Annotated in this window: 102 protein-coding genes, 2 tRNA genes, 2 pseudogenes, 1 riboswitch and 2 other annotated features (1 of these 109 running past the window's edge); of the genes and pseudogenes, 30 read left to right on the forward strand and 76 right to left on the reverse strand. The window is 37.8% G+C overall.

The window, feature by feature from the left end; all coding sequences use genetic code 11:
• The 9 genes from deoC to G8Y84_RS00355 form a co-directional block, all read right to left on the reverse strand.
• The coding region (gene deoC / locus G8Y84_RS00315) for a deoxyribose-phosphate aldolase (protein WP_165806038.1) at window positions 1-386 on the reverse strand (386 nt) is incomplete at its 3' end.
• A 12-nt stretch (window positions 387-398) separates the two neighbouring features.
• Complete coding sequence (locus G8Y84_RS00320) at window positions 399-1,757, reverse strand: MFS transporter (RefSeq protein ID WP_103159635.1); 1,359 nt, start codon at window positions 1,755-1,757, stop codon at window positions 399-401.
• A 12-nt stretch (window positions 1,758-1,769) separates the two neighbouring features.
• On the reverse strand, window positions 1,770-2,477 hold the full coding sequence (deoD, locus tag G8Y84_RS00325; protein ID WP_103159636.1) for a purine-nucleoside phosphorylase: 708 nt from the start codon (window positions 2,475-2,477) through the stop codon (window positions 1,770-1,772).
• Between the two features lie 245 nt (window positions 2,478-2,722).
• Window positions 2,723-3,460, reverse strand: a complete 738-nt coding sequence (locus tag G8Y84_RS00330; protein ID WP_233655908.1) for a GntR family transcriptional regulator — start codon at window positions 3,458-3,460, stop codon at window positions 2,723-2,725.
• 240 nt (window positions 3,461-3,700) lie between these two features.
• Window positions 3,701-4,441 carry a CPBP family intramembrane glutamic endopeptidase gene (locus G8Y84_RS00335; protein ID WP_157946244.1) on the reverse strand — a complete coding sequence of 247 codons (741 nt, stop codon included), beginning with the start codon at window positions 4,439-4,441 and terminating at the stop codon, window positions 3,701-3,703.
• Between the two features lie 25 nt (window positions 4,442-4,466).
• Window positions 4,467-5,570 (reverse strand): DUF418 domain-containing protein, encoded by a 1,104-nt coding sequence (locus G8Y84_RS00340; RefSeq protein WP_037577364.1) that lies wholly within the window; start codon window positions 5,568-5,570, stop codon window positions 4,467-4,469.
• Window positions 5,571-5,919: 349 nt separating this feature from the next.
• Window positions 5,920-6,123, reverse strand: coding sequence for a helix-turn-helix domain-containing protein (locus tag G8Y84_RS00345; protein ID WP_182465431.1), 204 nt, complete (start codon window positions 6,121-6,123; stop codon window positions 5,920-5,922).
• A 10-nt stretch (window positions 6,124-6,133) separates the two neighbouring features.
• Window positions 6,134-6,601: a hypothetical protein gene (locus tag G8Y84_RS11300; RefSeq protein WP_232160195.1), complete on the reverse strand. Its 468-nt coding sequence runs from the start codon at window positions 6,599-6,601 to the stop codon at window positions 6,134-6,136.
• Between the two features lie 150 nt (window positions 6,602-6,751).
• Window positions 6,752-7,456 (reverse strand): GntR family transcriptional regulator, encoded by a 705-nt coding sequence (locus G8Y84_RS00355; RefSeq protein ID WP_037577369.1) that lies wholly within the window; start codon window positions 7,454-7,456, stop codon window positions 6,752-6,754.
• Window positions 7,457-7,611: 155 nt separating this feature from the next.
• Between G8Y84_RS00355 and G8Y84_RS00360 the strand changes: the two genes are divergently transcribed.
• Window positions 7,612-9,051 (forward strand): 6-phospho-beta-glucosidase, encoded by a 1,440-nt coding sequence (locus tag G8Y84_RS00360; protein ID WP_165806039.1) that lies wholly within the window; start codon window positions 7,612-7,614, stop codon window positions 9,049-9,051.
• A 101-nt stretch (window positions 9,052-9,152) separates the two neighbouring features.
• On the opposite strand, the gene isaB is transcribed toward G8Y84_RS00360, so the two are convergent.
• The 3 genes from isaB to G8Y84_RS00375 all read right to left on the reverse strand — a co-directional run bounded on the left by isaB (window position 9,153) and on the right by G8Y84_RS00375 (window position 11,641).
• Window positions 9,153-9,650, reverse strand: coding sequence for an immunodominant staphylococcal antigen IsaB family protein (isaB, locus tag G8Y84_RS00365; RefSeq protein ID WP_103159643.1), 498 nt, complete (start codon window positions 9,648-9,650; stop codon window positions 9,153-9,155).
• A gap of 223 nt (window positions 9,651-9,873) precedes the next feature.
• Window positions 9,874-10,740: an alpha/beta hydrolase gene (locus tag G8Y84_RS00370; protein ID WP_199791646.1), complete on the reverse strand. Its 867-nt coding sequence runs from the start codon at window positions 10,738-10,740 to the stop codon at window positions 9,874-9,876.
• Between the two features lie 70 nt (window positions 10,741-10,810).
• Window positions 10,811-11,641, reverse strand: coding sequence for a CPBP family intramembrane glutamic endopeptidase (locus G8Y84_RS00375; protein WP_105996892.1), 831 nt, complete (start codon window positions 11,639-11,641; stop codon window positions 10,811-10,813).
• Between the two features lie 755 nt (window positions 11,642-12,396).
• Between G8Y84_RS00375 and G8Y84_RS00380 the strand changes: the two genes are divergently transcribed.
• A complete protein-coding gene (locus tag G8Y84_RS00380; RefSeq protein ID WP_105996891.1) occupies window positions 12,397-14,028 on the forward strand; it encodes a B domain-containing protein in 1,632 nt (543 codons plus the stop codon).
• A 105-nt stretch (window positions 14,029-14,133) separates the two neighbouring features.
• On the opposite strand, the gene G8Y84_RS00385 is transcribed toward G8Y84_RS00380, so the two are convergent.
• Window positions 14,134-15,909 (reverse strand): oleate hydratase, encoded by a 1,776-nt coding sequence (locus tag G8Y84_RS00385; protein ID WP_105966031.1) that lies wholly within the window; start codon window positions 15,907-15,909, stop codon window positions 14,134-14,136.
• A gap of 164 nt (window positions 15,910-16,073) precedes the next feature.
• Between G8Y84_RS00385 and G8Y84_RS00390 the strand changes: the two genes are divergently transcribed.
• Window positions 16,074-16,658, forward strand: a complete 585-nt coding sequence (locus tag G8Y84_RS00390) for a TetR/AcrR family transcriptional regulator (RefSeq protein WP_037576365.1) — start codon at window positions 16,074-16,076, stop codon at window positions 16,656-16,658.
• 66 nt (window positions 16,659-16,724) lie between these two features.
• On the opposite strand, the gene G8Y84_RS00395 is transcribed toward G8Y84_RS00390, so the two are convergent.
• Entirely contained in the window at window positions 16,725-19,553 is a 2,829-nt protein-coding gene (locus G8Y84_RS00395) for a YhgE/Pip domain-containing protein (RefSeq protein WP_037576366.1), read from the reverse strand.
• A 210-nt stretch (window positions 19,554-19,763) separates the two neighbouring features.
• On the opposite strand from G8Y84_RS00395, the gene G8Y84_RS00400 reads away from it, so the two are divergent.
• Window positions 19,764-21,845: an amidase domain-containing protein gene (locus G8Y84_RS00400; protein ID WP_037576368.1), complete on the forward strand. Its 2,082-nt coding sequence runs from the start codon at window positions 19,764-19,766 to the stop codon at window positions 21,843-21,845.
• A gap of 52 nt (window positions 21,846-21,897) precedes the next feature.
• Here the strand turns inward: G8Y84_RS00400 and G8Y84_RS00405 are convergent, their stop codons facing one another.
• On the reverse strand, window positions 21,898-23,646 hold the full coding sequence (locus tag G8Y84_RS00405) for a hypothetical protein (RefSeq protein WP_133171047.1): 1,749 nt from the start codon (window positions 23,644-23,646) through the stop codon (window positions 21,898-21,900).
• A 635-nt stretch (window positions 23,647-24,281) separates the two neighbouring features.
• Here G8Y84_RS00405 and G8Y84_RS00410 point away from each other — a divergent pair.
• Both G8Y84_RS00410 and G8Y84_RS00415 read left to right on the forward strand, forming a co-directional pair.
• On the forward strand, window positions 24,282-25,001 hold the full coding sequence (locus tag G8Y84_RS00410) for an exotoxin beta-grasp domain-containing protein (RefSeq protein ID WP_037576372.1): 720 nt from the start codon (window positions 24,282-24,284) through the stop codon (window positions 24,999-25,001).
• A gap of 19 nt (window positions 25,002-25,020) precedes the next feature.
• Window positions 25,021-26,559: a YSIRK-type signal peptide-containing protein gene (locus tag G8Y84_RS00415; protein WP_037576374.1), complete on the forward strand. Its 1,539-nt coding sequence runs from the start codon at window positions 25,021-25,023 to the stop codon at window positions 26,557-26,559.
• Window positions 26,560-26,691: 132 nt separating this feature from the next.
• Here the strand turns inward: G8Y84_RS00415 and G8Y84_RS00420 are convergent, their stop codons facing one another.
• The 19 genes from G8Y84_RS00420 to G8Y84_RS00510 all read right to left on the reverse strand — a co-directional run bounded on the left by G8Y84_RS00420 (window position 26,692) and on the right by G8Y84_RS00510 (window position 46,588).
• Window positions 26,692-27,651 carry an amidohydrolase family protein gene (locus tag G8Y84_RS00420; protein ID WP_165806040.1) on the reverse strand — a complete coding sequence of 320 codons (960 nt, stop codon included), beginning with the start codon at window positions 27,649-27,651 and terminating at the stop codon, window positions 26,692-26,694.
• Between the two features lie 79 nt (window positions 27,652-27,730).
• Window positions 27,731-29,113, reverse strand: a complete 1,383-nt coding sequence (locus G8Y84_RS00425) for an MDR family MFS transporter (protein ID WP_037576488.1) — start codon at window positions 29,111-29,113, stop codon at window positions 27,731-27,733.
• 202 nt (window positions 29,114-29,315) lie between these two features.
• Entirely contained in the window at window positions 29,316-29,849 is a 534-nt protein-coding gene (gene nrdG / locus G8Y84_RS00430) for an anaerobic ribonucleoside-triphosphate reductase activating protein (RefSeq protein WP_105963043.1), read from the reverse strand.
• The gene (gene nrdD, locus G8Y84_RS00435) at window positions 29,836-31,698 is read right to left on the reverse strand and encodes an anaerobic ribonucleoside-triphosphate reductase (RefSeq protein ID WP_037576381.1); all 1,863 of its coding nucleotides are present in this window, start codon (window positions 31,696-31,698) and stop codon (window positions 29,836-29,838) included. Before nrdD ends, nrdG begins: the two co-directional genes overlap by 14 nt.
• Window positions 31,699-31,953: 255 nt before the next feature.
• On the reverse strand, window positions 31,954-32,877 hold the full coding sequence (locus tag G8Y84_RS00440) for a lactate/malate family dehydrogenase (protein WP_037576384.1): 924 nt from the start codon (window positions 32,875-32,877) through the stop codon (window positions 31,954-31,956).
• A 162-nt stretch (window positions 32,878-33,039) separates the two neighbouring features.
• A complete protein-coding gene (locus G8Y84_RS00445) occupies window positions 33,040-33,933 on the reverse strand; it encodes a 5'-nucleotidase, lipoprotein e(P4) family (protein WP_037576386.1) in 894 nt (297 codons plus the stop codon).
• 296 nt (window positions 33,934-34,229) lie between these two features.
• Window positions 34,230-35,381, reverse strand: coding sequence for an N-acetylglucosamine-6-phosphate deacetylase (gene nagA, locus G8Y84_RS00450; RefSeq protein ID WP_037576388.1), 1,152 nt, complete (start codon window positions 35,379-35,381; stop codon window positions 34,230-34,232).
• Window positions 35,382-35,410: 29 nt separating this feature from the next.
• Window positions 35,411-35,806 (reverse strand): PTS sugar transporter subunit IIA, encoded by a 396-nt coding sequence (locus tag G8Y84_RS00455; protein WP_037576389.1) that lies wholly within the window; start codon window positions 35,804-35,806, stop codon window positions 35,411-35,413.
• A 16-nt stretch (window positions 35,807-35,822) separates the two neighbouring features.
• Window positions 35,823-36,722, reverse strand: a complete 900-nt coding sequence (locus tag G8Y84_RS00460; RefSeq protein WP_165806041.1) for a PTS system mannose/fructose/sorbose family transporter subunit IID — start codon at window positions 36,720-36,722, stop codon at window positions 35,823-35,825.
• A complete protein-coding gene (locus G8Y84_RS00465; RefSeq protein WP_103159413.1) occupies window positions 36,709-37,617 on the reverse strand; it encodes a PTS mannose/fructose/sorbose/N-acetylgalactosamine transporter subunit IIC in 909 nt (302 codons plus the stop codon). The genes G8Y84_RS00460 and G8Y84_RS00465 overlap by 14 nt, the downstream gene beginning before the upstream one ends.
• A gap of 16 nt (window positions 37,618-37,633) precedes the next feature.
• Window positions 37,634-38,113, reverse strand: coding sequence for a PTS sugar transporter subunit IIB (locus tag G8Y84_RS00470; RefSeq protein ID WP_107366569.1), 480 nt, complete (start codon window positions 38,111-38,113; stop codon window positions 37,634-37,636).
• A gap of 17 nt (window positions 38,114-38,130) precedes the next feature.
• The gene (locus G8Y84_RS00475; protein WP_107366568.1) at window positions 38,131-39,897 is read right to left on the reverse strand and encodes a glycoside hydrolase family 35 protein; all 1,767 of its coding nucleotides are present in this window, start codon (window positions 39,895-39,897) and stop codon (window positions 38,131-38,133) included.
• A gap of 16 nt (window positions 39,898-39,913) precedes the next feature.
• Complete coding sequence (locus tag G8Y84_RS00480) at window positions 39,914-40,858, reverse strand: tagatose 1,6-diphosphate aldolase (protein ID WP_103159410.1); 945 nt, start codon at window positions 40,856-40,858, stop codon at window positions 39,914-39,916.
• A 94-nt stretch (window positions 40,859-40,952) separates the two neighbouring features.
• Window positions 40,953-42,071, reverse strand: a complete 1,119-nt coding sequence (locus G8Y84_RS00485; RefSeq protein ID WP_107366567.1) for an SIS domain-containing protein — start codon at window positions 42,069-42,071, stop codon at window positions 40,953-40,955.
• 27 nt (window positions 42,072-42,098) lie between these two features.
• Window positions 42,099-42,812, reverse strand: a complete 714-nt coding sequence (locus G8Y84_RS00490) for a GntR family transcriptional regulator (RefSeq protein ID WP_103159408.1) — start codon at window positions 42,810-42,812, stop codon at window positions 42,099-42,101.
• A 768-nt stretch (window positions 42,813-43,580) separates the two neighbouring features.
• On the reverse strand, window positions 43,581-43,739 hold the full coding sequence (locus G8Y84_RS11545; protein WP_107366565.1) for a type A2 lanthipeptide: 159 nt from the start codon (window positions 43,737-43,739) through the stop codon (window positions 43,581-43,583).
• A 577-nt stretch (window positions 43,740-44,316) separates the two neighbouring features.
• Window positions 44,317-44,958 carry a pyroglutamyl-peptidase I gene (pcp, locus tag G8Y84_RS00500; RefSeq protein WP_165806042.1) on the reverse strand — a complete coding sequence of 214 codons (642 nt, stop codon included), beginning with the start codon at window positions 44,956-44,958 and terminating at the stop codon, window positions 44,317-44,319.
• A gap of 15 nt (window positions 44,959-44,973) precedes the next feature.
• Window positions 44,974-45,900, reverse strand: a complete 927-nt coding sequence (locus G8Y84_RS00505; RefSeq protein ID WP_105963050.1) for a DUF979 domain-containing protein — start codon at window positions 45,898-45,900, stop codon at window positions 44,974-44,976.
• Window positions 45,893-46,588: a DUF969 domain-containing protein gene (locus G8Y84_RS00510; RefSeq protein WP_107378396.1), complete on the reverse strand. Its 696-nt coding sequence runs from the start codon at window positions 46,586-46,588 to the stop codon at window positions 45,893-45,895. The genes G8Y84_RS00505 and G8Y84_RS00510 overlap by 8 nt, the downstream gene beginning before the upstream one ends.
• Before the next feature lie 217 nt (window positions 46,589-46,805).
• On the opposite strand from G8Y84_RS00510, the gene G8Y84_RS00515 reads away from it, so the two are divergent.
• Complete coding sequence (locus tag G8Y84_RS00515; RefSeq protein WP_210433432.1) at window positions 46,806-47,783, forward strand: tRNA dihydrouridine synthase; 978 nt, start codon at window positions 46,806-46,808, stop codon at window positions 47,781-47,783.
• Between the two features lie 148 nt (window positions 47,784-47,931).
• Here G8Y84_RS00515 and G8Y84_RS00520 read toward each other — a convergent pair whose 3' ends face one another.
• A complete protein-coding gene (locus G8Y84_RS00520) occupies window positions 47,932-49,011 on the reverse strand; it encodes an aldo/keto reductase (RefSeq protein WP_107366686.1) in 1,080 nt (359 codons plus the stop codon).
• A gap of 194 nt (window positions 49,012-49,205) precedes the next feature.
• Here G8Y84_RS00520 and G8Y84_RS00525 point away from each other — a divergent pair, with 194 nt between their 5' ends.
• A complete protein-coding gene (locus G8Y84_RS00525) occupies window positions 49,206-49,346 on the forward strand; it encodes a hypothetical protein (RefSeq protein WP_165806043.1) in 141 nt (46 codons plus the stop codon).
• 302 nt (window positions 49,347-49,648) lie between these two features.
• Window positions 49,649-49,864: a hypothetical protein gene (locus tag G8Y84_RS00530; protein WP_107366685.1), complete on the forward strand. Its 216-nt coding sequence runs from the start codon at window positions 49,649-49,651 to the stop codon at window positions 49,862-49,864.
• A 357-nt stretch (window positions 49,865-50,221) separates the two neighbouring features.
• Here the strand turns inward: G8Y84_RS00530 and G8Y84_RS00535 are convergent, their stop codons facing one another.
• The 10 genes and pseudogenes from G8Y84_RS00535 to G8Y84_RS00595 all read right to left on the reverse strand — a co-directional run bounded on the left by G8Y84_RS00535 (window position 50,222) and on the right by G8Y84_RS00595 (window position 59,123).
• Entirely contained in the window at window positions 50,222-50,413 is a 192-nt protein-coding gene (locus G8Y84_RS00535; protein ID WP_107366684.1) for a hypothetical protein, read from the reverse strand.
• A 185-nt stretch (window positions 50,414-50,598) separates the two neighbouring features.
• Window positions 50,599-51,078 carry a 23S rRNA (pseudouridine(1915)-N(3))-methyltransferase RlmH gene (gene rlmH, locus G8Y84_RS00540; RefSeq protein WP_037575283.1) on the reverse strand — a complete coding sequence of 160 codons (480 nt, stop codon included), beginning with the start codon at window positions 51,076-51,078 and terminating at the stop codon, window positions 50,599-50,601.
• 783 nt (window positions 51,079-51,861) lie between these two features.
• A pseudogene (locus G8Y84_RS11275) lies at window positions 51,862-53,132 on the reverse strand (arsenic transporter).
• Window positions 53,133-53,264: 132 nt separating this feature from the next.
• Window positions 53,265-54,047, reverse strand: a complete 783-nt coding sequence (locus tag G8Y84_RS00565; RefSeq protein WP_037575285.1) for an MBL fold metallo-hydrolase — start codon at window positions 54,045-54,047, stop codon at window positions 53,265-53,267.
• 25 nt (window positions 54,048-54,072) lie between these two features.
• On the reverse strand, window positions 54,073-54,849 hold the full coding sequence (locus G8Y84_RS00570; RefSeq protein WP_037575288.1) for a two-component system regulatory protein YycI: 777 nt from the start codon (window positions 54,847-54,849) through the stop codon (window positions 54,073-54,075).
• On the reverse strand, window positions 54,846-56,183 hold the full coding sequence (locus tag G8Y84_RS00575; RefSeq protein WP_165806047.1) for a YycH family regulatory protein: 1,338 nt from the start codon (window positions 56,181-56,183) through the stop codon (window positions 54,846-54,848). The genes G8Y84_RS00570 and G8Y84_RS00575 overlap by 4 nt, the downstream gene beginning before the upstream one ends.
• A complete protein-coding gene (walK, locus tag G8Y84_RS00580; protein ID WP_105965568.1) occupies window positions 56,173-58,005 on the reverse strand; it encodes a cell wall metabolism sensor histidine kinase WalK in 1,833 nt (610 codons plus the stop codon). Before walK ends, G8Y84_RS00575 begins: the two co-directional genes overlap by 11 nt.
• A gap of 15 nt (window positions 58,006-58,020) precedes the next feature.
• Window positions 58,021-58,722, reverse strand: a complete 702-nt coding sequence (gene yycF, locus G8Y84_RS00585; protein ID WP_037575295.1) for a response regulator YycF — start codon at window positions 58,720-58,722, stop codon at window positions 58,021-58,023.
• Between the two features lie 246 nt (window positions 58,723-58,968).
• Window positions 58,969-59,042: transfer RNA gene (locus tag G8Y84_RS00590), tRNA-Asp, on the reverse strand.
• Window positions 59,043-59,048: 6 nt separating this feature from the next.
• Window positions 59,049-59,123, reverse strand: a tRNA-Glu gene (locus G8Y84_RS00595).
• A 287-nt stretch (window positions 59,124-59,410) separates the two neighbouring features.
• Between G8Y84_RS00595 and G8Y84_RS00600 the strand changes: the two genes are divergently transcribed.
• On the forward strand, window positions 59,411-59,695 hold the full coding sequence (locus G8Y84_RS00600) for a YrhK family protein (protein WP_051604985.1): 285 nt from the start codon (window positions 59,411-59,413) through the stop codon (window positions 59,693-59,695).
• 77 nt (window positions 59,696-59,772) lie between these two features.
• Here G8Y84_RS00600 and G8Y84_RS00605 read toward each other — a convergent pair whose 3' ends face one another.
• From G8Y84_RS00605 to hutH, 10 genes are all read right to left on the reverse strand, one after another.
• Window positions 59,773-61,059, reverse strand: coding sequence for an adenylosuccinate synthase (locus G8Y84_RS00605; protein WP_037575297.1), 1,287 nt, complete (start codon window positions 61,057-61,059; stop codon window positions 59,773-59,775).
• Between the two features lie 290 nt (window positions 61,060-61,349).
• The gene (dnaB, locus tag G8Y84_RS00610; RefSeq protein WP_103159118.1) at window positions 61,350-62,750 is read right to left on the reverse strand and encodes a replicative DNA helicase; all 1,401 of its coding nucleotides are present in this window, start codon (window positions 62,748-62,750) and stop codon (window positions 61,350-61,352) included.
• Between the two features lie 145 nt (window positions 62,751-62,895).
• Complete coding sequence (gene rplI, locus G8Y84_RS00615) at window positions 62,896-63,342, reverse strand: 50S ribosomal protein L9 (protein WP_103159119.1); 447 nt, start codon at window positions 63,340-63,342, stop codon at window positions 62,896-62,898.
• Complete coding sequence (locus G8Y84_RS00620) at window positions 63,339-65,306, reverse strand: DHH family phosphoesterase (RefSeq protein ID WP_103159120.1); 1,968 nt, start codon at window positions 65,304-65,306, stop codon at window positions 63,339-63,341. Before G8Y84_RS00620 ends, rplI begins: the two co-directional genes overlap by 4 nt.
• An 11-nt stretch (window positions 65,307-65,317) precedes the next feature.
• Window positions 65,318-66,223 carry a DUF2232 domain-containing protein gene (locus G8Y84_RS00625; protein WP_037575303.1) on the reverse strand — a complete coding sequence of 302 codons (906 nt, stop codon included), beginning with the start codon at window positions 66,221-66,223 and terminating at the stop codon, window positions 65,318-65,320.
• Between the two features lie 334 nt (window positions 66,224-66,557).
• Window positions 66,558-67,523, reverse strand: coding sequence for a homoserine O-acetyltransferase MetX (metX, locus tag G8Y84_RS00630; protein ID WP_103159121.1), 966 nt, complete (start codon window positions 67,521-67,523; stop codon window positions 66,558-66,560).
• 76 nt (window positions 67,524-67,599) lie between these two features.
• A riboswitch (SAM riboswitch) is annotated at window positions 67,600-67,701 on the reverse strand.
• Between the two features lie 55 nt (window positions 67,702-67,756).
• Complete coding sequence (locus G8Y84_RS00635; protein ID WP_103159122.1) at window positions 67,757-68,083, reverse strand: AzlD domain-containing protein; 327 nt, start codon at window positions 68,081-68,083, stop codon at window positions 67,757-67,759.
• Window positions 68,080-68,772: an AzlC family ABC transporter permease gene (locus G8Y84_RS00640; protein ID WP_037575308.1), complete on the reverse strand. Its 693-nt coding sequence runs from the start codon at window positions 68,770-68,772 to the stop codon at window positions 68,080-68,082. Before G8Y84_RS00640 ends, G8Y84_RS00635 begins: the two co-directional genes overlap by 4 nt.
• 274 nt (window positions 68,773-69,046) lie before the next feature.
• The gene (serS, locus tag G8Y84_RS00645) at window positions 69,047-70,327 is read right to left on the reverse strand and encodes a serine--tRNA ligase (RefSeq protein ID WP_037575310.1); all 1,281 of its coding nucleotides are present in this window, start codon (window positions 70,325-70,327) and stop codon (window positions 69,047-69,049) included.
• Between the two features lie 55 nt (window positions 70,328-70,382).
• Window positions 70,383-70,567: a binding site (T-box leader), on the reverse strand.
• A gap of 65 nt (window positions 70,568-70,632) precedes the next feature.
• A complete protein-coding gene (gene hutH, locus G8Y84_RS00650) occupies window positions 70,633-72,135 on the reverse strand; it encodes a histidine ammonia-lyase (RefSeq protein WP_037575311.1) in 1,503 nt (500 codons plus the stop codon).
• A gap of 276 nt (window positions 72,136-72,411) precedes the next feature.
• On the opposite strand from hutH, the gene G8Y84_RS00655 reads away from it, so the two are divergent.
• Entirely contained in the window at window positions 72,412-73,224 is an 813-nt protein-coding gene (locus G8Y84_RS00655) for an NAD(P)H-hydrate dehydratase (RefSeq protein WP_107367128.1), read from the forward strand.
• A 51-nt stretch (window positions 73,225-73,275) separates the two neighbouring features.
• On the opposite strand, the gene gyrA is transcribed toward G8Y84_RS00655, so the two are convergent.
• The 7 genes from gyrA to dnaA form a co-directional block, all read right to left on the reverse strand.
• The gene (gyrA, locus tag G8Y84_RS00660) at window positions 73,276-75,930 is read right to left on the reverse strand and encodes a DNA gyrase subunit A (RefSeq protein WP_037575314.1); all 2,655 of its coding nucleotides are present in this window, start codon (window positions 75,928-75,930) and stop codon (window positions 73,276-73,278) included.
• Window positions 75,931-75,962: 32 nt separating this feature from the next.
• Window positions 75,963-77,894, reverse strand: a complete 1,932-nt coding sequence (gene gyrB, locus G8Y84_RS00665; protein ID WP_371874982.1) for a DNA topoisomerase (ATP-hydrolyzing) subunit B — start codon at window positions 77,892-77,894, stop codon at window positions 75,963-75,965.
• Between the two features lie 12 nt (window positions 77,895-77,906).
• Window positions 77,907-79,022: a DNA replication/repair protein RecF gene (gene recF / locus G8Y84_RS00670; RefSeq protein ID WP_037575320.1), complete on the reverse strand. Its 1,116-nt coding sequence runs from the start codon at window positions 79,020-79,022 to the stop codon at window positions 77,907-77,909.
• Complete coding sequence (locus G8Y84_RS00675; RefSeq protein ID WP_037565318.1) at window positions 79,019-79,240, reverse strand: RNA-binding S4 domain-containing protein; 222 nt, start codon at window positions 79,238-79,240, stop codon at window positions 79,019-79,021. The genes recF and G8Y84_RS00675 overlap by 4 nt, the downstream gene beginning before the upstream one ends.
• A gap of 144 nt (window positions 79,241-79,384) precedes the next feature.
• Window positions 79,385-80,083, reverse strand: a complete 699-nt coding sequence (locus tag G8Y84_RS00680; RefSeq protein ID WP_051604977.1) for a DsbA family protein — start codon at window positions 80,081-80,083, stop codon at window positions 79,385-79,387.
• A 136-nt stretch (window positions 80,084-80,219) separates the two neighbouring features.
• Window positions 80,220-81,353: a DNA polymerase III subunit beta gene (gene dnaN / locus G8Y84_RS00685; protein WP_084276046.1), complete on the reverse strand. Its 1,134-nt coding sequence runs from the start codon at window positions 81,351-81,353 to the stop codon at window positions 80,220-80,222.
• Window positions 81,354-81,534: 181 nt separating this feature from the next.
• Window positions 81,535-82,875, reverse strand: a complete 1,341-nt coding sequence (gene dnaA / locus G8Y84_RS00690; RefSeq protein WP_037575324.1) for a chromosomal replication initiator protein DnaA — start codon at window positions 82,873-82,875, stop codon at window positions 81,535-81,537.
• Between the two features lie 536 nt (window positions 82,876-83,411).
• On the opposite strand from dnaA, the gene rpmH reads away from it, so the two are divergent.
• The 6 genes from rpmH (at window position 83,412) to G8Y84_RS00720 (ending at window position 89,200) form a co-directional block, all read left to right on the forward strand.
• Window positions 83,412-83,549: a 50S ribosomal protein L34 gene (gene rpmH, locus G8Y84_RS00695; protein ID WP_000240855.1), complete on the forward strand. Its 138-nt coding sequence runs from the start codon at window positions 83,412-83,414 to the stop codon at window positions 83,547-83,549.
• Between the two features lie 222 nt (window positions 83,550-83,771).
• Window positions 83,772-84,119: a ribonuclease P protein component gene (rnpA, locus tag G8Y84_RS00700; RefSeq protein WP_037575327.1), complete on the forward strand. Its 348-nt coding sequence runs from the start codon at window positions 83,772-83,774 to the stop codon at window positions 84,117-84,119.
• Between the two features lie 185 nt (window positions 84,120-84,304).
• Window positions 84,305-85,687, forward strand: coding sequence for a tRNA uridine-5-carboxymethylaminomethyl(34) synthesis GTPase MnmE (gene mnmE / locus G8Y84_RS00705; protein WP_107367125.1), 1,383 nt, complete (start codon window positions 84,305-84,307; stop codon window positions 85,685-85,687).
• Between the two features lie 16 nt (window positions 85,688-85,703).
• Window positions 85,704-87,578: a tRNA uridine-5-carboxymethylaminomethyl(34) synthesis enzyme MnmG gene (gene mnmG / locus G8Y84_RS00710; RefSeq protein ID WP_037575332.1), complete on the forward strand. Its 1,875-nt coding sequence runs from the start codon at window positions 85,704-85,706 to the stop codon at window positions 87,576-87,578.
• A complete protein-coding gene (gene rsmG / locus G8Y84_RS00715) occupies window positions 87,579-88,298 on the forward strand; it encodes a 16S rRNA (guanine(527)-N(7))-methyltransferase RsmG (protein ID WP_103159127.1) in 720 nt (239 codons plus the stop codon). It begins immediately after the preceding gene.
• Between the two features lie 41 nt (window positions 88,299-88,339).
• On the forward strand, window positions 88,340-89,200 hold the full coding sequence (locus G8Y84_RS00720) for a ParB/RepB/Spo0J family partition protein (protein ID WP_037575337.1): 861 nt from the start codon (window positions 88,340-88,342) through the stop codon (window positions 89,198-89,200).
• A gap of 113 nt (window positions 89,201-89,313) precedes the next feature.
• On the opposite strand, the gene mhqD is transcribed toward G8Y84_RS00720, so the two are convergent.
• The 4 genes from mhqD to G8Y84_RS00740 form a co-directional block, all read right to left on the reverse strand.
• Window positions 89,314-89,901 (reverse strand): methylhydroquinone degradation carboxylesterase MhqD, encoded by a 588-nt coding sequence (gene mhqD, locus G8Y84_RS00725; RefSeq protein ID WP_037575340.1) that lies wholly within the window; start codon window positions 89,899-89,901, stop codon window positions 89,314-89,316.
• A gap of 16 nt (window positions 89,902-89,917) precedes the next feature.
• Entirely contained in the window at window positions 89,918-90,535 is a 618-nt protein-coding gene (locus G8Y84_RS00730; protein WP_037575343.1) for a flavin reductase family protein, read from the reverse strand.
• Window positions 90,536-90,554: 19 nt separating this feature from the next.
• Window positions 90,555-91,514 (reverse strand): ring-cleaving dioxygenase MhqE, encoded by a 960-nt coding sequence (gene mhqE, locus G8Y84_RS00735; RefSeq protein WP_037575346.1) that lies wholly within the window; start codon window positions 91,512-91,514, stop codon window positions 90,555-90,557.
• A gap of 77 nt (window positions 91,515-91,591) precedes the next feature.
• A complete protein-coding gene (locus tag G8Y84_RS00740; protein WP_037575350.1) occupies window positions 91,592-92,020 on the reverse strand; it encodes a MarR family winged helix-turn-helix transcriptional regulator in 429 nt (142 codons plus the stop codon).
• Between the two features lie 270 nt (window positions 92,021-92,290).
• Between G8Y84_RS00740 and G8Y84_RS00745 the strand changes: the two genes are divergently transcribed.
• A complete protein-coding gene (locus G8Y84_RS00745; RefSeq protein WP_103159131.1) occupies window positions 92,291-93,304 on the forward strand; it encodes a M23 family metallopeptidase in 1,014 nt (337 codons plus the stop codon).
• A 43-nt stretch (window positions 93,305-93,347) separates the two neighbouring features.
• Here G8Y84_RS00745 and G8Y84_RS00750 read toward each other — a convergent pair whose 3' ends face one another.
• A complete protein-coding gene (locus G8Y84_RS00750) occupies window positions 93,348-93,881 on the reverse strand; it encodes a DoxX family membrane protein (protein WP_103159132.1) in 534 nt (177 codons plus the stop codon).
• A 238-nt stretch (window positions 93,882-94,119) separates the two neighbouring features.
• Here G8Y84_RS00750 and G8Y84_RS00755 point away from each other — a divergent pair, with 238 nt between their 5' ends.
• Together G8Y84_RS00755 and G8Y84_RS00760 are read left to right on the forward strand one after the other, a co-directional pair.
• A complete protein-coding gene (locus G8Y84_RS00755) occupies window positions 94,120-94,398 on the forward strand; it encodes a GNAT family N-acetyltransferase (protein WP_103158628.1) in 279 nt (92 codons plus the stop codon).
• Between the two features lie 23 nt (window positions 94,399-94,421).
• Window positions 94,422-95,630: a hypothetical protein gene (locus G8Y84_RS00760; RefSeq protein ID WP_105963074.1), complete on the forward strand. Its 1,209-nt coding sequence runs from the start codon at window positions 94,422-94,424 to the stop codon at window positions 95,628-95,630.
• 311 nt (window positions 95,631-95,941) lie between these two features.
• Here the strand turns inward: G8Y84_RS00760 and G8Y84_RS00765 are convergent, their stop codons facing one another.
• Both G8Y84_RS00765 and G8Y84_RS00770 read right to left on the reverse strand, forming a co-directional pair.
• A complete protein-coding gene (locus G8Y84_RS00765) occupies window positions 95,942-96,856 on the reverse strand; it encodes a DUF5996 family protein (protein ID WP_105963075.1) in 915 nt (304 codons plus the stop codon).
• A 137-nt stretch (window positions 96,857-96,993) separates the two neighbouring features.
• Window positions 96,994-97,509, reverse strand: a complete 516-nt coding sequence (locus tag G8Y84_RS00770) for a YceI family protein (protein WP_037575365.1) — start codon at window positions 97,507-97,509, stop codon at window positions 96,994-96,996.
• Between the two features lie 376 nt (window positions 97,510-97,885).
• Between G8Y84_RS00770 and G8Y84_RS00775 the strand changes: the two genes are divergently transcribed.
• From G8Y84_RS00775 to tnpA, 6 genes and pseudogenes are all read left to right on the forward strand, one after another.
• A complete protein-coding gene (locus G8Y84_RS00775) occupies window positions 97,886-99,346 on the forward strand; it encodes a carbon starvation CstA family protein (protein WP_165806048.1) in 1,461 nt (486 codons plus the stop codon).
• A 180-nt stretch (window positions 99,347-99,526) separates the two neighbouring features.
• On the forward strand, window positions 99,527-99,979 hold the full coding sequence (gene ureE, locus G8Y84_RS00780) for an urease accessory protein UreE (protein WP_105963077.1): 453 nt from the start codon (window positions 99,527-99,529) through the stop codon (window positions 99,977-99,979).
• Window positions 99,972-100,661, forward strand: a complete 690-nt coding sequence (locus tag G8Y84_RS00785; protein WP_105965581.1) for an urease accessory protein UreF — start codon at window positions 99,972-99,974, stop codon at window positions 100,659-100,661. The genes ureE and G8Y84_RS00785 overlap by 8 nt, the downstream gene beginning before the upstream one ends.
• Before the next feature lie 11 nt (window positions 100,662-100,672).
• The gene (gene ureG / locus G8Y84_RS00790) at window positions 100,673-101,284 is read left to right on the forward strand and encodes an urease accessory protein UreG (protein WP_037575375.1); all 612 of its coding nucleotides are present in this window, start codon (window positions 100,673-100,675) and stop codon (window positions 101,282-101,284) included.
• 1 nt (window position 101,285) lies between these two features.
• Entirely contained in the window at window positions 101,286-102,119 is an 834-nt protein-coding gene (locus G8Y84_RS00795; RefSeq protein ID WP_105963078.1) for an urease accessory protein UreD, read from the forward strand.
• A 200-nt stretch (window positions 102,120-102,319) separates the two neighbouring features.
• A pseudogene (gene tnpA, locus G8Y84_RS00800) lies at window positions 102,320-102,780 on the forward strand (IS200/IS605 family transposase).
• Window positions 102,781-103,748: 968 nt separating this feature from the next.
• Here tnpA and G8Y84_RS00805 read toward each other — a convergent pair.
• From G8Y84_RS00805 to G8Y84_RS00835, 7 genes are all read right to left on the reverse strand, one after another.
• Window positions 103,749-104,963, reverse strand: coding sequence for a hypothetical protein (locus tag G8Y84_RS00805; protein ID WP_105963080.1), 1,215 nt, complete (start codon window positions 104,961-104,963; stop codon window positions 103,749-103,751).
• Between the two features lie 346 nt (window positions 104,964-105,309).
• On the reverse strand, window positions 105,310-105,927 hold the full coding sequence (locus G8Y84_RS00810; protein ID WP_192574291.1) for a LysE/ArgO family amino acid transporter: 618 nt from the start codon (window positions 105,925-105,927) through the stop codon (window positions 105,310-105,312).
• Window positions 105,928-105,971: 44 nt separating this feature from the next.
• On the reverse strand, window positions 105,972-106,205 hold the full coding sequence (locus G8Y84_RS00815; protein ID WP_105963081.1) for a DUF3923 family protein: 234 nt from the start codon (window positions 106,203-106,205) through the stop codon (window positions 105,972-105,974).
• A gap of 148 nt (window positions 106,206-106,353) precedes the next feature.
• A complete protein-coding gene (metE, locus tag G8Y84_RS00820; RefSeq protein ID WP_165806070.1) occupies window positions 106,354-108,600 on the reverse strand; it encodes a 5-methyltetrahydropteroyltriglutamate--homocysteine S-methyltransferase in 2,247 nt (748 codons plus the stop codon).
• Complete coding sequence (locus G8Y84_RS00825; RefSeq protein WP_165806049.1) at window positions 108,594-110,435, reverse strand: bifunctional homocysteine S-methyltransferase/methylenetetrahydrofolate reductase; 1,842 nt, start codon at window positions 110,433-110,435, stop codon at window positions 108,594-108,596. Before G8Y84_RS00825 ends, metE begins: the two co-directional genes overlap by 7 nt.
• A complete protein-coding gene (gene metC, locus G8Y84_RS00830; protein WP_105965997.1) occupies window positions 110,389-111,564 on the reverse strand; it encodes a cystathionine beta-lyase MetC in 1,176 nt (391 codons plus the stop codon). Before metC ends, G8Y84_RS00825 begins: the two co-directional genes overlap by 47 nt.
• Window positions 111,561-112,664: a PLP-dependent transferase gene (locus tag G8Y84_RS00835; protein WP_037575389.1), complete on the reverse strand. Its 1,104-nt coding sequence runs from the start codon at window positions 112,662-112,664 to the stop codon at window positions 111,561-111,563. The genes metC and G8Y84_RS00835 overlap by 4 nt, the downstream gene beginning before the upstream one ends.
• A gap of 114 nt (window positions 112,665-112,778) precedes the next feature.
• Window positions 112,779-113,076, reverse strand: a binding site (T-box leader).
• Between the two features lie 186 nt (window positions 113,077-113,262).
• Between G8Y84_RS00835 and G8Y84_RS00840 the strand changes: the two genes are divergently transcribed.
• The 4 genes in view from G8Y84_RS00840 to ychF are tightly spaced (at most 35 nt apart) and all read left to right on the forward strand, a layout consistent with a single transcriptional unit that may run on beyond the window.
• Entirely contained in the window at window positions 113,263-114,090 is an 828-nt protein-coding gene (locus G8Y84_RS00840) for a ParB/RepB/Spo0J family partition protein (RefSeq protein ID WP_037575392.1), read from the forward strand.
• A 23-nt stretch (window positions 114,091-114,113) separates the two neighbouring features.
• Window positions 114,114-115,004, forward strand: a complete 891-nt coding sequence (locus tag G8Y84_RS00845; protein WP_037575395.1) for a mechanosensitive ion channel family protein — start codon at window positions 114,114-114,116, stop codon at window positions 115,002-115,004.
• A 35-nt stretch (window positions 115,005-115,039) separates the two neighbouring features.
• Entirely contained in the window at window positions 115,040-115,246 is a 207-nt protein-coding gene (locus G8Y84_RS00850) for a DUF951 domain-containing protein (protein WP_037575399.1), read from the forward strand.
• Between the two features lie 6 nt (window positions 115,247-115,252).
• Window positions 115,253-115,343: the beginning of a redox-regulated ATPase YchF gene (ychF, locus tag G8Y84_RS00855; protein ID WP_037575402.1), read on the forward strand. It continues 1,007 nt past the right edge of the window; the window shows 91 of its 1,098 coding nt (coding positions 1-91); its start codon is at window positions 115,253-115,255; the stop codon falls past the right edge of the window.

Raw genomic sequence — 115,343 nt, forward strand, 5'->3', positions numbered from 1 at the left:
AAGACTGTTTCGATAATCACTTTGACTGTTTTCCCTTGGGCCGCTTCCACTACCGCAGCAATGTCGGCTTGAACGTCGTCGTAACGCCCGTCTTTCAAGGCGCCAATGTTAATGACCATATCGATTTCATCAGCCCCATTCTCAATGGCGTTTTTCGTTTCGAACGCTTTGACTTCTTTCGTCGATGCGCCAAGGGGGAACCCAATCACGGTACAAACGAGGACGTCTGAGTCCGCTAATTTGTCGTGGGCATAAGCCACGTGTGTTGGGTTAATACAAATGGATTTAAAATGATACGTTTTCGCTTCTTCGATAATGCGATCGATTTGGTCGCGTGTCGATTCAGGTTTTAATAATGTGTGATCAATATATTTTTCAAAATTCATTTTGAATGCTCCTTAAATTTCTTTATTTACTTCTGATTTTGTCCAACGATTTAAGACGATAAATAAGACGAGTCCGACAATACTCATCAGACCGAGGATGAGTAAAATAATACCGAAATGAGACTCAAGTGCTGTATTTCCTGGGAAATTCAATGCTTGGTAGTCAATCAATGCGGCTGCAATCGCAATTCCCACGGACACTGCAACGTTGATAATAAGATTGTAAAAACCAATCGCAACGCCGGTCATATTGACATCAATCGTACGAATCGTTTCGTTTAACAATGGCGCATACATTAATGCAAAGCTACCCGCAAAGAAAATCATTGAAATGACGAAGATAGATACATGTTGACCGACTGTAAATGCCGGCAAGATTAAACTTAACGCAATTAAGGTAATCGCCGTAATCGTGGCTTGTTTTGATGATAAGTAATTACCAATTTTACCACTCAATGCCCCTGTCACGACCGCCACAAGATAGCCTGGTATAAGCAATAATGATGTTGTATCAAGTTCAAAGTGATAAATCTGTTGCATAATAAATGGGAATGTGAAAATATAGCCCAGTTGAATCGCATACATCACAAATACGATAAATAAAAATGAAGCATACCGTTTGTTTTGGAAAAATGATTTATCCACGAGCGGGTGTTTCGCATTTTTAATGTAAAACGCAAATACCGCAATCGCAATTAACGCGCCAACCATATATAACCAATTAAAATTCGTAATAAATAGCATCACTGTTGTCGCAATTGTTGCGATGAGTACCAATCCAATAAAGTCTAAATGCGCTTTGTTCACCGAATTTTCTTTAGGTAATAGTTTGAATAAGAATGGCAATGTGAATACGACAATTAATGCGATTAAAAACATATTTGTCCAGTGTAAATAGGTAGAGATAAAGCCTCCTGATAAAGTTCCGATAACTAAAGATAAGGAATAACTACTCGTACTTAAACCGAGATATGTTTTTTGGTCATCTTTCGATAAATATTTTGCGACGTAAATGACATATAACGTTTCCGCTGCGGCAAGTCCCGCTGTTTGAATAATACGGCCTGCAAGCACAAACGCAAACTGATGTTGGAAGACGTAACCGATAATCGAACCGATGATAATTAAACAAACCCCATAAATAAATAATGTACGAATGCTGATGGCATCGGATAAAGAGGCATAAACTACAGCCCCAATCCCAATCACTAAGCCTGCAAGAGTTGCTTGCCAACTCACTGTTGTGACAGAAATATTTAAATCATCAGCAATCGCGACCGAAATCAACTTAAATGAGTTATCAATGACTAAACTGAAAACGAATAAAAATAATAGAATCGGTACGGCTCTTTTGACTTTGACATAATCCATCTTTGTTCCCCCTTAAGCTAAAGAAAGTGCGATTTCAATCATGTCTGTAAAAGCACGTTCTCTTTCTTCTGGTGTAGTGAATTCTTCACGAATCAAATGGTCACTCACTGTAAAAATACCTAAAGCTTCAACCCCAGCATATGTCGCATTCATGTACAATGCGGCAGATTCCATTTCTACTCCTAAAATGCCCATGCGCATCCAACGTTGAGACGCTGTTTCATCTGCATTGTAGAAAATATCACTCGATAAAATGTTACCGACATGATACGTTGTCCCTTTTTCACGTGCTGTATTGACCGCTTTTTCTAATAAGTTATAAGAAGCAATCGGTGAAAAATGGCCTGGCAATTGATATTGATTTACGTAGTTGGAATCTGTAGAAGCTCCTTGTGCAATGATGACATCGTACAAATTAATGTCCTCTTGCATCGCGCCACAAGAACCGACACGAATTAATTTTTTACATCCAAACGTGTGAATCAGTTCGTATGAGTAAATCCCAATACTAGGAATTCCCATACCTGAACCCATCACGGACACTTTTTTCCCTTGATAAGTCCCTGTATAGCCAAACATATTACGGACAGTATTAAACTGTTTAACATCTTCTAAATACGTTTCTGCGATAAACTTCGCACGTAATGGGTCTCCTGGTAATAAGACTGTCTCGGCAATCTCTACATCGTTCATCGGCTTAATATGTGGTGTTGCTTTCATCTTAAAAACCCCCAGTTAATTTGTCTATTAATTTGTCTAATTGTCTAACCACATATATCTTACAATATAAAGATAGCGCTTTCAATATTTAAAATATGACAACTTTAAGAACATCACTGTTACACCATTTCTTCCATATATGGCTTAATCATCCAGTCATTGCAAACAAAAAAGAAGTCTTGCTTAAGGTTCAGCAACACTTCTTTTACCATAATATTTGTCTAATTTATTTAAAGTTGTCTAATTTAGTACTCATCACGGACACGTGACACGATAATTTCAAAATGATCTTGCGGTAAATACCATTTGTTCACTAAAATGGGACTGGCATGATTGCCATAAATAGACTCCACAACGAGCCAACAAGCAGGGCCCCCTTCGAAAACATGTTGATGATTTTTAAACATCGGTGCTTTCGTGATGGAATATTTTAAATCCGATTGGTACGCACTTGCATACACCGTTTCTTCAACAAAAGTTTTCATTTGGCGCTCACTTTGTGTCTTTACTTGAAATGTATCAATCACATTGAGCGGAATGAACGTAAAACAAAGGGCATCAGCTTTAGTTGTCGTATTCCCTTCTTGAAAATAATACCGTTCCATCGCAATCACTGCAGAAGGATGATCTGGAAATAGATGATTAGTGTACTCACTTTCTAGATCCACACGATAATTTAAAGACTCTAGCGTCATCGCATGACGTGACATTTGATGCAATGGATGTTGGAGTAATGTCACACTGGACGCATGATGGCCTTTTAATTTCGGAATGACAATGTGTCCTTTTCCGCGAATACTTTCGATCACACCATCTTCCACTAAAATTTTTATCGCCTGACGTAGCGTCATACGGCTCACACCAAATCGTTCACAGAGTGCTTTTTCTGTCGGCAAAGCTTGTCCCCCTGGAAATTTCCCCATTTGTATCTCTTCGTACAATGTATTATAAATGTTTAGAAACTTTGGTTGTGATTGTGTCACGACATGACCTCCATTACATATACTCTTCCTTCCTTTATCATACAATAAGATGTTCCAAATGGCATACATGTTTTCATAACATCCACGATTTATAAAATAGCACTTATTAAAAACGTTATTCTTTCACATACGTATCATTAGATATGGCTATGTGATGATTTGAGATAATTTAAAAAAGGCTTCAAAATTCGAAAGAATCTTGAAGCCTTCATTGTTAGTGTAATGAACAATTTTTTGTATTTATTGTTTGATAGCTGTGACGTCACTTTTCGGCTCAAGTGTTTGAACATGTCTCATTTTCCATAGAATCCAAACAATAACAAGAACTTCTAACACTACTGTGCCAATAAATAACATTGGCGCAAAGGACACAGCACCTAATCCATTATTTAAGAAAACATAATCCCAAGCAAAATGGAAAAAGATTGGATAAAAGATATTTCGTGTATAGATGTACACAGCACCTAAAAAGATACCCATCAAGAATGTTGATAGCATTTGGTTCAAGACATCGCTCAACGTCACACCACCAAGAACATTTAATAGGTGTAATGCTGCAAATAAAATAGCGGATAACAATACAGCATAGAGGGGTTTTATGCGTTGTGCCAATCCACCCAAAATAATGCCTCTAAATGCAACTTCTTCTGCAATACCAATCAAGATCGCATCAATCATTGCCAAAACAAACATCAGACCCGCATTGGCATTATCCACCATTGTCAAAATCCAAAGTAGCGTAATTGTAATAAATGGTAAAATGAACAACCATCCATGCTTTTTGGTAGGCGCTAATGCTAATGTTGATTTATTACGTAATCCATAAATGACAGACATAACGGCGAGTATTGTCATGAACGGCAAAAAGGTTTGTCCAAAGTGTTCTGATTCATATGACGTATTGAATACGTGTTTCGTTACAATCAAACCTAAACCCATGACAAACATATAAAGCGCTAAAAATAAATAATGCTTTTTCATGTGCATCCCACTTTCTTTTTTGTATTTATTTTAAATATGTGATTTTACGCCATAACCATTCCAGTGGTCCCATCTTATAAAATTTCATATATATATTACAAGCGACAATTTGAAGTATAATCACACCGATAATAAGAAGATAAACCTGACTTATCGTCATCGTACCGTACAATCTTAAAATGTAAAATGCAAAGAACAAAATGACACTTTGCGTAATATACACTGTGAATCCTAATTTACCAACAGCCACCATAGGATTTAACGCTTTTGCTGATTTTGGAAACTGACATAATAACGTCACGAGGCAGAAGTAACCAATAGCCATAAACGTACCACCGACAAATACAATTTGTGGTGCAATTGCAGAGCCAATCACATCAAATGATTGCATTTTAATGAAAATACCAATGACTATGGCCATCACACTGATCACCGAAATAACCTTCAAGTGACGACGCATTTTATCAAATAACCCGAAACGATAGGCCCACGTACCTAGCATAATAAAAGGAAAAACAGTTAAAATACCTGCAAAGAAATTACCGAGACTCAGCACTGTGTTAACATGGTTAAATTCATTCATATTCCACTTAATAATCTCCAAAATGTGCCCACTTTGCAAAATTTCTGTGGTGTGTGGATTACGATTGAATGGAATTAACTTCGTCGCCTGCTCATTGAATAGTGATGACACGTACAGTAAGAAATTCAAGAGTAATAAGCCTATAGAGACCATCAACGCATAGCGATGATGTACAAATAAAAATAGTATAACAACTAATCCAAGGGTAGCATACGTGTGTAAAATATCACCATTATATAAGAAATAACCGTGAATAAGCCCAAACCCTAGCATCGCAAGGACACGACGATACAAGACTATGCCAGGTTTCATCCCTTTTTTCGTCATATTAGTAAACATAATCGCCAAACCCACGCCAAATAAAAAAGCAAAAATTGGATAGAACGAATTTTGGATAAATACTAAATTCAGCTTATATAAAAACTGACTCCACGAATCTTTGTAAACCTGGAACGGTGCATCAAATACAGTGAAATAATGCACTCCTAACGCATTCATAAATAAGATTCCCATTAAACTGATGCCTCGCATCACGTCTAAGCTCATAATTCTTTCTTTAATATTAATCAGCCCTCTTTTTATAAAATTAAAAACCTTAATTATAAATCGTAATAATTACGGATTATACACGAAACGTCTTTTCATCACAATAGAAAATTAAATCTTTTTGATTCAATATATTTCGTAACGAATTAACACTTTCATATACAAAAACGTAAATGCAACGCTTGAATTAAGTATAAAGGGACATGACTAAAAAAGCGCGTGAATTAAGAAAGATTTAAAATTAAATGTAGCTCAAAATAAATATCCCTTGAAATAATCATTTACAATTTCAAGGGACAAGTATAATCACTCATTTTATAAAATAGAGACGGCTAGTATAAAATTTCCTTCAATTCTTTTCATTAACAATAATATCCCCCGGTTGGCACTCCAAATAATTACAAATGGCTTCAAGCGTACTAAAACGAATCGCTTTTGCTTTACCGGTTTTTAAAATTGATAAATTAGCAATCGTGATCTCTACCGCTTCTGACAGCTCGGTTAATGATACATTTTTGTCTTTAAGCACTTCGTCTAGTTTAATTTTTATCATCACGTTTACCTCAAATCGTTAGCTCATTTTCTTTTTTGATTTTCTGAGACTTTTCATAAATGACAGATAAAACAAACATAGCGATGCCCATCACTAGCACAAGTGTATTCGTCATTTGATGACTGTTTAAAACTTCCACGTATTTTCCACTGATTGTAGTAAAGGAAATAAAATTTGGTAAAACACCATAAATAAACAGTGCTAGAGCAACCCCCACAATAGAATAGTAATGCTTATCAATAAATTCAAAGTTTTTATACACTTTTAAAAACAGTCTTAATGTCAATATACCTATAAGAATGAATAAGCATAATTGAAGAACAAACAATAAAGCATAAACTTGATAATTCCATTGAACTTCAAAGAATGGCTTCCCTATCAGTTTATAGTATTCCCATATAGAAAGAATAGATGTTAAAACCGTTAAAAACATGACCACTACATACAATAATATCAAGACCAACGCTTTTTTGTTCATTTCAATCACTCACTTTTATCGTTTTTCAATAAAATTATAGCAATCTATTTATCGAATATCAATAATTTTTATCGAAAAACAGTAAATAATCAAAATGTAGCTGTCTACTATCTCCCCCCATATAACCAGATTATTGTTTTAATATAATCGTTATTTAATCGACGGTATGTAAAACTTTGCGCTTGATTGTTCAAACACAATTTGACTATAGTCAAACGGCACGCCCGTTTGTGTATAAAAGACTTGTTCATAACGTAATGTTGGTGCGCCATCCGTTTGATTAAGTAAGAGGGCTTCCTCCTGATTGAGTGTACTAATCTGAAAATAAATATCTGAATAACCAATATTTATCTTCAAATTGTCTTCTATATATTGAAATATAGAGCCTTTGGCAATATCTTCACTCATATAAGGGATGAGCTTACGGCGAAAATAAGACTTTTCAATACATAAAACTTTCTCATCTATATAACGTACACGCTGAACATAATAGACTGTTTCTTGTTTTGTTAAATGAAGTCGTTGTTGTAATTCAGTATTTGGTGTCTTGATTTCACACACTTCAATGACACGGCTTGTAATTCGATGATCTTTTAAATCATCTGTAAAGCCATTACTCGTAAATAAATTAATATATCCTGATCTTTTCGGACTTCTGACAAAGATGCCACTTCCACGAGATTGATAAATATATCCTTCTTTTTCTAATATTTCGAGCGCTTTTATTACGGTACTTTTGCTGACATGATAGTCTGCTTTCAATTGTTCTAGACTTGGTAAGCGCTCACCTGTTTTGTATATTCCATTTTCTAATAATGTTCTTATTTTAAGCGCAACTTCTTCATACTTTAACATTTTAAGTGCCTCACTTTTATTGAGTTATCTCCTATTATATCACTGACTTTCCTCTTAAAAATAACACTACCCGAATTTACAAATTGTACCGGTACAATTATAATGTATATGATTAATTAAAGATTACGAATTTAACTTATGAAAGGGTGACTTTTATGTCCAAATTACCCAAAGACTTTTTATGGGGCGGTGCGCTCGCTGCCAATCAATTTGAAGGGGGCTATCGTGAAGGTGGAAAAGGATTAAGTGTAATCGATGTTATGACGTCAGGAACTCATGAGACTTCGCGTCAAATCACAAAAGAGATTCACCCCCATCTTTATTATCCTAATCACGAGGCCATTGATTTTTATCATCACTATAAAGAAGACATCTCACTTTTTGCGAACATGCATCTCAAATGTCTTCGTACTTCTATCGCATGGACACGTATTTTCCCGAATGGCGATGAAGAGGAACCTAATGAAGAAGGGCTTCAATTTTATGATGCGGTGATTGATGAACTTCTGAAACATCACATCGAGCCAGTGATCACGCTCTCACATTTTGAAATGCCTCTCCATTTGGCTCAGGAATATGGAGGTTTTAGAAGTCGTGAAGTGGTTCATCACTTTGTTAAATTTGCGAAAGTCGTTTTTGAAAGATATCAACATAAAGTGACGTATTGGATGACTTTTAATGAAATTAATAATCAAATGGAGACACGCCATCCTATTTATCTTTGGACCAATGCTGGTGTATTACTTCAGGAGGACGAAAACCCAGAGGAAGTGATGTATCAAGTCGCACATCACCAATTGATTGCGAGCGCACTTGCGGTAAAAGTGGGAAAATCGATTAATCCAAATTTTAAAATTGGCAATATGATTTCTCATGTGCCTATCTATCCTTATTCTTGTCATCCTAAAGATATGATGGAAGCTGAAATCAATAACCGATTGCGCTTCTTCTTCCCTGATGTTCAAGTGAGAGGTTATTATCCAAATTACGCTCAAAAAATGTTTGAACATAAGCAATATAATATCGGCATCCTTGAAGGTGATGAAGAAATATTGGCAGAAGGGACTGTAGACTTTATCGGCTTTAGTTATTATATGTCTACAACCGTTCAACATCACAAAACCCTAACTTCTAATGAACATGAAGTTTTCGGTGACTTGCTAAATTCTGTACCTAATCCTTATCTTGAAAAAAGCAGTTGGGGCTGGGCGATTGACCCTATAGGCTTACGTTACACTCTAAATACCTTATTTAATCGCTACCAAATCCCTTTATTTGTCGTTGAAAATGGCTTAGGTGCTGTGGATGAGATGGATGATAACGGACAGATTAATGACGATTATCGCATTAATTATTTGCGTCAACACATCCAAGCCATAATTGAAGCTATCGATATGGATGGCGTTGATGTGTTAGGTTACACCCCGTGGGGCATCATCGATTGTGTCTCTTTTACAACCGGTGAAATGAAAAAACGTTACGGCCTCATTCACGTCGACCGAGATAATGACGGTAAGGGGACCCTTAAGCGCACTAGAAAAAAATCATTCTATTGGTATCGCGATGTCATTGATTCAAATGGGCAAAACTTATAACCACGCCTTAGAATAAAACATCTGTTTTAATTTACTTTCAGTTGGATATTTATCAAAAAATTAAAGCCACCGACGCTCTTGTCGATGGCTTCTTCTTTTGACTATGAATGATAACGACCGATAATCACACTTGTGACATCATTACCGTTATAAACAAAACTGATTTGTTGACCATTCACATTGTAAATGATTGCACGATGAACCTTATCTGAAGACATTTGATATTTCGCATAAGCTTTTTTCACATCAGATAATTTTAAGGATTTGTTCGTTACTGAAAATGTAATAGCAGTTGGTTTGTGATTAATGTATTCAATGACTTGATCATATTTTTTCTTGAAGAAATAATCGTTACTTGCTTCGAATTTTCTAATTTTAGCGTCGACTTTCACGTTGTTCATTGTAATGTTGTTGTATCTCAATGCATTAATAAAAGTTTTGTCAGTGACAAATTTCGCATTGTATCCTGCGTAACCATTGTAAGTATAGTACGGTGTAACAGCGGCTTGAGCGACATTAGATTCCGTTGGCAATGCAGTAAAAGATACTCCTGTGATTAAAATACTTGTAGCTAAAAATACTTTTGCAACCTTATACATTTTATCACCTCCCATAAATAGTTAAATTACACCTTTACATTACATTAAGGTTACAAATAATACAATACTATTACGAAAATTTTTTTATATTATTTTAGTCCCAAATTTTGAAACCCTATTTATTATGCGTCCTCTAAGTATTATTTTATTAAATAAAAATACTCTGATAAGTCATCACAACGATAATTTACCAGAGTTCAATTCTTTGAATAAAAGGTGATTATTATTTCTCCCACAAAAAGCGAATCATTTGTTGGGCCACTTCTTCATTCTCATGAAGTGCACTATGTTGGGCTTCTTTGCCTTCGTATTTCACTTCTTGATAACTTTTGGGGCTATCGCCAAGCAAATATTTTAAAGATTTTGAAGAACTGTTAGACACACGTCCATCTGAATGTGTCCCATCTAACAAATCACCATACATATTCAAAACATCAATATTTTTATCTTTATAAATAGATTTCAACTGCATAAATTCTTGGTAGGGTGGATTCATATCACTTGGTTTTCCGTTACGATCAACTTGAATCTCGTTGACCTCCTCATTCATTCCAAGGACGCCGTTAAATGTCCCAGCAAGATTTACCTCTTTTTTCAATTGGGGTAAAGAGGTGTCCCTACCATACTCGACCATATATTGCGCAAAAGAGACATTCCCCATCGAATGGGCTACGAAATTGAACTGCTTTACATGATAATCGTGTTGCAGTTTTTCTAAAACTTGTCGAATCCACAACGCATTTTCGTTTAAATCTCCCTGCGTATTATCATCTAACACAATTTGAACGATTGGATTTGTCGCCCCTTTTGAGATTTTTCCATCAAACGTAACATCCCCATCTCTTGAAACATGAGCCACCACAATGTCTTTTGTGACGCCTCGCGCTTCAGCTTGGTTGATTAAATATTTCATCGAATTTTTGGTTCCCCCATAGCCATGTAAAAAGAGTGTCGGTGTGGGCGCTTGAACATATTGCTTTTTGTTTTGTTCCTCCCAATGGGTACGCTTTTGAAATAGACTCACCGCAATAACGGCAATAATTAAGACGGCGACTAGTAAGATTGATAGTCCGATTATTCGTTTTTTCACATATCCACCTCTATTCTTCATTTACGTCATTATTATATCGGAACAAAGTATAAAATACCTTTACGACTACTTAGTGGATGCGTTGCTCACGTTGTTTGAAATAATAAAACATGAGTATCATAATCACCATAAGATACCCCAAAATAGAGATGACAGACGTTTCAATGCCATAATCGCCTCCAGTAATCCACCGCGCCTGTAATTTCATAAGATAGATTAAGGGTGCCGCTTCATGTGGATTAGTCGAGAATTGTATCACTTGGAATAAATTCCAAAAGAAATGAACGATTACACTCGCCCATATTGTTTTAAAAACGTAAACTAACAATCCAAACATGAAACCTACTAGACTCCCACTCATTAATAAAAGTAACACATCGTAAAAATCCGAGACGCCATTCAACAAATGAATCGAGGCAAAAAATACCGAAGTCATCATAATAGCAATTTGTATATTCCATTGCTTTTCAATATATCCCATCAGTAGGCCTCTGCATATACATTCTTCAACCACTGCCGCGCCCATTGCATTGACAAAAATGCTCCAGCTTAATTGGTTCAATAGCTCACTATTCGAACCATTCAAATGTGTAATCCATTCCCCTGGCACAAATAAAATATACACCGCATAAATGCCTATGGGTAATGCGAGCGCAATCAAAAATGCAGTTTTATTCCATTTAAAAGGGGTGATACGATAATCTACCAAATCTTCTTTAAATACTTTCTTAATAATAAGTCTTATCATCCATAATGAGACGAGTATGTATGTTATTCCGAAGAGCAACGCACCAATCCCGTAATAGGGTATAAAGACATCCCAAATAGACGCTACAGCTTGACCGAGCGCCATAATTAAAAAGCCAATAATCACTAAACAAAGCACTTTAATCCACTTCATACGATTCCTCCATTAAATATTTTCATTTCAAATCGGTATTAAGCCCTATGTTTAAAACCAAATGGACTATATTATAATCATATAGTATAGTTTGGAAAACAATAAGTTTAAAATACATCATTCAAATAAAATTAATTGTTGAGTTAACCTACATCTCCTATTTTCATTATTTATTTTTTCTAAATTTATATTTTAAAGGAGGTCTTTGAACGGCTTATAAAATTTTTATGATTGAAGATGATGCACAGTTAGCACATTTAATTCAATCTTATCTCACGAAATATACTTATGAAGTCGTCCTTTGTGATAATTATAAAGATTCTTACCTTTTTTAATTGCGCTCATCATCACCTGGAGTACAGTCATTTATCTCAATCAATTTACGTTTATCTCTTATTATAAAATTGCCATGTATTGTAGCTTCATTTACTTTTCAACGGCACTTTATTTTATCATTAAACGTAAATATCAAAATAAGATTTTCAAAGCACTCTATCACAAAAACTAATCTCTCTATTTGAGAGACTTTCCCTCTCGAAAGATAAAATTTTGTCACACTTCTCCGATGATGGAGGAGTGTTTTTCATTGTACTGGCGCATCCTTGTGCGTAAATCATAGATATAAACTTTCCTTAATGTTAATTAATGTTTTCCCCTACCTTATTTAAGCGAGGGTTAATTCTTTTTCTTATATTCGCGTGCTAAAATTCTAATTGCTTGAACAATTATTAATTATAGATTGAGAGGACATCATTATGAAAAAACAGAACATTTCTAGATTATTAATGGGAGCAGCAACAATTACACTTGCAACAATGGTTGCGAATGGAGAAGCAAAAGCATCTGAAGAAACACCAACACAATCACCTGTGCAACAAACACAACAAACACCTGTTCAACAAACGCAAAGAGCGCAAGCGACATTTGACAGTCAACACGTCTCTGATGCGCAACGTGCGTTTTACCACACGTTACATATCAATGGCATTACGGATTCACAACGTCAGGGTTATATTAAACAATTACGTCAAAATCCGAATCATGAAACGACAGCACAAAATGTATTTTCAGAATCCACAAAAGACAGCAACAATCCAGACCGTCGTTTAGCACAACGTAATGCTTATTTTGAAATCATTCACAATCCAAAACTATCATCTCAAGAGCGTGAACGTTACATTGGGCAATTGATTGAAAACCCAGATCACAGTCAACAAATTTGGATAGAATCCAACCGTGTCCCAAGTGGTAATAGTGGAAATACAGCTTCTGAAGCGGATTTCCTAAATTTCACGCAATCAAAACCACTTCAACTTAACCAACATACACAACAATATCAACAAAAACATCACTTACCAAGCCAAAATCAATATAACACTGCAACTGAAGCAGAGTTTGAAAAGTTTGTTTATCCAAACCATAACATTAAATTAGAGCATCAACAAAAGCATCATGAGTACTTAACAAATTTAAATAGAGACAATACTTTAGTCGATGAGGATCTTCATAAAATCATAGATACATTTAAACCTATTCCGGTGTCCCAAACTGCGAAAGCGGAGACACCCTCAGTCAAGTTGGCACCGTTATTCCCTTATAAAGACCTTTCAAATGAAGAAATCTTTAGTCATTTAAGACATTTACGTGACACTAAACAAATCTCTAACGCCGACCTAGAAAGTTTACTTAAATGGTTCCCACCGATTGGCGTGAACCAAAACAAAACTGTACAATTGAGTACCCTTTTCCCTGACAATAACTTGTCTGGTGAAAGATTACTAAATGATTTAAGAGAGCTCTACAAAGTCAACAGAATCAGTAAAGCAGATCTTGAAAAATTATTATCTTATTTCCCACCGATTCCAGTGAAAAACGAAGCGTCTGCCACTAACGGTCAAACACAAAGCGCGACATCAGCCGTGAAAACATCGACAGCTCATGTTGCACAAGCGCCAAAAGTGACGCCTTCAGTCCAATCTGAAAAAGCATCAACAAGCTATTACCAATCGGTGAAAAATTTCTTTAGCGAAAGCTATAACAAAATTGCTAATACGTTCAATGGCTATAAAACAAAATATGAAAACACAAAATATTACGTGAGCACATATTTCAAATATAAAAATACGATTGATAAATTTGTATTAACAACATTAGGTGACGACGCTAGCTCTCACATTAGACCGTTAAAAGTGCGTCCAAATGACAATGTCGCTTACAATGCCTTATTACACGCGCGTAATTTCTTCACAGAAGGCATTAACACAGGGAAAGTCTTACATGCCTTTTACAAACATCCGACTACAGTTAAAAATGTCATTGCGACTGCCGACACAGCTTCTGCACTGAAAAATATTGCGTCTGCCTTTGTTTCAAATTGGTGGAAATAAGTCAGACTTGATGACCGTCGTATCACCTTATTCTTATCACATACTAAAGACACGTGACGTCGCCAAGCGCGATGTCACGTGTCTTTTCGTGTTTTCTATTGTGTTTTAAAGCAAGTGATAGTCTTTAAGCAATGTTTCGACATAAGTGCCTTTAATTTTGCGTTTTACCCCTTTGAGTAGCGTCCGTTGCACTTTGCTGTCTTGCATCACTTCATCGAGTGATTGACGGTCATTCAAATGATACATCGCATTCATGAGTTCTCGTACGTCAAATTCTGTACCAATCGTTTCTGGAACGCCTCGATCGATATTTAATAATTGATAAACGGCCTCCATCGCTGTTCGCACAGAATATTCTGTCGTAAATACCGTATCACGTTCAGTTTCAGCAAAGTTACCGATAAACGCTAAGTTGCGTGATTGATGCGGCACCACAAGTGGTCGGTCGCCTTGTGCGCGTGGCATGAAATAAGCTGTAATGTATGGCATATAAACAGGAATCGTATTCACTTCTTCTTTGGCGAGTTGTTCAATTTGATCCACAGGCACGCCCATATGGTACAGCCATTCTTGGCAGATTTCATGGCCACTACATTCCGTGATTGGTTTTTTAATATAGTCCCCATTCACATCGGAATATAACGCATAAATCCAAGTACTCACTTGGTCTTTCGGTTGTGATTTAAATTGTTGTTGGCGATTGACGGTAAAACTCATTTGCCAATTTGAGTCATCCACCGTAATAATACCGCCTGTCACCGTTTTACCTGCTAATGGGTCCCGTTTACAGAGCTTTTCAATCGCTTGGATGACGGTTTTATTACTTGTCGTCGCTGTTGCTGAGACAAACCAACTTTTCTTAGGAATATTACGATAAAATTTTTCAGGATTACCAAATTCTGGACTCTGTTTTGCTAAATTTTGCCATAATTGCCAACTGCCACCAATTTCTTCTGTTGGCGGTGCAGGCGTATCATTATCCCCATAGGTTGAACTTTCCGTAATACTGCCATTAGTGACAAAAACGAGATCGTCAGGGGTTAAAGAAATAGACTCTCGCTTGCCGTCCCGCTTCATCACAATTTCACGTGCGACTTTTTGAGAAGTGGTGATATCGACTTTAATATCTTCAACTTCAACATCGTATTCAAATTGCACGTTGTGGTCTCTTAAATAATGCACCATTGGCATGACAAGCGATTCAAATTGATTGTATTTCGTAAATTTTAATGCGCTAAAATCTGATAATCCTCCAATATGATGCACGAAACGCATTAAATAACGACGCATTTCCATCGCAGAATGCCAAGGTTCAAAGGCGAACATCGTTTTCCAATACGTCCAGAAATTGGAATCGAAAAAGTCTTGTGTAAACACATCTGTAATTTTAACATCATTTAAATCTTCTTCATTTGTTAAACATAATTTCAATATTTCTTTTTGCGCTTTTGAAGTTAATTTAAAATCCCCATCTGTGGGCAATTCGTGACCTTGTTTTTCAATCAAACGACATCGTGAATAGTTCGGGTCTTCTTTATTTAACCAGTAAAATTCATCCAGTACTGAGGCATCTTTAACTTCTAAAGAAGGGATAGAACGGAATAAATCCCATAAACATTCGAAGTAGTTTTCCATTTCACGACCCCCACGGACAACGTAACCTTTCATTGGGAGTTGGTCGCCGTCTAAACTGCCTCCAGGCTTAGGTAATTCTTCTAAGATATGAATTTGTGACCCTTGCATCTGACCATCTCTAATAAGGAAACATGCCGCGGCAAGAGCAGCGAGACCAGATCCGACAAGATAGGCCGATTTTTTCTCTACATTTTCAGGTTTTTTAGGTCGTGCAAATGCTTCATAATTACCTTTACTATAGTACATCGTTAACACTTCCCTTTTCTATTCAAAAATACGATAATAGATAACATAAAGTACTTTCTACTCTTATTGTAACCTCTCATCAAAATGAGTTGGGCTTCACATTGACTCATGTGTTTCATAAGCTACATATTCTGATAAATGTTCGATAATTGGAGTGTCCTACTATGAACAAACAAGATTTGCGCGTACTCAAAACACAAAAAGCATTGATGCAGGCTTTCACGGATTTGTTAAAAACGAAGGAATTCGACCGTATTACTGTCCAAGATTTGTGTGATGTTGCGGTCATTCAACGTTCAACATTTTATCGACACTATAACGACAAATACCATTTATTAGCGTCTGCGACAAAAACTGCATTAGAACATATTAAACAAGCACAAATCTCTGAACAACATGCGCAAAACCATCGCTTGCGTCTTGAGCAATACATCGATAATTTATTGACGTTTGTCTGTGAAAATAAGGCGATTATTCAACATGTGATTTCACATAATTTGCATGACGAAGTGACGACCATCATTTACAAACAAGTGTATCAAACTGTGTATCAACAAACGCTCGCGGATATGCGCGCTGGAAAACAATTAGATATTAATTTAAATATTTACTCCCACTTTTTAGCCGGTGGGCTGATCAGTATTATTATTAATTGGACTTACACGTCCCACAATCTACAAAGTGTGAAAAGCGTAAAATCGAATATTGTCGCACTGATGGATAGTGCGAGAAAAGCACACTTAAAATAAGAAGAACGATACATAGAAAAACCCCGAAATAGAGACTTTTACGTCCCTATTTCGGGGTTTACTGTATTATTCCATAACTTCACTTTTTTCAGCTCTTTCAGCAACTTTTCTCATAATTGGATCTGTAATCGGTTTTAATATGATACCAATAATCAAAAAGGCTAAGCCGAACGCTATCAATATGACGAGTTTTTGTGTCAAGATCGCAGGAACATAGCCACCCACAGCTTCTCTTAATGCATCAATCGCATAGGAGAACGGGATTAATGGATGTAGTTTTTGGAAGAACTCTGGCGTCACTTCGATAGGGAAAGTACCGCCACCTCCTGCAATTTGTAAGACAAGTAAGATAATCGCCAAGGCTTTCCCTGGGTTTCCTAACAGTGATACAAGTGTGTACACAATTGTCACGAAAACAAATGATGATAAAACCGTGATGCCGATAAACCATGGCACACTTTCAACTTGCGCATTCAAAATGACAATGTCACCGATGGAGACAATTAGGGCTTGAATCGTACCTATTAAATAGAATAAGCCGAGCTTACCGAGATAAATTTGACGTTTCGTTAAAATTGAATCTAACTCTTTATGTTTATTATCTGTCGTTAACAAGCTCACCATTAAGAGTGCCCCCACCCATACTGCAAGCGCTGTATAGAACGGCGTACTCGCTGAACCGTAATCTTTCACTGGGAAAATATCTTCTTGGTTGATTTTAATAGGATTGGCGATGACATCCGCTTGTTTTTTCAAATCATTTTTCAATAAATCAACCAGTCGATCTACTGTGTCATTTTTGTCAATTTCTTTGAAAAGTTTATCCGCTTTCGCTAAGTCACGTTCAACACCTGGTAAATCATTACGGATAAATTGTGCCAGTAGATGTAACTGTTGTTTCGCTTGAGGTTGATTTTCATCTAACAGTTGTACTAATTGGTCATAGCGACTAAATAAGGCTGGCACATTTTGATTCACAGTTGCTGTCGTATCAGCTAAGCGTTGCTCTAATCTTGGCAAATCATTGCGTACAAATGACGCTGCACGCGATACATTATTTTCAAGGGTAGGATAGTAGCGCTGAGCCACTGCCATCGCATCCATGTAACGTTGCTCAATTAATGGTAATTCACTTTGAATGACGTTGAGTCGATCTTTGACTGTGGTAAGTAGAGACTGTCCGTCTTGAATCACTTGATGAATCGTATCTAATTTAGATTGAACCGTCGATAACTTCTGATTGCCATCAGCTAAGGCCGCTGTAATTGTTTTTGAAACATCCACTAAGATTTGATTTAAATCAGATTGAATGTATTGACGTAATTGTCCTAGCGTGTCATTTAAGTCTGGCAATGCTTTCAAAATATCCACGGCTTCTGCTTTACCTGTACTACCATTCGACAATGAAGTGCTAAGCTGATTCAGCTTTTTGATGACATTGTTCACTTGATTGTTCGTAGACTCTAGCTCTTTAATCGGCGCCGAAAGGTCAATCCCTTCTTTATTTTCAAGCTCTTTCATCGTATCGATGAGTTGTTGATTCGTTTGGCTAGTTAATTCTAAACGCGATTTTAAATGATCAAGCGTTGGAACAAAATCTTTCGGTTGATCAGATGAGAGCACCCCGTAAAGTACATTTTTTAACGCTGAAATATCTTTTTGACTGCTCTCAGCTTGTGTGTCTGCTTGCTGAGACATCGTTAACAGCGCTTTAGATAACGCTGATTCCATCGCATTGATATCATTCGCATCATACGGTGACCCGCTTGGCGCGTCACTACTACTTGTACTCATTTGTGCCGTTTGGATGTGTTGATGTGCTGAAGCACTCTGTGGTGCGGTTTGAACATTATTTTCCAAACGATTTGTCACGTTTTGATTTGTATTTTGAGCATTTTGAACATTCCCTTGTATGCGTTGTAAACGTTGGTCAATGGCATTCAAATAACTTTCAGCATCATTCAACCCTTGTAATCCTGCATCGACGCCTTGACTCGCCACATCCACCCCGCGATTGATTCTAGGGAATGCGTTCGGGACATCATTCGATGCTACATTTAACGCACGTTTAATATTTGGCATATACGCATCTAACGCTAAAATCAACTTCGCACGCTCATTTAAGGCAGGCACCGCCGCGTTTACTTGATTCAGCTTATCTACAGCATTTAAGACGTCTCCTTTATGACGACCCAAATTTCTAAACTCATTTGCGTATTGATCAATCTCATCTTGATGACTGTCTAAATATAAAACCTTTTTCGCAATTTCGTTGATTTTCGGTACGGCATGATTGGCTGTAGAAACTGCATCTTTAATTTTATTAATTGTTGGAATTTCATTTTCAAGTTTAACGCCGAGACGATTGGCCTCTTTTAACAATGCTTTGGTCACCGTTTCGTTGAACTTATCATTCGCTTTTTGCACAATCGCACTCGTACCCGCATCTGTCATTTTCGGCGCAATCGCATTCAGTTTTTGATTGACCTTATACTCGATATTCGCGCGTTGTGGCTTTTTACGAAGCGTGCCTGTAATCTCATGGGTAAACGGTTTGGGTATGTACATCGCCGCATAATATTTCCCCATTTTTAAATCATGATCTGCTTTCTCTCGACTAACAAATTCCCAGTCAAAGTGGTCATCCTTTTTCAATTGATCCACCACTGTATTACCGACATTAATATGCTTGCCTCTCACCTTGTCCCCTTCGTCTTCATTGACGACGGCAATTTTTATATTTTTCGTATTCCCATAAGGGTCCCAAGTGGCATCTAAGTTAAACCACGCATAAAAAGAAGGAAGCAAAGAGAGGCCTGCAAGGATGACAAATACAGCGGGTGCTTTCATAATCTTTTTCAAATCCATTAAAAATAATTTAATTGCGTTTTTCATTTTGCACCTCAAGCATATTTTATATTTCTCATACATTTAATTCAAATGGCAGTTTGTTTCTTTCAAATAAATTGTTATAATGAGTTCAATAAGTACATAACAACAATAACGTTGATGACCGTCAACTTTTGTTATAATCATTATCATTTTAACAAGCTGTATTGTCATTTGTATAGAGTAAGACTAAAATTTTTAGAAAGAGGTAAGTTCATGAAAAAACAGAAATTGCTGATTTGCATGCTGTCGAGTACTTTAGTATTGCCATCACTCCCCGTTTCTCACATCCATGCAGAAACCGCTAAACATATATCTGAAACACCCCAATCAGAAGAAACCTCTTCTGATGAATCATCATCCCTCGATGACAAATCAAAATCAGAAGAAACACCCTCTGATGAAACTGCATCATCTAATGAAGAAACACAAACCGAAAAATCTTCCTCTTCAAATAAGAAAGAAGAAAATACAAAATCATCTCAAACAAAAGATACGCCACGTGCAACACAAGAAGAACAACGTGATGAGGATTCCAATCGCCCTTCATCTTATTTGAACGACCATTTTTCAAATGACTACGATTTTATTAATCCTTCGCCTTTCAAATCATTGAGCCTTTCAAATATGTGGCACACGTGGTTCTCTTCAGATCATCAAGCGACAGAGTCGGAGCAACCGTCTCCTGAAACACCATCATCGGAAGCACCAACAACAGACAACACAACTTCAACTGATGAAGCGCAGTCGGCACCAACAACACAGGACGAACCCTCACCAGAAAAACCGGCGACTGAATCCACACCATCACGTGATAACAGTTACCTTTCTGAAAGCGACAAAGCTATTGCCGATGAACTAGATCGTATCAGTGACTCTACGGTACCATCTCAAACGTCAGACGAACAGAACCATACTTCTCAAGAACCGTCTTCTACTGAGGAAACGACGGAACCGTCCACAACACAGGACGCTACAGAGGAAACATCAGAAACACCTGAGACAAATGCTGACACAGATGTGTCTTCAAACGAAACACCTTCAACTGAAACAGAGACATCACAACCCTCTTCAGATGAAGATGCGTCCGCCTCAAGTTCAGACGACCATGTGATTGATGCGGTATTAGATGAATACAGTGAAAAATCAAAAGATACAGCGTCTCACTATGAAAACCAAAAAAATCAAACCACTGAGATGTCAAAAAATCAGAACAACACACAAACAAAAAATCCACAGCTTCCTTCAAAAGAAGCGTATCAAAAACGTGAAGCGCCTAAACAATCTTTTGAAGATGATTTTAAAGATGCGAACTTGAGATCGACAGCTACATTCGAGACATTACCAGGATTCTCTGGCTCTGACGATTCTCAAGACTTTGTGATTGCGGAAAATAAAAGTACACGTGATTTCATAAAAAAAATCGCAAAAGATGCGCATGATATCGGACAAAAAGAGGACATTTATGCTTCTGTCATGATGGCACAAGCAATTTTAGAATCGGATTCCGGAAATAGTGCATTAGCTCGAGCGCCTCATTATAATTTATTTGGTATTAAAGGCGCCTATAAAGGGCAATCCGCAACGTTCAATACACTAGAAGACAATGGCGGTCAGATGTATCAAATTTCAGCATCATTTCGCAGTTATCCAAACCAAAAAGCGTCTTTAGAAGACTATGCCGACTTAATGAAAAACGGCATTGATGGCAACCCTAACATCTACAAGCCTACGTGGAAAAGTGAAGCCCCAAGTTATCGTTCAGCAACAGAACATCTCTCAACAACTTATGCGACGGACTCACATTATGCTGATAAGCTCAACAGCATTATTAAACATTATGATTTAACACGATTTGATAAAAAACAGATGCCTGACCTCACACATGACACTACAACTCCTGAAGAGGCAGGCTCAGACTATAAACCATTTGTTGAAACGGACGGTACGTCTCCATATCCACATGGTCAATGTACATGGTACGTCTACAACCGTATGGCACAATACGGCCTTCATATTGGAGGAGATTTAGGAGATGCACGCAACTGGGATAACCGTGCGGAAGATGATGGCTACGACATCAGTATGACTCCTAAAGTACATAGCGCCGTTGTATTTGAAGCCGGTCAACAAGGGGCAGACAGTGTTTATGGTCATGTCGCATTCGTTGAAAAAGTAAACCGTGACGGCTCTATCGTTATTTCAGAATCCAATGTCAAAGGCCTTGGCGTTATCTCCTACCGCACGATTGACGCACAAGAAGCAAAAGACCTAACTTATATCCAAGGAAAACATTAATAGAAAAGCTCCATGCCCATCACTCTAAGGTGATGACATGGAGCATTTTTGTTTATGAAGACTTATGGGAATGACGCCGTTTGAGGCCCCAGAAGAGGAAGCCACCGATAACAATCATCAATATACCTAAAGGAAGAAGGCGTTGTTTCGCGATTTGGCCTGCTGCCGGTAAGTCAAAATTGCCATTATGATCAAACAGACCACTCAAGAAACTATCTGTCGGTTTAAGTAAAGATAACGCGCGACCTTGTGTCGGATTAGGCAGGTCCGGAATATTATCTAGTAGACTTTTACCATTTAACAATTGGTCTAATAACCCTAATGGATTAAAGAGGTTAGACTGCCCTCTGAGTAACCCTCCCTCTAAAAGACGACTATGCGAAGGATTAAATAAATCTTGCATACGGTCTAAAGGATTAAACATCCCATGTATTTTAGACTTTAACCGTTGGATATCATTATTCGCTTTGATAAGCTGATTTAAATGCTTATCCGCATCTGATTTTAACAATTTGAGAAGTTCTCCACGTGCGTTTGCTTTATTTTCAAGTCGCTCAGCAAGGGCATGGGCTACGTCAGGACTGAATTTAGACTTTAAGATAGTTTCTAAAGCTTGGCGTTGATTATGCGCTTGGTCAAACACATTTTCTAAAATATCATCCGCTGTCATATCAGGGCCGTAACGCTGTTTCAGACGTTCCAAGATTTGCGCATTCGTCGGATTACCTTTTAAAATGTCATCTGCTATTTTCGATGCTTCTGTGCTATCAAAACGCGTAGACAATAAGGTTTCAATTAAATCTTTACGTTGCGTCGTATTTTCTAACATTGAACGTAGTAAATCATCACTCGTTAACGTTGTGAAACGGTCTAATTGACTCACAATTTGATTCGCAATTTGCGCATTCGATTTGCCATCTGTTTGTATCCGTTTTAATACATTAGCCGCTTCTTTGTCGTTTAGCGTCTCTCCAATCAACGCACGTACCGCTTCTGGTTTATTATCCACCGTATTTAAGCGTTGGCGCACAACATCATTTTGTTCATTTAACTCACGTTGGATAGACTGAATCTCTTTATTTAAGAGTGCCTTACGTTCCTCTGATAGATTCGGTTCAGTCGCAAGTTTAGATTCAAAAGCCTTTAAGCCCTCCTCTTTCGTTGCGACGTAATGGTCTAAAGCACCTTGATTTTCATCAGAAACAGATAACAACTGGTGAAGATTCTTTTTCAAATTACTGGTATCGGGCTCTTTTTGATTCAATGTCTCTGCTAAATGACGGGCAGATAATGTCGCGTCATCATTTAAATTTACGTCAGATAGTTTACCCCCATCAACTTTATGAGTAGAAGAATCAACTTCAGTAAAAAAACGGTCTATATTTTGATTGATTTGTTCGTGATTGCTACGCAGTTCTTCTAATTTTTGATTCATTTCTGAAGGAGATTGACGTAAATAAGATGCTTGATTTCCCTCTTCTGTTGATAAAAGATCAACATGAGCCTCTTTTAATAAACGGTCAATTTCATCAATACTTTGTGCTTGATGAATGTCTGTATTCAACTGTGCTTTTTGTTGAGCCGAGAGTGTTTTTAACTTTTGAATATCCGCTTGGCTTTTTTGTATATATGCTTCTAGAGATGTCGGACGCTCCCCTTGTGTCACTTGTTCAGCATGCGCGATTGGCGTAAATTGATTTCCCAATATACCCGTGATGATAATCAAAGTAGCACTAGACATCTTCAATGAACGGCTTAAATGATTGGACTTATTCCAATATGTGTCTCTCACCTTTTTCATACCTTTCTATTTTAGCTCAATAACATTATAGACGTAATTTAACACATTTTCTCGCAAAATCACATGGGAATGTACCTTGAAATTATACTATATTTTGAGATGAAGATAATAGCTCTTTTAGTTATTTTTATTCATCTTTACTAGTGAAGTTATCATAAATTTCTTTTTAATCTCCTTAAAAAATGATAATTTTTTATAGTGAAAATAAAACATTCTATTATTATATTTTAAAACAAACTACCTTATTGGAAATTAGGAGTATGTTCATGATTGGTTAATTAAAAATTTTCAATAATATTTTCAAAAAAATAAAAATACAGAATCGTACCGATGACCTAATGAGGCCTCGGTACTTTTTTAGTGCTATTACAATGTGATTCCCCATAATTCTTAACAGAATTACTATTTCTATATTCCCCTCATTCATATTTAATCCTTGGAAAAGATATCCCTTTAATAGCATTTACTCTCTAAACTTTAACTATTTATAACTTAATTAAAAATCATTAATGTTTAGTTAAGCAGAATTTAATTATAAATAGAACTCCTCACGCTTATAATAAGGGTGATTGTTAGTATTACGTAATCACGAATAATCAATTACTTTGGGAAATAGAAAAAGAGGAGCAATGAAAATGAAATTATCTACAATCGCTAAAACAAGCTTAGCATTAGGAATTTTAACAACAGGCGTCATGACAACACACGCTCAATCTGTAGATGCTACTGGTTTTAATTCTGATGGTGTTTACTTAACACCAAAGTCTACTCAAGAATTAATTAATTACTATAAAAAATCAAGCTTCGACCATCACAATCTTTCTGGACATAGAATTGATAATAAAGTTGAATTCTTAGATGAAACTATACATCAACCGATTGATGTAAGGTTAACTGGTTCAGATAAAGATAGATTTAAAAACGATAGCGATCTAACTAATGTAGATGTATTTGTCGTTAGAGAAGACTCTTCCAGACAAGTCAATAATCAGTCAATTGGTGGTATTACAAAACCAAATAGCCAAGAATACACTGACTACGTTAAAAAAGTACCTTTTTCAATAGAAAGAAATAAAAACGGCCTTAAAACAACTCAAGACCTTCAGCAATATCAAATAAAAAAGGAAGAAGTATCTCTTAAAGAACTGGACTTCAAGTTAAGAAAAGAATTAATAGATAAACATGGCTTATATAGCTATGGTAATAATGCCGGAAAAATTGTTATAAAAATGAAAGACAGAGACCTTGCAAATGATTACTATACTTTTGACTTAAGTAAAAAATTAGAAGAAGAACGCATGGGTGATGTAGTTGATACTAAATATATTGATCGTATCGATGTGGAATATAAATAATAATATCTAGGAGTTTATGATGAGAGAGAATTTTAAGTTACGTAAAATGAAAGTCGGCTTAGTTTCGGTTGCCATCGCGGCAATGTATATAACAATACAAGGCCAAGCGGAAGCTTCTGAAAATGTGGCTGAGGTTAATCAGCCAACAGCAAAACAAACTGTTTTAGAAAAGCAGGTTGAAACGAAACCTCAGCTTAATACTGAAACACAAGTGAATCCAACTGTTCACTCCCTTGAACAAGTTGATCCAAAACAAAAAGAGACAAAAGAAGACGCACAGGAGAACTTTGTTAAATTAAATCAAGTTCAGCCTGGAGACACAAAAATCACAGGTAAAACGGTGCCTAATCAAATTGTTTCACTCACTTTGGACGGGAAAAGCCTAGGCTCTGTTGAAGGTGAGAATGATGGATTTGTAACGGCAAGTGAATCTGGAGATTTTGAATTTGATTTAAAAGACCGAAAAATTGTTTATAACCAAAAAGTGGATGTTTCATCATCAAACTTAAATTTTGAACTTGAGGATGAGGGTTCAGAAGATGAAATGATTGAAGAAGAGATTGCAGAGGCTACTGATACTACAACTACGGGCCGTTACGACAAGGCATACGAAATCCCTACGCAACAATTAGAGAAAAAGAATGGTCATCACCAAGTGTTAGTAGAACCTATTATTCAAGATTCTGGCATTATTAAAGGCCATACATCCGTGAAAGGCCGCGTAGCACTTGCCATCAACAATAAGTTTGTTGATCTAGGTTTTGACGATTTTGACAAAAATACACCATTAGAAAAAGCGAAATCACGTAATGAAGGTATTTGGAAATTTATTGATGACAAAGGCTACTTTGAGTTTGACCTTAAACGTAAACCTTTTGAAAATTATCATCTTAAAAAAGAGGATTTAGTCTCACTTACATTTAAACCTGATGATGAGGAAGAAGCGTTAAATCCATTAATTTTCAATGTTAAAGTAAGCGACTTTGACACTGTCGCATCTGCAACAACAACGTATCGTCCTGATGATGTGAAAAAAGTAGTTACTTTGAACACTGGTGCAGATGATTTAGAAGTTGAAAATATACATGGGTTTGTTTATGAAAGTGATCGCGGAATCGACAAACCTGTAGAAGGCGGTCAAGGCACTAGAATTATCAAAGGTAAAACTAAGTTTGCGTATGCAGTCGTGAACGTCACTTCAAGTCTCGGTGAAGGTAATGAATTCCCAGACTTACAAGTGAATGATAGAGGAGAATTTTCATTCAATGCATCTGAAGCAGGTTATCGCTTAAATAATGGAGAAAAACTTCATTTTACGGTTGTAAACCCATTGAATGGGAACATTTTAAGTAAATTAGTCACTAAAGAAGTTCAAGTCGCTGAGTCTGAAGAACAAAAGAAAGAGAGAGTGTTCGATGAGTTACTTGAAGTGACACCCGCTTATTATCAGCTAGTAGGCGATGAAATCAGAGGCTATGACACCTTGGGCAATGTCCTCACGTATTTCAATGCTTATGATAAAAAAGAACTAGCGCACAATATTTACAAAGGTCACTAAAGGCAACAACAGATGCAAGAATGATGGACCAATGAAAAAATGTATTTCACTACACTCCTTTATTTATAAATAAAAAACAGCGCGAGGGTTATTCAGTTTCTCCCTTCTGAAATAACCCTCCGCTGTCTATATTTAATGGTTAAAGTTATAAAATTGCATAGCGTTACCTCTCAGTACACCTTCAACCGCTTCCATATCTAATCCGCTCTCTTTAATGTACTGTACCCCACGTGTATATTTTTCATCTTGGAAATATGGGAAGTCAGAGCCCATCATAAATTTGTCTTCTCCGAACGTTTCAATCGCATTCACTAACGAAGATCCTTGGAAGTTCGCGGTATCGAACCAAAATTGACGATTTAAAAGTTCATATGGATCGGCATTAAACGCATGCCAATCTTCATAATTGTCTTTAATACGGGTCATGAAAAATGGGAGTGCGCCTCCTAGATGAGAAATGTGAAATTGAATGTTTGGATATTTTTGAGGAATTTCATTTTTTATTAAATGTAATGTGATAAATGTGGATTCTAACGGTGCACCAATGACCCACTCTAGACCGTAGTCATTGATTAATGGACTTTGCGCACCACAACCGGTCGGATGAATGTACAATGTTGCGTGTAGCGCATTCATGGCTTTGAAAAAGTCTTCAAATTGATGGTCAGCAATGGACACTTTATCTTTCACAAGCGTTGGAATCGCAATCCCTACAAAAGCGTCTTTTTTCAATAAGGCTTTTGCTTCTTCAATCGCTTGATCCACGTAAGGAAGTGAGACTGCCCCGTAGGCTAAAAAACGGTCAGGATGTTTTTCCACTAATGCTTCGTATAATGTATTAATCTCATTGGCGCTTTGATGCGCTTCTTCTTTTGTGCCCCATTGTGGCGATTGCGGGGTTGCTGAAAGAATTTGTAAATCGACCCCGGCATCATCCATCATTTTGAATCGTTTGTTTAAGTCATCGTCACTTTCAGATTGATGAATCCCTTTGGCCACCTCTGTCCCTTGACTTCCTAACGCTCCTAGCTTTTCTAAATAAGCTTCACTCCATAAGTGCGCATGTGTATCAATCGCTTTAACATCACTCATTGCAACAACCTCCCACTATTTATTACATCTCATATATTAGTAGTATCACTCGTCGTTATTTTCAAACGTTGTTTCACAGTTATTTCGTTGTTGGAACCTCGTTTTTTACAAAAAAGGCAAGTCCAACACCGATGAGCGCCACGAGCGCCACGATGTAATAGGTCATATTCAATCCAAACACCACACTTGCTGTTCCGCTTCGAGACGTTCCTTGCGCGAGGCTGGTCATCGCTGTCACAAGCAATCCTGTACCTATGGCCGCAGAAATTTGGCGCATCGTATTATTCATCGCTGTACCATGTGCAATATATTTCATCGGTAACGCATTGAGAGCTGCCGTCGTCATCGGTGTCATAATCATGGCGTTTCCTAGCATCATGACAGAAAAACTAAAGATGATGTAGAGTATCGGCTTTGACACATGAATTTGAGCCAACAATAAAGCGCCAATCAAAATAATACTCATCCCTAAAATACTCAAACTGCGACCGCCCATTTTATCAAAAACTTTTCCCATTACAGGAGAAAGCAAGCCCATGACAAGTCCCCCTGGTAAAAGAATTAAACCTGATAATAATGGCGACCAGTGAAGCGTATTTTGCATAAATATCGGTAAAATCGTCATACTGCCGATAAATAACATAAACATTAAAATAATCAACATCATAGAAATGGTGAAATTACGATATTTGAACACTCTAAATTCTAATAAAGGTGTTTCAAGACGCAGTTGTCGTAGCACAAATAATATTAAAATCACGATAGAAAGGATGAGCGTCACATAGACGACGGGGTGTGTCCATCCAAGTTGACCTGCCACACTAAATCCATATAACAATCCCCCAAATCCAAGCGTCGTTTCGATCACTGAGAGGACATCGAAGTTCGGATGCGTTAGTTGTGTCATATTTTGAAGTGTGACATATCCGAAAATAAAATCAGCGACTGCGATAAGCAACACAATTAAGAATAAGTAACGCCAGTCGAAAAAGTTAACAAACCACCCTGACGCTGTCGGTCCTATCGCTGGGGCAAAACCAATGACCAACCCAAACATGCCCATCGCTAACCCACGTTTTTCTGGGGGGAAAATAATGAAAAGAAGCGTTTGTGTGAGTGGCATCAACATGCCTGCGCCTAACGCTTGAACCGCTCTACCGACTAATAATATTGAAAAGTTTGGTCCAATAAAACATAAAAAAGAACCGACTACTACAAACCCGGTTGCTGTAAAAAATAATTGTCGTAACGTAAAACGTTCTATTAAAAAGGCCGTGACAGGAATCATAATCCCATTCACTAACATAAAAATAGTCGTAAGCCATTGGACGGTATTACTTGAAATTTGAAAATCGTGCATTATTTCAGGCAAAATGGTCGCAAGCAACGTTTGATTGAGCACCCCAATAAACGCGCCAATCATCATGACGGCAACGACACGTTGACTGCCCTTTTTATCCATCACTGTCTGTTGTATACCTGAATCCACTTTGAATAACCTCTTTTCTATAAACGGAATCAACTCTCTTTTATTTTATTCGGAATCAATTCCGCTTGTCAAACAACTGAATTCTATAAAAAATACCCACTGTCCTCCGGGGTTTTCACCGAGTGACAGCGGGTGGTCTTTAACGTATTGATGGTGCACTTATTTCTTGTGATTCTTATTCAATGTAGCTCAACGGCAAACCACTTTCCAATGATTGGCGCACATCAATGACCCGTTGATTCAAAGAACCTTTGTAGGCTAAATTCGGTTGATACAAAGGCTGAATAAAAGGACCATCTACCAGTACATCAATCAGAGATAACAATTGATAGCGGAGACCTGTATCACGCGCCAAATATTCAAACAAAAATCCTGTCCAGACCCACAACGTTTTGCGAGGACCAAATCGTTTACGAAAGGCTTCTGCCAATTTTAATGTGATATCAACATTACAAAAAGGTTCCCCACCTAAAATGCTTAACCCCGCAATATAGTCAGGTTCACATGCCTTTAAGATTTCAGAAAGGACCTCATCCGTGAACGGCTCCCCGTAAGTAAATTTTTGCGCGGCCACGTTATAACACCCCTCACATTGAAAGGGACACCCTGAAACGTATACACTGACGCGCACCCCTTCGCCATCGACAAAACTCTGTTGTTCAATTTTAGCGATATAGCCGCGACCTTCTACAATATCAAGAGTGCTCATGAGGATCCGTTTCCTTTAAATGTTTCACACGCGCACAAATTTCTTTTTGACGTCCTTCAATGACCGGTCTTTGAACTGGATTTCCTAAATAGCCACACGTCCGCTTCACCACATCAATCGTTTTCGGATCATGATTCCCGCAATGTGGACACATATAGCCTTGCGCCGTCGTCTCAAAATCCCCTTCAAATCCACATTCATAACAGCGGTCTATCGGGATATTTGTCCCTAAGTAGCCGACTTTGTCATAAGCATAATCCCATACCGCTTCAAGCGCCTTTAAATTATGATTTAATTTAGGATACTCACAATAATGAATAAATCCACCACTCGCGTAATGCGCATAGTCTTTTTCAAAATCAATCTTTTCAAAAGGCGTCACATCTTTACGGACGTCATAATGAAACGAATTAGTATAATACCCTTTATCTGTAATGTTTGGAATCGCTCCAAATTTTTCATAATCTAAACGGCAAAAACGATCCGTCAATGATTCACTCGGTGTACTATAAATGCTAAACCAAATCTCCGTTTCTTCTGTCCATTGCTCTTGATAATCTTTCATTTCTTTTAATATCTCTAATGTGAACGCTTTGGCTTCAGCATTCGTTTCCCAGGTAGGTCCATAAAATACAGTGGCAACTTCATATAAACCAATGTATCCCATAGACACTGTCGCCCGTTGGTGTTTAAACAGTTTAGCAACGGCTTCTTCCGCTTGGAGTTTATATTTAAATGCGCCGCTTTTATATAAAATCGGGGCGTTTTGAGGCGTCGCTTGAAGCACACGTTCTATCCGATACAGGAGCGCTTCATGGAGAATGTCCATACGTTCATGGAACAATTGCCAAAACGCGTGTTTGTCCCCTTGAGATTCAATCGCGATTCGAGGCAGATTGAGCGTGACCACACCTAAATTACAACGTCCATTGTTTTCAAAATGCCCCTCTACATCACGCCAAGCCGGCAAGAAAGAACGACATCCCATCGGCGCTTTAAAATCCCCTAAAATGTCTACGAGTGCATCATAATTTAGAATATCTGGATACATGCGTTTCGTCGAACATTCGAGCGCCAATTGTTTAATATCATAATTCGGATCATCTTTACTAAAATTAACGCCTTTTTTAATCGAAAAGACCAATTTTGGAAAAATGGCAGTCATCCGATTTTTACCGAGCCCTTTAATCCGTGTTTTTAAAATCGCCGTTTGAATTTTTCGGCTCAATTCATCTGTTCCGAGTCCGAAACCAAGTGTGACAAATGGCGTTTGTCCATTTGAAGTGTATAATGTGTTAATTTCATATTCTAAACTTTCAATCGCATCGTGGATATCTTGTGTCACTTGTTGATCGATATAGTCTTCTTGCGCCTTAGCTTTCACAAATTGTTCAGCAACTGCACGGTGATGTGCCTCATTATGACGGGCATATGTACTCAACAATTCGTCAACACGGTCTACTGTACATCCCCCGTATTGACTGCTAGACACGTTCGCAATAATTTGAACAAGTTGCGCCGTCGCCGTTTGAATCGATTTAGGGGAGGTCACATTCGCATTTCCAATTTCAAACCCATGGGCAAGCATGGACTCTGCATCAATGAGACAACAATTCGTCAACGGTTGAAACGGATGATAATCTAAATCATGAAAGTGAATGTCACCATTTATATGTGCTTCTGCCACGCGTTGAGGTAATAAATGTTCTAACGCATAGGACTTTGAAACCACTCCTGCAGTTAAATCTCGCATCGTTGAAAACGTGTTGCTATCTTTATTTGCATTCTCATTCACTACCGTTGGATCTTTTGTGATGAGACCTTGTAAGGCAACCTCAAGTTGTTTCATTTCACCACTCCATTCTATATATAGTACCTATTGTTAATTTAAAACACTATATATAGTAGTTCAAACAAAAATAGAAGTGTTAACATAACTGTCATAGCATTGTTGAGAAATTTTGAACTTTGAAGCGTAAACAATTCTAAAATGAATGAGATTATAAAAAGTTCAAAAATCAACTCCACCGTTGAAGATATGAAAAAACAACGAACAAAGTCTCACACAATGTTCGTTGTTCAATAGGAGAAAACCCCTTGTCAATTATTGATTTTTCACGTCAATCGTTGCTTTAATATACTTTTCTGCTTGTTCAAAATGCGCACGTTCATCGGCATCTAGTTCAATGTCAAATACATGTGCCACCCCTGAGCGATTGGTTAACGTCGGTAAACCGATAGCTAGTGCTTTCTCTTCGTTGAGAGAAGTGAGTGGTAAGATAGATTTTTCATTTAACATTAAGCGTTTGATTAAGTCGACCGTCGTTTTAGAAATCGCCGCATTCGTCCATCCTTTATTTTTAAGAACATCAAAAGCGACTTTATCGACTTTTTGTGTAATGGCTTCTTTATTAATGGCCGGTTTTTGAGACAATGTTTCAAATTCTGTTAATGACATCCCTGAGATAGTCACTTTACTCCAAACAGGCACCGCATTTTTACCATGTTCACCGATAACAAATGCCTCAACACTTTTAGGGTCGATGTCGTAATGATCCGCAATCAACGTTCTAAAGCGTGCACTTTCAAGTAACGTCCCTGTCCCCATAATTTTTTCATTTGGATAATCATTCGCTTGTGTCGCAATATAAGTCATCGCATCTACAGGATTTGAAATGAAAATGACGAGGGGTTGTTGCGTCACCGCATTAATTTGATTCATAATATCTTCAATTAAAGAAATATTCCCTTTCGTTAAAGCCGTACGATCCGAAATTTCAGGGTCCATAGGGACACTTGCGGTAACGACCACCACATCCGCATCTTTTAAATCGTCGTAAGTTCCTTGGATAATCTCAATATGGTTCGTCGTTTTTAATCCTTGAGTATGGTGGTGATCGAGTACTTCACCATACGCTAACGTTTCATTGGAATCAATGACAACAATACTTGAAAACAAGTTGGTAGACTGCACATCTGTTAAAATTTGACTTCCTACTTTTCCAACACCAATAATACCTAATTTCATCTTATCCTCTCCTTTATTTAACGATTTTAAGTGTTAAAGCATATTTTAATATAATACGATACAGATTTAAAATAAAAACGTAAAATGTCGTGTATTTTCAAACAAAAAAGCCGTCAACTTTAGTAGTTTTACGGCTTTAAAACGGGGCCTCCACTTTTGGAATTATTCCCCTTGGTATGTTTTAACTTTATTCGTTTTCATATCAAAATATTTCAGAGATTGTTTACGTTTTTCTAATTTTTGTTTGGCATCAATACTGTAATCATTGTTGTATAATGTCGCTTCCCAACTCCCATACATTGGGTTCGGGAAAATAATATATTTACTACCAAATTCATCTTCATGTTGTCTTACTAATTCATCACGAGATTTCGGTGTTGCTGATTTAGGCTCATCAAAATCAAGTAAATTGTCACCAAATAGCATCACTAAGTTGTAATCTGTACGTACTTTATCGCGACGTTCTTCCTTACTCTTATCGCCTTCTTTTTTAAGTAACACATGTTTTTTATCAGCTTGAGGTAGCTTTTCTTTTTTCAAATTTTTAATTGTCGCATCTAAATCTTTTTCATGCGAACGGTCTGACACATAAAAAATTTCAACATCATGTTTATCTGCATATGTTAAAAAGTCTTTCGCACCATAAACGGGTTTAGCTTGCGCACTCTTCACCCATTCATGCCAACCTGTTGGGAAAGATTGCCCCTTTAAAGTACTTGCGGCTTGGTAGGGAGAGTTATCAAGTACAGTTTCATCGATATCTAGCACAATCGCTAATTTTTTACCGCCTTTATGGTGTTTAATTTTTTTGCTTAACGCTTCTTTTGCGCTGTTATACCCTTGCGCATATAACGCTTTCGCTTCTGCAGAATTTTGGTACCACGCCACACTCATGACATTTTGTTCGCCTAATTGCTTCGTGTAGTCATGTTCATGTTGCGCTTGAGTTTGTTGTGTCGGTGCTTGTTGTGTTCCCGCAAACGTATCGGCAGGAACTGTTGAAGTGATCATACCTAGGGCTAAAAGTGTCGTTGCTGTCTTTGTCCATTTGTTCATAATATCCATTCACCTTTTTATGTATATTGTATAAAATTAGAACAATTAATTATTGTCTTATACGTTTATATCATAAGTGTTTTTATGAAAAAGCTCAACAATTATGAGAGCGTTTTAATGGGTTTATTTTCTGGTGCAAATGCTATTGAAATGGCGTGTTCACATTCGCCTCTTCTGGTATTTTTAAAATCTTTTAATTTAATCAGGCTTTGGTTCTCCTCTCTTGATGTTAGTAAAAATGAAAAAATCCCTTTAAGTGCCATTAATATCAACACTTAAAGGGATTTATATAGTTTTTAAAATTGATGAACGCAACCACTTTTTATGGTTTGTTTCACATCCATGTGCTCATCAAGTATCACAAGGTCGGCAAGTTTACCTTCTTTAATACTGCCTTTTTGGTCATCAATACCTAATACTTGTGCTTGATTGAAGCTTGTACATCTCCAAAGCGTTTCTAAGGAGTCTTCAGTAAATGCCATTAAATTTCTTAAGCCTTCGTTCATTTTTAAAATACTTCCTGCTAATGAACCGGTTTTTAAATGCGCTTCATTGTCTTTCACAATCACATCTTGTCCGCCAAGGTCGTAACAACCGTCTGGCATACCTTTCGCACGCATTGCATCAGTAATTAAGTAGAGATGGTCTGCCCCTTTTTGTTTATAGGCAATTTTTACTGACGCTGGATGGGAATGTACGCCATCGCCGATGATTTCGCAATTGATATTTGGGTTTAACCATGCTGCGCCGAACATTCCAGGATCACGATGGACAAAAGGTGTTCCGGCATTATAAAGATGTGTGACATGTTTAACCCCTATTTCAGAAGCATGGTTGGCTTGATCGAATGTGACCTCTGAATGCCCCATTGAAAAAATAACGTCATTTTTCATGGCTTTAATTGTTTCTTCAGCCCCTTCAACTTCAGGTGCAATGGTCACAATTTTAATTTGACCCTGGGCTACATTTTGTAAATGTTGTAATTGATCTGGCGTGGGTCTCTGAATAAATTTAGGGTTTTGTGCGCCTATTTTATGTTCAGAAATGAAGGGGCCTTCTAAATGGACACCAATAATGTCAGCCGCTTCTATCCCTTTTTGGTCCTGTTGCACTTTAACAATATTTTTTAGCGCGCGCTCAATCGCTTGAGTCGATTGCGTCATTGTTGTGGCAAGAAAGGAGGTCGTTCCCTCTGATAACAACTGAGAGGCTAAGTGTTGCAGTCCTGTATAGGAAGCATCCATCGCATCTTCACCATATCCTCCATGAATGTGTATGTCTATAAATCCAGGAAGTATATGTTGCCCCTCTGCATCAATTGTTTCTAAGTCACCTGTATAAGGCCCTTCTTTAATTTCTTTAATCGTGTCATTTTCAATAATGAGATATCCTTTAGGAATTCGACCTGTTTCCGTGTAGATTGAGCCATTCACGATTGCATAAGACATAGTATACCTTCTTTTCTTAAATATTTTCTTTATTCATCCTCATCGTCAGAAGTTAATAAATCATTAATATGAATTATCCCATCTTTTGCTTTTTGTGCATAGTCTTCTTCTTGGCCAATCATTTGCGCATTAATATAGCTAATAATCATAGGTAAGTTCATACCCGTGTAAAGTTGATAATGTTCTCCTTGCATAATCATCTTTGAGACTGTATTCGCTGGTGTGCCTCCTTGTAAATCTGCAAAGACGACGATGTCATCTCCCTCATGAACAAGAGCTTTAAAATGGCTTTCAAAATCTTCTTGTCCTTGTTCAGGTGTTAAGGCTACCGTATATATATTTTCTTGAGGACCGAGTATCATTTCAACGCTGTCTTTGATGCCTTCACAAAATGAGCCGTGACTGACTAAAATCAATTTTTCCATAATCTACCCATCCTTTTTAAATATTTGTAATAACGCCTAATGCAGATAAAATAATAGAAACAATAATCACGATAAATATGGCTTTAGTAGAGTTCATATTTTTTCGACCTAGCAACCAATAAATTGCAAAAACAATAATCAGGGGTAATAAACGTGGTAATATCATATCTGCATTATTTTGAATATTAATCGTTAAATCACCAATTTTAGGTGCCCATGCAAATTTAGCACGTATCATTGTAGCTACTAATGCGCCTACCATAAATACACCTAATAAAGTGGCTGCATTGGTTAAGGCTTCAAGTCGATGTTGCATGGTTGTCACTAACGAAATCCCTTCCTTATAGGCAAACTTCAATTGTTTCCATCTGAAAACGATAATCGCCAAAGTAGCCACAAACCATAACAACGCACCAAACGGATTGCCATCTTGAGCCATATTTGCAGCGATTGCCCCAAAAATTGTAGGAATTAAAGAGGCGAAAATGGCATCACCGACTGCCGCAAACGGTCCCATCAGACCTACTTTGATCCCTTTGATTGATTCTTTTGCCGCAAATTGCTCTTTTTCTTCCATTGCAATATCAATACCTGTAATAATCGTATTGAAGAAGTTACTTGTGTTGAAAAATTGCGTATGTGTTTGCATCATTTCTTTAAGTTCAGGAGTATCATCGCCATAAATTTTACGTAGTTGCGGTAAAATTGTGTACAAATAACCCGAACCTTGCATACGTTCATAGTTCCAACCCAACTGATAGAAGAATAAACTTCTAATATTGATTTGTCTAAAGTCTTTGTCAGTGAGTTGATAAGGTGTTTTTGGAGGTGTCCCCGTTAGCTTATCTGTATTTTTCATGTTCTTAGTGTCAGCAGTATCAGATATATTGATTTTATTTTGATCATAGTTCGTCATCATCAATCTCTCCTTCACCCTCAACATTTTCACTATTTTGATTATTCTGGCTATTAGAAGTTGCTGATACCGCTCTTGGTGTAGATGAGCGTTTATATTCTAAAGCCGCAAAAGCAAAGCCAATTGCAGCAATTGCAAGCATAGGTAATGATGAGAACGTCATATCAAACTTTTTATCTAATCCTGCCACCGCAGTACCGAGTCCTGACATGCCATCAAATAGCGTCACCATAATTGCTGTAATAATAAATCCAAAAATAAAATATGGATAATGTTTTTTTAATGGTAAGTAACGAAGTAAAATTGCAAAACCTACTGCCGGTAATAGTGCGCCAGCGACTGTTAAGCCATCTCCAAGCCATTTTAAATCTCCATTTAAATAATTCACAATGCTTTTCACCACGCCGCCACCGAATACAAGCGCTAAACATACAGGGATCGCACGAGATAAAGCCCATGGAATTGCACCATATAAGAAGTTACGTTCAATCCCTTTGTAATCCATTTGCTCAATTTTTGCATCAATACGATGCGCAAAAAATGTATTTGTGAATCGCGCAAGAATATCTGTTTGAATCATTAAACTGGCCACAGGCACCGCTAATGTTGCAAGTGCTTGTTGTGGATTCATCCCTAACGCTACAGAAAACGCTACAGCTAACACTGTTCCAGAGTTTGCATCAATACGAGACGCACCGCCAAAGGTACCTACACCTAAGATAGTTAACTGCATCCCACCACCAATGATAAGTCCAGTCGTAATGTCCCCCATGATTAAACCTGAGACAATCCCTGCAAACACAGGATGTCCAAAAATGTTGAATTGTAAATCATCAAGAATTTGATAACCTGCATAAATTGTTAATAATAGTATCTGCCACCACATAATTTCCATAGCAAACACCCCCTATTTACTCTTTAATTAATGTCATAAAATCTACAACTTTGTCGTTTGGTACCATTTGAGAAATAATTTTTACACCTTCATCTTTTAATTTTTGAAAGTTTTCAATATCTTCGTCCATTACGTTGATTGAATTTGTGATTGAGCGTGTTTCATTCGTTTGGGACATGTTGCCGACATTGAGTTCCTCTATTTTCACACCGTGACGTACAAGTTCGACAAATCGATCTGGGCGTTTCGCAATAATCATCACACGTTGTGAATCGTATTTACCATTTATAATATTTTGAGCCGCTTTTTCTATAGGTAATACACTTAATTTAATCCCAGCGGGAGTCGCTAATTTAAGCGCTTGTTTATCAATATCACTTTGTGCGACTTCATTATCAATGACCATAAAACGACTAATATTTAATTTGGTTGCCCATAAGTTTGCGACTTGTCCATGAATCAGTCTTCCGTCAATTCTATTTGCAATAATTGCCATATTACATCTCTCCTTTTTTAATTTGAAAACTGTGCTTTTTTCAATAAATTTATAGATTCACTAAATTTTCCTTCTGTATCAAAAATAATGATCTCGTTTTTTCCTTCTTTTAATAAAGCTTTTGAAATATATAAAGACTGCGTCGGCCCTATATTCCAATAACGGCCAATGTTAAATCCATTTACTAATACGATTCCTTTTCCAAATTGACGCATATCGATATGTGTATTTTCAGGATGCTCAACATCAAACACATACTTATAAAAAGCAGGATGATTGGCATGCCATGCATTTTCAAAATGTTCTTCCTTAAGTAACTCAAAATGAATATCATAGTGTTCCCAGTTCTGAACAAAATGCAAATCTTGCATTAAACCTTGGCCTAGTCCTTTGCGTTGCGTCGCTGCTAGCAATTTGTAGCCATAATTCACGCGTCCCATATTTTCAACTAAAATATCTATCGTAGCATCATCTTCCAATGCGACTTCAAACTGATCTCCTATCTCTTCTTGGTAGGCCTGATATTCCAGTTGCTGATTCACGTAAAAATGAACACGGTCTCTAGCATCAACGATACGGAATTTTTCTTTATCTGTTTCTTTTTTAATAGTGGTTCTATACAACATATATCCATATCCTGTGCCCGCTTCTTCCATCGTTTGCGGATAAAAATGAAGCGTTTTATGGGAAATGTCCTCTAAAATTTCAAATAAACTTACCTTACCAGCTAATTGAATATTTTTAACTTCCATGAACGTTTTGATTTTCGGCTCAAATTGTTCAATGGACGGTAGCGATTTTTTCAGCATTTTTTGTAAGGCAAAATATTTATCATTCGGGTTACCTGCTTCATCTAAAGGCGCATCATAATCGTATGAGGTCACTTGAGGTAAATCTTTCGTTCCACGTGCTGAACATCCGTTCCAAAAACCAAAATTGGTACCTCCGTGAAACATATACAAATTTACTGAACCCATTTCAATGGCCGTTTGCACTTCATTTGCCAAATCTTGACCATCTCGTTTAATAATGTCTTCTCCCCAGCGATTGAACCAACCATCCCAAAATTCCATACACATTAACGGCCATGTTTTGCCATATTCTTGATGAAAGGCTTTCAAATTTTCAAAATTTTGTTGGGTGCGAGAGCCAAAATTACCAGTGGGTAAAACATTATCTTTAATCATGCTTCCGGCACGTAAACATTGCGCCCATGCACCATCTGACGTCACAAAAGGCACCACAACGCCTTCATTTATCATCATGTCTTGAATGGCACGTAAATATTCTGCATCTTCACCAAATGAACCATATTCATTTTCAATTTGCATCATAATGATGGGACCACCGTTATCGATTTGTAAGGGCGTTAAAATTTTAAACAGCTCATGAAAGTATTTTTCTACTTTTTCTAAAAATTTAGGGTCACGTGAGCGAATTCTCATATTTCTATCATTCAATAGCCATGCGGGTAAACCTCCAAATTCCCATTCTGCACAGATGAAAGGGGACGGCCTTACAATGGCATATAAACCTAAATCATGTGCTGTTTTTAAGAAAAGTCCTACATCTTTATGACCCGTAAAATCATATTCTCCTTCAATCATCTCGTGAAAATTCCAAGGGACATACGTTTCAACTGTATTAAATCCGAGTGCCTTTAAATTATAAAGAGAATGAGCCCAATCCTCTTTAGGCATTCTAAAATAATGAATTGTTCCAGATAATATTTTGAAAGGCTTATCGTCTAAAAAAAAGTCCTTTTCAATTTTAAATCGACTCATGGAATAACCTCCTATACTATTCAGGAATAGGCGTTGCCGTGCGCTGATTCACTTGATTAAGGGCGATAAGATTTTGTAAGCCCTCATTCTTTAACCATTCCTGTGCTGCTTGTTCTCCATCGTTCATTAATACCTCTGTGGCACCTTTCCAAGTTGCACGCCCACATAGAACGCCATTAAAACGAGCACCATGTTCAGATGCAAATACAAGCGAATCATTGAATAGCTGTGCAGTCACCCCAGCGCTTAAATAAATATAAGGCAGGTCGGTCGCCTCACTTTGCGCTTTAAAGGCTTGGGCGGCTTCCTCTTGCGTCATTATGACTTTTGAACCAAACCCTTCAACAAAGTTCATATTTACAGGTATTTCGACTTTTAATGTATCCACCCCAAAGCGTGGCTCACTAAACAATTTCATCGCTTGGTTGACTTTGTGCGGTTTTACTTTAGCAAAAGCTTCACCTTTTTCGTCACCTATAGTGTCGTCATAAGTTAAAATCTCTAACAAAAATGGTACGTTTTCTGCTTTACACTCTGAACCCACACGCTCTATCATCGCTTGTTTCTTTTGGTTAATTTCTTCTGATTCATCCACATCGTAATAAAGTAAAAACTTGATAGCATCGGCACCCATTTGTACTAAACGTCTTACACTTTGATTTTCAATGAGTCGTGGTAAGCGCCCAGGTTGTTCTTTGAGATATCCCGTTTGTTCATAAGCTAAAATCAAACCAGAATGCGCATCATTTTCCTTTATCGCCTCTGTCCCAAACTCTGGATCCACTAGAAAGCTTGACCCTTCTGGAGTCAATGTTTCAGCGACAAGTTTTTTAAACACCGTCAAATTCTCAGTGGTTCCCTTATCACCTAAAAGGTTCATTAATGCTCCGCGTTGGTCTACTGCGACTGCGGCATAAATTCCGTTTTTATCTACTAATTTACTTAAATCTTTTGTTTTCAATTACAACCGCTCCCCTTCTACCTCAGTTTTATTTTTCAACTTTTAACGATTCAATATTATTAGTAAGGTCTACTGATGGGTTAAAAGTGTAGGTTTAGTCCGCTGTTTCCAAAGGATAGATGGTAACCCCTTTTACTACGCGATTAATAAATCCATCAGGACTTGGATTGTCGGGATTTAAGCCTAAAGCTACCGATTTCTTCGCAGCCAGTAATTGGCCAAACATGAGGTAGAGTAACGCTAACTCTAAATCATTGAGGTTGGATGACTCCGGTAACGTGAGTGTGTGAGGACGCTGTTCTTCTTGAGCATCTAGCACGACGATTTGATATTTATCTTTTACTTGGTCCACCTCTTCAATAATGTCTACTTCATATTGACGAATATAAGTATGATTACTGCGTAGCATAATAAAGATGGCATCCTCGCTCAAACCTGCTTTAGGACCATGTCTAAACCCAAGTGTTGTTTCTCGAGCGATCTCAATCTGACCTGATGTCAGCTCGTTTAATTTCAAACTCACTTCTTTAGTTAATTCTCCAATTAATCCTGTTCCTACGTAAAAGACCTTTGAATAGTCTAATTGACTGACTGCTTCTGCTTGTTTTTCAATCCAATCAAAATTATCATGCGCAATGTCGAAAAATGACTCGTGGTAAGTTCCGCCAAATAGGACATAAACCGCAAATAACATTGATGAGAAACTAGACGTCATCGCTAACGATTTGTCATTCGTTTCATCAGGAAGGACGATTTTAAAAACATGATCATTTTCTTCAGATGCCCCTAAAAAGCCTTCTTTATTGTTTGTGATATACAAGTGATACGCATGCTTAGTCAGTTGATTCGCAATTTCAACGGTTCCTTTTGTCTCTGGACTATTACCTGAACGTGCAAATGAGACGATTAAATAAGCCGTGTCCTCCTGAATGTACACTTCGGGGTTTGTCACGAAATGAGTCGTCGGCACAGACTCAAATTCAAAGGCTTTTAAAAGGTCGGAGTGACATGCCATGCGTGCCACATCGCCGACATAAGCACTAGAACCTGCACCAGTGAATAAAACTTTTAACTTTTTCCCTTGATTTGCATCTTCGATATGTTTGATAAATGCTTTAAAGCTGTCTGCTTTTTGAGCAACGATATCGGCTGTACGACGCCACATCTCGGGTTGTTGCTTAATTTCTTTATAAGTATCTGTTTGATTTAACACAATAATAACCTCCTTGTTGGTATACCTTTACATCAATTTGACGGTATATTTATATTTATTGCTGCCGGTAATACTTTGGGTATATTCAATCACCGCATTACCGACATAACTCAAACGTTCAATATACATCGAACTGTCATTTTCTTTACCATTGAGTAGCGCAGCATGTTTTTTACTAAGTTTGCTTGCTACTAAATTTTCATATGCATTCGTAATTTGAATGTTGTAATGTTGATTCAACGTTTCATAAAGTGAAACTTGATTAAAATCATATTGATCTAATCCCTCGCAAAGCGCCACAGGCAGGTAACTCACCTCATAAATGAGTGGCTTATCATTGGATAAACGCAATCTTTCTAATTCATATACACGGTCACCTTTCTTAAGCCCCATTTTTTCTTGTAAAAACGGTGACGCTTCAATACTTTGAATATTGAGCATTTTCGTACTCGCTTTGTCACCATTTTTTTCTATTTCGTCTTTGAAGCTATATAAATTGTTTAAAAACTGTGTATATTGATTGCCCAATACAAACGAGCCTTTACCATGTTCTCTTTTAATAAAATGATCCTTTTCTAAAAGATCTAACGCTTCTCTCACTGTAATACGACTAACCTCGAAATCTTTGCAAAGTTTTCTTTCTGAAGGTAATTTACCCCCTTCTGCGTAAGTTCCAGATTCTATCCCTTTACGAATAGATTCATAAACTCGAAAGTACAAAGCTGTATTCTTTTTATCCACTTCCGCACCTCCAACCAACTGGTTATAACCACTTATAGTATAACTTCTGTTTTTTAAGATGTAAAGGCTTACATAGAATGTAATTTTAAATTCTTTTTCAAACTTAGTATATTTTTAAAAATACCAATACAATTATGATGCGCTTTAAAAATATAGATGTTTATGTTAATCCTCGTTTAGTGACACAAGGATTACTACATGCTTTTAACAGAACAAGATAGGAATAACATTAAATACAATAAGTTGAAATGATAATATAAAAAGCGAAGCCCAAAAAGGACTCCGCTTTCTAATAGAACGCTTATCTATTCACTACTGACCACCAAGAAAATATTAGCCAAAGCATTCAACCTTCTTTTAAAAAGAACTGTTTGAGTGCTTTTATCTACTAGTGAGATTCATAGCGACACATGTTCTTGTTTCATCATTTGATAGCCTACAGAGAGATGCGTCCGAATATATTGTGGATTTTTTGGCCTAAATATAATTTGAATGCATAACTTCTTCCTACAATCCTTCAAATACTTCTTTCCTTTATCTAAAATAATAATTTCGTACAAATTTTTTAAAATCAACATACTTATACCATTGTGACTATTATGCATTCTATCCCTTAATTTATCTATCTCCTTTCATAACCACAATAAGAAAATCATGTCCAGTGACGTAATGCCACGTTCTGATTAAGATATAGATATATGCATTTTTGTCCTATATTGGGTCATCCTCGTTAAAAAAATAAAGGAGCGCAATTGCTCCTTTTTACAGTTAGTAAGATAACTCACAACTTTTGGTCCAACCACTCATAGATACACCACTAATAGTTTCAGGACAATCTTTAGTGACTGTTGGAATAATACCACCTGCGCCCACTAATGTTTTTAATTCCTTATGAGACACAGATTCAGTTGTATCTTGGACAAACAGTTCTGCATTTGTTTTTCATTTAAAAAAATCCTAATTTAAATCTCATTATGCTTCTAATTTGTAAGTAATAGCTTATAATTTTACTAACTACGTGTAATGTAGCAAATTTAATGTGCAAAAGTCAATAGTTCACTACTTATTAAAATATTAATTTTTTTAATTGCTTTAACTTCTTGCTAAGATTGTAAAAACCTTCATATTCATCATTAACACTTATATACCATACTATAAAATTTTATTTTATATTTTATACCTATTATTTCAAAGTGTTTATAGAGTATATCACTACTTTATTTACTATTTCGTCATTAGTAGTGTTGCTATTTTTCCAATCATAATAAGATGAATTTCTAAAGAAAAATGAAGCAAATCAGTTTAAATACAGTTTAATTAACCAAAAATTTGTTAGTCTACTTCTTTATACCTCCATAAATAGAGCGATGAAGAATTTTATGATGTTAAAATTCTTCATCGCTCTATATAACTCGAATATATAAGAAAGCGCTTCAAGAAAATCTCCCTTATATCATGATATAACAACGTCATCAGACCATTTATCCTATTCTAACATTACAGTTTAGTGTGTTGTACCTAATATAGCTTTAATATCTGTATCATTTTCAATACACGTTTGAATCGCAATTTTCAACCCTTTTGTCATCGTTTCAATCGACATAGAGGGCTGGTTTGGCTTTTCAATCACTTGTTCTGGAGCAAAAGGCACATGGATAAATCCGGTTTTCAAGCCAGGATAGCTTGTTGCCGCTAAATACAAGAGTTGATACATAATATGATTACATACGAATGTGCCTGCACTATTTGAAAGGCTTGCAGGGACACCTTCTTTCTTCATTGCTTCCACCATTCTTTTAACAGGTAACGTCGTAAAATATGCCTCTGACCCTTCTTTTTGAATCGGTTGATCAATAGGTTGTTGATTGTCATTATCTGGAATACGCGCATCATCAATATTAATCGCGACACGCTCAGGTGTCATTTCATATCGTCCTCCCGCTTGACCCACTGCTATCACCATATCGTATGTTTTCGTTTTGAATTGTTCTTTAATGACCTCAATACTCTTACCAAAGACAGTTGGGATTTCTAATATATCAATGGGATGGCCCTTAATTTCAGAAGGCAAACCTTTTACCGCTTCAAATGCAGGGTTTACTTTTTCACCACCAAAAGGATCAAAACCCGTAACTAAAATATTCATATGAACTCCCCCTTTTTAAAATGCTAAAATATACATTAATCCAATATGTATAAAAATTAATAGCACTGCCATTGGAATTTGTGCTTTAATTACACCCAGTTCATCTTTCATTTCTAATAATGCGACAGGCAAAGTGTTGAAATTCGCAGCCATAGGTGTCAGTAACGTTCCACAAAAGCCACCCGTCATTGCAAGTGCCCCTGCAATCACTGGGTCCCCACCGATAGCAATAACAAACGGAACACCTATACTTACGGTGATTACCGTAAATGCTGCAAAGGCATTCCCCATTAACATAGTAAATAGAACCATGCCGATTATATATGCAGCTGAGCCAATTAATGCATTCCCCTCAGGTAAAACGCCAGATATTCCACGAGAAATGGTTTCGCCCACGCCACTCACAGTAAATAAAATCCCTAATGCTGCTAAGAATTGAGGTAAAATGCCAACCGTTCCGATTTGTTGAACTAATCGATCACTATCGTATAAACCTATTTTAGGTTTTGGTCTTAAAACGATATATCCAATAATCAATGCAATTACAGATGAGGCCCCAATACCCACTGCGCCCCCAAGTGGTGTCCAAGTAGAAATAATAATCGCAATTACGGCTAACGCAATCGCCGGAATAAATAACTTCACACCGTATTGAGCAGCACCACGTTTTTCAATTTCAGGGTCAACCTCAACAATTTTTCCTATTTTTACATTTTTAGTAATGGTTAAAGCCCCCATCGTTAGTACAAACACACCGTTGAGCCAATTAGGAATATACGGTCCTATGATAAAAGCCAAACCTAATATTATCCAAAATAATGTTGTACCGATACGCTTTTCGTTTGATGGGTTACGAAATACACGCCAAGCGGTATAAAAAAATTGTAATCCAATCAATATGTAAAACAACTCTAGAATACGATTAATGACTATTTCATTCATGTGGATACCCTTCTTTCACATCATATCTACGTGCTAATTTACGATCAAAGTGAATATTTTGTATGACCCCAATCAATAACGTCGCAATCGCAATTGGAATTGAATATAATACAATCTCTACCGCTGAGACATTAATATCAATAGACTGAAATGTCGATACAATAAGTAACACACCTGAAGAGCCTACAAATAAATTTTGACCAAAAAAGTTTCCGTAATTCTCCATTGCAGAGATATGTGCTTTAAGTTTTTCTTCATCTTTACTATTTAAATTCTGTTTATATTTCGTTTTGGCCGCAGCTTGTACCATTGGATTCATTAAAGGTCTTACAAACTGTGGATGCCCTCCAATACGTATTGAGGCAAGTCCTGCCAATTCCCGAATAAAAAGGTATAAAGACATAATACTGCCTGACGTGATGCCTTGAACCTTATTAATCAATAGCGTTGCTTGTGTTTTAAGACCAAATCTTTCAATCGTGCCGACCATTGGTAACGTTAAAATAAATAGAGAAACCATCCGGCTATCTACAAACGCTTTGCCAATCGTATCTAAGATTTCGATAAAATTCATTTGAGAAACGAGTCCAGTGACAACCGCCGCGATCAACACCGTACCAATCGTATCCCATTTGAAATAAAAGCCTAATACAATGATGATAATACCTAACAATTTTAACCATTCCATTTAGTCATACCTCCCCTTTTTTCAGTATAATATAAGACTTTCAATAATATTTCAATTTTCCAAATATTCAAATTATTTATACTTAAATAAATTGATACCCTATTTTTTCTCTAGTGCTAATACATAATCGATAATCCTTTTTTGTTTAAGTCGTTAAAGTGTGGTAACATCATCATGAATTAAAAGTCGAGATATAATATAAAGGATTTAAGATATGATGAAAACAAATTTTTGGCGTGAATTGCCACGCCCATTTTTTATTTTGGCGCCTATGGAAGACGTCACAGACATCGTTTTTCGGCATGTTGTGAGTGAAGCCGCACGACCAGATGTGTTTTTCACTGAATTTACCAATACTGATAGTTATTGCCATCCTAATGGGAGACAAAGTGTTCGAGGCCGCTTAACATTTAGTGAGGATGAGCAACCCATCGTTGCGCATATTTGGGGTGACAAACCTCAACATTTTCGTGAGATGAGTATCGGTATGGCCAAGATGGGCTTTAGTGGGATTGATTTAAATATGGGTTGTCCTGTAGACAATGTGGTTAAAAACGGCAAAGGATCCGGATTGATTCTACGTCCTGAAACTGCAGCAGAAATTATACAAGCCGCTAAAGCAGGGGGGCTACCCGTAAGTGTTAAAACACGCCTCGGTTATTATGAAATTGAGGAGTGGAAAGTATGGTTAAAACACGTTCTTGAACAAGACATTGCGAACTTGTCCATTCACCTCCGAACACGTAAGGAAATGAGTAATGTTGACGCGCACTGGGAATTAATTGAAGCTATTAAAACAATGCGCGACGCGGTTGCACCGCAAACCTTGTTAACTATAAATGGCGATATTCCTGATAGACAAAAAGGTCTCGAATTGGCTGCCAAATATGGTGTAGACGGTATCATGATTGGTAGAGGTATTTTCAATAATCCTTTTGCTTTTGAAAAAGAACCGCGTGAACATACAAGTAAAGAATTATTAGACTTATTAAGATTACATTTAACGTTATTTGATACGTATTCAAAAGATGAAACGAAACGATTCAAAAGTTTACACAGATTCTTTAAAATCTATGTACGTGGCATAAAAGGGGCAAGTGAACTAAGAAACAAACTTATGCAAACCCAATCAACAGACGAAGTACGTGCATTGCTGGATACATTCGAAGCTCAACTGGAAGAAAACGAGCAATAATAAGTTATTAAAACATAAGGAAGTCTCTTAATAGTGATTATCTCATCAAAACACGCCTAAAAGTTGAATTACAACTTTATAGGCGTGCTTCTTTATGAGGTCGAAAATGATACTCTATTTAAAATATAAATTGCTTTCTTTAACTATATTAAAGCAACGTATCACTCTGATTCATTAAGCGATTATATTCTTCTAAATATACTTTTTCAGCATCCGAGCCACGTTCTGCAGAATTCATTGCGCGGTGCCATAAAGGATAAATCGGTTGGGGTTGCGTTAAATCTGTAATGGTTTGATATTCTTCTTTCGTTAATTTGAGTTGATATGAAGCAATATTCTCTTTTAGTTGTGCTTGATTACGAGCTGCTAGTACAATAGAATCAACATTCGGACGCTCTCTTAACCACGCCAAAATGATTTGAGGGACGGTTGCATTATGCGCTTGAGCAATATCTTGAACGCACTCAATGAGACGATAAAACAACTCATGATTTTTCACATAGGGTTCTGCCCAACCATCACCTTGACGTGTATTCGGTTCTCCTTTTTTCTCACGCGTAATTTTACCAGTTAGCAATCCTTCTCCTAAAGGTGACCAAATACTGTTCCCCACCCCTAAATCTACTCCTGCAGGTAAGAGTTCATACTCCGCTTCTCTAGACTCAGGTGTGTAGTATATTTGTTGAGCAATGGGGGGTGCCATATTATTTTCCACTGCAGTTGTATACGTTTTCGCTAGTGTCCAACCACTGTAATTAGACACACCCCAGTAGCGAATTTTACCTTTACGAATCAAATCATTCATTGCCTGGATAGTTTCTTCAACGGGTACTTGACCATCCCACGTATGAACATAATATAAATCCACGTAATCTGTACCTAATCGCTTCAACGAATGATCAATTGAACGCTCTATATTTAAGCGTGATGCACCAACATTATTTGTAATGTCATTGTATGGAAAGCCTGTCTTTGTACTGATCACCATTTCATCTCGGTGATGTCTAATGCCCTTACCTAATGCAAGTTCTGCATCGCCTTTCGCATATAAATTTGCAGTATCAAATTGATTAATGCCCTGATCTAAAGCGTAATCTATAAAATAGGCGATGTCTTTATCTGACACACCACCCGCATTTTCAAAACCGTTCGTTGCAGAAAAAGGAACAGACCCTAAAGCATATTTCGAAACCCTTAATCCTGAATTCCCCATTTTTGAATAGTCCATAAACACTTTCCTCCTTGAATGTCATCTTTAATGAGATTATTCCCTTTTTAAAGTCACTTAAATGTTGACTTCTATAAATTGAAAAAATAAATTCAACGCTTACTAAACATCTTAGGAGAAGTGAATAAATATGTTTCACTCTTTATTCATAGGGTAAAATGTTAATGTACTTAATTTTAAGGAGGAATAGTGCCATGAACTTTGATGATATTAAGAAGAAAGGGCAAGATCACTTAAACGAACATAAAGATGAGTACATTGAAAAAGGTAAAGAATACGCTAAAGATAAATTCGGTGGCGACAAAAAAGACGAAAACAAAGACGAAAACAAATAATGTAGTAAGTTAACATGCTCATATGAACGATAATAGACTGCTTTCAACCGAAAGTAGTCTTTTTCATTTGAATTCTGAGTGAAATATGGTGTGACATGATGAATCATTGCCCTTTCAAAGTCACAACATTGAAATAAGACAGTTGGTAAGTCTAACTTTCATGATGTATTAACAGGGTTTCACTTACTCCATTTTGCTCGTGATGAAGAAATGATTTAGAAATAAATAAAGAAGAAAACCATTTGAAAAGTTTGTGAGACTATCAAAAGGGAATGTAACCACTAACAAAGGAGGATGTTATAATGCCTTTTGTAAAAAGTAGAATGAAAAATGATTTAGCCGAAGACCCACGTGTTAGTGAAGAAAGCTTCACAACAGACCACGAACTTCAAAACAGCGCATTTGAACGTTTAGGTAAAGACATCGTCATTATTGAAGTTTTATCCATTATGAATATTGTCTTTGCGGTTCTCTCGCTTTCACTTTTAGGTTTATTATTAAGAGAGCGAAACAAATAGAATTTATATTTTAAAAACCCTGTGCCCTTATAAGCTAGCGCAGGGTTTGTTCGTGTATCGTTTGTCATTATTTTATCAAATCATTTAAGTCTGTGATATCGAAGTTTAAGATTACTTAAGCTCATGGTTAGAGAATTATGAGTTTAATCGAGATTTTAGACTCCTGTCAGACTTCCATGTTTTATTATTTGACCATAGGATGAATTAACTCAAACTTCATGTCTATAGTCACTTTCTTGTAGTGGTAGATGAAATACGCGATTCACAATTGTGTGACTTAAATTTCTATGAATACTATTTTGCATCGTTTACATTTAATTGGATAGCATCATTTTATTTAACTTTATAAAAGCTTAATCAATCATGTCCTAAAATACCAAAGGTCATATCACGAATAAAAGCAGACCTGTAGTTTTGGGATTCATTTTCAAGATTTTTCTTAAATTTTAAAATATCAAAGGGTTGATCAACAAGTTGATACTTTTTAATCCTTGGCAATATAATATCTATTAGCCAACCAAAATCATTGCTATTTGAAGTCTGAATCACTGCTTCAGCCTTATAATCTATGACATCTATATTTAATTTATGAAATAGCGAATAAATCTTTTGTCCTATGTGTATATCCCCACCTTCCTTCTCTATTGTTTTCCAAACTGTTTCAATCGCATATTGATGTGTAGGAAGTTGTCCGCCCCCACACCTCCATTAATGGCATCACTTTAAAAAACTCATCATTTATGATACGCTTCCCCTCTGTTTATCTTAAACGCGCGATACACTTGCTCTAACAATACGACGCGCATCATTTGATGTGGGAAGGTCATTTTACTGAATGATAACGCAAAATTGCTTCGTTTCATGACGTCTTGGTGTAAGCCGTTCGATCCTCCGATGATAAAGGTAAAGTCGCTTGCACCTTGCGTCATGCGTTGATCCAATTCTTTGGCGAGGCCTTCAGAGCTCAACATTTTCCCTTGGATTTCTAGTGTGATGACTGTGGATTGGGGTTTGACTTTGGCTAGAATGCGTTGGCCTTCTTTTTCTTTCACTTGCTCGATTTCTTTGTCACTCATAGTTTCGGGTGCTTTTTCATCTGGCACTTCGATAATGTCAATTTTTGTATAGGCACTTAAACGTTTTTCATATTCTGCAATGGCCTGTTTCCAATATTTCTCTTTTAATTTTCCAACCGCGATGATGGTGATTTTCATAATTTCCTCCAGTTTGTTTATAACTCTTGAGTTATCCACAAATTATTCAGTTATTCACAGGTTTATCCTCATTATACCGAATTTGCATAAATTATTTAACACTAAACTTCGATTTTATCCACTATAATTGTGAATAAGTCTGTGTATATGTGTATAACTTTGTGAGTAAAAGGGTTATTAACATGTGGATTATTTATAGATCTCCACTTTTGTGCACATATTTGGGGATAACTTTTAGCGTTTTTTGCACATTTATTCATGTCATTTTATCAAATTCACACTTCATGCGGTATCACAATTTTCAGTTATGTATATGTCATGAATGTCTCTTTTGTTCAAAGCACTCTCTTTGTATATTTTCCTCTAAGCATAGAAAAACCGCTTTCTATTAAATCGGAATGGACTGATTACATTAAATTAAGAAGTTAGGAAATAACGGATTGCTTTATCCCTTTTTCATTTTATAATCATAAAGTTTTGAATATTAATGGCTATTTTAATACAACTTAAATCAGTAAAATTGAGTTGCTAAACTAGATTTTAAGCATAGGGTTGCGAATAAATATAGCAAATTTGATTGATTCCAAAGCCGAGACTTCTGAGGCATCTAGCCGAATCCGAAAATCCATTTTAAGATTGAGATTGTCTCAATCTTAAAATTAGTTGAGGTGAGGCGCCTAGAAAAGCGAGGCTTTACGGAACAATCAAATATATGTAATTATTTATATATCAGTAGGATTTACTATAGAACTAGAAAAACAGGAGCCTATTTTTGGGCTCCTGTTATATGAAACACATGGTGATGTATAAACCGAGTAACGTGATAAAAAGAACGGAGATGGTGATAACAATGCCTATTTTAAAGTACAGGCCCCAACTGATTTTTACGCCTTTTTGATTAAGCACATGGAGCCACAATAACGTCGCGAGTGAACCAATAGGTGTGATTTTAGGTCCTAAATCAGCACCGATCACATTTGCGTAAATCATGCTTTCTTGAATCTGTGCTGACACTTGTGCTTGACTGATCGCAATCGCATCAATCAAGACGGTCGGCAGGTTATTCATGCTAGATGAGAGGAGTGCCGAAATGAAGCCCATACCCATAATACTTCCAAATAATCCATAGTTTGAAATGGATGTGAGCACATTGCCTAAGAGTTGCGTAATACCCACGTTTTTGAGGCCATACACGACGATATACATGCCTACTGAAAAGAACACGATATTCCACGGTGCACCTTTCATGACAGCTAGCGTATTCACGGCATGTGAAAGATTATAGCCACCGTACATGCGATGAAGGAGACAGGCATTTTGAGCCATTCACTCAAAACATAGCCAATCATTAACAAGATCAAGATACCCAAGCGAGTCGGAAGAGGGTGACATCTTTAATCGCTGTATGCGACGCTTTTATATGTGTTGCATCAAAAGATTTTGGCACTGCTTTTTTAAAATATAGCCATGAGACGACGATGTTCGCGCTTAGCGAAAAAAGGTTCGGTATTATCATGTGTTTGAGATAGTCCGTAAATCCTATTTGAAAGTAGTCTGCCGAAATGATGTTCACCAAATTACTAATCGCAAATGGTAGTGACGTCGCATCTGCGATAAATCCACAAGCAATCACAAAAGGGAAGACTGCCCGCGCTTTAAATCCAAGGTGTCGCACCATAGCTAGAACGATGGGCGTTAAGATTAACGTTGCGCCATCATTCGCAAATAACGCCGCTATAATAGCGCCTAACAACATCATATAGAGAAACATTTAAACCCACTGCCTCGAGAAGCATGAGCTATATGAAGCGCTGCCCATTCAAAAAGCCGATTTCATCTAATATAAGAGAAATAATAATTAATGCGATAAATGTGAGCGTCGCATTCCATACGATATGTGTCACGGTCACCACATCGTTTAGCGTGACCACACCGACGAGAAATGCGATGAGTGCCCCTGTGACAGCAGTAATGCCGATGTCTACTCCTTTTGGTTGCGATATGAAAAATAATAAGGTGAGACCAAAAATAATTACAGCGAGTAGCGTCAGCATCATACATCAGCTTGAATTTTAGAAACGTTGTCCTGCTTTGATTTTTTAGACATCCCGCTTCCCCCTTAGTGCTATCCCAAATTTGAAAAAAGGGTTAAAAACGCCTTCTCTCGTTTTTAACCCTTCGTGTCGTTACAATGTATAAATCGGTGTCGCTTGTGCTTTATCTGTATCGCATAATTTCACTTCATTGATGGTATCAATATCATGTTCGCGTAAAATTTGGCCGACACTCATACGCGCCAAATCTTTCATATTGTTGTCTTGTGAAAGATGCGACAAGTAAATACGTTTCGTTTGACCCGTAATGACATCTGTCATCGCATGTGCAGCGTCTTCATTCGAAACGTGACCCATATCACTTAAAATACGTTGTTTCGTCTTCCAAGGATAGCGACACATGCGCAACATATCGACGTCGTGATTGCTTTCAAAAATAAAAGCATCACTTCCTCGAATCATTCCTTTCATACGGTCAGACACATAGCCTGTATCCGTAATCATCGTTAGCTTCTTATAGTCATTATGGAAAATATAAAACTGCGGATCAATCGCATCATGTGAAACATTAAAGGACTCAACATCAAATCCCGCAATAGATTTTGTTTCATATGGATTGAAAATAAATTTTTGTGCAGACGGAATACGTGAATCTTTCTTTTCGATACACGTCCACGTTTTTTCATTCGCATAGACGGGCAAGTTGTATTTTCTTGCGAGCACGCCTAAGCCTTTAATATGGTCGGAATGTTCATGTGTGACAAGAATCCCGTTTAAATCTGAAATTTTTCGGTCGATTTGATCGAAAAGTGCTTCCATCTTCTTGCCTGTTAAGCCGACATCGACTAACAAACTCCCTTTATCACTTTCTACATAAGTGGCGTTACCTGTACTCCCACTTGCGAGGACACTCATTCGTATCAAGTGACCACCCTTTCTATTATTCTGTAATTTGCGGATTTGACGATACCGCTTCAACGTAATACGTATGAGGTTTTCCATTTTTATTGACGGTAATTTCCCAGTTCGCTTGTAAGACTTGTACGTTCGTTTCTTTTACGACAGTGTAGTAGCCTAAACGAATACTGTCTACAGATTGACCTGATTTTAAATATTGGTTGTAATATAGCGTTTCAATCGCTTCTCGTGCGCTAAGGACATCACGTGGTTGGTTATTCTCACCTTTAGACGGACGGATGTCTTCCATCGTTGACTGTGTATAGGATGTCGCTTTCTTCCCGTCAACATCAAACGAGAGACGCGCACGATTATTATTCATAATTGGATAACCATCATACGTTTGTTCATAGATAATTTTACCATTTCTTGTTTCATGATATTGATAGCCCGTTCCACCGTATACATTCGCATCGATATATGGTTTCAGGATAGAAATCGGGTCTTCATTCACATTCACCGCTTTATCCATTTTTTGCGTCAATGTAAAGCCGTCATTACTTGTGTCAGCTTTGTCATCATCTTTGGCTTCACTTTCGAAATTGTGGGAATCTGCGGTTATTAAACGCATTTTTACACCCTCGACGTTTGGCATATCTTTCGGCAGTTTAATATTTTCTTGTTCAAAATTCACCGCATTTTCGTTATCAGAATCATCTACATGTGATTTGTTCACTTTATCTACGTAAATATAAATTAAGCAGAGATTCGCGAGGAAGAAGACAATAATGAAAAGGGTTTTTGCTCGTTGCCAGTTCACGGTTTAATCAACTCCCCATCTCTGAATTCATACCACGCATTATTATACTTAATATACCACGTGGGCACAAATTGACTATTGCGCTGAATTTCAAGGCCATCACTGGATGCATTGTTCGTCACCATACGGTAACCAACTGTCATCAGTTGCACTTTGCCAAAATCCACGCGCCCATTACTTGCTAACTCAGAGCGAACTTCTTCAGCTTCTGGTAAGACTTTCGGTTTTTCACCGTTATCGACCGTCACATTTGTCTTCAACAATCCTCGACTGTATTCAAAGATGCCTCGTTCGCCCCAAATGACTTTAATTTGGTTACGAATGGTTGAGTCAAAAATCGGTCGACCGTTGACAAACATTTGGTAGACCATTTCACCTTTGTCACTATTGGCTTTAAACAAACGAAAATCGTCTGTAAACCCACCATGTTTATTTATAAAATCAAAGGTTCTTGGTATCCCGACATTCATATCTCTTGTACTATGTTCGTCTTCGGATAAATTCGTATAACTGTAGGTTTCTTTGTTCGCATCATAATTGACCATGCCTGTATTGTTATTGTAAGTCGTGTTGCCACTTTTCGTTGTTCGCACAATAGGCGTATCGTCAAATAAGATTGAATTTAAATCTTCGACATTGATATTACTAAAAATCGTACGGTACGTGCGTAAATCTTTCGGTTCTTTCGGCGCATATAAATACGTCGCATTATTGACTGTTGTTTGATCCGTCAATATATCTGTATACGATTCTAAGCTCGAGGACATATTACTTAAATATTGATTAATCGTCTTAACAGAAACGTTGGTACGCATTCGAATCGCACGATGTCGCTCAGCATCAATCGCATAAGCGTCTACTTTTTGACGCTGCCCAATATCTAAAATAATACGGTTAAACTTAAAATTCGCCGGAACTTTTGCCGGGACGTTCATCACTTCATTCAAATACATCGCAAGCGGGGTGTCTGTCGGGTAGTCAAAAATGATTAATCGATCACTTAACGTATTTAATGCAAGGCCGTTATCATTTTGAAATTCTTCAACTTTCGATATGTGATGTTTATCGAATAACTTGGCGAAATCATTTACATAAGGGGTCGCTGGAGCACCTTCCATCTTCTCCCCATCCACATGTATCATTTGTAAGGGAGTCATCACTTGGCCCGCATCTTTACCGTAACGCATACCAATCGCCTTCGTATTTTCTTTATTCGTATCACTGTAAGTGTCGTTCACATCGGGTGAAAAGTTCCATATCATGAACGTTAAGACGAGACTCGAAATGACGAGGAGGGTTAAGATGATAGATTTGATTAACTCTCTAATCCGCATCCCAATCACCATCTTCTATCATTTCACATGGTAACGTAATGAATATGGACGTACCTTGACCTTCCACACTGTTAGCCCAAATACGTCCGTTGTGGGCTTCGACAATTTCTTTTGAAATGGCGAGGCCTAAACCTGTCCCGCCCATTTTACGCGTTCTCGCTTTATCCACTCGGAAAAAGCGGTCGAATATTTTATCGACTTTGTTAATCGGTATCCCGATGCCGTTATCTTTAATGCGTACCGTTAATCGATTATGAACCGCATTTTGTTTCACGTGAAACTCCACGCGTTTTTCACCTCGAGAATATTTAATCGCATTCGTAATGACGTTATCAAATACTTGCGTCATTTTGTCTGGATCAATTTCTGTAAAGATGGATTGTTGTGGAATGTCGCGGACAAAGGTTGTATCTTTGGCGGACATTTCATGACGGTTAATAATTTTATTGATAAATAGATTAAAGTCGACAATTTCTTTTGTGATTTGTTCGGTTTCATTATCCATTTTTGATAAATGAAGGAGATCGTTCACGAGTCGAATCATACGCTCGGTTTCTTCACGTGTGACAGATAAAAATTGTGGCGCAATGGATTCATCTTTCCAAGCCCCTTCTTCTAACGCTTCGATGTAACTGTTCATTGAAGTTAATGGGGTGCGGAGCTCGTGCGACACGTTGGCCACGAATTCCCGACGTTCTTTTTCTACTTGTTGTTGCTCTGTAACATCGTGAAGTACGGCAATATAACCCGTGACAAAGCCGGTATGTTGCACAATATTACTAAAGTTTACCCGGGCAATAATGCCTTCTTCTTCATTAATGTCGAGGAGAAAGCTATCATGTTCCTCACTCAACTCTTCTAAAGTATAAGTATCCCGTAAGTCTAAAATATCGAAAATATGTTGTCCTGTAACATCTTCTTTCATTTTACCGAGCATTTTAAGTGCCATATCGTTAATAATACGGACACGGCCCCGTCGGTCTGTCGCAACAATACCGTCACTCATGTGGGTAATGACAGAGTCTAGACGACGCTTTTCACTCTCGGTATTGGCTTGTGCTTCTTGTACACGTTTTGACAAGTTATTGAAGGCAAGCGCCAACTCACCAATCTCGTCATTGCCGTAGATTTTCACACGCTGTGTATAATTCCCTTTTGACATCTCTACCGTTTGGTTACGCATATCTGTAATCGGTTTTGTAATCGTCCGTGCGATAAAGAACCCAAGAATCACTGTAATGATAAGAGAAATCAAAGTTCCGACGATAAAGATTTGGTTAATGTTGCTTAACTGGTCATAGACTTGGTTGATATTGGATTCGATATAAATATCGCCAATAATTCCTTCACTTGTGGTCACAGGCATATTTTTCACCCAGACACGTTGTTTTCCTTCACCATAATCTTTAAGTACTGTGTCTGAATTTTCTTGCCCAAGTGACAGTGCTTTTTGAATGGAACTTTCATTCGCTTTTTGATTGATCATATGACGATTCGATTGTTTCGAAGTCGCTAAAATGATTTGATCTGTATCGATGAAACGTATTTCAATCATTTCATTACGGTTGGCGTACTCATTCAATAAATTTTGAATATCTTTTTGGGTGTTTGTCGCCCCATTTTCATCCGCATATATTTTCTCGATACTGAGCTCTATTTGTTTCGCATTTTGGGAGATATTTGTCTTAAATGTCTCGGTCATTTCTTTTTCAAGACTGTTTGTGAAATAAAGACCGATAATTTGCATACCGATAATGATGAGTAAAACGTAGACAATAACGAGCTTAGTGTGAAGGGATTGAAATTGTTTTAACCACTTCATATTAAGCATCATCCTCTAATCATGTTGTTGAAGAAAATAACCAACACCACGACGTGTGACTATATAATCCGGGTGAGAGGGATCATCTTCAATTTTTTCTCGCAAGCGGCGAATCGTCACGTCAACTGTACGTACATCACCAAAGTAATCATAACCCCAGACCGTTTGAAGCAGATGTTCACGTGTCATAACTTGTCCCATATGATTGGCTAAATAATGAAATAATTCAAATTCACGATGTGTTAAATCAATATCTTTGCCACGCTTTTTAATGGAATACGCATCAGGGTAAATGACAATATCTTTAATCGCAATATCATTAGATTGCGCTTCAGCCTCTTGTGTCGGTTGTGTATAATGACGACGTAAGTTGGCTTTCACACGTGCAATTAATTCGCGCGTACTGAAAGGTTTAGTCACATAGTCATCCGCGCCTAGCTCGAGCCCTAAAACTTTATCAATTTCAGAGTCTTTGGCTGTTAACATAATGATTGGCATATCGTATTTTTTTCGAACTTCGCGGCAGACTTCCATACCGTCTTGTCCAGGTAACATAATGTCTAATAAAACGATGTCCGGTTCTTGTTCGTAAATTAAATCTACGGCGTCGTCGCCATCGTAAGCGACGTAGACTTCGTAACCTTCTTTTTTCAAATTAAATTCTAATATATCTGCAATTGGTTTTTCATCGTCGACTACGACTACTTTTCTTGCCATATGCTTTGACCCCATTTCATATTAAAGTGCAAAATTATACGTTTCCAATTGGCATAATCCTATATCTTATAATGTATCACTTCTAAAGGGCAAATTCTATCTATTTACTTGAATCCCTTCTGCTCAAATAAAAAAACAACGGCATTAAGTCTGTTCCAACTTAACCCATTGCTCTTTATATCGTACTCACATTTTCCTATATTTACGTATAAAAAAATGCCCATCCATATTTGGATGAGCAATTAGCGGTCCCGACGGGAATCGAACCCGCGATCTCCTGCGTGACAGGCAGGCGTGTTAAACCGCTCCACTACGGGACCATATCATGGTGACTCCTACGGGACTCGAACCCGTGTTACCGCCGTGAAAGGGCGGTGTCTTAACCGCTTGACCAAGGAGCCTCTTTTGAACACAAGATTGATTATAGCACCCCCATTTCCTGAGTGCAAGACAATTTTTAAATTTTTTTCAATAAATTTTCACATACGCTTTACATTGTTTAAAAACACACTCAAAAGTCTGTCATATCAATATGTTTCACTTATGGCGTGAAGCGTTAGTTTACTATAATATCAGACATTTTTCACATTTAAAGGGGGGTTCCTCAACTAAAAGTCCTCTCATAATGTCAGTTTTATTTTTAATAACGGGTAAAGTAAATCAAACAATACGAGGAGGTACAGATAAAATGCCAAAAAAGCCACAAGCTCAACTCAACTTTAGTGAACAAAAAAATGCGAAATCATTTATTTATAAAGCCCTCTACCAACTGAATGATGTTGTGTTAGGTCTCATCTTTTTAATTGGGAGCTTTTTATTTTTCTCAGAGACGACTGTTTTTCAAGGCACCGTACTGTTTGTCATCGGAAGTATTCAAATGATTATTCGACCACTGATTGCAATGATTCATGATTTACATATGGCGGCACTTGATCGTCATCACAATGACAAATCCACGTCTAAATCGCGCTAATATGCGTCTTTTCTTCATGTAAAACAAAAATAGGGAAGTCTAACCGCAACGTTACGGTTAGACTTCCCTCTATAAGATTAAATCCATAGTTTTTCAACGATATTCGTTTGATTACGGTCAGGACCGACAGAGAAGATAGAGATGTGGACGTTACATAATTCAGAAATGCGTTCTAAGTAGCGACGTGCATTATCTGGTAATTCGTCTAGACTACGTACGCCTGTAATATCTTCTTTCCAACCTGGTAATTCTTCAAAAATTGGCTTACAACGTTTTAAATCATTCAAGTTCGCCGGGTATTCTGTAATTTCTTTACCGTCTAATTCGTAAGCTGTACAGATTTTTACTGTATCTAAACCTGTTAAAACATCAATCGAATTGATAGATAAGTCCGTAATACCGCTCACACGGCGTGAGTGACGTAACACGACTGAGTCAAACCAACCGACACGACGAGGACGACCTGTTGTTGTTCCATATTCACGGCCGATTTCACGAATGTGATGGCCATCTTCATCGAAAAGTTCTGTTGGGAATGGACCATCGCCGACACGTGATGTGTAAGCTTTACATACGCCAACGACTTTTGAAACTTGTGTAGGACCTACGCCAGTACCTACTGTCACGTTCCCTGCGACAGGATTACTTGAAGTGACAAATGGATATGTCCCGTGGTCGATGTCTAACATGACACCTTGTGCCCCTTCGAACAATACTTTTTCATTTGCGACAAATGCATCATCTAAAACTTTTGCAGTATCTGTCACGTAAGGTGCTAAACGTTGACCCGCTTCGTAATATTCTTCAAAAATCTCTTCAAATGAAGGTGCGTCTTGTTTAAACATACCTCGGAAGTAATCATTTTTATAAGCTAAATTCTCTTTTAAGCGTTGTTCGAATACTTCTTTATCTAACAGGTCTGCCATGCGAATACCTATACGTTGTGCTTTGTCGACGTAGGCTGGGCCAATCCCTTTTTTCGTCGTACCAATTTTATTATCACCACGACGTTCTTCTTCTAATTCGTCTTGCTTTAAGTGGTATGGAAGGATGACGTGAGCACGGTTCGAAATGCGCAAGTTATCAGTTGCAACCCCACGTTCATTTAATCCGTCTAATTCTTTTAATAATGCGACAGGATCTACAACCACACCGTTACCAATAACAGATAATTTTTCTTTATAGAAAATACCTGAGGGTACTAAGTGCAATTTGTACGTTTCACCGTCAAACTTGATTGTGTGTCCTGCATTATTACCGCCTGAAAAACGTGTAATGACATCTGCTTGTTCTGCTAAAAAGTCTGTAATTTTACCTTTTCCTTCGTCTCCCCATTGTGTCCCAACTACTACGATTGATGACATAAGAGCACCTCCAACGTTTTCTCAATTAACCAAAGTGTATTTTACCAGTCTCACAGTTGGAATGCAAACCAAAAAACGAACGTTAAATTTTAGAATCATCTCTTAAGAAAAACATATTAGAAAATCTCATTTAACCTTGTCACAGCGCATAATAAGCTTATTTAAGACAAAAACTAGAATTCTTCAAAAACATACTTAAGTTGAAATTAGGCTTTGGAAACGAACAAAAATCCGTACATTAAAAACAAAAATTTGCTTAATGTACGGAAAAATATTTTTATATTGTATTATTATCCCATTTCAGCATGGGCATAATCAATGTCTGTAAACTTATTATATTGTTTCATGAAGTGTAGTTTCACTGTACCGGTCGGGCCGTTACGTTGCTTGGCGATGATGATTTCAATTTCACCGTTTTCATCGTTCGTTTGGGGTTCAAATCCTCCGTCATCGTCATCCTCTTCTCCTTCGCCACGATTGTAGTAATCATCACGATATAAAAAGGCAACAATATCCGCATCTTGCTCAATAGATCCTGATTCACGTATGTCACTCATCATCGGACGTTTATCTTGACGTTGTTCTACCCCACGTGATAACTGACTAAGGGCAATGACCGGGCACTCAAGTTCACGAGCAATCCCTTTTAACATACGAGAAATTTCAGAGACTTCTTGTTGACGGTTATCTGACGCACGTGAGCCACTGCCTTGGATTAACTGCAAGTAGTCAATCACAATCATATCAAGTCCGTGCTCTTGTTTTAAACGACGGCATTTCGAGCGCAAGTCTGTAATGCGAATCCCAGGGGTATCATCGATGAAAATTTTCGTACGAGATAATTTCCCGACAGCGACCGTAAAGCGATTCCAGTCTTCTTCAGTCATTGTTCCTGTCCGTAAACGATTCGAATCGACATTCCCAGAGCTACAAATCATACGCGTTGCTAACTGGTCCGCCCCCATTTCAAGTGAGAAAATGCCTACGGTATATTGGTCTTCATGCGTGGCCACTTTTTGCGCAATATTTAGTGCGAAAGCAGTCTTACCTACCGATGGACGTGCCGCTAATATAATCAAATCGTTACGATTAAATCCTGCCGTCATTTGGTCTAAATCACGATAACCTGTTGGAATCCCAGGGGTTTGCCCGCTATTTTGATCGAGGGCTTCAGCATTATCATACACTTGGCCTAAAACGTCTCGAATATCTTTAAACCCGTCGCTCTCACGTGTCGAAGACAATTCTAAAATGCGTCGCTCTGCATCATTTAATACAGTATCAATATCTAACTCTTCGTTATATCCATCGTTCGCGATCCTATCCGCCGTATGGATTAACTTACGCTTCACTGCATTTTTAAAGACGACGTCTGTATAGTATTGAATATTACGCGTCGTCGGAACATTGGATGTGATTTCAGCAAGATATTGAGGCCCACCCGATTCACTGATGACCCCGTCTTGTGTCAAACGGTCGAGCACTGTCACAATGTCAATGTCATTACCGTCTTCATTTAGGTTCATCATCGCACGGAAAATATGTTGGTGTGCAGTACGATAAAAAGATTCCGGCAAAAGAATTTCTTGCGTTGAAGCGATTAATTCTGGATCTAAAAATATCGCACCTAACACGGATTGTTCCGCTTCATTGCTATGGGGCATTTGTTGATGCTCATACATTCCATCCATGCGATTAACCTCCCTTACGTCCTTTTAGATACTTTACATATTTTACCACTATTCATAGTGGTTCACAAAAAAATTAAGGGGGTAGAATCTTGAAATCTCATCGATTTCTATCCTACTCCCTTAAATCATAAATTATGAGAAAGTTTTATTTCTCAACTGTATGCACGCGAATAACGCCCTCTACATCTTTATGAAGTTTCACTGGCACGTTCGTATAGCCTAACGCTTGAATACCATGTGAAAGTTCCATTTTACGTTTATCTATTTTGATGCCATGTTGTTTGTGTAATGCTTCTGCGATTTGTTTCGTACTCACAGAACCAAAGAGTTTACCGCTTTCTCCTGATTTTGCTGTGACTTCGACTTCAAGATCTTCTAATTGAGCTTTTAACGCTTTCGCATCGTCTAATTCTTGTTGTTTGTCTTTTTCAATACGTTTGTTTTGTTGTTCTAACTTTTTAAGGTTTCCAGGTGTCGCTTCGACCGCATAGTTGTTTTTAATTAAAAAGTTGTTTGCGTAACCGACTGGTACGTTTTTAACTTCACCTTTTTTACCTTTACCTTTAACATCTTGTGTGAAAATTACTTTCATGCATTATCACTCCTATCAATTTGTTCTTGGATGGCTGTTTGTAATTGTTCAATGGCCTGTTCGACGGTAACGTCTTTCATTTGCGTCGCGGCATTTGTTAAATGACCGCCCCCGCCAAGCGCTTCCATCGTCAACTGCACATTAAATTCACCTAGAGAGCGGGCAGAGATCCCGATAACATCATCTTCACGCTTAGCGACCACGTATGAGGCTTCAACGCCATCTAAACTTAACAATTCATCTGCAGCTTGAGCCACTGTCACAGGATGATAAATTTGATCCTCGTCGCCATGGGCTATCGCGATGCCATTGTCTTGCAGATTCACCGTACGTATTAACTCTGAACGTTTGATATACGTATCGATATCATCTTTTAAGAAATGTTGCGTTAAAATCGTATCTGCGCCGTGCGCGCGTAAATAGCTCGCCGCATCAAAGGTACGTGAACCCGTACGAAGCGTAAAATTACGTGTATCTACAATAATACCCGCATACATCACTGTCGACTCTAAACGTGTCAAACGTTGTTCTGTCGTTTGATACTCTAACAACTCCGTCACAAGTTCAGCTGTAGAACTTGCATAAGGTTCCATATAAATTAATAAAGGATTGGCGATAAAGTCTTCCCCGCGTCGATGATGATCGATGACGACTTTACGGTTCGCTTTATTTAAAATATCTTTATCGATGACCATTTCAGGTTTATGCGTATCTACAATGACTAAAGTTGTTTTGCTCGTCATCATATCCCACGCTTCATCTGATGTGACAAAACGTTCTTTGAGCTCAGGTTTTTGATCGATTTCGTCCATCACACGACGTAATGTCGGATCGATATCTGAGTCATTGAGAACGATATAGGATTCGAGGTTATTCATCATCGCAAAACGTGTGACACCGATTGCTGCCCCAATCGCATCTAAATCCGGTCGTGTATGCCCCATCACGATGACCTTGTCGCCTTCAAGTAAAATATCTTTGAGCGCGTGAGAAATCACTCGAGCACGCACACGTGTCCGTTTTTCCATCGGGTCAGTCTTACCGCCGTAAAAGCGCACATTACCGTTCGCACTTTTAATCGCCACTTGGTCTCCCCCACGTCCTAGAGCTAAGTCTAAGCCAGATTGCGACATTTCGCCAAGATCGATTAAGTTTTCTGATCCTTCCCCAACCCCAATACTGAGCGTTAACTGTGCACGATAGCCGACGCTCTTTTCACGCAACTGACTTAAAATATCAAAGTTGGTTTCCTCGATTTCACGCAAAATCCGACGATTCAAGTAAGCCACAAACTGATCAGAACTGTAACGCTTAAAATAAACGTTATGTTCTTGTGCCCATCGGCTAATCACACGTGTCACCATAGAGTTGATTTCAGAACGCTGCGTATCATTCATATTTTGCGTAATTTCATCGTAGTTATCTAAAAAGAGTGTTGCGATAATCGGTTGCTCATCTTCGTAGGCTTTGTTAATTTCCGCTTCTTCTGTAATGTCTAAGAAATATAAAATCCCTTCGTTTTTGGAATATTTCACACGATAGGTATAGCCATTTTGCGTGAGTTCAATTTCTTTCGCCTTATCCAATTGCTTCAGTATGTTGGGATACACTTCATTGATTGGATCGGAAATAACGTTACGCTCTGTCCGTTCTGATAGAAATTGATTCATCCATTCGATTTGGTCATTTTGGTTTAACACAATAATCCCAATTGGCATATTTTTAACAGCATGATTGCTCGCTAATGTCACTTTTCCACTTAAATCTTCTAAGTACGTATCTAGTTTTTTAAACGTCCATCTAAATAAAAAAGCACACACAATCAACACGATAAACAGTGTTATCGCAGCGATAAAACCAAATACGACACTAAAGAAAAAGCTTACACCAACACTGGCAATCGCGATTAACGTAATCAATATAAAAGGTAAGAGTAACGATTTCTTTACCGATTGACGTTTCATTTTGTCACCTCTCAACGTTTTTTAAGCATGCTTTTTAAGTTTAATCCAAGATCTAACAAGCCAATCAGGCGTGTAAGTGGATATGCGAAAATCCCTACAATAATTAAAAGGACTGTCACACCTATTGGAAACTTTTTAAGTGTACAAGCATAATGAATAAAACTTAAACCTTGAATGACAAGTAAGAAACCTAAGACGATGATAAAGTTTAAACTGATGCTTTGAGCCGTTGTTGATGGTTCTGTCACAATGCTTACGAGCAAAGCAATGGCATATATAATAAAGATAGATTTACTTAATTGCCATAAATATAAAGGTCGATATACCGGCGTTGCTACTTTAAATTGACGTAAAATCGGAAAAATAATGAGTAACGACAACATAAAGAACAACGTGAGACCCACTACAATAAACGCTGGCATTTGGATTGCCATTTGTTCTACAGATGCTTCCAACACTTTTGAAGATTGGGCATCTAAATTTTCTATTCGAATTGCTTCGTTAACAACTTTTCTATAAGGTTCTAACAATTCATGCGCATAGGGAAACATTCTGATGCTTTGTAAAATCATCATTGCACCTAACGTCACAATACTCGTCACCATCGTGACAATATACAATATGCGTTCCTTAGAAACTCTTTGGATTAATAACTGACTAATGACTAAACTCGCGAGGAGTAAAATAATCATAAAGGTTTGTACAAACAAACTCCCCGTCAGTGTTGCAACCATAATCGAAATGAGCGCTGCAAAACCGAATGAATATTTAGAGCGGTACCAAAGAATGATTCCTGGAAGCGGTGCAAAAAAGATAATGATAACGCCTAGCACTGGCATAAAATGCATGACTAAAGCTACCACAATTAAGGCTAAGGTACCTAAAAGGGTTTCTTTAGGTTTAATTTTCGAAAACAATAACGCCACTTCCAAACTTAGATTTATAGTCACTATTTTACAGGCTTTGACAAGGGTTTACAACAGACGTCAAAGTGAAACTATGGCGATGTAAAGGGCGCATTAAATTGAGTGTCCCTCTCTTTCATCGCTTTCATTTTTACCATCTATATTTTGACAAGCTTAAAATAGTTGTATTGAGGCTTTTACGAAGAGGAGGTTACCCACAATAAGCTTTGTAATAGATTGTTAACAATAGTGGAGCTGTATTTCAGTTATTTCAACTCAAATACAGCCCACCTCTGTGCACCTCATTTACATAATTATAACAAAAATGTAACATATTCGTCTAAGTTTAGCGTCTGAATCTTGAAAGTTCTAAAAAGTGATATAAATACGGGGCCCAATCATTGAAGTTAAGTAAAAAACCATCATGTCCGACATTATCTGGCACGAAGAAATGACGATGATATTGGAAGTACTCTCCTAGCGCTGCGACTTGATCGTCTGGATATAATAAATCATCCGTGAAACCCATCGTTAACACTTTTGTATTTAAGGATTGAAAAACGTCAGAGACATCCTCGCGCCCACGGAACACATCATGACTATCTAAGACGTCGAGCAGTGTCAGGTAACAGTTTAAATCGAACGTATTTTTAAATTTATCGCCTTGATGTTTTTGATATGTTACGACTTCGTCAGGCGTGAAGCGGGCTTCATAACTTTTAGAAGAGCGATAAGTTAAAAACCCCAGTTGACGTGCTATACTTAAGCCTTCCCTACCCCCTAAATGAATCGCTTGACGTGCGATTTCATTGAAAGCTCGGGAGTAAGACGAGGTTTTAGCAGTTGCGGCAAGAATAACTGCTTTTTTTACAATAAATTTCTGATTGTATAATAACTCCATCACTTGCATCCCACCGAGTGAAGCACCAATCAATACTTCTATTTTTTCAAATTGCAATGCTTGTAAGCCGAGCTCAATCGCACGGACAATGTCTCGAATCGTCAGTCGCATAGGAAAGTTTTCTTCCGTGAGACGAGAGCTAGAACCAAACGGGCTTCCAATCACATTAAATGTCAAAAACTGATAGTCGTGAAAAGGCATATAACCCCCATCGATTATTTCGCGCCACCACCCCGGATGTTCCTCCGTACCGTAAGTTAAATGATTACCTGTTAAGGCGTGACAAACCAAAACGAGGGGTTGCCCCGGATGACCGACATGTTCATATCTCAATTGTAAATTATTTATCGTTTCTCCAGATTCCATCGTAAATTCTCCTAAATATAACGTATCTACTTTATATTCCGCCAAAGTATGCCCTCCCTCTAAAAATATAAAAAAGTTGTATTGCCTAAGTACGACAATACAACTCAAATTAACGATAAACGACTTATCACTCGATTCTTTCGTTGGTTGTAGCACCGTACTTATTTCTAAGTGGTTGCTGAAGCATCACAGGGCCAAATCCCTCAACTTCTCTTAATAAGCTTGTTCTATTCAATTATTAGTTATCATAACGCATTCAGAATATTCTTGCAAATCGTTTAATACGACAAAAATAGTCGAAGTATAGCGACAGTAACAATACCGACAATCACCGTAACAGTCAAACTTCTAGAGAGTAATGCAGCCAGTGCGGTCGGCAACGCACTCCATAGAAAAATCCAATTGAACTGATAACCCCATTGTCCTTGTTGTTGCAGGATGAAGCCATCTACAACTAGTGCTGTAAATAACGTGATGGGAATAAAAGAGAGCCATTGAATGATGCGATCAGAAAGTTCTAATTTTGAAATCGCGATGAACGGTGTAATACGTAAAATCAACGTCCCAACACCTGATAAAATAATCGTCCATAAGATATACATCATCGCTCCATCACCACCCCTACACATGCCGCAAGCATTGATGATAATAGAATAGCGATATAAGACGGCATCACTACACTTAACAGTAACATCATCACTGTCACGATACCTACGAGATAGAGATATATCCGCAGTTTAGTTTTTGTCACGCCTTCAAATTGACTTAGCATTAGAAAGATGAACATCGCAATAATGGCATAATCTAAACCTAGCGCTTCCGGGTTATGTAAAATATCTCCTAACAAGGCACCCAAAATACAAATCAAAATCCAAAAAAGATAAGCCGTTAGATTGATACCATGCATCCACTGACGCCCTATAAACACTCCTTTAGAATGCGGGGCGATGGCAATACCAAAAGTTTCATCAGTGAGCAATGTACCCATGCCGATACGATGCCACAAAGGTTCATTTTTAAAACTTGGCGCAAGCGTCATGCTGAGTAAAAACATGCGACTATTCACGACTAAAGCCGTAAGCACAATAATCCAAACGGGGGTATGCACAGCCATGAGCGCAATAATAATAAATTGCGCTGCACCTGCATAAACAAGTATAGATAAAAGCGCAATTTCTAATACGCCAAAACCTGAAGCTACACCGACAATGCCAAAGGAAAATCCTATACCCGCATATCCGAGTAACGTCGGGATACAATCTTTAATCCCTTGTTTGAACGTCACGTAAGCCATCTCTTCTACCCCCTTCATAAAAATTAAACCCATTTTATTATAAACAACATCAAATTTCTACAAGGTCAGCGTGAAGTTTGTCTTACGTTAGACTGAAGAATGTCTAAAAACGCTGAATTTACAACATTTTAATGCACCTTAATTTTCAGACAATTTATATATATAAAAGCGTTTAAACCCTAACTTTTCCCCTCCCCTACTCATAATAATCAACATCAAAATAGCTAAGACACGCTGTTGATGTCTTAGCTTTTATTTTATTTATCTATTTAATTTAAAGAGCTTCGATGACTGTTTGACCACCCATAAATGGAACAAGTGCTTCTGGCACAGTAATTGAGCCATCTTCATTTTGATAGTTTTCAACAATCGCTGCAAATGTACGGCCAACCGCAAGTCCTGAACCGTTGAGTGTATGCGCATATTCTGGTTTTGCCTCTTTATCACGTTTGAAACGGATATTCGCACGACGCGCTTGGAAGTCTACACAGTTAGAGCAAGAACTGATTTCTTTATAGTCATTGTAGCTTGGTAACCATACTTCTAAGTCGTATGTTTTGCTAGAACCAAAACCAATATCTCCTGTACATAAAATCACGCGACGATACGGTAAACCAAGTTCTTCTAAAATCGCTTCCGCATGACTTGTCATTTCTTCTAACGCATTCCAAGAGTCTTCTGGTTTTTCGATACGTACCATTTCTACTTTATTAAATTGATGCAAACGGATAAGACCGCGTGTGTCACGTCCTGCAGAACCCGCTTCACTTCTGAAACATGCAGTTTGACCTGTAAATTTCTCAGGTAAGACTCCCGGCTGGATAATTTCATCACTGTAGAAGTTTGTAAGAGGTACTTCTGCTGTTGGAATAGTATATAATCCTTCTTTTTCTACTTTAAATAAGTCTTCTTCAAATTTTGGTAGTTGGCCTGTACCATACATTGTTTTCGGGTTCACGAGTTGAGGCGCTACCATTTCACGGTAACCGTGTTGTGTTGTATGTTTCGTTAACATGTAGTTCATTATCGCACGTTCTAATTTCGCACCTTCACCTGTTAAGAAAACAAAACGTGCACGGGCTACTTTTGCAGCACGTTCAAAGTCTGCCATTTTAAGAGATTCTAGGAGATCCCAATGCGCTTTAGGTTCAAATTCGAATGATCTTGGTGTTCCCCATCTTTTTTGTTCCACGTTTTCAGAATCGTCTGCGCCTTGAGGAACGTCATCATGAATTAAGTTAGGAATGCGAGATAATTTATCGTGTAATGCAGTATCTACTTCTTTTAATTCTGCATCAATCGCTTTAATTTTTTCACCAACTTCACGTTGGGCTTTAATTTCATTGTCCGCATTTTCTTTATTACGTTTCTTTTGTGCAATTGCTTCAGAGGCTTTATTGCGCTCTGATTTTAACTCTTCTGTTTGTTGAATCAATTCACGGCGTTGTGTATCGAGGTTTAATACCTCATCTACAACAGATGTATCATCACCACGTAAAGCGATTTTTTCTTTCACGTATTCTGGGCTCGTTCTAAATAATTTAATGTCTAACATGTATGTCATCCTTTCAAATTTTTTTAGGTAACAAAAAAACCACATCCCCTGTACTACAAGGGACGTGGTTTACGCGTTGCCACCCTATTTAACAGACAAAAGTCTGCACTCTACAAAGTTAACGGTTTGACCCGAATTGTTATTCACGTAGGTAGATTTCATATGTCACGTATTATTTGTTCGCACCCACCACAAATTCTCTGAAATCGATACATATTACTTAGCCTACAAACAATTGATTATTAATTTAATTTCAATATAGCAAATTCATTTTCGTAGCGCAAGGGCTAAATTGTGAACAGTTTTTATATGTGATAAGCGGCCTCTTTTAAGTACTGTGCCATACGTTCAATATCTTTATGAAATTGACGATCTTCATTGATAGACGGAATAATCTTTCTTAAAGCTTCGTACTTTTCACGTGTTTTTGGTGATAACCCTTCAATGCCTTTTAGTTCGACGGCTTGTAAAGCAATAATCGCTTCAATCGCGAGGACGCGGCGCACGTTCTCTAATATTTGATAGCCATGACGTGAAGCGATGGTTCCCATTGAGACATGGTCTTCTTGATTGGCTGAGGATGGAATAGAATCCACACTTGCCGGGTGGGATAACGTTTTATTTTCAGAAACTAAACTTGCAGCGGCATACTGCATAATCATGGCGCCACTTTGTAATCCAGGTTCTGGACTTAAAAATGCCGGAAGCTCTCCATTGAGTTGTGGATTGACTAAACGCTCTAAGCGGCGTTCTGAAACGTTGGCTAATTCACTCAATCCAATTTTTAGAAAATCTAACGCAAAAGCGACGGGTTGACCGTGAAAGTTACCTCCTGAAATCACTAACGTGTCATCACCTTCATCGAAAATCAATGGATTATCATTCGCCGCATTCATCTCAAATTCTAATTTCTCTTGAACATAATTAAAGACTTGAAAACTCGCACCATGAATTTGTGGAATACAGCGTAATGTATAAGGGTCTTGAACACGAATCTCTCCTTGACGCGTTGTAAGTTTCGATCCGTCTAGCCAGTCTGACATCCGTCTTGCTACCGCCGTTTGTTCCTCAAAATTTCGGACGAGATGTACCTTTTCATTATAGGCATCTGTAATACCGTTCAAGGCTTGATGTGTGAGTGAAGCAATCCATTCCGCTTCATAGCCTAGACTTTCCGCTTCAATCATTGTCACAACGCCTTGAGCTGTCATGGCTTGTGTCCCGTTAATTAAGGCAAGGCCTTCTTTGGCTTGTAACGTTAAAGGCTGACGATTCAAACGTTTTAAGACGTCCGCGCTGTCTAAAATCTCCCCTTGATAAGACACGCGACCTTCGCCAATCAGTGCCAGTGCTAAATGTGAAAGAGGAGCCAAATCCCCTGAAGCACCTAATGATCCTTGTTGTGGAATGACTGGAATAATACGCTCATTAATAAAAAACGTCAATTGCTCGACAAGGTCTGTCGTCACTCCTGAATGGCCTTTGAGCAATGTATTTAAACGTAACACCATCATCACTAAAGCTACATTTTCCGCAAAAGGTGCTCCGACTCCACAGGCATGTGAGCGAATTAAATTAACTTGGAGTTGATTGTATTTTTGTTGGTCGATTAACACATCACTAAACAAACCAAATCCTGTCGTAATACCATAAATCGTTTCTTTGTTTTGAATAATGCGTTCTACGGTCGCACGACTTTGACGCACACGTTGAAGCGCATCTGCCGTGACTTCTATTTGGCCTTGTTGTGCTAAAAATTCGCGTATCGCATGAATGGATAGTTGATCACCCGTTAAACGTAGTGTCATCATGAATTCCCCCTTTGTTTATAACTCATCCCACTCAAGTATAGTTGTCAAAAAATAGCGTGACAATAGTTCTCACAATATCCGTAACGTATTATCGAGGTAGTCATTTAACGTGATAAATGATTCTTCGATTAACTATTGACGAAACTGAGAGACAGGTTTAATATATCTTGTTGTATTTAGACTATTTTTTATGAGCAATTATATAGGTTTGAATCTTTAAAATATAAAAAAAATAACGTAATGATCATGAACTAAACAAAGGAGGTTAAACGTGTGCAAACTTTAACCAGTGTCAATATCCCTAAACGTAAACAAGAAACACATAAAGGGGATTACGGACGTATCCTCTTAATTGGAGGCAATGCCAATCTAGGAGGCGCCATCATGCTTGCAGCCCGTGCATGCGTGTATAGTGGGGCAGGATTGATTACCGTTGCCACACATCCAACGAATCACGCTGCACTCCATTCACGCTGTCCAGAAGCAATGGTCATCGATATTAACGATACGAAAAAACTGACAAAAATGATCGAGTCTTCAGACTGTATTTTAATTGGACCTGGATTGGGTCTTGATTTTAAAGGCAATAATGCGATGACCTTCTTGCTTCAAAATATTTTACCGCACCAAAAATTAATCGTTGATGGCGATGCGATTTCAATCGTAAGCAAATTGCGACCAGAAATTCCTTCATGCCATGTCATTTATACGCCACATCAAATGGAATGGGAGCGTCTGAGCGGTATCCCTATCGCCGAACAAACATATGAACGTAATCGTGAAGCCGTCAATCGCTTAGGAGCGACGGTCGTATTGAAAAAACATGGGACTGAAATTTTCTTTAAAGAGGATGAATATAAATTACAAATTGGTCATCCCGCCATGGCGACAGGAGGAATGGGGGACACCTTAGCAGGGATGATTACAGGCTTTGTCGGTCAATTTGACAATCCGATTGATGCCATCACTAGTGCGACTTACACGCATAGTTATATTGGTGAAAAATTATCTGAGACGATGTATGTTGTGCCTCCTTCTAAACTCATTGATGAAATTCCATTTGCGATGAAAGCTTTAGAACAATAAAAATAAGCCAGAGATGAGCAAGGACGCTCATTTCTGGCTTTTCTTATATTATTATTCTTCTGAATCTGCATTTTCTATATCTTCATTAACGCGATCCATAAAGTCTTGACGTAAATCTTCACGTTGCTCATTTGATTGACGTCTGTCTTCTGGCTCAGTGCCCTCAGTGTGAATGGTATCGCCTGGAACACTATCCTCAACCACTTGTTCTGTCGGTTGCGTTGTGCCATCTGGCGTTGTTTCGTTCACTTCTTCTAAGTCTTCAGGTTCACGTTTTACTTTAGCTACAGTGGAAACAAACTGATCATCTGCCATTTTAATTAAACGTACCCCTTGCGTCATACGACCATTTTTAGAAATATCTTGAACTTCCATACGAATAATCACACCATGGTTTGTGACGACCATAATGTCTTCATCTCCAGAAACTGTACCGATACTAATCAATTGACCGTTACGCTCTGTGATTTTCGCAGTTTTCACACCCATACCACCACGATTTGAAAGACGATATTCACTGACAGGTGTGCGCTTACCGTAACCTTTTTCGGTCACCACAAGCACTTCATCTTCACTATCCTCATTGGCGACACCTAAACCGACGACAATATCATCATTGCGTAGTTTAATACCGCGGACCCCTGCGGCAATACGACTCATTGCACGGACATCCGTTTCTTTAAAGCGAATCAATGAGGCATTTGCTGTACCGATAAGGATATGTTTATGACCATCTGTCAGACGAACCGCGACAAGCTCGTCATCGTCACGAAAGTTAATCGCGATTTTACCGTTTTTATTGATACGGTTAAAGTTGCTGAGTGCTGAACGTTTGATAAGCCCTTTTTTCGTCGCAAAAACGAGAAAGTCTTCTTCAGAATCCAAGTCTTTCACAGCAATCATCGTACTGATAGTTTCATCGCTATCAAGTTCAATCGCATTCACAATTGGAATCCCTTTAGACTGACGGGAGAGTTCCGGCACTTCGTATCCTTTCAGTTTATAGACGCGGCCTTTATTTGTGAAGAACAGGACGTGATTATGCGTACTTGTTGTCACAAGTTGACTCACAAAGTCATCTTCTATGGTATTCATTCCTTGAACGCCACGTCCGCCACGGTTTTGTGAACGGTAAGTTGAAGCCGGTAAACGTTTAATATAGTTTTTATGACTTAATGTAATCACAATTTGTTCTTCAGGAATTAAATCTTCATCCTCAAGGTTGTCTACGCCACCAAGTTGAATTTCTGTACGACGTTCATCCCCATATTTATCACGGATTTCAATTAATTCTTCACGCACAAGATCTAACAATTTTTCTTCATCCGCTAAAATCGCTTCAAGTTCTGCGATATAAGCAACCAAATCATTATATTCTTGTTCAATTTTATCACGCTCTAAGCCTGTCAGACGTCTTAAACGCATATCTAATATAGCTTGGGCTTGACGTTCAGATAAATTAAAGCGCGATTGCAAGCTTTCCATGGCAATTTTATCTGTATCTGATTCACGAATAATCGTAATGATTTCATCAATATGGTCTAACGCAATACGTAGTCCTTCTAAAATATGCGCACGATCTTTCGCCTTACGTAAGTTATATTCAGTACGACGACGCACAACTTCTTTTTGGTGCTCTAAATAGTGATATAACGCTTGCTTTAAGTTAATCAGCTGAGGACGACCATTGACGAGCGCAATCATATTTACACCGAATGAGGTTTGAAGCGGTGTCAATTTATAGAGATTGTTTAAGATGACATTTGCATTCGCATCTTTTCTCACGTCAATGACCACTCGGACACCCGTACGTAAACTTGTTTCATCACGTAAATCGGTAATCCCCTCGATTTTCTTATCACGTACTAAATCAGCAATTTTTTCAATCATACGTGCTTTGTTTACTTGGAATGGGATTTCTGTCACAACAATACGTTCGCGACCACCCCCACGTGATTCAATTTCAGCACGGGCACGCATGATAACAGAGCCACGCCCTGTTTCATAAGCGCGTCTAATGCCACTTTTTCCAAGAATTAATCCTGCTGTTGGGAAGTCTGGCCCCGTAATATCTTCCATCAATTCATTGATTGTCATTTCAGGATTACGGCTTAAGCTCAGCACACCATTAATCACTTCGGTCATATTGTGTGGCGGAATGTTTGTCGCCATTCCGACAGCAATCCCTGATGCGCCGTTGACAAGTAAATTTGGGAAACGTGAAGGTAACACGCTCGGTTCACGTTCATTGCCATCATAGTTGTCGATAAAATCGATGGTATCTTTGTTGATGTCTCTTAATAACTCTAGTGCGATTTTAGTCATACGTGCTTCGGTATAACGCATCGCTGCCGCACCATCACCATCCATCGAACCAAAGTTCCCTTGACCGTCTACGAGTGGATAACGATAGCTGAAATCCTGTGCCATACGTACCATTGCCTCATAAATTGACGAGTCACCGTGAGGATGATATTTACCCATAACATCCCCAACGATACGCGCAGACTTTTTATACGGCTTATCTGGTGTCATACCTTGTTCATTGAGGCCATATAAGATACGACGATGTACAGGCTTTAAGCCATCTCTTACATCTGGTAAAGCACGAGAAACGATAACGCTCATCGCGTAGTCTAAAAAGGACTCACGCATCTCGTTACTTATGTTTCGTTCATTTATTCTTGATTCAGGTATTTCAGCCATCAAGATATCCTCCTTCTAATTGAACCGTTACGCTAGAAATCTAAATTAGCGTAAACAGCGTTATCTTCAATGAACTGACGACGATTTTCTACGACGTCACCCATTAACATTTCAAACGTTTGGTCTGCTTCAATCGCATCATCAAGCGTCACTTGAAGCATCGTACGATTTTCTGGATTCATTGTCGTTTCCCACAATTGATCTGCATTCATTTCCCCAAGACCTTTATAGCGTGCAATAGACCATTTCGGCGTTGGATTCAATGTTTCTTTCAATTTATCGAGCTCACGATCATTAAACACATAATATTTTTGTTTTCCTTGCGTTAATTTATAAAGCGGCGGTTGCGCAATATATACATATCCCGCTTCAATCAACGGTCTCATAAAGCGATAGAAGAACGTCAGCAATAATGTTCGGATATGGGCACCATCGACATCTGCATCGGTCATAATCACAATTTTGTGGTAACGGGATTTTGAAATATCAAATTCTCCACCAATACCTGTCCCAAATGCAGTGACCATTTGACGAATTTCATTGTTGTTTAAAATTTTATCTAAACGCGCTTTTTCAACGTTTAAAATTTTACCACGCAACGGTAAAATCGCTTGTGTGCGTGAATCACGCCCTGATTTTGTAGACCCCCCGGCAGAGTCCCCTTCGACTAAGAAAATTTCACTTTCAGAAGGGTCCTTACTTGAACAGTCCGCTAACTTCCCTGGTAAACTCGAAATATCTAAGGCCGATTTACGACGTGTCACTTCACGTGCTTTTTTAGCTGCTAGACGTGCACGTGAAGCCATAATTCCTTTTTCGATAATGACACGGCCGACTTGTGGATTTTCGTATAAGAAACGCTCGAATAACTCAGAAAAGATGCGGTCTACAATTTGACGAACTTCAGAGTTGCCTAATTTTGTTTTCGTTTGCCCTTCAAATTGAGGATCCCCATGTTTCACTGAAACGATGGCCGTTAAACCTTCGCGTGTATCTTCACCTGATAAACGTTCTTTGTCATCTTTAATGAGTTTGTTTTGCGTGCCATAGCTATTTAACACACGTGTTAACGCACGTTTAAAACCATCTTCATGCGTCCCACCTTCATAAGTGTGAATGTTATTTGCATATGTTAATAAATTCGTCGCAAAACCGCTGTTGTATTGCAAGGCAATTTCAACTTCGACATCCTCTTTAGATTCATGGACATAAATAGGTTCTGGATGAATTGCTTCTTTATTCTCGTTTAGAAGCTCTACATACGACTTTATCCCACCTTCGTAGTGGTAGTTATCCTCACGTGAAGATTCGTCGTCACGCTCGTCTCTGAGTGTGATTTGAATCCCTTTGTTTAAGAAGGCCAATTCACGAATACGCGATTGTAATGTTTCATAGTTGTATGTTGTTGTTTCTTGGAAAATCGTGCCATCTGCTTTAAAGCGAATGGCTGTCCCTGTTTTGTCCGTATCACCGATTTGTTTCAAATCAAAAGCAGGTACGCCTTTATGATAGGCTTGGTGGTGAATACGCCCATCTCGGTGGACGTAAACTTCTAGTGTTTCACTGAGGGCATTCACGACAGAGGAACCTACACCGTGGAGTCCCCCTGACACTTTATAACCGCCACCACCGAATTTACCACCGGCATGTAGGACCGTCAGAATGACTTCAACGGCAGGGCGCCCCATTTTTTCTTGGATATCTACAGGAATCCCACGTCCATTGTCTGTAACTTTAATCCAATTATCTTTTTCGATGACCACTTCGATTTCATCTGCATAGCCTGCGAGTGCTTCATCGATACTGTTATCGACAATTTCCCAAACAAGATGATGCAATCCGCGTTCTGAAGTTGATCCAATATACATACCTGGGCGCTTTCGAACCGCTTCAAGTCCTTCTAAAACTTGAATCTGACTGGCACCATAGTTTTCTGAGTTGTTCACATCAGCCAATGTTTCCACCTTCACTTTCTACTATTTCTCGATATTCCCTTGTGCGATTTGATATACTTTCGCATTTTTCATAATTTCGTGATCAATGCCTTCTACAGATGTTGTCGTAACAAATGTCTGTACTTTATGTTGAATCGTACTGAGCAGGTGCGTTTGTCTGGAATCATCGAGCTCACTTAAAACGTCATCAAGTAATAAAATGGGGTATTCCCCCACTTCTTGATGCATTAATTCAATTTCAGCAAGCTTAATTGACAGCGCTGTTGTTCGTTGTTGACCTTGAGAGCCAAAGGTTTGCGCATCCATTCCATTCACTTTAAAAGATAAGTCGTCACGATGTGGACCAAACAAACTATTGCCACGCTCAATTTCTCGCTCCATATGTTGTTGAATATAATCAAATATTTCTGTCGTTAAGACTTCTTCAGATTGCGAGGGGTCTTCAAACTTTAGACTTGGCATATACTGTAATGTTAATGTTTCTTTGCCATTCGTAATCCCTGTATGAATAGGTTCCGCTAAGGTCTCTAGTTCGTCAATAAAATGACGTCTGCGCTGCGTTACTTTCACTGCATAAAGTGCAAATTGTTGATTGAGCACTTCTAACATTGTCGTATCTTTTGTCTTTTTAAGTTGGAGCTGTTTTAGATAGTGATTGCGTTGTTTTAAAATCCGTTGATATTGTGATAAATCATTCAAGTATAAACTTGAAATTTGACCTAATTCCATATCGATAAACCGTCGTCGAATTTGTGGTGCACCTTTGACAATGTTTAAATCTTCGGGCGCAAAAAGTACGACATTGAGATGACCAATATACTGGGTCAATCGACTTTGTTCTAAGTGATTAACTTTTACTTTTTTGCCTTTTTTCGTAATAAACATCGTCAGGGGCATCGTTCCGTGACGAAAATTAAGCTCACCCTCTATTTTAGCATATTCTGCATCAAAGCGAATGAGCTCTCTATCATTTGATGTACGATGGCTTTTTGCTAAAGCGAGTACATAAATCGATTCCAGTAAATTTGTTTTACCTTGCGCATTTTCGCCAATTAAAATATTGACTTCAGGATGGCATTTCAGTAAAACAGAAGCATAATTTCGATAATTTTCAAGCTGGAGTGTTTTTAGTTTCATTGCTCACCAAACTTGATAATAAATGAACCCACTTCTGGAATATCAAGTTGATCGCCATCACTCAATTTTTTACCGCGGCGTGTTTCATGTTCTCCGTTGAGGTAGACGTCATATTCTTTTAAAAACCATTTCGCTTGGCCACCGGATTCCACGATGCCTTCGTAATTTAAAAATTGCCCTAAGGTGAGTTCACCATCAACGATTATTTCTTCAGCCAAATCTATCACTCCATTCCTATTTGCTCACTTATATATTATACCGTTTTAACAATAAAATTTCATGTGCAAAAGTGTAGAAATACGGTGATTTCTCTTGTAAACGTTTTACGTGAAACATTTTTCGATAAATCCGACACATGCCTCTTATTTTTGCGCTTCAAGTTCTTGATCAATGACTTTTTTTATCTGTTGATAATCTGTGACATCTTCCACATGTCGACCATTCACATACAACGATGGCACTTGTTGGACTTGATATTTTTTTGCCAATTGATGATCTTTTTTCGCATGTGTCAGTGTTTGATCTGATTTGGATTGATAAGCTTGGATGATTTTTTTCTTTTGTTGTGAAGAAATATTTAAGGTATCTAACCCACTTTTGATTAAGTCGTCCGTTAACCAAGTCTCTTCAGATACAGCTTTTTTAGACTGCGGTTGGTGTTGATATAGAAAACGATGGAAAGACCAATACGCCTCTGGTGCATATGTATTTACAGCTAAGGCTGCGCGTGTGCCTCGCATAGATTCTTCACCATGTAATAAAACGTTCACATAGCGTAGTTCGACTTTGCCAGAGTCGATATACTCTTTTTGAAGTTGGGGTTTGATTTCTCTTTCGAACGCCCCGCAGTATGGACATTTATAATCTCCAAATTCTACAAGTGTCACATTATTTTTCGCATTGCCTTGGTAAGGTTGTTGGGCAGTATCTTTGTGAAGTTGAGCGACGTCTTTAATGTCTGTCGTTTGATTTTTAGAAACAAACCACAAGCTTAATCCGATGACAAGAAAAATAAATAGTGACACAAATGCGATCATAAGCACTGTTTTTTTAGATTTCATGATATTCCTCCAAATTGATGTAATTCTATTTTACTAAAACTAAGTCTCTTTTTATATTACACGTACGTTAAAAACTAATTTCTTTTTTAATTTACAAAAAAAGAAGCCAGGACGCCCTGACTTCTTAAACGTAATTTTAGTATGTGCGTATCGGTAAAATTAATTGTGTCACCGTATCATCATCTTTGGGTTTTAAAATAAAAGGTTTCATTGTCCCAAAAAATTCAACTTCAACTTCATCGTTATCAATCGCTTTTAACGCATCCATCATATATTTTGAGTTGAAGGAAATTTTGAGGTTGCCCCCTTCTACATCTTGTGCAGTGACTTCTTCTTTTACAGTACCGATTTCTGGAGATGTAGATGATAATTCAACTAATGCATCACCCGTACTTAATTTGATGACATTATTTCCACCTTCACGTGCTAATAAAGACGCACGATCAATGGCATGATAGAAATCATTGTTATCTAATCCTAATTTGATTTCATAGTTCTCTGGGAACAAGCGAGATGTGTCTGGATAATGTCCCTCAAGTAAACGAGAAATGAAATTAATATGGCCTACGCGGAATAAAACTTGGTTTGAAGCAAAGAAAATATCAATGTGTTCTTCATTTTCAGTCATAATTTTGTTTAATTCGGCTAATGCCTTACCTGGAATGATGACATTTTTGTCTTCAATCTCTTCTTCAAGTTTTAACTTTCTTACAGCCAAGCGGTGCGAATCGGTCGCAGTGCATATTAATTCATTTTCTTGTATAAGCCAGTTGACCCCTGTAAGTACAGGGCGTGTTTCTGAGGTGGACACTGCGAAATTCGTTTGTGCAATAATGTTTTTAAGCACTTTGATAGGTAATTGTAGCGCATCGTCACTTGAAACTTGTGGTAATAAAGGATATTGGTCAGGATCTAAACCACTAAGATTAAATTCAGAATGACCTGACGTGATTAATGTTTGAAATTGTTCATTTGTTGATAATTTAACATCTTTCCCTGGCAATTTTTTAATGATGTCTACGAAGAAACGCCCTGGGAGTACGACTGAACCTGGTTCTTTAACTTCAACGATATCTTCACCATCGACTTGATTAGGAATTGTAATTTCGATTGAGATTTCTGAATCAGAACCTGTTAATACAACCCCTTCATTCGTTGCTTCGATTTTAATCCCCGTTAAAATTGGTAATGTTGTTCTTGGAGATATTGCTTTTAATGTATCGTTTAATTGCGTGATAAAATAGTCTCTTTTGATAGAAAACTCCATCATTTCATAAACTCCTTTCAGTCGTTTATATAGTTATAGTTATATTAAAAATAGTAATCATAGTCATAGGTGCTGTGGATTAGTGGATAAGTTCATAAAAACAAGAGAAATCAAGTTTGTACACATGTGGATAAACTGTGCATGGTGTGTATAAGATTTTCACATTATCCACATTTCACTTTTCTTACGCATTGCGTATTTCTTTTTCAAGAGATTCGATTTCTTGCTTTAATGTCGGATCATTTTGGATGTCTTTAACAATTTTGTCGTGTGCATGAATGACTGTCGTATGATCACGTCCTCCAAACTCTTCACCAATTTTTGGTAATGAAAAATCGGTCAATTCTCTAGAGAGATACATCGCGATTTGTCTTGGGTAAGCGATTGATTTCGTGCGTTTTTTCGCAGCAAAGTCTTCGATGCGTACGCCATAGTATTCTCCTACCACTTTTTGAATATCTTGAATAGTAATCTTTTTCGATTTTGGAATTTGAATAATATCTTTTAAAGCATCCGCCGTGAGTTCTGTTGTTATCGGTTTTCCTTGGAGTTTTGAAAATGCAAGGACACGTGTTAACGCACCTTCTAATTCGCGAATATTCGTTTGTATTTGATTAGCGATATACGTGAGGGCTTCTATTGGGATATCAAGATTTTCTTCTTCTGTCTTTTTCTGCAAAATCGCCATACGTGTTTCAAAATCTGGCGGTGTGATGTCTACGATAAGGCCCCATTGGAAACGTGATTTTAAACGTTCTTCAAGAGTTGAAATCTCTTTAGGTGGGCGATCACTAGAAATGACGATTTGTTTATGATTTTGATGCAAATCATTAAAAGTATGGAAAAACTCTTCTTGTGTTTGTTCTTTTTTTTGTATGAACTGAATGTCATCGATGAGTAAAATATCAATATTTCGATATTTTTCGCGAAAAGACTCTGTATCGTTGTTCCGAATAGACTGGATAAATTCATTGGTGAACTTTTCACTAGATGTGTAAAGCACTTTTGCATTGGGATTGTTTTCTAAAACATAGTGTCCAATAGCATGCATCAAATGTGTTTTTCCGAGACCTACGCCTCCATAGATAAATAGAGGATTATAAGCTTGTGCGGGTGCTTCAGCCACAGCTAAACTTGCAGCATGCGGGAAGCGATTGCCTGGGCCAATGACAAACGTTTCAAAAGTATTGTTCGTATTGAATTGTTCACCGTTTGTTTCGGGATTGGCGACAGGCGGCTTGGCCTGTGCTGATGAAGCGGGTTCAAGTTCATCAAAATCTGCTTCTGTTAAAAATCGCACCTGATTAACGGATTTTCCAGTAACAGTTTTAATAATAGCTTGAATTAATTCCGTATAATTGGTGCTCAACCAACTTGCAACGAAAGGTTGATTGACGAGTACAATTGCTTCTTCATCAGACAGAGTATGCAATTTCGTGTCTTTGAGCCAAGTTTGATAAGAAATACTCGAAACTTCTTCTTTAGATAAGCTGAGAACTTTGTCCCAAATTTCTTGTTCTGACATTTACACTCCATCTTCCTAAGTTATTTTTTGAGTTATACACAGTTTCTTTAGCAGTGGATAAAGTAAATCACATGCTGTTAATAATTATCCACAAATTAATCACACTCTGTGGGTAACTATAGATAAGTTCAGTATTATACACAGGGATTTGTCACATTATCTCGTTAAAGAAAGCTATGCAACGTAAGGGGTCTAACCACTTATCCACACAATTATACTTTTTAACAACATCCTCTGTCAAACGGGTGTGAATATGTGCCCAAAGTTTTGTGTAACTTGTGCACAAAAAATAATTATCCACAATTTGTTCGGACTCGACTGTGCATAAGTGGATAACTTTTATAGGGTTAATCACAGGCTAATTCAAAAAATACGCTTGATTTACATATATGAATTTGATATTATGTAGTAGTTGCTTGAAATGTAGACATTTCATTTAAGAGAAAAATATCTTTTTAAACGTGGTCTCACGTTGAAGATCAAGATAGTTAAAATGAATGAAGATAATTGAATGAAGCAAGATGGAGGTGTTTTTAATGGTAAAACGTACTTATCAACCTAATAAACGTAAACATAGTAAAGTGCACGGTTTCAGAAAACGTATGAGTACTAAAAACGGCCGTAAAGTATTAGCGCGTCGTCGCCGTAAAGGCCGCAAAGTCTTATCTGCATAAGATAAAGGTCTAATTGAATGACACCATTCATGTTAGAGGTGTCGTTGCAGGGGTTAGAATTGAAATTAGCTTGTTTCAAGTGTATGGATAATTCAAACATCGACTGCCAATTTTAAAATCAACAGTATGTATAGGGGCTAGGACAGCATGATGTCCCAGCCCTCTTTTTTTCGGAACAAGACTTAAGAAGACGTTTGAAATGAGAAAGACGAGTGATGTTAAATGGAAAAAGCGTATCGTATTAAAAAGAATGCAGATTTCCAATTGATCTACCGGAAGGGAAGGTCAGTTGCAAATCGCCAGTTTGTCGTTTATACGTATCATCACAAACAAGCCGAGCATTTTAGATTAGGTATCAGTGTTTCAAAGAAAATTGGAAATGCGGTGACACGTAATCGCATCAAGCGCAGTATTAGAGAATGTTTCAAAGTGCATAAAAACGATATGTTACCACGAGATATTATTGTGATTGCAAGACACCCAGCAAAAGAAATGTCTACGTTAGAAATTCAAAAAAGTTTAGAGCATGTTTTAAAAATTGCGAAGCTCTTTAACAAGCGAATAAAGTGATTTTTTAGACTTCGGTTTGTGTGACATCAGACACCCCGAAGTCTAACTTCTACTTCTGTCCTATAGGGTGCGCAACTGTATAGCGCTTGGATGGAGTAGTTCAGACATGTCGGTAAAACAGTAAAGTCGCAATAGTGAGATAAAGAATTTAAAATAAAGATAGTCATAAAGGAGGTTCGTGTGTCATGGAACAATTAGATACAATCACGAGCATTTCGACACCGATGGGGGAAGGCGCTATTGGTATCGTACGTATGTCAGGGCATGATGCTGTTGAAATTGCTGACAAACTTTATAAAGGAAAACATCAATTAAAAGATGTCGCTTCTCATACCATTAATTATGGCCATATTGTCGATCCTGAAACGGATGAAACGGTCGAAGAAGTCATGGTGTCTATTTTACGTGCACCTAAAACATTCACACGTGAAGATATCGTTGAAATCAATTGTCACGGCGGCATATTGACAATCAATCGTATCCTTGAACTTACGATGACACATGGCGCACGAATGGCAGAACCTGGTGAATATACAAAACGTGCCTTTTTGAATGGCCGTATTGATTTATCGCAAGCTGAAGCAGTGATGGATTTTATTCGTTCGAAGACAGATCGCGCGTCTAAAGTGGCTCAAAATCAAATCGAAGGTCGTCTAAGTGACATGATTAAAGCACAGCGTCAGTCTATTTTAGAAATTTTAGCCCAAGTCGAAGTCAACATAGACTATCCTGAATATGATGATGTTGAAGATGCGACGACTGAATTTTTATTAGAACGTTCAAAAGCGATTAAAACAGATATTCAAAAACTTTTAGATACAGGCGTTCAAGGTAAAATTATGAGGGAAGGCTTATCAACCGTCATTGTAGGGAAGCCGAACGTCGGGAAGTCTTCTATGTTAAATAGTTTGATTCACGATAACAAGGCCATTGTCACTGAAATTGCAGGAACAACACGTGATGTATTAGAAGAATATGTCAATGTACGTGGTGTCCCCCTTCGTTTAGTAGATACTGCGGGTATTCGTGAAACAGAAGATATTGTTGAACGTATCGGTGTCGAACGTTCACGTAAAGCACTTAGTGAAGCGGATTTAATTTTATTTGTGCTCAATTACAATGAACCATTAACTGAAGAGGATCGCAAATTATACGAAGTCATCAAAAATGAGGACGCAATCGTCATCATTAATAAAATGGATTTAGAACAACGATTAGATATTGATGAAGTGAAAGCGATGGTAGGGAAGATGCCGGTCATTGAAACCTCCATGCTTAAGCAACAAGGTATTGATGTACTAGAACTCCAAATCAGAGACTTATTCTTTGGTGGGGAAGTCCAAAACCAAGATATGACGTATGTGTCTAATTCAAGACATATTTCATTATTAAAACAAGCCAAAAATGCGATACAAGATGCAATAGACGCCGCAGAAATGGGCGTACCAATGGATATGGTTCAAATCGATTTAACACGCACATGGGAGATTTTAGGTGAAATTATAGGCGAATCGGCAAGTGAAGAACTGATTGATCAACTCTTCAGCCAATTCTGTCTCGGAAAATAAAAAAGGAGGAGTTAGCATGACACAAACATATGATGTCATCGTCGTAGGGGCAGGACATTCAGGGATTGAAGCAGGATTAGCTGCTGCACGACGTGGCGCTAAAACATTAATGTTAACGATTAATCTAGATAATATTGCGTTTATGCCTTGTAACCCATCCGTTGGGGGACCTGCGAAAGGTATCGTTGTACGTGAAATCGATGCACTCGGAGGCCAAATGGCGAAAACGATTGATAAAACGCATATTCAAATGAGAATGTTAAATACAGGTAAAGGTCCAGCAGTACGTGCGTTACGTGCCCAAGCAGACAAAGTATTATATCAACAAGAGATGAAACGTGTGCTTGAAGATGAGCCAAACCTTGATGTGATGCAAGGTATGGTTGATGAGCTCATTATCGAAAATGATGAAGTAAAAGGTGTGCGTACTAATATTGGTACAGAATATGTGGGGCAAGCCGTGATTTTGACAACAGGAACATTCCTTCGCGGAGAAATTATTTTAGGGAACTTAAAATATTCAAGTGGCCCTAACCATCAACTGCCTTCGATTACGCTCGCCGATCATTTGCGGGATTTAGGATTTGATGTGGTACGTTTTAAAACGGGAACGCCCCCGCGTGTAAATGCACGTTCAATCGACTACAGTAAAACAGAAATTCAACCTGGCGACGATGTAGGTCGTGCCTTTAGTTATGAAACAACAGAATTTATTTTAGACCAACTGCCTTGTTGGTTAACTTATACAAATGGAGACACGCATAAAGTAATAGATGATAATTTACATTTATCTGCGATGTATTCCGGTATGATTAAAGGGACAGGTCCAAGATATTGTCCTTCTATTGAAGATAAGTTTGTCCGTTTTAATGATAAACCACGTCACCAGTTGTTCCTTGAGCCAGAAGGTCGCAACACAAATGAAGTATATGTGCAAGGCTTATCTACAAGCTTACCAGAACATGTACAGCGTCAAATGTTAGCGACAATTCCTGGTTTGGAAAAAGCAGATATGATGCGTGCAGGTTATGCAATTGAATATGATGCGATTGTGCCAACCCAACTATGGCCAACACTAGAAACGAAAAAAATTAAAAACTTATATACAGCAGGTCAAATTAATGGGACATCTGGTTATGAAGAAGCGGCAGGACAAGGGCTCATGGCAGGTATCAATGCGGCAGCACGTGTGTTAGGAAAAGAAGAAACGATTTTACAACGTTCTGATGCTTACATTGGAGTATTAATTGATGACCTTGTAACGAAAGGGACGAATGAACCTTATCGTTTATTGACGTCTCGTGCAGAATATCGTCTATTATTGCGTCACGACAATGCAGACTTACGATTGACAGATATGGGTTACGCATTAGGATTGATTTCTGAAGAACGCTATGAAAAATTCAATCAAAAACGTCAAAACATTAGCGATGAAATCATACGCTTATCTCAAATTCGTATTAAACCAAGCGAACGCGTTCAAAGTATTATCGAGCGTGAAGGCGGTTCACGTTTGAAAGATGGCATTCTTGCCCAAGAGTTGTTGCGTCGCCCTGAAATGACATATGAGACGATTTTAGAAATATTAGAAGAAACTTCTCACTTAGGGGCAGATGTTGAAGAACAAGTCGAAATTCAAACGAAATACGAAGGCTATATCAATAAATCGTTGCAACAAGTGGAAAAGGTTAAACGAATGGAACAGAAAAAAATTCCAGAAGACTTGGATTATAGTAAAATTGATAGCTTAGCAACAGAAGCGCGTGAAAAATTGTCAGAGGTTAAACCATTAAATATTGCTCAAGCATCACGAATTTCAGGCGTCAACCCTGCAGATATTTCAATTTTACTTGTGTATTTAGAACAAGGAAAACTTCAGAGGGTGAAATAAATGAGCGTAACATGGTTAGCAGAACAACTTGAATCACATGGTATTACTTTGTCAGATAAGCAAAAACAACAGTTTGAAACTTATTATGATATGCTTGTAGAGTGGAATGAAAAAATTAATCTAACAAGCATTACTGAAGAACATGAAGTGTATTTGAAACATTTCTATGATTCCATTACACCGAGCTTCTATCATGATTTTAACGACACGCTGAACGTCTGTGATGTGGGAGCTGGTGCTGGATTTCCAAGTATTCCACTTAAAATTGTCTTTCCAAATCTTCGTGTGACGATCGTTGACTCATTAAACAAACGGATTCAATTTTTGAATCAATTGGCGATGGCGCTAGACTTAGAGGGCGTTCATTTTGTGCATGATCGCGCAGAAACATTTGGTAAAAATGAAGCCTACCGGGAGTCTTTCGATGTTGTAACCGCAAGGGCTGTTGCACGTATGTCTGTACTCAGTGAACTTTGCATTCCACTTGTGAAAACGCGCGGTGTGTTTATCGCTTTGAAATCGTCGAAAGGCCAAGAAGAGTTAGATGAAGCACGTTTTGGCATCGGTATTTTTGGTGGACGCATTGAGGATGTTTTCACATTTAAGCTTCCTGAAGATGCAGGTGAAAGACAAATTATTAAAATCCAAAAACGAAGTCAAACACCGAAAAAATATCCAAGAAAACCAGGCACACCGAACAAATCACCACTTATTGATTAGTGGCGTAGGGTATTGGGGATGGTTTAAGGGAGAGAAGCATAATGAAAAAACCTTTTTCTAAACTATTTGGATTAAAAAATAAAGATGAATTACTCGAAATGGTTGATGAGACAAGCCAAGGTGTCGAGTCGATAAAAATTGAACGGATTGTACCCAATCGTTATCAGCCACGCCAAACGTTTGATCCTGCGCGTATTGAAGAACTTGCTGAATCTATACAAGCGCATGGCCTCTTACAACCGATTGTGGTTCGTCCTATCGAAGAGAATATGTACGAAATTATTGCAGGGGAACGACGTTTTCGAGCACTCCAACATCTACACAAAAGTGAAGCGGACGTGATTGTCCGTGCATTGAGTGATGAAGAAACGGCCGTCGTTGCACTAATTGAAAATATTCAGCGTGAAAACTTATCGGCCATTGAAGAAGCGGAAGCCTATAAAAAGCTGTTGGCATTTGAAGGCATTACGCAATCTGAACTTGCGAAAAGCGTGGGGAAAAGCCAAAGTTTCATCGCCAATAAGTTGCGTCTTCTAAAGTTAGAGCCAGTGGTGTTAGACGCTGTACGAGATCACCGCATTACAGAAAGACATGGACGTGCCCTTGTAGGTCAAACTGCAGAACGTCAAGAAGAAATGCTTGATCTTATTTTAAAAGAGCAACTGAATGTTAAACAGACTGAAGAACGTCTTAAAACAACAGAAAATCGTGTGAATGAGGAAACAAATGAGGGGGAAACAGTGATTGCACGACCTCCTGAATTTGTCCAAGATATTTCAGAAGCACGGGATATTATTGCGGATAGTTTACTTGAAATTAAAGCCAATGGCATCAAATACGAGCAAAAAGAAAAAGAACATGAGGATTACTACGAAATTAACATTCGCGTTTACCGTAAGTAGTCTTGTGTTATTTCCCAGGTAATAAATACGCTATCAAATACGAAAAAAGACCTCAAATTCAACGTTAAAACGAATTTGAGGTCTTTTCATATCTTTATTCGGTAATGAAAAATTTAAAGTGTCGCTTTTGCGGCTTCAATGGCGTCACGTGTAAGTTCATGGCTGTTCACCCAGTATGAAGTTACATTCGCGCCACGTGTTTTGAATAAATTTTCAACATCATGACTTTGTTCTACAGTGACGATAGGGTCAGCTTTGCCCATAGATAAAAAGACGTCTTTATTCGATAGGTCTAACTGTGAATCCACGTCTAACGGATAGAGTGGTGCAAACAGTAATCCTTTGCGATATGGCATTTCAGGTTGTAACATCAGTTCAATCGCAATGTTAGAACCATTCGAGAAACCAACTAAAATGGTATTGTTAATATCAAAGTCATATTGTGTGGCTGCGTCTTTTAAAAACGTATGAAGTTCTTGTGTACGGAATTTTAAATCCTCTACGTCATAGTTTCCTTCTCCATGACGTTTGAAAAAACGATTCATACCGTTTTCTGATACATTACCTCTTACAGCGATGACATTGTAAGTCGGGTCTAATAATTCAGCGACTGGGAGTAAATCATGTTCATCGCCACCCGTTCCGTGTAATAAGACAAACGTTGGCTTTTGGGGAGCTCCTTTTTTGAAAATATGTTCCATCGTATCACTTCCTTTATCATCTAGGTCTATTTATCGTAAATAACTCGCCTAAAGTGGCATAGTTATCACCAGCGAGTCGGCTGACCGGTTTTAAACCGGCCACATTGACATAGCCTTTCTCTTTATCAAAGTACGTTTCATCTATATAGAGTTGCGTTATTTCGAGTAATATCAAATCGGACACGGTTTGGCCGTCAGTCTTAATTTCGATATGATCATAGAGTTCCGTTTCAAAACGCACAGGACTTTCTTGAATGAATGGGACCTGAGACGTTTCAGTTTGTTGCGTCGTGAAATGTGTTAAATCAAGTTCACTTTTGTCCTTATCTAAAGGTGCCGAGGTTAAATTTGCATCATTGACATTATTTTCAGTCACGATATGAATAACTGCTTCTTTTGTATCTAAAATATTTTGAGCCGTATCTTTCATCGTTCCATTGTCGTGTCGTTGGACCGCTATTGAAAGGAGCGCCGGTTTAGATGACACGATATTGAAAAAACTAAATGGGGCAATATTAACTGTGTGTGTGCGTGATAAAGTTGTAACAAGTGCGATAGGACGTGGAACGACTGTCCCGATTAAAAACTTGTACAATTGTTGTTTAGATAGTGACGTTGCGTCAAACTGAAACATGAGTGATGCCTCCTCATTCTTATTTTGAACGTGTGGTATCAAATGGACGGATTTCAGACTCGATAAAATCACGTTTACTTTCTAAAAATGGAGGTAAAGAGAGCGATTCACCTAAAGTTTCATAAGGTTCATCCCCCATAAAGCCAGGACCATCAGTAGAAAGTTCAATTAAAATATGACCAATACGTGCGTAAAGCGCTTTGAAGAAGAAGCGGTCAATGAGACCAGAATTGTGAACGCCTAATTCAGTATAACGCTCTAACCAATTTTGAATCGCTTCATCATCTTCCACACGGAATGAAACGTGGTGCACTTCACCGTAACCTTGACGTGCTTCAGTACCAAGATCTTTACGTAAAATCACTTGACCTCCGTTACCGCCTTTACCGACTTCAAGCAATGTGACATCTTCTTCTTCGATAATCGGTTTCATACCGTAAAGTTCCATCAATGTTTGTTTGAATTCCTCGTAATAGCTCACAGTAATTTCAATAGGGCCTAAACCATAAATGGCTTTGTCTTCTGGGACAGGACCATTTTTCCAAGGAACACCAGGTTCAACGCCTTCATTGTGCTCATCAGAAATCAGTTGGTAAGTCTGACCGTCCTCTTCTTCAAATGGTAACACTTTTTTGCCGAAAAGTTCTTGAATGTCCTCATGTTTAACATTAAATTCTTCAAAACGTGCTTTGTAGTACTCTAATGCAGCATCATTTGGTACACGGAAGGAAGGACGACTAATAGAGTTTGTGCCTTTTCGGCCTTTAGGATTATTAGGAAAATCAAAGAATGTCATATCTGTACCGGCGTGGCCTTCATCATCTGCAAAAAATGTGTGGTACGTATAAATGTCATCTTGGTTTACTGTTTTTTTCACGAGGCGCATACCTAATATATCTGTAAAGAAATGATAGTTTCTTTCTGCATCGTCTGTCATCGCAGTCACATGGTGAATGCCTTTTAATGGAAATTGAATCATAATGAATCTCTCCTTTAGTGAATGATATTTCTAATTCGAAATAAAATGTATGTAAAAATCAAGTACACACCCCGAAGTTACTCGGATTGTGTACTAATTCGCTTTAAAACCTTTTGTAAACTTTGCAATTCATCCTCTGATAAATCTGAAAAGACAGAGGCAATTGCATTGGCGTGATTTGGGAAAATTTCATCCATAAATGCTCTTCCTTTATCGGTAAGGGAAGCATAGCTCACGCGTTTATCTTTCGTATCTTGTCTACGCTGTATATACCCTTTTTTCTCAAGGTTTGTAACCACGTAAGTTGTACTGCTGCTCGCAATTAAAATACGTTCTTTAATGCGTTGAATTGTGTGTTCACCGCGATTGTAGAGTACCTCTAAAACAGCAAATTCTGTCACGTTTAAACCATAGGATTTGATATCTTTGTGTATCAATTTATCTAACATGTCATTCGTACGTCTTAGTCCAATAAATACTTTTAATGAAGTATCAACACGGTTCAATGACAACACCTTCTTTAATTTATTTCGAATTCGAGATAATTATAACGTATATCGTTTTAGATGTAAAGGATAATGTTTGCTAAGACACAATGATTCTGGAAATGAGACGTTATGTTACATTTTTTGTCATTTAATTGTTATATAAATCCAGAAGTTTTCCATTGTTTTACAAAATGAATGTATTTTTTTTACAACGCGGACACCCTGATATATTTATGTTACCATATCTCTAGATTAATTGATATCAATGATTTGGGAGGATTATTTTTTATGAAAAAGTTAACCGCTGCAACAATCGCTACAGTTGGATTCGCAACTTTTGGTATCATGCAAGGTGATGCTGAAGCAGCAGAACAAGTACAGTCAACATCTACATCAACAACGTTTTCTCAAGAAACACATGATTACGTTACAATAGATGCACAAGGGAATTACCACCATACATTAGATGGCAATTGGAATCCATCAATGTTTGAACAAGGATTATATCATTCTTCATATACAGATGACATGGGACGTCATCATTATGTTTATTATGCACAAGGTGAACAAGTTCAAGATGACAATGACTATACACCAAGTCAATCTCATGCTGTAATCCAAGCACAAAAGAATAATGGTCAATCTCAACAAATGAGAGAGACGCATAATACGCAACAATATACACAATCACAAGGGCAATGGAATGTGAACACAACAGATCAAACAGGCTATAGTGCGCCGAATGCGTCAGCTCAAACAAGCTACAATGCATCAAATACTTCATCTAATGAAGGAAATGCATCAACAAGTGCTTTAACACAAAGCCAATCAACACCAAATGCACAAACGCAAGCAAAACAAGCAACTCAACAAACGGATAATGCAACAACTGCATCATCTAATAATACGGCAGCTTCAGGATGGCTAAATAAATATCCGAAATGGCAACCGTATGGTCAGTATACAACGGGTGGTGCGCACTATGGTGTAGATTACGGTATGCCTGAAAACACACCTGTATATTCTTTCACTGATGGTAAAGTCATTGATAGTGGATGGAGTAATTATGGTGGAGGTAACCAAATTACTATCCAAGAAGCGAATAGCAATAATTATCAATGGTACATGCATATGAATCAATTGAATGTGAAAGCTGGAGATACAGTTTCTAAAGGACAACAAATTGGTTTGTCTGGTAGCACAGGTAATTCAACTGGACCTCACTTACATTTCCAACGTATGTCTGGTGGCATTGGTAATCAATACGCTGTTAACCCAGATAGCTATTTAGCAAATCAATAAACAAAAACGAGTAAGCGAAGAAAAATTTCGCTTGCTCGTTTTTTTATTTTACACTGATTTTTTCATTGTAATGTGTATATTCTGGATGATAGTTAAAAAATTGAAGGATTTTTGAACCATGTAGACGTTTTAAGAAATAATCTAGACCAAAACGACCACTATTGTAACCACCCATGAAAATGAAAATTCCGATTAAAATATAGAGCGGGTTGACTGAAACTGTACCGGCAAATAAGAACATGAAATTCATTAATAAACCGAAAAATGCGCCAACTGGTGTAAATAGACCTAAAATCAATAATAATCCGATACACACTTCTAAAATAGGAATTAAAATATTAATCACCGGTGCCATCGGTAAGACAATATGTTCTAAAAATGATGTGAAAATAGGATATTGGACACCGGACTCGCTTGCAACTGGATGTTGAATGGCATTTTGTAAAAAGCCCCCAGCGTTAAATCCACCGCTCAAAAATTTACCAATACCGGACATGAACCATCCAAATCCTAAGTATAAACGTAATAAAAGTAAAAGCACACTTGCAATTTTACTTTGTTGTAACCATTTAATCATAATAAACACCCCTAAAAAAATAAATATGAATATATTGCTTTGTATTAGTATATTTAATATATCTTGTATACTAAATATATCACTTAGAAATGCGATTACAATAGTTTTGTTCAATTTTTCACAAATTATTCAAAATTCGAGATAAATATATCCCAAAAGCAAACTAAGGTTAAAAGAAGTGGAATAGTGGTATAATTTTTATAATGATAATATTTATAATTTTTAAAGGATGATTTTAATGGTGGAAGTTAAACACAGTAATCATAAGTTTTATGTTGGTGAATCAGAAGATCACGTGGATGCTTACATGTCGTACGTCCCTTCCGGTAAACAGAGAATTATTATTGATCACACAGAAGTGGGCGAAAGCCTACAAGGTCAAGGCGTAGGAAAACAATTAGTAAAAGCGGCAGTTGAGTATGCGCGTGAAAATGACTTGAAAATTTTAGCTACTTGTCCTTTCGCAAAAGGTGTACTTGAAAAAACAACTGAATATCATGATGTATACCAAAAATAATTCAAAATGAGAGGTTTTTATTAATGGTTAAAGTAAGTAATTTTCAAGAATTAAAAGAAGCAAACGTCGCAGATAATTCAATTACAGTAAGTGAGAATATTCAATTAGAAGAACCTATTGTTTTAGAATCTGGAGTACAACTTGAAGGTGAATCTTCTTCATTTGAATTAACTGGAACAGGAAAACTTATCGTATTAACTGAAAATAATACCTTAAAAAATATTACATTGCGCACTAATAAAAATGAAGACGCCGTAAGCTTTAAAGAACAAGGCGTCAAAGGGCAATTTACATTAGAAAATGTAACAACATATGGTTCAGTTTGTTTAACCGCTGACGACGCTGCAGGTGATATCCGTATTGATATTACAGATGTAGATGTAGTTGAAGCTAATGTAACGCATAAATCAGAAGGCCCTACAGGTTTTGGTGTTACGGTTATCCAAGGTGGGTTAACTGTTTGGAACCGCACCCCAGATATTCGTTTCGATACTGAAATTAAAGATGTCACAATTGGACGGGACGGTGAACCAGTGAATGGTAGTGGTGTGTTTGTTTCAGGTACAGATGAAGCACCAATTTATTCAAAATTAATTACAACAAAAGACGTTTACACAAATGGTTTACTCACACAAGGTGTGGCAGACCGTATTTCAGCTGGCGTATTCACCGTAACAAATGCACGTGTTGATCGTGTTGAAAACCATGGTGTGACAAAAACATATGGTTTCAACGATATGGTACTCGACAACTGGGGCGCTGTAAAAGAATGGGTCGTACAAAACGATGTATTATCTGAAGGAACAAGCGGTATCGGCTTTGTAAACTTCGGTAATATCCATTTGTTAGATATCCAAGCCCCTATTATTACAAGAGGTACTGGTGCACGTGGTATTAATAACTACGACGGTACAATTAAAGAACTCTACTTAAAAAGTATCGAAACACACGGTGACGGTGCAGTAGGTATTCAAATTAGTAAACCTGTAGGTAAAGTTACCGTGCATAAAAATATAGAAACTTACGGTGGCACAGGCGAATCTCTTGTTAAAGGGGTTATTAAAGAATTATCAGCAATCGGTATTAGTATTTTAGACGGCGCTGAAGTTGAAGGTCTTGACGTTAAAGGTAATGTATACACATATGGTAAAGACATTACACCTGTACAAAATGAAGGTACTGTCAAATCAGGACTTAACATTTCAGGTGAAAGTGCAAATAAATACGAATAATTGATAGATTCTAAAGGTATCTCAATGAGATATACTGAAAAGGCTGTCGCAAAGTTCAACTTTGTCGACAGCCTTTTTATATATTAAAGATGTGACTATTCTTTAAAATCTTGCTTAGACCCTTCAGAAGTCTCGGCTAAAGCCTCTATCAAAGGGGCTTTAATTTCTCAAGAGGAGGTCATAAAATTTATTTTACTCGTTAAACTGTATGAAAATAGCCCTCAAAATTTATTTGAGCGTAAATTTTTATTATAGATGGACGTATCCAACTCTATTTCCATGCACTTTTGGTTGAGGGGAGTCTAACCGGACTATTTCAGGGGAGACTTCCCTATTTGGTTTTGTGCCATTTTTAGTGGGACTTCGTAATGTTGGCAGTTTTCCCATGACAAATGATCTTTAAAAATATGGAAACCTTGGTTTAAAAACGTATGAAGCTCATGAAGCGCTTCAGGCGTCGTGGATTTGAGTTCATAGATGAGTTCTGTTAGTTTTGGATCAAAGTAAGCTTGATCGATTAAAGGTTGATCAAATGTGAAGGAACTGTCAACGAACGGATAAGGTAAAACGAAGAAAGTCGGTCCTTCAAATGTGTCGTCCCCAAACCAAAAACCAAACTCAATAAAATGCTCATCGAAGGCTGCATATTCAATAACTTGAGACGGTTCAAACATTTCGTGAAATGCATTGTAGTTGATAATCGTAGAAATGTCGAAAGTTCCCCAAAATAGACCTGGTTTAATTTTACGTGCTCTGAAAGGGGCCACAAACTGGCTCAGTGCACGTACTGCAAATTTCATTAAATGCAACACTTCATGACTAATTTTTTCATTATAATGATGATGTTCAGTATCACGATCAAAAGGGGTCGTATGTGCCATTTCTTGAGGTGTCGTATTGATAGGAACCTCGACTTTAAAACGTTTCAAGGTTTGTTGTATCCATTCATAATAGTCTTGAATCGTTGTACCCTCACGTAACGGCATTTCGTCACATCCATGGTCCGTTTCCACAACGAGACGATGAAATTGTAAATCGACATTAATCGTATAGGTACAGTCATAGTTGAAAAGTAAGCCTGTCGAAAAACCCGTTGTATTCATATCCAAAATCACATGTGCCCATTGAGGTTCCTGAAAAGCACTTGCTAATTTATGCTTTCCAAGTACTTGTGCTAAAAGGTGTAGTGTTTCTTGTTCTTTTTTCCATTCTGCAATCTTTAACATCTGTAGAACCTCCATTGAAATGTGTTTATCATGTATTTACCCGCTTTTTTGATGATTTTTACATCCTGTTGGAAAATACAAAAAAACGACGCATTTACGATTAAATGCGCCGTTATATCTTAAAGTCTTCGCTTATATTATTCTTCTACTGCAAATTCACTATGTGCTTCGAATTTAACTTCTTTACCTAACATTACGCCACCAGTTTCTAAGGCTTGGTTAAAGTCGATACCATATTTTTCGCGGTTGATTTTACCAGTCACTGAGAAACCAGTCACTTTGCCACCAGTCATTGGGTTCGCACTAATACCGTTAAATTCAACATCAAATGTTTCTTCGTGAGTTTGACCTGCAATTGTTAAATCACCAGTCACTGAGTCTTCAGTGATTTTTTTAGTTTTGAATACGATTTGTTTGTTTTCATCCGTATTGAAGAAGTCTGCTGATTTTAAGTGGTTGTCACGGTCTTTGTTATTTGTGTTAATAGATTCAACGTCAATTGTAGTCACAGCTTCAAGTGAAGATAAATCGTTCACATCACCGTTAATTTCAACGTTGTAGTTTTCAAATGTTCCTTTAACACGAGAAACCATTAAGTGTTTAATTGAAAATTCTAATGTACTGTGTACTTGATCAAAATTATATTTTGCCATTGTAAAATCCTCCTAGAAAGTAAATGTTTCGTCTACGGTATAAATGTTATACCATGTTTCGTCGGATTGCAATAAAAAAGTTTCAATTTCGAAATATTTTTGGAATACTATCATTTTAAGCGCATGACAATAGTTTCATCATACGTGATATAAATAGTTTACCTTTTAAAGATGTCGACTAAACATGGAAAGAGAAGAAGTCAAATGTTATAGGGATTAAGACCATTAAGACGTAACTATAGATATAGAGGGCAGTGTATGGCACGTCTTCTAACATCAATTTATGTCAATATTGTGAAGATAAAGAATATCGTTTACAATATAAGAAAACGCTTTCAAAATAGCGTTTAAGGGGATTAAACAAAGGGGGAGTTGTATGATTACATTTATTGTCTGTATTTTGGTATTGATTTTGGGTTATTTTACGTATGGTAAGTATATCGATAAGATGTTTGGCCCAAAATACGATCGACCGGCACCCGCGCATGATCAACGAGATAATGTAGACTTTGTGCCGATGAAAACTTCATCTAATTCACTGATTCAACTGCTAAATATTGCTGGTGTGGGCCCGATTTTTGGTCCGATTATGGGGGCACTGTATGGACCTGTCGCTTTTATTTGGATTGTCATCGGCTGTATTTTCGCAGGGGCTGTACATGATTACTTAACGGGGATGATTTCGATTCGTAATCGTGGTGCGCATTTACCACAACTGGCGGGTAAATTTTTAGGTCAAGCTATGAAACACGTCGTGAATATTTTTACATTGCTTTTACTGTTACTTACAGGGACGGTATTTGTGACAAGTCCAGCTTTACTGTTACATAATTTGATGGATGGACGTGTCGCTTTAGGTCTCATTATTTTTGTTATTTTTGTGTATTACATTTTATCTACAGTATTGCCAATTGATAAAATTATCGGACGTATTTATCCTATATTTGGAGCTTTGCTGGTAATTAGTGCTTTAGGAGTCGGTTTTAGATTAATCCAAACGGGCGCACCTATCCCAGAGTTAACATTGGAAAATATGCATCCTGATAAAGCGCCTATATTCCCATTACTCTTTTTTACGATTACGTGTGGTGCTTTATCCGGATTTCATGCTACTCAATCGCCTATCATTTCTCGTACAACGAATAAGGAAAAGAATGCACGTGTCATTTTTTACGGGATGATGATTGCAGAAGGGATTATTGCGATGATTTGGGCCGCAGCAGCGATGAGTTTATTTGGTAGCTATGGGGGCTTACAAAATGTATTAGCTCAAGGTGAAGCTGCACTTGTCGTAAGTAAAGTTTCAACGATGCTTCTCGGCTCATTTTTCGGGACAATCGCCGTGTTAGGTGTTATTGTGCTGCCGATTACTAGTGGAGATACATCATTTAGAAGCGCGCGTATGATTATTGCAGATTATATTCATTTAGGACAAAAAGCCATCAGCAAACGTTTTATTGTGGCAGTCCCATTATTTATTGCGAGTTTCTTATTAACACAAGTTGATTTTACAATATTGTGGAGATATTTTTCATGGGCCAATCAAACAACAGCTGCTGTGGCCTTATGGGTCGGAGCTATGTACTTGTTAATCGCAGGAAAAAATTATTGGGTGGCCTTCATTCCGGCGACATTTATGACGTGGAATTTATTTACGTACATTTTAAGTCAGCCGATAGGATTTGGACTCGATTTAAATTTAAGTTATGTCGTGGCGATAGGCTTAACGGGGTTATGGCTTTGTTATTTCTTTTATCAATATCGAAAAAATACAGTGGGCGATGCGTTTCAATTGGATCATGCTGTCCAATTGAAAAATCATCCGAACTATTCTTAATTTAATATGCGAATCAAACTTTATTAAAAGAGGATGTTACTAAAATGTTTTGTAACACCCTCTTTTTTAGTATATCTTCACACTAGCGCACGCATAGTTTTATTATTTTGTAAAAGTGTTTTGTTATTCAAAAATTTTGCCAGATGTTAAAATAAGGCGAGTAGAAAAGGAGATGATTCAATGATTGTAGAATCGATTCAAGGCAATATCGCAAACTTAACATCGGAAGAAAAACAAGTGCATATTGAAAAAGTGTATCTTGAAAATTCTGATCTTGTTAAACGTATCCAACGTGTGAAAACAGATCATGGCACAGAAATTGGGATTCGTTTAAATCAACCTATAGATTTACAATATGGCGATATTTTATATCGTGATGACAAAAATATGATTATTATCGATGTCAATTCTGAAGATATTATTGCGATTCAACCACGCACTTTAAAAGAAATGGGTGACATTGCACACCAATTAGGCAACCGTCATTTGCCAGCGCAGTTCACTGAGTCAGAAATGCTTGTCCAATATGACTACCTTGTAGAGGATTTATTAAAAGACTTAGGCATTCCTTATCAACGAGAAGCTCGAAAAGTGAACCAAGCTTTTAAACATATAGGACATTCTCATGATTAATCAAGCGCAATTAAAACTCTTTCAATTTTGTGATTCTCAATTTCCAACAGGGGCATTTAGTCATTCTTTTGGATTAGAGACGTATATTCAGCGTGAGGATGTGCATGATGCGGCCTCATTTCAAACGTGGTTGAAAGTTTTTTTAACTGAACAATTGACGTATACAGACGGTTTGGCGATGCGTATGACGTATGAAGCTCTTGAACAAAATGATGAAGCGGAAATGAAACGCATTGATCAAATGTTATTTGTTCAAAATATACCAAGAGAAACGCGTGTAGGCACAAAACAAATGGGAAAACGTATGGCACATTTGGCCCACACACTTTACGATGATGCGTGGTTAAACTGGTACTATCAAGAAGTTACAGAGTACCGTCTCCATGCACATCCGGCAGTCGTATTTACGCTATTAGGCCACCATTTAGGTATTTCACTTGAACAGATTATTGATTATTTTTTATATCAAAACATCTCAAGTTTAACGCAAAATGCCGTACGCGCCATTCCATTAGGGCAAACAGAAGGCCAAAAAATTGTTTCAGAGATGATGCCATTTATCACAGACACACGTGAGGCAATTATGGTAGAAGATGAACGTAATTTTGGTTTAACTGCGCCAGGCATTGAGTTAAATCAATTAGAACACGAAAACGTGAATGTAAGAATATTTATATCGTAGGAGGATGAAGTATGAAACCAGTTAAAATTGGTATCGGGGGACCTGTAGGGGCAGGAAAAACCCAACTTATTGAAAAAGTGGTGAAACGTTTATCAAAAGATAAAAGTATCGGTGTTATTACGAATGACATCTACACAAAAGAAGACGAAAAGATTTTAGTAGAGACAGGTGTCTTACCTGAAGATCGTATTATCGGCGTAGAAACTGGAGGGTGCCCGCACACTGCCATCCGTGAAGACGCATCGATGAACTTTGCGGCGATTGATGAGTTAATGGAACGTCACAACGATATTGAACTTTTATTCATTGAATCAGGTGGAGATAACTTAGCCGCAACATTTAGTCCAGAACTCGTTGATTTTTCAATTTATATCATCGACGTAGCACAAGGTGAAAAAATTCCACGTAAAGGTGGCCAAGGGATGATTAAGTCGGATTACTTTATCATTAATAAAACTGACCTTGCTCCACATGTCGGCGCGTCACTTGATCAAATGGCAGAAGATACGAAAAAATTCAGAAATGATCGTCCATTTGCATTTACAAACTTAAAAACAGACGAAGGACTAGACGATGTCATCGATTGGATTCGTAAAGACGTCTTTCTTGAAGGATTAGATTAGTATGGCCATTTCAGATTGGACAGGGGAACTCGATCTCACATTTAAACATGATGGGACGAAAACAATTAATGGAAGAACGTATTTTCAAGGCGGACTGAAAGTGCTACGTCCATCGTACTTAAACGGTAGTCCACACCCAACAATGTTTTTAATTAACTTGGGGGGTGGCTTCGTCGATGGTGACCGGTATCGCATGAATGTGCATTATGAACCAAAAGCGCATGCCGTCTTAACGAATCAGGGGGCGACCATCGTCTTCAAAACGATGGAAGACCACGTAGAACAATATCAAACATTTACACTAGAAGATGAAAGTTTTATGGAATATATTGGCGACCCTATTATCGGGTATACCCATGCCAAATTTTTCCAACATAATCATTTCAAATTGTCAAAAACAGCCACAATGTTTTATTCGGACATTTTAACACCCGGCTACGACAAAGAAGGTCGTATGTTTAAATACGATCATTTACATTTGTTAAATGAAATATACGTCGATGACCAAATCGTCGTATATGACAATTTACGTTTAGATACACAAAAACATAAAATTGCTGATATTGGTTATATGGAAGGATTTACTCATTTGGGCGCATGTTTTTATATTAGCCCACATGTCAATCAAAAGTGTGTAGAAGCCATCAACGAAGTGGTTGAAAACCATATCAATGAGACATGTCGTGTCGGCGTCTCATTGTTACCGACCCATGGTTTAACGATACGTATTCTCGCAAATTCTACCGATGTCATTAATCGTGTGATTCATGAAGTCCATCAATTTGTGATGTCGACGTATCATGAAGAAGATGCCCAATTTTTACGAAAATACTAAGGAGTAGGACACAGAAATCGCAATGATTTCTGTCCTACTCCTTTATTATTAATGACTTCAGTCAGTTGAGCACGTAAAACGTGCGAAACAATGAACCACCTGCTATGCGGGTGGGCAACAAAAGTTATACTAAAAAATCCCTGCTTAGCGTTATAATTAAGGTGTTCAAGCCAAATTAATAACGAAAGTAGGGATTTGTTATGGCTAATAAAGCCAAAAGTTTAGCACATACAAAATGGATGTGTAAATACCACATTGTATTTACTCCAAAGTATAGAAGAAAAAGCATATACAATCAATACAGACCATCAATTATTTTGAAATTATAAAGTTATTGTGCAAATACAAAGGTGTGGAGATTATAGAAGGACATATGATGCCAGATCATGTACATCTATTAGTGAGCATCCCACCCAAAATAAGCGTTTCAAGCTTTATGGGGTATTTAAAAGGTAAATGCGCTTTGATGATATTTGATAGACATGCAAATTTGAAATATAAATTTGGAAATCGTCACTTTTGGGCAGAAGGATATTACGTTAGTACAGTTGGATTAAATGAAGCCACAATAAAAAAATATATACAGAACCAAGAAAAACACGATAAAGCGATTGATAAGTTGAGCGTAAGAGAATATGAAGACCCTTTTAAGGGTTATTGAAGTTAGTCAAAAGCCTCTTTAGAGGCTAGCTAAAGAGACAATGGCATTTTGGCTTGAGCATGAAATGAAAAAGCCAGCGACTTTAGACGCTAGCCGGTAAAGCGGGCTTATAGCCCAAGAGCAAACCACCCGTTTTACGGGTGGTCCTGATTAGAAACTTTTAATTTGAAAGTCGCTACTACCTAAACTTAGCATTATATATTATAGAGGCGATGCCTAATCCTGCTAAAAATAACGGAAGTACGTATATAGAATAAACATCTGTCTCTATATAAAATCTATAGAGTATGAAACCTAAGAAAGCCATAATAAAGTAAACAGGTATAAAAATAGGTTCCCAAAATATAGAACTTTTCATATCATTCACCTACGTTTTTGTAATTTAGAAACAACTTGCTGCTACTCGGCCCATTCCCTAGAGACAGCACCAATTACTCCTCCTCCAGCAGTAGCTATTGTCGGAATCACACTACCTGCACTAGCACCACTAAGATGACCTAAACCGGCGCATCCAATAGTGCCAAGACTTCATTTCCATCCTTCTTCCGTCCTCTTGTTTGAGTAGTCGTCTTTTTTATCGATTACATTAACTTTAAATTATTTCAATTTGTCTCATAAGCCAATACTGCGGAGTCTCCATTTTTATCCATAGCCTCAGAAGGTAATGCTTCTATTTTACCTATAGTATTATCATTTGATTGTAACTAAAGCATATCAAAGTAAATAAAGTAGATGACTATTATTTCTTAAATGTTGAAAACTTATGCCTCTACGTCCTTTCTACTCATAATTTTATTTCTTCAACTCCTTTTATTGCTTTATTGACATTGCATCTCTATGAATTATAGAGGTGACAGATAATTCATTTGATGTTCAAGACTTTAGACTTTCACCATAAAAAAAAGAGTTAAACAATCTAAGATTGCCTAACTCCTTAATGTCACCAGTACGATATGACAGAAATTCTATTATGATAGTGCGATAAAACCATCACTATCTAAAGATTTATTCAATTGATCTAAGCTTTCTTCAGAACCAGAATCTTCAAAATCCTCGGTAGCTTCATCTTTTGTTAAACGATTTCCTTCTAGAATATAATTTCTGTAACCAGAGTAAACGTATTTTTCTTCAGGGTCAGAATATTTGCTTGTTTCAGTGACTTTATAGGCAGTGATGAGTGTGACTTTCGTCGGTTCTATTTCGCTTTCGGTTTTGATTTTTTCGCTTGTCTCATCTTCGTCAGAACTAAAACCGAAGTCAGAGTCTAGAGTTTGACTGGTTTTATAATATTGTCCAACTTGTTCCGTGGAATATTTGCTAAAATCTGTATTTTCAAAGCGGTCATTAATGAGTTTATTGTGTTCTTCAAATAAAGCAGAGACATTTTCAAGCTGATTAACATCTTTTAAATCTTTAACTTTTATTTCATATGATTGAGTCCCTTTGAAATTCGTAGATTCACTTTCATTGAGCGCGTTAATGACTTCTTTAGGCACTTCTAATTTCACCGTGTCTCCATTTTTTAGTTTTCCATTGTTCGGGACTGTAAATTCGAATGAACTTAAGGAAAGGTCTTTTAGCGAGTCAGGTAAATCTTTTTCAACGAGATGGAGCTGACCACTGCCATTTAATCCTGTGAAAGTAGGATTTAAACTTTCGAATAATGTTTTGGCATTTACTGAATCAGGATCCTTTAACCCCGACACGGTATATTCTTTAGTGAATTCTTTGGCTTTAAGTTGATATTCCTTAGAGACATTTCGCTTTATTTTAAATTTTAATTTAACTTTATCCCCATTAGAGAGCTTGTCTTTTTTATTGAAATCAAAGTCTATATTTTCTAAAATTTTACCAGCTTTATAAAATTGTCTTTGCTCTGATTTTGTAAAATTATCAATGTCTAAGTGCTCAACATTTCCTTTTTCTATCGTTTCAAGTACTTCTTTATTTTTAAAATCTGATTGTCTCAAGGCTTGAGCTAAAAGTTTACCTATAATTTTGTTATAGGCGTTATCTTTAATATTTGCAGTCCCAGAGCCATTATATCCCTTGAATTCTACTTTAACATCATCTTCTACGTTGACTTTTTTAGTTTTTATGAATACTACTGTTAGTAATGTGACAAGTATGATTGCGATGATGACACCTATAATCACCCATTTAAAGCGTTTAATAAAATCCATACAATCCCCCACTTTTAATCAATATTATTAAAAACAAACTTTATGTTGTTAATCATAACATAAAATAATAAAAAGAAGTACGTTACATAAAGTTTGTTTTATCTATTTTATATAACTTTTTGGGTTTTTGAAATAATATTGTGGAATTTCATCAAGTGCTTTTTAATCCTATCTCTAAGATAGTTTGTTTGTAAATAGGGTTTGATGAAGAGAGAAAGAGGTTCATGGATTGAAAAAAGCGATAGAAGTGAAAGACTAACTGTTCGATATATGAAAAATGGAAATTAAAAACACTGAGCCATATGGAGGTCTCAGTGTTTAAATTACAGTATTCAGAGCGCTTCGATTACATTATTAACTGAACTATATTTTTAATAATAAGTAGTGCCACAATGAGAATGATTATACTAGAAAGTTTGTTTAAAAATAAGATAAATTTTCCAGATGAATCAATGTGACCAATGAAACGGCCCAACAAAGAGAGACCTATAAACCAAATCCACGACACACTGATGGTTGCGAGTGTAAAGAGCCACTTTTCTGTACCGTCATAAAGGGCAGCGCTTGTGCCAATGACTCCGATAGTATCCATGATGGCATGAGGGTTTAATAGTGAAACGGACATCGCAAATCCTATTTGCTTTTTCGCAGACATTTGAGAATGGTGATTCATTGATGCAGGCTTTTCAATCCAAAGTGACCATGCCATATAAAGTAAAAAGATGAGTCCAATTATATAAATCAAAAGCTGTAACGTTGGCAATGACATTAAAATCAAAGAAACGCCGAGGACGGCTAACAAGATGAGTAATGTATCGCATAAGCCTGCGGTAATGATGACGGGAAGTGTACGTGACCATCGAGGATGATTGGCGCCTTGGTTAAAAACGAACACATTTTGTGCTCCTAACGGTAATATTAAGCCTAAAGCGAGTAAAAGGCCGTGCATTATCGGTTGAATCATGTCTCGTCATCCTTTCAGTTTGAGGCACAATGATGAATGAGCACTCATTTTTGTTTTTGCGTGATTACAATATTGATAATGAGCCATAGGATTTGTAAAACGAAGGGAATCATTAAAAATGCCATCCAGACTCCGATAGATAGCAATTTTATCTCAGGTGTTTGAATGGCACCTGTGCCATCAACGTCACGTAGCCATAAGAACCCGGCCCCACTAATCAATAAAATCATCCAAAAAGCAGTGACGATACTCCATATTATCCATGATGCTTTTAACATAATGTTCCCACCTAAAAAATTTATTATTATATAGAATAGCACAAAAATGGTGACTTGTGTGAGTCACCATTTTTGGGATAAAAAGTTATTTTCAATTATCGTCTCTCATGCAGTTGTTCCCAAGTCATGGGCATCGATTTTCCTGAGATTAAGCAATAGAAGTTGATGTGTTTTGACGGAGTTTTTTAGCACTATCAACAAGGACAGTTAAGGCTGCTTTTACCTCGTCTTCTTTACGCGTTTTGAGTCCACAATCTGGGTTGACCCAGAAAAGAGAGCGATCAATTTGTTGGAGCCCTCGATTAATGGCTGTCGTGATTTCTTCTTCTGTTGGAATGCGTGGACTATGAATATCATACACGCCTAATCCAATGCCTAAGTCATAATCAATATCTTCAAAGTCTTTAATTAAATCGCCATGGCTACGAGAAGTTTCAATAGAAATAACATCTGCATCTAGTTCGTGGATAGCATGAATGATTTGGCCGAATTGAGAATAGCACATATGCGTATGAATTTGCGTATGGTCTGCCACAGAAGACGTCGCTAATTTGAAACTGTGCACGGCTTTTCGTAAGTAATCGTCGTGATAAGTTTGACGAAGCGGTAAGCCTTCGCGCAGTGCTGGTTCGTCGACTTGAATCACTTTGATGCCTGCTTTTTCAAGTGCTAATACTTCTTCGTTAATCGCTAAGGCAATTTGGTCTTGGACTTCTGCGCGTGGTAGGTCGACACGTTCAAAAGACCAATTGAGAATCGTAACAGGACCTGTCAGCATCCCTTTCACAGGCTTGTCTGTTAAACTTTGCGCATAAACCGTTTCTTTTACTGTGAGAGGTTCTGTCCATTTAACATCTCCATAAATAATCGGGGGTTTAACGGCACGTGAACCGTAAGATTGAACCCAACCAAACTTCGTTACTAAGAAGCCTTGTAATTTTTCGCCGAAGAATTCGACCATGTCATTACGTTCGAATTCGCCATGAACGAGGACATCTAAGCCGATATCTTCTTGAATTTTAATCCAACGTTTAATTTCGTCTTTTAAGAAGGTTTCATAAGCTTCATCAGAAATACGTTTGTTTTTCCAATCTGCACGTGTTTTACGAACTTCTGGAGATTGTGGAAACGAGCCAATCGTCGTTGTTGGTAAATCTGGTAAGTTGAGTCGTTCTTGTTGAAGTTCTTTACGTTCTGAGAAACGAGAAGCACGTTCATCACGCACACTGTCGAAATCATACGTTAAATTTTTAAAATCTTGGTTTTGGAAACGTTCATATTGCGTTTGTAATGCCTCTAACTTTTCTGTATCACCTTCATTGACTGCACGTTTTAAGGCGTCTAATTCTTCTAATTTTTCAGTCGCAAAACTAAGTCCATCACGAACGGTTTCATCTAATGTTTCGTCATCTAACGATACAGGGACGTGAAGTAAAGAGGATGATGGGTTAATATAAAGCTCATTTGTATAAGTACTCAACGTATCAATGAGCGCTTTTTTCGCTTCCACATCTGCAGCCCAAACATTACGACCGTCGATAATGCCTGCAAATAATGTTTTATTTTGATCAAAATCTCCGTTTTTAATTTGTTCTAAGTTGTGGCCATGGTCATGAACAAAGTCTAAACCTAATCCTTTAACTGGAAGACTGCTTAAAAATTTCACATTTGCACGTTCAAAGTACGTTTGAATAATGAGTTTATCGGCTACTTCTGCACCTACAAATGCCTCGTACGCTTCTTTTGTAATGGCTTCTAAGTCTTCCCCCTCATCTGTGACAAGAATAGGCTCGTCCACTTGAATCAATTCTGCGCCTGCTTGGATTAATGATTCAAAGGCTTCAATATATAACGGTAAGAGTGTGCGCACTTTTTCTTCAAAAGATTGGTGGCCTCCCTTAGATAACTTCACAAATGTAATTGGACCTACAATAACCGGGTGGGCTTGGATATTTAAAGATTTTGCATAGTTGAAGCGCTCTAAAAGAAGATTGCGTCCGAGTTTTGGTGTCACGTTGTCCCATTCAGGTACGATGTAGTGATAGTTGGTATTGAACCATTTAATTAAGGCACTCGCGACGTGTTCTTTGTTGCCACGTGCAATATCAAATAATAAATCATCATCAACCTCACGCCCTTGGAAGCGTTCAGGGATAATATTAAATAACAAAGATGTATCTAAAATATGATCGTAAAGTGAGAAATCTCCGACTGGCACGCTGTCTAAGCGATGGTTTTTTTGAAGCAATAAATTTTCACGATGTAAATTTTGTAATGTTTCATCTAATTCGTCTTTTGAAATTTTGTTGTTCCAATAGTTTTCGATTGCTTTTTTCCATTCACGTTTTCGGCCGAGTCTTGGGAATCCTAAATTTGTTGTTTTAATTGTCATAATATAACCTCCTGATTGGTTGATGTAATTGATTTTGAATAAGCTGCAAGGTCTAAAGAATAATCGACACGTTCAAACGGGGTAATAAGGTATAGCCCGTTAAAATATTTGTGAACGGTATCAATTAGTGATTTACAGATAGAAATAGATAAATCGTAGGTGGCTGCTTTATCACCTGCAACGGCTTTGAAGCGTTCTAAAACGTCATCTGTCATCTTAATGCCAGGGACTTCATTATGTAGAAATAAGGCATTGTTGTAACTTGTGATTGGCATGACTCCAATAAAGATTGGGACGTTAAGATGTTGAGTTGCTTCATAAATTTCAATGATTTTTTCTTTGGTAAAGACAGGTTGTGTGATGAAATAATGCATGCCACTTTCGATTTTAGTTTCGAGTTTTCGAACGGCTGCATCGATATTTCTTACATGAGGATCAAAACCGCCAGCGATGTTGAAATGAGTTCTAGACTTCAGCGCATCACCATCTGTGTTAATCCCTTCATTGAAACGGAGTGCGAGTTCAGTGAGCCCTTTCGAGTTAACATCATAGACGTTAGTGGCTCCTGGGAGATGGCCTACTTTGGAAGGATCTCCTGTAATGGCTAAGATTTCATTAATGCCGAGTAACGATAACCCGAGTAAGTGCGATTGTAAGCCAATTAAGTTGCGGTCTCGACACGTAATATGGACGAGTGGTTCAATGTTATAGTTTTGTTTGATGAGACTCGCAGCTGCAATATTGGAAACACGTACTGTCGCGAGTGAATTGTCGGCGAGTGTGACGGCATCAATACCCGCTTTGTCTAAGGCTTCGATATTTTTGAAAAAGCGTTGTGTATCCAAATGTTTAGGTGTATCTAGTTCGACGATAATCGTCGGTTGTTGTTGAACTTTCTGTTTTAAATTTAATTTGGCTGAAGGGGACGTTATGCTTTCACGTTTTTTATGGATAGGAATAACTTTTTTGTTGTGGACCGGTTTAAGTCCTCGAACGGAACGCTTAATGTGCTGTATATGTTCGGGTGTGGTGCCACAACATCCTCCAATCAGCCGGACGCCTTCATGAATGAGTTGTTCTGCAACTTCGCCAAAATAGGTGGCGTTATTGCTGTATTTGAACGTATCATTTTCAATGTCGAGTAAACTCGCATTGGGATAACAGGAGAGATACGCATGCTCTGGTAACGCAATATGCGTAAAGGTGTTTTTCATATGATGCGGGCCGTGATGGCAATTCAAGCCGACAATATTGGCTCCTGCTTGAATGACTTGTTCTAACGCATCATTGATGACCGTTCCGTCTAATAGATAGTTTGTATTTGAAGCGGTGAGTTGAGCGATAATGGGAATGTCGTATTTGCGTCTCGTACTTTTAATAACAGTTAACAGTTCCTCTAAATCGTAATAGGTTTCAAATAATAAACCATCAACGCCACCCTCAACTAAAGTGTCGACTTGGATTTCTGTATGATATTGAATGGCTGAAATCGATAAATCCCCTTGTTTAACGCCTCGAAATCCTCCGACCGTCCCGAGAATAAATGTATCTTCCTCGGCCGCACGTTTTGCGATGTCGATCGCTGCTTCGTGAATGGCTTTCACTTTATGTTCTAAACCAAATACTTTGAGTTTCTCAAAATTGGCCCCATACGTATTGGTCTGTATAATGTCTGCGCCTGCTTGAATATAGGAACGATGAATACGTTCGACTTTTTCTGGATGCGTTAAGTTATAGGCTTCTGGACAAGTATCGAGGCCTTCTGAGTAAAGAATGGTGCCCATTGCGCCATCAGCCACTAGAATATTGTTTTTCAGGGTATTCAGTAAGCGACTCATCGTATACCTCCTTTAAAGCGTGATCTAAATCTGTAATTAATGTGTCGGGGTCTTCTAAGCCGACACTGAGTCTAAAGAGACCGAATGTAATGCCCCGTGCTTCCCGAATAGGTTGAGGGATAGCGGCGTGTGACATTGAATGTGGATGGGACAATATCGTTTCAACACCCCCTAAACTGACGGACACGAGGGGGATTTCAAGCGCATCTACAAAAGTTTGTGCTAAGGCTTCATTTTTGAGTCTAAACCCTAGAACAGCGCCACCATGATGGGCTTGGTTCAAGTGGACGGTGCTATGTCCCGGGTAATACACTTGTGCAATCGCTGGATGCTGTTCTAAAAAACGCACGATGCGTTGGGCACTTTTTGAGGATTGCGAAAAGCGTACGTCTAATGTTTTTAAATGTTGGGTGAGCGTCCAACTGTCATAAACGGAAAGTCCTGTACCTGCGCCGTTCTGAATTAAATAAATTGCTTTTGCGAAAGTTTCATTATTGGTAATCACAGCGCCTGCGATTAAATCACTATGCCCGCCTAAAAACTTAGTGGCACTATGAATAACGATATCCGCACCTAAATCTAAAGGGTTTTGTGCAATGGGTGTCATAAAGGTGTTATCCACGGCTAAAAGCAAGTTGTGGCGTTGGGCAATATCAGCCACCGCACGTATATTGGTCACTTTAAATAAAGGATTTGAAGGTGTTTCTACATAAAGCAATTTTGTATTAGGTTGGATAGAGTTTTCATAATTTTCTGGATTTTCAGCGTTCACTGTGGTGAAATGAATCCCGAATTTCGTTAATATTTCTTCTGTTAGTCGAAATGTCCCTCCGTAGACGTCGTCGGGGAGGATAACGTGATCTCCTGCTTTTAATGTTAGAAATACACTTGTAATCGCACTAATACCTGAATTAAATGCGAAACCGTGTGTGCCATTTTCAAGTTCTGCGAGTTTGGTTTCTAATAATTCGCGATTAGGGTTGCCGCTCCTTGCATAATCATAAGTTGCATCTCCGCCCAGTGTATGTTGATGATAAGTGGACGAATAATAAAGTGGCAGGTTTGCACTTAAATACGTTTTTCCTCGATTGCGATCATGAATGAGTTGGGTTGCTTTGGGTTGGCTCATAGACTCACTCCTTCTTTTGAATGTTGCAGTGCTCGGATGAGGTCAGCTTCAATATCTTCGTAGGCTTCGATTCCGACAGACAAGCGAATTAAATATTGGTCGATGCCTCGTGCATCTTTTTCCGCATCAGGCATATCGACGTGTGTTTGTGTATAAGGGAATGTAATAAATGTTTCTGTCCCCCCTAAACTTTCAGCGAAACGTGAAACCTCTATATTTTCAAGTAGCCGTGCGACGCTGTAATCTTTATCTAAACGAAGACTTAACATACCGGTGCGTCCGCTGTATAACACTTCTTGAATGCCTTCTAAATTTTGACATCGCTTGGCAAGACGTTGGGCATTTTCCTGTGACCGAGCGACGCGTAAATGTAATGTTTTCAAACCTCGTTGTAGCAAATAACTATCAAACGGTGAGAGCGTGGCACCAATCATATTGTGAAGAAGTGAAAGCTGATTGACTAAATCTGGGTCTTTCACTGTGACAACGCCTGCTAACACATCGTTATGACCGCCAATATATTTAGTCGCGGAATGTAACACGATATCCGCCCCTTCTTTAAGTGGGGTTGAGAGATAAGGTGTTAAAAAAGTATTATCGATAATGGTCAGTAATCCACGTTGTTTTGCAAGGACGTAATAAGGTTCCAAATCAATTTCAATCATAAGTGGATTTGAAATAGGTTCGATAAATAGTGCTTTTGTCTTTGAAGTTAACGCGTCACTGACTTCTTTGAAATGTTCGAAATGCACATATTTGAAATGAACCCCGTATTGTTCTTCGTAATATTGGAAAAGTCGAAAAGTGCCACCGTAGAGATCATACGAAACGAGCACTTCATCACCAGGTTTAAACAAGCTACATATGAGTTGAATACTCGCCATTCCACTTGCTGTGGCAAAAGCAGCGTTGCCTCCTTCTAATTTCGCAAAGGCCGTTTCAAAAGCATCTCGTGTCGGGTTTTTCGTTCGAGAATAATCAAATCCAGTCGATTGCCCTAGCCCTTGATGCTGATAAGCCGTGGATAAATAAATCGGGTTTGCGACTGCGCCTGTCGTATCTTCTGTCAGTGCAATTTGTGCAAGTTCTGTATCTTTCATGGGTTTTTACCTCCTATTTTCAGATTGGTAGGGAATGTCATGGATGTGTTAAGCCATTTTGTCGATAAAATACAAAAAAGCTTTCATCCTTTACACCCGAAATAAAATTCGGAAATAAAGGACGAAAGCTTCGTTCGTGGTACCACCTTAATTTGCTACTTTATCACTAAAGTAGCCTCTTCCAGTACGCCATGATTGAATTAATGGGTACAGAAAAAAGATAGGAAAATTCCAGTACGCCATTATCAACATGTTAATACTGTATCGCTATAACGGGCGAACCCGGTGATACCTCATATCGGCACCAACACTCCAAGGCCATTTTCAAACTTTCTTTCAATATCTTCTCTCAGCTTACAAAGACTCTCTGTAAAAGCAGTGTAAGTTCTACTTTCCTTTTTATCGTGTGTCAAAATATGTTGTTGTGAGTTGATAGTCACACTTTAGCATGGTGGAAAAATAAATGTCAACACATTTTTCTGAAAATTATGATTTAACACACTATTTAATGTGTGCTCGAAATTTGTTAAAGTCTTGTATATCAAGGCGTCAACCAGTACAATAAAAAACGTAAAAATTTTTGAAAAGAGGGATGTGGATGACAGATTTAAACAATATACGTCATTCGGAAAATGTAGAACAACTGAATCTTTCAGAAATACGTCCCAATCCTTATCAACCGAGAAAACATTTTAATCAAACCAAATTGGAAGAACTCGCGTCATCTATTGAGCAACATGGCGTGCTCCAACCTATTGTGGTCACCCCATCAATAAAAGGCTATTATCTCGTGGCAGGTGAACGCCGTTATCGGGCGTCTCAACTTGCAAAGTTAAATACGATTCCTGCAATTATTAAGTCTATGGATGACAGACAAATGCGTGAGCTAGCGATTATCGAGAACTTACAACGTGAAGATTTAAATCCACTAGAAGAAGCGGAAGGTTATCACCAACTGATGGAAACGCTCTCTTTAACCCAACAACAAGTTGCCGATCGATTAGGCAAGTCACGACCCTATATCGCGAATATGTTACGGTTATTGCAGTTACCTGTTAAAATTAGGAATTTAGTTCGAGAAGGTCAATTGTCAGGGGGACACGGGCGCACATTATTAGCGCTAAAAGATGCCGCTTTGATGGAGCAATATGCACAAAAAGTGATAGATGCCTCTTGGAGTGTGCGCACGCTAGAAGCACAAATCGCAGAACATCAACCTGCTGTGCACCCTAAGACTTCCGGGAGTCTGCCCCCTAAAAAAGTGAAACCTTCTCTGATTAAGCAACACGAACAACAATTGGCAAAACAATATGGTACGAAAGTGGACGTCTCAACGTCAGGGGCGAAAGGTAAAATCACGCTTGAATTCTATTCTGAACAAGATTATCGCCGTCTCATTCAATTATTGAAAAAGAACAATAAATAGATCGATGTAGAAAGGAAAACAAAATGAAACAACTTGAGAGTATTCTCCGTAATTTGATTCAACCTCTGTTGGAACCTGAAACCTATTCGAACTTATTGACGAAACTCATCATTGTGCTCATTTATGTACTTGTCGCATTTCTTGTGACGCGTATTTTAAATAAAATTATTGCACAGTTTTTCAAAGTCAATAACAAATCAAAAAAAACACCCCGTGCCAAGCGTTCAAAAACCTTAATTACACTTGTACAAAACGTTGTTGGCTATCTCATTTGGTTCATTACAGGGACTACAATTTTAAGTAAATTTGGCATCAGCGTTGAAAGTATCCTTGCCGGGGCTGGGGTGGTCGGCCTTGCGATAGGTTTTGGTGCACAAACCCTCGTGAAAGATATTATTACAGGATTTTTCATCATTTTTGAAAACCAATTTGACGTCGGGGACTACGTAAGCATTAAAAACAATGGTTCACTAATTGCTGAAGGGACAGTGAAATCCATTGGTTTACGTTCGACACGGATTATGTCTATCACAGGGGAACTTTCCACGATTCCAAACGGAACGATGAGTGAGGTAACAAACTTTTCTGTGACCAATGGTGTCGCATTAGTCGACATTCCTATCTCAACGAGTGAAAATATTGAGCTTGTCGAACAAAAATTAGGGGTATTTTTAAAATCTATCCCTAAAAAATATGAGATTTTCATCGATACGCCACAAGTGCTTGGTGTGGATGCGATAGAAAGTTATCAAGTGACGTTACGTGTCTCTGCAGAAACGTCTCCTGGAGAGAATTTTATGGGCGCACGTATTCTAAGACGTGAAATCAAAGGCTTCCTCCAAGCTGAAAATATCGAAGCCCCCGTACCAAACTTAGCCCAAATGTATAAAAACATGACACAGCCAAAATCATAAATGTAAAATAATAAAAAGGAATGAGGAGTAGATCGATGTCTTCAAATTATGAAATCAATGATATAGTAGAAATGAAGAAACAACATGCATGTGGTGCCAATCGATTCAAAATCATTCGTATGGGAGCAGACATTAGAATTAAGTGTACCGCTTGTCAACGAAGTATTCTGTTGCCACGGCAAACGTTTAATAAAAAACTAAAAAAAGTACTCGAAAAAGCGAGTCAAGATGAGAAGGAGTAATGAATTATGGCTTTAACAGCTGGTATTGTTGGATTACCTAACGTAGGGAAGTCCACACTTTTTAATGCGATTACAAAAGCAGGCGCGCTTGCAGCGA

The organism is Staphylococcus sp. 11511212 (assembly GCF_011394755.1).
Taxonomy (GTDB): Bacteria; Bacillota; Bacilli; order Staphylococcales; family Staphylococcaceae; genus Staphylococcus; species Staphylococcus chromogenes.

Bases quoted from the DNA above. Each gene is read 5' to 3' on its own strand.
- G8Y84_RS00600 (WP_051604985.1), top strand. From the start codon at position 59,411: ATGCCAAAAAAGCCACAAGCTCAACTCAACTTTAGTGAACAAAAAAAT.
- G8Y84_RS00335 (WP_157946244.1), bottom strand. From the start codon at position 4,441: ATGAAAAAGCATTATTTATTTTTAGCGCTTTATATGTTTGTCATGGGT.
- nagA (WP_037576388.1), bottom strand. From the start codon at position 35,381: ATGTCTTATGCAATCGTGAATGGCTCAATCTACACGGAAACAGGTCGA.
- dnaA (WP_037575324.1), bottom strand. From the start codon at position 82,875: ATGTCAGAACAAGAAATTTGGGACAAAGTTCTCAGCTTATCTAAAGAA.
- G8Y84_RS00385 (WP_105966031.1), bottom strand. From the start codon at position 15,909: ATGTACTATAGTAAAGGTAATTATGAAGCATTTGCACGACCTAAAAAA.
- G8Y84_RS00815 (WP_105963081.1), bottom strand. From the start codon at position 106,205: ATGTTAAAAGCATCATGGATAATATGGAGTATCGTCACTGCTTTTTGG.
- rplI (WP_103159119.1), bottom strand. From the start codon at position 63,342: ATGAAAGTAATTTTCACACAAGATGTTAAAGGTAAAGGTAAAAAAGGT.
- G8Y84_RS00515 (WP_210433432.1), top strand. From the start codon at position 46,806: ATGAAAACAAATTTTTGGCGTGAATTGCCACGCCCATTTTTTATTTTG.
- G8Y84_RS00420 (WP_165806040.1), bottom strand. From the start codon at position 27,651: ATGAGTGATGTTAAAGCGATTGATACACATGCGCACTTATGGAGTGAA.
- mhqE (WP_037575346.1), bottom strand. From the start codon at position 91,514: ATGATTCAATTTCCATTAAAAGGCATTCACCATGTGACTGCGATGACA.
- G8Y84_RS00425 (WP_037576488.1), bottom strand. From the start codon at position 29,113: ATGGATAAAAAGGGCAGTCAACGTGTCGTTGCCGTCATGATGATTGGC.
- dnaB (WP_103159118.1), bottom strand. From the start codon at position 62,750: ATGGATGGAATGTATGAGCATCAACAAATGCCCCATAGCAATGAAGCG.
- G8Y84_RS00400 (WP_037576368.1), top strand. From the start codon at position 19,764: ATGAAAAAACAGAAATTGCTGATTTGCATGCTGTCGAGTACTTTAGTA.
- G8Y84_RS00405 (WP_133171047.1), bottom strand. From the start codon at position 23,646: ATGAAAAAGGTGAGAGACACATATTGGAATAAGTCCAATCATTTAAGC.
- G8Y84_RS00445 (WP_037576386.1), bottom strand. From the start codon at position 33,933: ATGAACAAATGGACAAAGACAGCAACGACACTTTTAGCCCTAGGTATG.
- G8Y84_RS00465 (WP_103159413.1), bottom strand. From the start codon at position 37,617: ATGGAAATTATGTGGTGGCAGATACTATTATTAACAATTTATGCAGGT.
- G8Y84_RS00455 (WP_037576389.1), bottom strand. From the start codon at position 35,806: ATGGAAAAATTGATTTTAGTCAGTCACGGCTCATTTTGTGAAGGCATC.
- serS (WP_037575310.1), bottom strand. From the start codon at position 70,327: ATGTTAGACATTAAATTATTTAGAACGAGCCCAGAATACGTGAAAGAA.
- G8Y84_RS00475 (WP_107366568.1), bottom strand. From the start codon at position 39,897: ATGAGTCGATTTAAAATTGAAAAGGACTTTTTTTTAGACGATAAGCCT.
- G8Y84_RS00470 (WP_107366569.1), bottom strand. From the start codon at position 38,113: ATGGCAATTATTGCAAATAGAATTGACGGAAGACTGATTCATGGACAA.
- G8Y84_RS00620 (WP_103159120.1), bottom strand. From the start codon at position 65,306: ATGAAACGTCAATCGGTAAAGAAATCGTTACTCTTACCTTTTATATTG.
- G8Y84_RS00355 (WP_037577369.1), bottom strand. From the start codon at position 7,456: ATGTTAAAGTATGAAGAAGTTGCGCTTAAAATAAGAACATTATTAGAA.
- dnaN (WP_084276046.1), bottom strand. From the start codon at position 81,353: ATGATGGAGTTTTCTATCAAAAGAGACTATTTTATCACGCAATTAAAC.
- G8Y84_RS00785 (WP_105965581.1), top strand. From the start codon at position 99,972: ATGATTAATCAAGCGCAATTAAAACTCTTTCAATTTTGTGATTCTCAA.
- G8Y84_RS00395 (WP_037576366.1), bottom strand. From the start codon at position 19,553: ATGAAAAACGCAATTAAATTATTTTTAATGGATTTGAAAAAGATTATG.
- G8Y84_RS00845 (WP_037575395.1), top strand. From the start codon at position 114,114: ATGAAACAACTTGAGAGTATTCTCCGTAATTTGATTCAACCTCTGTTG.
- G8Y84_RS00505 (WP_105963050.1), bottom strand. From the start codon at position 45,900: ATGAATGAAATAGTCATTAATCGTATTCTAGAGTTGTTTTACATATTG.
- rpmH (WP_000240855.1), top strand. From the start codon at position 83,412: ATGGTAAAACGTACTTATCAACCTAATAAACGTAAACATAGTAAAGTG.
- rlmH (WP_037575283.1), bottom strand. From the start codon at position 51,078: ATGAAAATCACCATCATCGCGGTTGGAAAATTAAAAGAGAAATATTGG.
- G8Y84_RS00345 (WP_182465431.1), bottom strand. From the start codon at position 6,123: ATGATAAAAATTAAACTAGACGAAGTGCTTAAAGACAAAAATGTATCA.
- G8Y84_RS00810 (WP_192574291.1), bottom strand. From the start codon at position 105,927: ATGATTCAACCGATAATGCACGGCCTTTTACTCGCTTTAGGCTTAATA.
- ureG (WP_037575375.1), top strand. From the start codon at position 100,673: ATGAAACCAGTTAAAATTGGTATCGGGGGACCTGTAGGGGCAGGAAAA.
- G8Y84_RS00745 (WP_103159131.1), top strand. From the start codon at position 92,291: ATGAAAAAGTTAACCGCTGCAACAATCGCTACAGTTGGATTCGCAACT.
- G8Y84_RS00460 (WP_165806041.1), bottom strand. From the start codon at position 36,722: ATGACGAACTATGATCAAAATAAAATCAATATATCTGATACTGCTGAC.
- ureE (WP_105963077.1), top strand. From the start codon at position 99,527: ATGATTGTAGAATCGATTCAAGGCAATATCGCAAACTTAACATCGGAA.
- G8Y84_RS00390 (WP_037576365.1), top strand. From the start codon at position 16,074: ATGAACAAACAAGATTTGCGCGTACTCAAAACACAAAAAGCATTGATG.
- G8Y84_RS00730 (WP_037575343.1), bottom strand. From the start codon at position 90,535: ATGTTTCAGTTTGACGCAACGTCACTATCTAAACAACAATTGTACAAG.
- G8Y84_RS00840 (WP_037575392.1), top strand. From the start codon at position 113,263: ATGACAGATTTAAACAATATACGTCATTCGGAAAATGTAGAACAACTG.
- G8Y84_RS00755 (WP_103158628.1), top strand. From the start codon at position 94,120: ATGGTGGAAGTTAAACACAGTAATCATAAGTTTTATGTTGGTGAATCA.
- G8Y84_RS00605 (WP_037575297.1), bottom strand. From the start codon at position 61,059: ATGTCATCAATCGTAGTAGTTGGGACACAATGGGGAGACGAAGGAAAA.
- G8Y84_RS00640 (WP_037575308.1), bottom strand. From the start codon at position 68,772: ATGGCTTACGTGACGTTCAAACAAGGGATTAAAGATTGTATCCCGACG.
- G8Y84_RS00850 (WP_037575399.1), top strand. From the start codon at position 115,040: ATGTCTTCAAATTATGAAATCAATGATATAGTAGAAATGAAGAAACAA.
- G8Y84_RS00375 (WP_105996892.1), bottom strand. From the start codon at position 11,641: ATGAAGTGGATTAAAGTGCTTTGTTTAGTGATTATTGGCTTTTTAATT.
- gyrA (WP_037575314.1), bottom strand. From the start codon at position 75,930: ATGGCTGAAATACCTGAATCAAGAATAAATGAACGAAACATAAGTAAC.
- isaB (WP_103159643.1), bottom strand. From the start codon at position 9,650: ATGTATAAGGTTGCAAAAGTATTTTTAGCTACAAGTATTTTAATCACA.
- G8Y84_RS00635 (WP_103159122.1), bottom strand. From the start codon at position 68,083: ATGATGTATATCTTATGGACGATTATTTTATCAGGTGTTGGGACGTTG.
- G8Y84_RS00380 (WP_105996891.1), top strand. From the start codon at position 12,397: ATGAAAAAACAGAACATTTCTAGATTATTAATGGGAGCAGCAACAATT.
- G8Y84_RS00415 (WP_037576374.1), top strand. From the start codon at position 25,021: ATGAGAGAGAATTTTAAGTTACGTAAAATGAAAGTCGGCTTAGTTTCG.
- G8Y84_RS00340 (WP_037577364.1), bottom strand. From the start codon at position 5,570: ATGAGCTTAGACGTGATGCGAGGCATCAGTTTAATGGGAATCTTATTT.
- G8Y84_RS00795 (WP_105963078.1), top strand. From the start codon at position 101,286: ATGGCCATTTCAGATTGGACAGGGGAACTCGATCTCACATTTAAACAT.
- G8Y84_RS00765 (WP_105963075.1), bottom strand. From the start codon at position 96,856: ATGTTAAAGATTGCAGAATGGAAAAAAGAACAAGAAACACTACACCTT.
- rnpA (WP_037575327.1), top strand. From the start codon at position 83,772: ATGGAAAAAGCGTATCGTATTAAAAAGAATGCAGATTTCCAATTGATC.
- G8Y84_RS00520 (WP_107366686.1), bottom strand. From the start codon at position 49,011: ATGGACTATTCAAAAATGGGGAATTCAGGATTAAGGGTTTCGAAATAT.
- G8Y84_RS00575 (WP_165806047.1), bottom strand. From the start codon at position 56,183: ATGCGGATTAGAGAGTTAATCAAATCTATCATCTTAACCCTCCTCGTC.
- rsmG (WP_103159127.1), top strand. From the start codon at position 87,579: ATGAGCGTAACATGGTTAGCAGAACAACTTGAATCACATGGTATTACT.
- G8Y84_RS11300 (WP_232160195.1), bottom strand. From the start codon at position 6,601: ATGAACAAAAAAGCGTTGGTCTTGATATTATTGTATGTAGTGGTCATG.
- recF (WP_037575320.1), bottom strand. From the start codon at position 79,022: ATGAAACTAAAAACACTCCAGCTTGAAAATTATCGAAATTATGCTTCT.
- G8Y84_RS00835 (WP_037575389.1), bottom strand. From the start codon at position 112,664: ATGAAAGATACAGAACTTGCACAAATTGCACTGACAGAAGATACGACA.
- G8Y84_RS00320 (WP_103159635.1), bottom strand. From the start codon at position 1,757: ATGGATTATGTCAAAGTCAAAAGAGCCGTACCGATTCTATTATTTTTA.
- G8Y84_RS00525 (WP_165806043.1), top strand. From the start codon at position 49,206: ATGAACTTTGATGATATTAAGAAGAAAGGGCAAGATCACTTAAACGAA.
- mhqD (WP_037575340.1), bottom strand. From the start codon at position 89,901: ATGGAACATATTTTCAAAAAAGGAGCTCCCCAAAAGCCAACGTTTGTC.
- G8Y84_RS00775 (WP_165806048.1), top strand. From the start codon at position 97,886: ATGATTACATTTATTGTCTGTATTTTGGTATTGATTTTGGGTTATTTT.
- G8Y84_RS00565 (WP_037575285.1), bottom strand. From the start codon at position 54,047: ATGAGTGTCCTCGCAAGTGGGAGTACAGGTAACGCCACTTATGTAGAA.
- walK (WP_105965568.1), bottom strand. From the start codon at position 58,005: ATGAAGTGGTTAAAACAATTTCAATCCCTTCACACTAAGCTCGTTATT.
- G8Y84_RS00825 (WP_165806049.1), bottom strand. From the start codon at position 110,435: ATGAGTCGCTTACTGAATACCCTGAAAAACAATATTCTAGTGGCTGAT.
- mnmG (WP_037575332.1), top strand. From the start codon at position 85,704: ATGACACAAACATATGATGTCATCGTCGTAGGGGCAGGACATTCAGGG.
- nrdD (WP_037576381.1), bottom strand. From the start codon at position 31,698: ATGAAACAACTTGAGGTTGCCTTACAAGGTCTCATCACAAAAGATCCA.
- G8Y84_RS00805 (WP_105963080.1), bottom strand. From the start codon at position 104,963: ATGGATTTTATTAAACGCTTTAAATGGGTGATTATAGGTGTCATCATC.
- G8Y84_RS00360 (WP_165806039.1), top strand. From the start codon at position 7,612: ATGTCCAAATTACCCAAAGACTTTTTATGGGGCGGTGCGCTCGCTGCC.
- G8Y84_RS00410 (WP_037576372.1), top strand. From the start codon at position 24,282: ATGAAATTATCTACAATCGCTAAAACAAGCTTAGCATTAGGAATTTTA.
- G8Y84_RS00530 (WP_107366685.1), top strand. From the start codon at position 49,649: ATGCCTTTTGTAAAAAGTAGAATGAAAAATGATTTAGCCGAAGACCCA.
- G8Y84_RS00720 (WP_037575337.1), top strand. From the start codon at position 88,340: ATGAAAAAACCTTTTTCTAAACTATTTGGATTAAAAAATAAAGATGAA.
- G8Y84_RS00760 (WP_105963074.1), top strand. From the start codon at position 94,422: ATGGTTAAAGTAAGTAATTTTCAAGAATTAAAAGAAGCAAACGTCGCA.
- deoD (WP_103159636.1), bottom strand. From the start codon at position 2,477: ATGAAAGCAACACCACATATTAAGCCGATGAACGATGTAGAGATTGCC.
- mnmE (WP_107367125.1), top strand. From the start codon at position 84,305: ATGGAACAATTAGATACAATCACGAGCATTTCGACACCGATGGGGGAA.
- yycF (WP_037575295.1), bottom strand. From the start codon at position 58,722: ATGGCAAGAAAAGTAGTCGTAGTCGACGATGAAAAACCAATTGCAGAT.
- G8Y84_RS00770 (WP_037575365.1), bottom strand. From the start codon at position 97,509: ATGGCAAAATATAATTTTGATCAAGTACACAGTACATTAGAATTTTCA.
- hutH (WP_037575311.1), bottom strand. From the start codon at position 72,135: ATGACACTACGTTTAACGGGTGATCAACTATCCATTCATGCGATACGC.
- pcp (WP_165806042.1), bottom strand. From the start codon at position 44,958: ATGAATATTTTAGTTACGGGTTTTGATCCTTTTGGTGGTGAAAAAGTA.
- G8Y84_RS00510 (WP_107378396.1), bottom strand. From the start codon at position 46,588: ATGGAATGGTTAAAATTGTTAGGTATTATCATCATTGTATTAGGCTTT.
- G8Y84_RS00680 (WP_051604977.1), bottom strand. From the start codon at position 80,083: ATGAAATCTAAAAAAACAGTGCTTATGATCGCATTTGTGTCACTATTT.
- G8Y84_RS00440 (WP_037576384.1), bottom strand. From the start codon at position 32,877: ATGAAATTAGGTATTATTGGTGTTGGAAAAGTAGGAAGTCAAATTTTA.
- metC (WP_105965997.1), bottom strand. From the start codon at position 111,564: ATGAGCCAACCCAAAGCAACCCAACTCATTCATGATCGCAATCGAGGA.
- G8Y84_RS00750 (WP_103159132.1), bottom strand. From the start codon at position 93,881: ATGATTAAATGGTTACAACAAAGTAAAATTGCAAGTGTGCTTTTACTT.
- nrdG (WP_105963043.1), bottom strand. From the start codon at position 29,849: ATGAGCACTCTTGATATTGTAGAAGGTCGCGGCTATATCGCTAAAATT.